The organism is Pseudoalteromonas xiamenensis, assembly GCF_017638925.1.
Taxonomy (GTDB): Bacteria; Pseudomonadota; Gammaproteobacteria; order Enterobacterales; family Alteromonadaceae; genus Pseudoalteromonas; species Pseudoalteromonas xiamenensis.
Genome location: NZ_CP072133.1, coordinates 2,197,501 through 2,285,000, shown reverse-complemented (window position 1 = coordinate 2,285,000; position 87,500 = coordinate 2,197,501). Strand labels below are relative to the sequence as shown.

Sequence of the window (87,500 nt, the reverse complement as noted above, 5' to 3'; positions counted from 1 at the left end):
TAAAGCTGAAAATACGAGCAATTAGACTAAAATTTGTTACTTTAGGATGACGATCTATGCTTTTTATTATTGCGAAGATTATATAAGTCGCTAAGATAGCAATTTCGTTTGTTAAATTAATGTTTATCCATTGTTTACTCGGTACAACAATATGAAATTCCCAGATCAAAGATCATTTATTATTAGTGCGTTACTTGGATTAATTGCATTTTTCATCGCACACACCATGTCAGCAGCGCTGCAAACTCAATTTGCACTTGTTGTCGCTATAAGTACTTTATTAGGAGGTATCATTACATCCTACTTCTCTGCGACCTCATTTGAGAGCGCCACGGACGAAACCATCAAAACGAAAACTATTTACGTTGGCAATCTTCCGTATCGTGCAAATGAGTCAGTAGTTCGTTCTTTATTTGAAGAACAAGGTACGGTTGTGAACGTTCGTTTGCTTAAAGATAAAAATACAGGCAAACGTCGTGGCTTTGGATTTGTTGAAATGGCAGAAGCTGATGCTGAAAAAGCAATAGCGGCTCTTAATGACAAAGAGTTTCAACAGCGCACATTGAAAGTTCGTGAAGCAAAGCAAAAGCCGGAGGACTCAGAAGACGAATAGTCTCAACTCAGAGTCTCGAATTCACCTAACTTTACAAGTAAATCAAAAAGGCTTCGTTGCTGACGCAACGAAGCCTTTTATTTTTCTTCATGGCTATGTCTACTAATGAGAAAATCTAAACACGCCCACTGATTCAACATTACGAATTTGACTGCTTTTGACTATCCAACGTTTGGAAGTAAGCTTGCGCGTAATCGAGGAATTCTTTCAATCGCGCTTGGCCGTGGTTCATCCATTCCATAATATCTGGCAATTGCTTTTCCACACCCAACGCTTTGCCTTGACCATGTACTTCGCGCAGCCCCTCGTTTAGAGGTTGAAAAGCTTTTGCAGCTTGAGCTGTCGGGTTGGATTGCTGGTACTGGCTAATAGCAGCCGTTTGCTTCGTTTGTTTCATGTCTAAAGAAAACTGTGCAATTTGTTCATTGTCCAAACTCAGTTTCTTCGCTTGCTCAAACGCCTTATCAAAATCACCTCGGAAAAACGCGTTACTAATATCGCGAATATCCTTCATCATGCCATTTATCGCTTCTTTCTCCGCGTCATTCACTTCACCATTGACACTGATAGAAAACTCCACTTCATGCTGTTGCTCTGACGCAAACGCAAATGCTTTGCCTTTTTCACCTTCACTTGCAGCAAAACCTTGCTTAGACGAATAGGCATCATTGAACGAAATAACGATTTCGTCACCTTCAGCAGTCGTGAATGAGAATTCAGCCTGATTTTGTAAACTCGCGTATTGTGCCCCTGCAACCAATACACCTTGTGATTGAGGTTCAAAGAGTGATTTTTCAAAATCATCTAACCCTTTGTGAATACCCTCTTGAGATTTTGAGATCCCCGTTTTGATGTCGTCGTCAAGCAGGCCTGAATCGTCAAGTATCTTACTCGCGTCATCAACCCCCAGATTGACGCCTTCTCGTGCTTTGCCCAGCATCTCTCGCAATTCGTCGTCCGATTTGCCGTTTGCTTTGGCCATGTTTACAGCACCTTTCACAAATTCGAGCACGTTTTTCACGACGCTTTCAAAGTCAAACAGCGGTTTTTTCTCTGCTTTATCTTTCTTCGGCGCAATTCCCAACGCTTCGTTCAGCTTATCTTCTAACACTTTCGCCGAGGTTTTAAATTTATCCCCTTGATAGCTGTCCGAATTGAGAAGCCCTAGTTTCTGTCCAGGCCGATGCGTGAGCGGAAATTTATCCAACCCAGGTGGCATCACCCCATGTTGTTGACCAATTTTCATCATTCTACTCCGTTAAATACCCTGATCAGTTATCGACCTTTTAACTCAAAGCTTGATACATTTGTGCAAAAAAAACACAATTATTTTTCTTATCCCCTCGTTCTATGCTAGACAAATGTCGAATGCTCCCTAAAATAGCGCGACTCAAAAAGGTAAAAGACAAGAGGAATGCAGCATCATGGCGGCTATACATATTGATACTTCAGTTTACGAAACACAACTAGCAGAAAAAGCTGAACGAATCTCGAACCAATTCGCGCGCTTTGGAGCACCTCAACTTGAAGTGTACGATTCTCCTGTCAGCCATTATCGTCAACGAGCTGAGTTTCGAGTTTGGCACGATGGCGAAGACCTGTTCCACATCATGTTTGACCAACAAACAAAAGAAAAAATTCGAGTTGATCAATTTGATGCTGCTGCCCCGCTCATTAACGAAATGATGCAAGTCATGGTTGAGAAGTTAAAAACACAAGATATTTTGCGCCGTAAACTTTTCCAAATCGACTACCTATCCACACTTAGCGGCGAAATTCTGGTGAGTTTGCTCTATCACAAGCCTCTTGATGACGCTTGGCTTAGTGCAATGCAGCAGTTACGCGAAGAGCTTCAACAAAAATACAAGATCGATTTTATCGGTCGCGCTCGTAAGCAAAAAGTCGTTTTTGGTAACGATTACGTCACTGAGCAACTCAACGTAAACGGCAAATCATATCTCTATCAGCAAGTCGAAAATAGCTTCACGCAACCCAATGCCAAAGTGAATGAAAAGATGTTGGCTTGGGCACAGTCAATCAGTGAAACGCTCAGCAATGACCTGCTTGAGCTATACTGTGGCAATGGTAACTTCTCAATTGCTTTGGCTGGTCACTACAACAAAGTACTAGCAACTGAAATTTCAAAATCATCGGTGCATTCAGCGCAAGTGAACATTGCGGCAAATCAGTTGACGAATCTTGATATCATTCGCATGTCGAGCGAAGAATTTACACAAGCAATGAAAGGTGAAAAACAGTTCTCTCGCTTAAATGGCATTGATCTGCAATCGTATAATTGTCAAACCATCCTCGTTGACCCACCACGTGCAGGAATGGATGAGTTGACCTGCCGCTTGGTGAGCGAGTATGACAACATCATTTATATTTCTTGTAATCCTGACACGCTTGAACGAGATTTGGAACTTCTCTCACAAACGCATACTCTTTCAAGAATCGCGATTTTCGATCAATTCCCTTATACCCATCACGTCGAATCTGGTGTGTTCTTACAACGAAAATAGACAATAAAAAAAGCCCCGTTTTTCGGGGCTTTTTTATTTATTTCATTTTCGCTAGGTAATTTATCAACGCAGCAATTTGTTCTGGTTCTGTCGTTTTAGACTCACGCAAACGCAATTTGTACTTTCCATTGACGATGAACGTTGGTACACCCGTTAACGCTTTCTTCTCAGAATAGTAGTTCTGGTCGCTTTCCATTTTTTTCGCTTTTGTACGCACCGTGAAGCTATTAAACACTTTGTCGAATGTGTCGCCATCAACGCCTTGCGCAACAAATATGTCTTTCACATCCGCCAACTCATTTACTTTCGCGTGTTTGCCATGAAAATGATTGAAAATGGCAGCGATAATTTTATCTTTTTCTGGCAATGCATCCGCCGCTGCCAATGCTTGAGCGAGCATAACTTGGATTTTAGGATCACGCACGCCCACAAAGTTTACGTGGCTCTTCTTAAACTCAACGTCTTTGTCTAAGTGTGGTTTGATATCGGCAATGAGTTTTTCGAAGGTATTACAGTGAGGACAGTAGAACGAGAAAAACTCAACGACTTCTGGCTTTCTTGAAGCACGGTCACTGACCACCTCATAGTGGTCCCCTTCAACAAAAGGTGCAGCTTGCGCAAACAGTGGTAGCATGAGTTCCTAATAGAGCGACTTTAACTAACTTAAGCATCGATCATTCCTTATTTTTTTAATAAATAGGCGACAAGTTCGTGAAGTTCTTCTTGGCTTTTAAGCGCTGAAGTATTGAGTTTGTATTTGTCGTTCACGATAAACGTCGGCACGCCAGTCAGCGCGTTAATTTTTGAATATTTCTCTTGTGCTTCAACCATCGCTTTTTCCGCCGCCAAAACAGGCATACTCACAAGTGCTGCATCGTATTCTGGTTCGGAAATACCATTCGCCACCATCAGTGCCTTTAAGTCTTTCATGTCGGTAAAACGGATATGTTGGGTGTGAATGGCATTAAACAATTGCTGAGCCACTTCGTGTTCTTTTCCATGTTGCTTTGCAATAATGTACGCATAGCTCAAATTCGATTGAACATCACTTGGCAACCCACCTAAGAAATTGACGTGACTCTTTTCAAAAACAGCTCCTTCAGGAAGCGACTTTTCAAGAGCTATCGCGACAGGTTCAAATCGGAAACAATGCGGACAATAGAATGAGAAGAATTCCGTCACTTTTGCGGTCTCACTTTTTTCAACCGACAACGTGTTGTAATGCTTACCATCTTCAAAATCGGTTGCAAAGGCCATCATCGGCAAACACAGCGCGAATAACGCCACTTTTAATTTTTTTATCATGTCTTTCTCTCAATATTTTTTAAGGCCACAAAGTCAACGTAGGTGACTCCATCGCAAGGATTTGTTCTTCTAATGCTTTGAGTTGTTGTTCCCAATACTGCGGCGTTGCAAACCATGAAAATGCCGACTTAAATGCAGGGTCATCAAATCGTTTTGACAACCATGCCATGTAGTTCACCATACGCATTGTCCGAAGTGATTCAATCATCTCTAATTCTGACCGTGGAAAATCACGAAACATTTCATAACCACACAGTAGCGTATCAAGCTGAACCATCTGTGACTGACGATCACCACTTAGCATCATCCAGAGGTCTTGAACCGCTGGCCCCATGCATGCGTCATCGAGATCCACTAAACACAGTCCCTCTGTCATGGACAGAATATTGCCAGTATGGCAGTCTCCATGCAATCGGATCTGGTTATTTGGTCTATATAGAGCGACCACTTTCGCTTTTAGTTCCTCAACTAACTCAATTAATCGCAATTTGTATGTACTAGGAATAAGCGGACTTTGCTCTAATTCACGCGACGCTTCAACCAAATGCGTTTGCGGCCCTAAAGTGGTACGTGACGCAAACTGCTGTTTTTCGCCTACTTGATGTACCCGCCCAAGTAGCTGACCTAAATATTCAAGGTTATCTAAATTATCGGCTTCAAACGACCGACCGCCGACACTTGGGTAAACCGTAAACCAATAACCATCGTGCTCAAACAAACTATTGCCATCTCGCGTTATGGGGGCAACTACGGGAATTTCCGCATCTTGAAGTTCAAACGCAAAGGCATGTTCCTCCAAAATTTGCGCTTGAGTCCAACGATGAGGACGATAAAACTTGGTTACATAACGCAACCCGTCATCGGCTTTGAACTGATAAACCCGGTTCTCATAGCTGTTCAACGCCAATAACCCCGTTTCAGGATAAATCCCGAGTGACTCGACCGCGTCGAGAATATGTTCAGGTGTGAGGTTTGAAAAGCTAAATTGGCTCATGGTTTCCTTCAACTTAATTTGTTCTAGTAAAAGAAAAGCGGGTTATCCCCGCTTTTCGTTTTGTTTTCCAAGCGACTTATTTTGCTCGGAAGAAATTTGTCTTTTGCGACAAGGATTGTTCTGGATTGTCTTTCAACCTAACGACAAATTCAAATTCTGTCACTGGCTTTTTCAACAAATATGGATCTATGACGATAGAAATAGGCAAATCATGTGAAGCCCCAGCTTCAACCGAGACTTCCGTTTTACCCAATAATTGAAACTCTGGTAATCCTTGGACTTCAACTGTAAATTCCTGCTCAACTTGCGCTTTGTTGATCACTTTTAAGGTGTAGGTATTTTCAATCAAGCCCTCAAAGTTTTCGCGATACAATTGGTTTCTATCTCGAATGATATCAAGTTCCATCGGCTTACGTGTTGCAATGTTTACAACCAAAGCTGATGAAAGTACAACAAGCAGAATGACATAGCCGATGAGCTTTGGTCGCACCGCTTTGGTCTTCTCAGAATGAGACTCTAAGTTACGCTCAGTCGTGTAAGAGATGAGTCCACGCGGGTAATTCATTTTGTCCATTACCCCATCACACGCATCAATACACGCACCACAGTTGATACATTCGTATTGCAGACCATTACGAATGTCGATGCCAGTAGGACAAACCTGAACACACAAATTACAATCGATACAATCCCCTAATCCCAATTCCTTCGGGTTTTGTTTACGGCCACGAGGTCCACGATTTTCACCGCGAGAGGCATCGTAGCTCACCGTGAAGGTATCTTTATCGAACATCGCGGATTGGAAGCGTGAATACGGACACATGTGTAAACACATGATTTCTCTCATCCAACCTGCATTTCCATAAGTACAGAAAGTAAACACTAAGGTACTTATCGCCGCTGACGCTGATGCCGAAAAAGTAAAAAAGTCAGGCACAAACTCGCGAATTGGTGTGAAGTAACCAACAAACGTAATTGAAGTATACAAAGAAAAAGCTATCCAACTTGCGTGCTTAGCTGATTTACGTAAAAACTTGTCCATGTCAATTGGTCGCTCATCAAGCTTTTTACGTTGATTTGCAGAACCTTCGAGTTTTTCTTCAAACCAAATAAAAATAAACGTCCAAACGGTTTGAGGGCAGGTGTAGCCACACCAGACACGACCATAGAATGCCGTCACCACGAACAATGCAAACGCCGCAATCATGAAAATAAAAGCAAGGATGGTAAGATCTTGTGGCAATAAAGTCAGGCCAAAAATATTAAATTTTTGCGCCATAATATCGAATAAAACGGCTTGTTTTCCTTGATAGTTAATCCAAGGCAGCAACATAAATGCGAGCATCCCGACAAATCCGATACGACGACGAAGCAGTTGATGAAGACCCGATACGGCTCTGACGTATATCCGATTGCGAGGATTAAATCGATCTGGCTGCAGATCGGCCGGTTTTTGGATTTTCACCTCAGTAGAGATGTTTTTCACTTTGATTTGATTATCCATCGAAGCTCCTTAACGCATCGCTCGGATCAAAAAAGGTGACTTGCTACAGTGACCACTCATTTACTACGGGTATTATAAGCAAGGCATTCAGGTATTTAACAGCGACAACGCTAAATTTGCATAAAAACCTCTGCCTTTCATCACCCCATACATCCTGATTGCCGTTTTACTCAGACACCTGATTAAAAGGTAGTCGCGTAATTGACTTAAGCACAACACTGGCAACGGCTTCTTGTACTTATTACTCGTTCCCAAAAACCTGATTGAACACTTGCTTTTAAAAACACCATTTTATTACACTGTGCTTCAAGACATGTCGTCTAGATCAAAGATTAGGAAATTATGAAAAAGTTTTTGTTCTTCGTGGTTGTGGTATTAATCTTTTTCACCGTAGACCATCCGTTAATTAAAGAACAACGCGACAAATTATTGGGCGAAGGAATGACTGCGCTTGGTGAAACGAGTCAGCTACAACATAGTTTAGCCGCAAAAGTAGCTCGCTCTGAAATCGAACGCCAACTTAGTTTGACGGAAACCGAACGCGATTATCTTAATGAAGCGTTATTAACTGACAAGAAATTGGAAGAGTTTCACATTCGTTATTGTGTACGCAACGAACTGAACTTGTACTTTTACGAATCACGTTTAGCGGTTATCTGTGACATCGTACTTTCATCGATTCCTGCGGATAAAAAATAACGTGGATTTTTCATCGATTAATAAAGCGCACAGCGCTTCATTTCACGATCAGAAAGCGCTGATAAAACGATTGCTTGCTGGGAAGCCATGCCAATGCAAAGTATGCAAGAAACCGCTACTAGTGCATCTTGATGATAAAACTCAAGTTGGGAAAGTGCATTGCCCTGACGGGTGTACCGAAATAGAATTGGAATTAGGAAGCCGCTAGTGCTTCCTAATGCCCGTTAATCATCAAAAAGAATCTGCGCTGCTGCCTCAATCAAATTGGCGAATTCACGAGAAAACTCCTGCAGAAGAGCAAATTGTTCTATCACGAAACTATTAAACTCTAAGTCATGTGCAAGGCAAAATTGCTCGATTTGTGATTGTGGTAGTGCAAAAAAACCGAGTTGTTCGATACTCACTTGTAGCGCCTCTAGCATCTCCTGAGCTTGACCTGTCGCGTTGGATAACACATCAGCATAAACACCCACGCCATCCAAAAATCCTAGGCTCCATTGATGGATCTTCTTTAAATCAAACGCACTCAATGTGAAAGGCGCATAACCTTGTTCAGAGTAAACCGTTTCAGAAACGTGATGATGTAGTGCCATAAATGCAAAAACACTTTGCTCATCTAATTGACCTGCAGAAAACCCAAATCGAGCTAACCATTGCTCGGGTTCTTGTCCCTCAGGTCCACACACATCTGCAAATAAGTAGCCTTCCACGAAATCGATGGTGTAAGGACTGTGTATTGCGTCGAGGGCCTGAACGATTAATTGCTGTTCCACATCGCTATAAGTAAATGTATACATGATCAGAGCTTGATTGGGTAATAGCCATCACTGTCTGCTCTGCCTAAAAACTTCACAGCATCGTGAACTTCTTTTGGCAACGAAGCATCTGGCTTAATTTTTCCGTTTACGTTGAACTGCAAATTCTGACTGAGTAACGCGTCAGCTTGCAAGCCCAGTTTATTGTCAGGAGACACAGTGATTGCAATGTTACCAGACTTACAGTCCAATCCACCTTCAAGTTCACCGATACTGAACCAATTATTCAACCCTTTTACATCAATGTTTGGTGTGCGAATATCACCAACGAGCGACTCGCAATAGGGCGTGCCCATAGAGAAATGCGAAACATTCAACAGCACTCGACCTTTTGCTTCAACAGGCAGCGGTAAAGTTACATGACCCATCGCTTGCTCCACGCTAAAACGCAGCACGGTATCGTCAAGCGTCACATGTTGATTGAATAAATTTAGGGCAATATCTCCGTGACCAGAAATTTCGTCTTTGTCGCGCGCATTGCCAACTTTGACATTCAGTTGCAGTCGTCCAGTTAATAGTGCCGCAGGCGTGATGTCCCAGTGCACATTTTTTAATGCCATTTGTTGAACACGGATTTCCGTGACATGCCCTTCCCATACGCTACCTGATAACTGCCCAAACTGAATCGTTGGTGGTAACAACGGTGCGCTCAACTGGATAGCGATTGTTGCGGGTAGTTGCCAAAACACAAATAGAACAAAACTCACTAAAAAAACCAGAGTTAGAGTCAACGTATTCTTCAAAGTGACTTCTCCAAAACCAAACGACTGACGCGGACGAAGCCAGGTTGTGTATCTTGACCTAATTCTACGTTTTCAATGAGTACACCATGGCGATTAACCATTTCGTCCAACCAACTGATCAGCGCATTAAATTCAACTGAATCAATCGTCAAACGCGACGAATTATCACTTGGCTGCATCTTCGAAATATTGATGTTAAAACGGCTACGCGTACTGTTTACGATTTGGCTCAATGAACCACCGCTTTGTGCTTGCTTTGGCTGTGCGGCTTTTAACTTCACCACACTTTCTTTCACCCAAGCCACTAATTCAGTTTGTTGTTGGCGGTCTTTCAATGCTTTTTCAATTCCTTGATTTAACGGTTTGAAAATGCCCATGAATAAAACAAAAATGACAAAAACACTACCCGCCACTAAGAGTAGTCGTTGTTCTTGTTCCTTTAAACCGTGCCAGTATTTGAGTGCTTTCTCTTTCATTATGCCCCCTTCACTCGCAACTCACCGACGACAAAGTCGCCATCGTTATTCAACGACCCTTGATCGACACTCAAACCTTGCTGCTCGAATAATGCTTTCACTTGGCCAAAAGATTGGAAATCTTTGCCTCGAGCTCGAATACGCAATTCATTTCGACGCTGATCAAAGCGAATGGTTTCCACGGAAAACTGTTTCACTTCACTAAGGACAGTTACCATTTGCTCCGTCAATTTGAGGAAACTTGTCTCTGGTCCGCCGTCTAATTGCGCCAGCGCACTTCTCAGCTGTGTTCTGAGCAATTGTGGACGCACAACTTTGCCTGGAAACGCCTCTTGATAGGCTGCAACGGCTTCAGCTTTCAAATTAGCCACTTCATTATTTAAGTGGATCAACTGAACCGTTTTCACACCAATAAACGCAACCAGCGCAACACTTGCCGCAATCAATCCACTGCGCCAGTCAGCCCACCACTGTGGTTGTTTTTTCTTTTGCGCAAAAGCCCCTTGGTTGAAGGTCAGTTTGTGTAACGTTAAATGTTTTGCACAAACCGCTAAGGGCAAATCATATTCGGCTTCTTGCGCATTCCATTGTATGCCTGCAAATGCGTGCTCAATTGGACTGAAATGATTCACAATACTGACTTTAGCGGCATGGAGATAGGTTTCGAGCCAACTACTTTCCACCGCAGCAACTTGCCAATCACCTTGTTTTACCAACCATTGTTCCCCAAGACGGATCATCGAAGCTTCCCCATCTTGTGCATTCGGTAACAACAGCGCATCCGGCACCATACGATGGATTTCAATGCCCGCTTCATGAAAACGTGAATACCAATTTGAAAGCCACGTTTTATCGCAACAGGCGATACGGATCGCATGTTTCTCATCCACCATCGTTGGCTGTTCAATTGCGATGAACATGCTGTCGACGTCTTGAGCGAGCTGCTCTTCAATTAGATAAGGTAAAGCTTGCTCGAGTTTTCGCCCCCACTTGGTTGGCAACATCACTGTTTTAAGCGAGACTTGATCACTGGGTAACAAGACGATGACTTCTCTATCCGCCGCTTTTTCTTCTAATACGGATAGCTTCCCTTGCGCGAGTCTCACCACTGGCAATAATTTGCGAATCGTGGTTCGACCAAATCATCCAGTGAACCACATCTTGCAGATTATGTCCGATTCGGACCACTAACATCTCTTTCACTGCACGCCTCCAAATTTCCGTGCAAGGACGGTCACATGACTATCTTTCACTTCCAGTGTACTGGTCATGCTAAAGCGTCTTTCATTGAAAAATGCTTGAGCGACCAATTGAAAATGTTCACTATTCACTGTTAATAGTTCATCAACCTTGCCAAAATCTTTGACACCTTGTTGTTTTAATTCTTCGATAAAGTCTGTGACTTTTGCAAAACCTTGTTCCGGTCTTGCTCCAATAATGGCCTCGGCGCCAGACTGACTCAAATTAGGGATCACCGCACTTAACAATAGTGCGTTTTCTGATGTGATCGTATTCACATTGAGCTTTAACTCTTTATTACCAGGGATCACACACACATAAGGTAATAGTTTTTCCATCACCAATGGATTAAATCCCTTAATGACACGCAGTTCAGACACGGAAGCCAGCAAATTATTTGCGGTCATGTACGGGTTGCGATTAGACATATATTCATCTTCTTCCGCACCAGAGCGGTTCGTAATACTGTCTTCATCAATCCAATCATAAACACTGTCCGCGAGCGTTTCTTCAGACTCTTCATTGCCTAACTCTTCGATGTTTTGAAGCAAAAACAACAGCGCGCGATGAGCCGGATTAATACCTTGTGTTTGATTTTGTCCATCGTCAGGTTGTGCTAATGCATTCAAATTCAAACAAGCGTGTAAATCCGTTAAACCAACTTTTAAATAACCATTATCAACGGGATAGGGTTCTGGTTCTTGTGCCCAAATTTGCCCAAGATTAACCACATCCGCTTTATCTTTTTTAACTTCAATAAGCACTTTCCGCGCAAGTTCTTCCGCAGCGTACGCGTACCACTTTGATTGTTGGTGCTGCTGGATATTCGTTGTTTTTTGCACTTGCACCATTAAACTCACGGCCATGTCTGCTGCAATTGTGGCGGCTAACGCAACGATGAACAACACGATAACTAAAGCGGCACCACGTTCTTTACCCATTGGATGCCCCTCTATTTTCGCCATTGTCTTCTTTACGTTCTTCGCCTGTACCCGGCACTGCAAAAATTCGACGTATTTCGGGTTTATCTTTTTGTTTCAGGGTAACGGCCACCGCCAATGGCAATGCCCGCATTTTCCATTCGTCTTGCCACTTTTGCGCCTTATCTAAAAACTCGAATTTGAGGCTCTTCTACATCATTAAGTAACACTTGAACTTTTGGTTCAGTGCCATCCAGTTGGTCAACATAGATGCGATACAGGCGTTCTAGTTTGTCATCCATTACCCGATACCCGACCGCTTGTAATTCTGAGCGAGGCAACAAATTAATAGGGTTAATCCAACCGTCTCGAATAAACCCGATGCCATCATACTGACTTTCAAATTGATAACGGCCGTGGATAATATAACTCGTTGCCTTATCACCCGACTCATTGCGTACAATGCGAGTACTGAGTTGGCTGAAATCTTGGTCCATGAAGCGAAACACGGTTTGTAGCTTCTCGAGTTCGGTCAACGTGTCTTCTGAGGCCTCTTTCGCGTTCATCGTCGATTCGAGAATTTGATGGGTCGCCATAACCACAACCGCGAGAATTGCTAACGCCATCATGACTTCGATGAGCGTAAATCCCTTGGCCTTCATCGCGTTGTCTCTTTATAAATGTAGGTCGTTAAATCGTATTCCATTTGCGTCATGGCTTCATCGGAATATACATTTATCGTCACTTTAACAAAATCAGGCGCTTCCGTCGGTGCAACCACTTGCTGCCAATACCATTTGAGTCTCAGCAAGTTCCTCATCGCCTTTTTCACCATTTTTCGGTGCTTTACTTTCTGTGCCCGCTTTTAGTAACGCTAATTGATTCTCAGCAACCCAAGAAGCATACGTTTGTGATTCAATACTAGACACATGCACAATATGCTGACCCGTTGCTTGCATTGCCGCAATTCCAGCCAAAGCACAAATGCTCAGCGCGACCATGACTTCCAAGAGGGTAAACCCGCGAACCTTATTCATCGTCTTCTGGTTCCTTTCGCATTTTGGCAGGCGCTACATACTCACCTTCAATAAAATACACGGGCTTCTGCATAACCATCTGCTGACAACTGGAACTGGAACGCGCTCATCTCACCAGATGAAAGTAATAACACTTGTGGGATCTTGCGCTTCTTCAATTCGAGCAAGTCATCATCGCTGCCACTCAATAATTCTCGCCACTTAGCCTGTTCCAACAGGTTGCCTTCTGACCAGCCAAGTCCTTCAAGGTTGAGAGTCAGTCTATATGCTTCACCCAGCTCAATTGGTTGGAACAACTCTTCTTCTTCAAAGCTAATCCAGTTCTCACCATCAAAAACCAAAAATTCGAGTTTTTGGTTTTCCATCATCATCCCCAATTCGACTTGGTTTAAGACAGCATACTCGGACGCCATATTGATAGTGGTGTGAAGGCGAAGCGCTTGCTTCTCCAGCGCTTCTTCATGGTTGTCGTCCAAACCATAGACGACAAGCTGCGTACCAAAAGCAATAATGACCAGCACCACGAGGATTTCGATTAAACTAAATCCTCGTTGGTGTTTACTTGCTTTGCTAGAAGACATGGAGTTGAAGTACGACAAGTTAGTTAAGCTCGATTACTTGTTTTCTTGATCCCAGTTTCCGATATCGTCATCCGTACCCACTTCACCGTCTGGACCCATAGAGAAAATATCGACTTTTTTACCCATTTCACCTGGACTAACTAACTGATATGGATTACCCCATGGATCTTCAGGAAGTTTTGAAATAAAACCACCTTCAGGGAAACGAGATGGAATTGGCTCGATAGACGTTTTCGTCACTAACGCTTCTAAACCTTGCTCTGTCGACGGATAAGCTTTGTTCTTTAGCTTATACATGTTCATCGCGTCTTCAAGTTGCTGAATATCCAGTCTTGCTTTGTCTTTTGCCGCTTCTTCTTGTTGACCCATGATGTTAGGCGCAACAATTGACATGATCATCCCGATGATAACCAGTACCACCATAATTTCTAATAATGAAAAACCAGATTGCTTGTTCACGTGACTTACCTCTATTACTGGTGCTTTATCCATACGGCATTAAAACTTAATACCTGTTCCTTCGACCTATAGGCCAATTGCTTTGTTCATTGCCATAATTGGCTGCAAAATTGCCATCACGATAAACAATACGATAACCGCCATACCTGCAATCATGGCAGGCTCAAGCAATTTCAACGTAACATTTACCATGCTTTCAAATTCTCTGTCTTGGTTGTTCGCTGCTCGCTCTAACATTTGTTCAAGCTCACCTGATTTTTCCCCGCTGGCAATCATGTGGATCATCATGGGTGGAAACAACTTTGTTTGTTGTAATGCAGCTCTTAAACTTGCCCCTTCGCTGACGCGGGTCGCCGCCTCAGAAACGGCTTGTTTAATACGTTGATTTTCGAGTACTTGCCCAGAGATTTTCATCCCCTCTAGCAGCGGTACAGAACTTGAAGACAAAATACTGAGGGTACGAGCGAAACGCGCTGTGTTTATTCCACGACTGATTTTCCCAAGTCCTGGCATTTGCAAAATTTTGCCGTCAAACCAATAACGCACTTTAGGACGTTTTAATGCTTGCTTGATACCAAAAACCGTACCCACAATCACCACTAGGCTCGGCAGCCAATAGTGCTGAACAAAGTTACTTGCTGCCATAACCCATTCCGTTGTCCACGGCAAAGCTTGCTTTGACTTTTCAAACGTTTTCAGAATCTTTGGCACAACGGTACCAAGTAGTACAGACACGATAGCAATCGCAAAGATAACTAGAATGATTGGGTAAACCATAGCCTGTGTAATCTGGCTGCGCATATGTTGGCGCTGTTCTGTGTAGTCCGCTAAACGATTCAGTACCGCATCCAAATGACCCGACTTTTCCCCCGCCGCGACCATCGCGCGGTATAAATTGTCAAAGACATGCGGAAATTCGGACATACCATCGGCGAGCGTATAACCCTCAACCACTTTCGAGCGAACCGACATCAGCATTCGCTTTAAGCGTGGCTTTTCACATTGTTCAGCAACCGCTTTTACCGCGGCTTCAACGGGCAACGCGGATTGAATCAAGGTTGCTAATTGACGTGTGATTAGCGCTAAATCCGCTGTCGACGGTTTATACCCTCGATTGAAAAGCCCCATTCCAGAGCCTGAGCTTGCTGCCTTTTCTTTTTGAGCGGCTGGAGAAACTTCAAGCGCAACTAACCCCATTTCTCGCAATTGTGTGCGGATCTGTTTAGCGGTGTCTGCTTCTAGTATGCCTTTTTTCTCTTTTCCTTTGGCATCCAGTGCTCGATATTCAAATGCCGCCATTAGCCTTCCTCACGCGTTACGCGCAATACTTCTTCTAATGTCGTTTTGCCATCAAGTACTCGTGAAATACCATCTTGGCGAATGCTCGGGTAATGTTTGCGAACGTATTTCTCAACCGCTTGTTCACCTTTACCATTGTGGATCAATTCGCGGATATGCTCATCAACCACCAATAACTCGTGAATACCTGTTCGACCTTTATAGCCGTTGTAATTACATTCATCACACCCGACTGCGCGGTAAATCGTCGGTGGATTTGCAGGTGACACACCCAACAATTCACATTCACGTTCATCGGCATGATGAGCCGCTTTACATTTAGGGCACAATGTACGCACTAGACGTTGTGACAAGACACCAAGTAATGACGAAGACAATAAAAACGGCTCGACGCCCATGTCTTCCATACGTGTAATCGCGCCAGAGGCCGTGTTGGTATGAAGTGTTGACATAACAAGGTGACCGGTTAATGATGCTTGCACACCAATTTGAGCTGTCTCCAAGTCTCGTATCTCACCAACCATTACCACATCCGGATCTTGACGTAGAATTGCACGTAAGCCGCGCGCAAACGTCATTTCAACCTTTGCATTAACTTGCGTTTGACCAATACCAGGAATTTCATACTCAATTGGATCTTCTACGGTCAAGATATTACGGTCTTTACTGTTAATTTGCGTAAGGCCTGCATACAACGTGGTACTCTTACCTGAGCCTGTTGGACCTGTCACCAAAATAATACCATGTGGTTTTGCTATCATATCGGCAAATCGATTGCGGATACTTTCAGTCATACCAAGGTCTTCTAAGTTCAAACGAGCATTATTCTTGTCAAGAAGACGAAGTACAACACGTTCACCAAAACTTGACGGCATGGTTGATACCCGCACGTCGACCGCTCGACCGGCAATTCGCAGACTAATACGACCATCTTGTGGTACACGTTTTTCCGCAATGTCCAACTTCGCCATAACTTTGATACGCGAAACCAACAGTGAAGATAACTTACGGTTGGGCTTCAATACTTCTTTCAGCACACCATCAACACGGAAACGGATCACCAAATCCTGCTCGAATGTTTCGATATGGATATCCGATGCACCTTCTTTAATAGCCTCACTCAACATAGCGTTGATTAACTTAATGATTGGCGCATCATCATCCGCCGCCAACAAGTCTTCGGTTTGCGGTAATTCTTCAGCCAAAGAAAAAGATCCACTTCGTTACCAATGTCTTCCATCATTTGCTGAGTTTCAGAACTGTCGCGTTGGTAACTGGCTTCGAGCATCAACTCAAAACGATCTTTTTCTAACGCTTCAACTCGGAATGCTTTTCCCGCAAAACGGCGCACTTCCAGCAACGCTTCCGCCGATATGTCTCCGGTGGTGTAAACGATGTATTCGTCATGTTCGACACTTAGCAAGATGTCTCAAAACGCTTTGCGAAGGCAAACGGCAAACGTTTGCGGCTTATTACTTCCGTTGCTTGCTCTTCATCCAATGGCATGATGTCAGCGCGAACTTCAGCTACCGTATCAGTCATTGTTTTGCTCATCATTTTGCTGTTTCAAATATTCTTCGTATGTCGGTGGTAACGTAAGTTTATCGTTCCATTCAGGTAGCATTGGCGAATCAGTCAATGGCATCAAATCAATACCATCTTCACGTTGTTTCACCTGCTCACCACGGATAAAGTTGTACTTACCATGGCTCAATTCATTCATGCGTGTCGAGTCACGTACAATTGTTGGGCGAATGAAAACTAATAGGTTACGCTTACGTTTACTCGTGCTTGTAGACTTAAACAAATGTCCTAAAACAGGAATATCACCTAAAATTGGTACTTTAGACACACTTTCTTGAACATCTTCGTCAATCAAACCACCTAACACCACCATTCCACCATCGTCTGCAATAACCGTCGTGCTGATTGCACGTTTGTTAATTGAGATATCAACAGCTGTGGCGCCACTTACGCTCGACACTTCTTGTTCAATCGTCAGTTGTACAGCATCGCCGTCATTAATTTGAGGTGTTACTTTAAGTTTGATACCCACTTCTTGACGTTCAACAGTCTGGAACGGATTTGAATTCGTGGTACTGGCCGTTGAACCTGTAATGATTGGCACTTCCTGACCTACGATCATCGACGCTTCTTCGTTGTCCATCGTCGTTACAGACGGTGTTGCAAGAATATTTGAATTTGTGTCTGTGGAAACCGCTTGAACAATCGCACCCCAGTCGTTGCGTATAATTCCTGCCGCCAAACCATTGATGCCACCGACTAGCTGACCCAGCGCGGTGAGGTCACCTACCTGAGTCTCTTTGTAAGGTTCTCTGTTGTCGGTTAAGTTTCCGGTATAAACCTTCTCAACCGTTTTATCACGTGCTTTTTCTGCTGCAACAGCCAAACCACCAATTGGAACTGATGTGCCGTTATTAAATTGCAACATACCGCCTTCTTTGCTGATCCACTGTAAGCCAAAGTTGATGCCATCACCTTCAAAGACTTCCACAACAATCGCTTCCACAAGGACTTGCGCACGACGTACATCTAGTTTTTCGATCACCGACGCGAGAGAACGCATCGTATCTGGCTGTGCCGTAATCACCAATGCATTAGAATCTTGGTGAGCTTCAATACTGGTATCACCTTTTTGCGAGCTTGAACGGCGAGCGCCATTGGCGTTTGCACCACCTTGAGTTTCTTCCTGCAATGACTTACTTACACCCTGCAGCACTTTGACAAGCTCTTCTGCTTTCGCGTAATTCAAATAGAAAACTTGCGTGTTACCTGTACTTTCGAGTCTCACCATCCAAACGTTTGATAAGTTCGATTGCGCGGCCACGTGCTTGAGACTCACCGCTGACAATAATGCTATTTGTTCGCTCGTCAGCAACCACTTTCGGAATTAGGAATTCAGGAATCGTACCCTTGCCAGAATCTTTAAAGATGTTATCTACAACAGAAACCACGTCCTGTGCTGTCGCATGTTTCAACTTAACGATGTCAACATGGCGGTCGCCGGCCTGATCGACAGAGCGGATGATATCAACTAAACGATTGACCGACGAAGCATGCCCCGTCAACATCATAACGTTTGCTGAGTTTAAATTTGTAACATGGCCACCATCTTTTTGATCGCTAAACTGACGAATGAGCGGGCCTAATTCTTGAACGCTTACGTTCTTTACTCGAACTACACGTGTGACGAGCACGTCACCATTACCTTTTTCTTCGTCTTTCACTAACGGTACGTTAGCCTTTTTGCCATCCGAACTACGCACTACTTTTAGGACGCCGCTGTCCATCTCTATGACGGCGTATCCGTAGACTTCTAATACGTTTAAAAAGAATTGATAGTAAATTTTTTCATCCATCAATTCGTAACTACGCACGTTAATGTTACCACGCACGTTTGGGTCAATAATGATGGTTTTATTCAAGTTTTTACCAACAATATTGATAAATTCGTTGATGTCTGTGCCTTTAAAATTAGCTGCATATTCAACAGCCGGAACAGTAAAAGATAATCCAGCCGCCAAGAAGAGCGCAGCATATTTAGCTAACCCAGCTTTTGTTGTTCGATGGTTTCGCTTAGTTGTCATTGCTGTGTGTACTCCAATTATTACAGGCTGAATTGCACGTCCATTAAGCTGCCATCGCGCTCAATGGTGATAGTGGCGTTGCTACTTGTGCGCAGTTCATTGACCGCTTGCATGGCCTGTTTCATGTCCGTGAGTTGATAGCCATTGATAGCAACAGCCAAATCATTATTCTTTAGTCCCATGCGGGAAAACAGTGCTGGATCTTTTCCAGCACTCAAGCGATAACCGATTAATTTTCCATCTTGTGTCGCTTGAGAAATACGAATGTAATCAAATAATTTACCGGGATCTTGCTTAACTTCTTCGCGCGTTGCCGAAATTTGTTCTTTCAACGCCCCTTTCGATTGAACCGGACCGGATGAGCTTACTAGAGGATTATTGCGTTTTGTTGAAGATGGCAATGTCACCGTTTTGCTGAAATCAAGACCATCTAGCATGAGCGTTTCAAAACGACCACTCACATCCAGAATAACGCGATCCGGTAAAACTTGAGCCAGTTTCGCCCGCGTACCTGCAATCGAATCTTTTACCACGTAGGTTTCTTGACGACCTTGGGATTCAATAATTGCAAGACCTGCTTCATCGTCTTGGCTGACCGCTACGATGCCGGTAAGGCGAAGACTTAATCGCGTTTCTGGCGCGTCGGAGATAACGGTTTTCTGAACAGGCTCTGCGACGGCATTCGCTTGACCAAATAAATTTTGAGCAAGAATTTTGCGAACGTTAACAGGAGAATGAGAACTGGATGAAGCGGCTTGAATAGAAGGGAGAGATTCCGCCTTGGGTGTAGGCCAGAGGATCCAAAACAGTTGCGCGGTCAAATAGGCAACGTAAACCACCGCAGCGATAGTAACGATTTTGCTCAGTCTTTTATGTGGCAAGGATTGTGCAACTTTTTGCAACTGTAATATTTGCTGTTCCATCATTCTTATATTCTTCTTCGTTTGAGCGACCCAGTGTACCTTCTCGTAACCCTTTCAACAAGCGCACAAATATGAAACTTTACATTCACACACAAAACAAGATGGCTATGTAAATGAATGTCAAAAAGAGCATGTTTCCTTAGTCGCCGCGCCTAGCCTGAAAGTTCCCTTAACGAATGTGGATGCGCTTTTTTTAGGCGTTCAAGTGTGGTAAATTTGACGACAGTAACAAACCGTTTTTAGAGTTTCTCTCAGTGGCAAAAACATCCCCTGAACAATCTGAAAAAGCCGCAGTTAGGCTAGATAAATGGCTGTGGGCTGCCCGCTTTTACAAAACTCGAGCCTTGGCCCAAGAAATGATACAAGGCGGTAAAGTACACTATAACGGACAACGCTGTAAACCCAGCAAAACCGTCGACGTTGGTGCCGTGGTCCGTTTAGCGCAAGGCTTTGACGAAAAGGAAGTCACAATCCAAGTGGTAACCGAGAAACGCCAAAGCGCGCCGTTGGCTCAAATGCTCTATGTCGAATCGGAAAAAAGCCTTGAACGCCGCGAACAAAACGCGATCGCGCGAAAGAACAACACGTTTTTTGCTCCTCATCCTGTTAACAAACCGGACAAAAAACAACGTCGAGAATTGCTAAAACTGAAGTTAAGTTAGGATTTTGTTAATGCAAAAAGATTTATTACACCGCTATATTTTTGACAACCTAGATGTCCGTGGTGAATTAGTTCAATTGGAAAAAACCTACCAAGAAATACTTGGTGATCACGAATACCCAGAAGCGGTTCAATCACTGTTGGGCGAGTTGTTGGTTGCAACGTGTTTATTAACCGCAACCTTAAAGTTTGAAGGCGAAATCGCGGTGCAATTGCAAGGCGATGGTCCAGTCAAATATGCAGTGATTAATGGCGACCACCAACAGAATATGCGTGGCATTGCTCGCTTACAAAGTGAAGTTTCTGGCCACACAATTCGTGAACTCATTGGCGAAGGTTACATGGTCATCACTATCACGCCAACAAAAGGTGAGCGTTACCAAGGCATCGTGCCACTTACAGAACCTACATTGGCAGGTTGCTTAGAAATGTACTTTGCCCAATCGGAACAATTACAAACGCGTTTATGGCTCGCAACGTCAACCGCCAAAGGCCAAGCACGCGCAAGCGGTATGTTGCTGCAAGTCTTACCGGTAGATCAAGCTAAATCGAAAGAAGACTTCAAACATTTAGAAGCACTCACAGACACGATTAAAAACGAAGAAATGCTTGAGTTGGACGCCCATACCGTGCTGACACGTCTTTACCATGAAGACAATCCACAATTATTTGAACCGCAAACCGTTCAATATCGTTGTGGATGCAGTCGTGAAAAAACCATCGATGCCCTTGCAAACGTTGGACTGGAAGCACTTCTTGAAGATATTCAAAAGCATGGCGAAATCAAAATCAGCTGCCACTATTGCTTGAAAGACTATCAGTTTAACGAGCAGGAAATTCGCTCTATTTTTAACTAATTTGGATTTCCGTATTCAAATGAAGACTAAGCCGCCATTTTGGCGGCTTTTTTGTCTGAAAAAGATGATACCGGTGTCATAAAAAGATGACTTTTCATGACACCGGTATCATTGAAAATATTCAAGTTTTTTCTTAAAAAATGCGGATTTTAGACCTTGCAAAGGCTCGTATAACGCTATTTCATCTGATAATATAATTTCAGCTTTGATGAGTTATTGACCTCTTGGATTTAGGATTAAATTTTTGAGGTCAATATTTCACTCACTAAGAACCCAGAGCTATCCCGTTCAATCTCACATTTTTTAGGTAAAAACATGACTTCAAGCGCAACTCGTTATGTCGATTTAACCGCAGCTGAACTGGTCGAACACGCTATTCGTCGTGGCGAAGGTACTTTAGCCGCAAATGGTGCGTTCGTAGCACAAACTGGTCGCCGTACAGGCCGTTCTCCAAGTGACCGTTTTATCGTGCAAGAACCAACCACAGCAAATGACATTCAATGGGGCAACGTGAATCGCCCGTTCGATGCAGACAAATTTGATGCATTATGGGCACGTGTTGAAGCGTACGTTTCGGACCAAGACCACTTCGTCTCTCACCTCGAAGTTGGCGCGGATCCAGAGCATTACCTGCCAGTTGTTGTAACAACAGAAACAGCTTGGCACCATATTTTTGCTCAAAACATGTTTATCATCCCTGAAAAATACAATGCAGCTGATTTACCTGAATGGCGAGTATTAAACGTTCCATCTTTTGTGTGTGAGCCAGAGCGCGACGGCACAAACAGTGATGGTACGGTTATCATTAACTTTGCACAGCGCAAAGTGCTACTTGCTGGTATGCGTTATGCCGGTGAAATGAAAAAATCAATGTTCTCTGTACAGAACTTCCTACTTCCTGCGAAAGGTGTGTTACCAATGCACTGTAGCGCAAACGTAGGCGAAGCCGGCGACACAGCGCTATTCTTCGGTCTATCGGGTACAGGTAAAACAACACTATCAGCAGATCCAACTCGCTTCCTAATTGGTGATGACGAGCACGGCTGAGGCTCCTGGCAGCGTGTTTAACATTGAAGGCGGTTGCTACGCAAAATGTATCGACCTATCACAAAAGAACGAACCTGTGATTTGGGATGCGATCCGTTTCGGTACAATCCTAGAAAACGTGGTACTTGATGAGAATCGTGTACCGGATTACACAGACTCTAGCTTAACTCAAAACTCACGCGCGTCTTACCCACTTACACACGTTGAGAAACGTAAAGTGGAAAACCGTGCTGGCGAACCAAAAGCGGTGGTATTCCTTACATGTGACGTAAGCGGTGTATTACCTCCTGTGTCAATTCTTTCTGAAGAAGCAGCAGCTTACCATTTCCTAAGTGGTTACACGGCGAAAGTAGGCTCTACAGAAATCGGATCAACATCAGACATCGAATCAACCTTCTCAACGTGTTTTGGTGCTCCGTTCTTCCCACGTCCAGCAGGCGTATACGCTGAGCTTCTAATGAAACGCGTACGTGAATTTGGTGCGAAAGTATACCTAGTTAACACGGGTTGGACTGGTGGTCCTTACGGTATCGGTAAGCGTTTTGACATTCCAACAACACGTGCTGTTGTTGATGCTATCGTATCTGGCACGCTCGCAGGTGTTGAAACTCAGCACATCGAAGCGCTAAACCTAGACGTTCCAGTATCTGTACCTGGCGTAGATAGCAAACTGCTTAACCCAATCAACACGTGGGAAGACAAAGCGAAGTACCAAGAGTACGCGCAGAAGCTAGCGACTGAATTCAAAGCTAACTTTGAGAAGTACGACGTTTCAGAAGCTATTGTAAATGCTGGCCCTCGCGGTTAATAAGCGTTACAGCTAAAGACAAAATTCCTTTATCAATGATGATACAAAACGCCCTTTCGAGGGCGTTTTTTTATGTTTAACCGTGTTGTTAGGCTGTGTTAAAGAGGTTACAACCAGAATAAAACCGTCAAGGTATTAGGAAATAAAACAGAGAAGGAAAGCCTTGGTAGAGCGGACAATACGCCGTTCAGAACAAGATAAAAAACATAAATAGCAAGCGGTCACGTCATCTGCTTTCTTGATTGCGGCAACTACTAAATGTGTACAACACATCCAGCACACTGCCAACCAACCATTCTTCTCGAAATGTGAAGTACTCAAAGAATAAGCGTTATTAACCTGTTCTCATCTTTTTACTGCGGGTAAATACACCTCAGCACTTAATCCACCTGATTGTCGATTCCGTAGTTTAACAGTCCCTCGATGGGTTGAGACAATCCGTTTGATAATTGCAAGGCCCAGTCCACTGCCTTCACTTCCACGCGCCAAATCGCCGCGGGTAAAGGGTTCAAAGACTTTTTCTAGTTCTGACTCAGGGATACCAGGTCCCCGGTCTTTCACTGTAACAAGTACTTGCTTCTTATCCGCTAAATATTGCGTTTCAACATCAATCACATCATCAGAATAACGGATCGCGTTTTCAATCATGTTGGTGACCACTCGCTTCAACGCCACACAATTCATCAGCACGTCTGGCAAATTTTCTTGGACTGTTAGACGTATCTCGCGTTGATGTTGCTGCTCTGCATGCACAACTTCTTGTACAACGTGATTGATGTCATCCAGCTCTAACTCCGCGGTGTTGTGGTGTCGCAGATATTCAATAAACTGATCGATGATGGCGTTCATGTCCTCGATGTCATCAATAATGCCTTGACGTAAATAATCGTCTTCGTCATTCATCATTTCCGTAGCGAGGCGTATCCGAGTGAGTGGAGTGCGCAAATCATGCGACACCCCCGCCATCATGAGGCGACGGTCATTTTCAAGATCAGCTATCCCCTTCGACATTTGATTGAACGCTTTCGTCACTTCAATCACTTCGGTCGAGCCTTCTTCTTTCAGTCGTGTACTGAAATCCCCAACACCAACACGACCTGCTGCGATTTGGAGTGACTTTAACGGCTTATTCAAATGTCTTGCGAATAACCAGCCACCTAACACACTCAAAAAGCCAATCGTGGACAAGTAAAATACCAAAAACTGAATATTGGTTTCTGTAAATCCAGATAATGGTACACGCACCCAATATCCAGGGGCTTGCGGTGCTTCCACCCAATACACCAATGGATTACCTTGGCTAATCATTACGCGCGCAGAGCCATTGAGCTGTTCAGACATGCTGCGCGATAACATTGTGTATTCTTTGGCTTGCCCAAGTCCATTCGCATACGCTTCTCGTTGCGTCATGACTTCGATACCCGTGATCTCAAAGAACTTTTTCGACATTGCACTGGTCATTTCAACTCCTTCTTCTTGATCGATGAAGACGGTTTTGACCTGCTTGGCAAGCATCAGGTTGACTTGTTCAAACGTGGGCTTTACCACGTACAACGTAACGGTGATGTAGGAAACGATCTGATTGATTAGCAGCAGTGCGCCCACAAAAAAAACCGTTTGTCCGAACGCACTTCTTGGCAAAATACTCATGTGTTATTTATTTACCACCGTCTGGTACAAATACATAACCTAATCCCCACACGGTTTGAATATAGCGAGGGTTTGCAGGGTCTTCTTCAATCATGCGACGTAAACGCGATACTTGCACATCGATGCTTCGCTCAAGCGCACTGTAATCCCGACCACGTGCTAAATTCATCAGTTTGTCACGACTTAGAGGTTCTCTCGGATGGGACACTAAAGCTTTAAGCACGGCAAATTCACCACTGGTCAGTGATAGGCTTTCATCTCCGCGCTGCATTTCACGCGTCGCTAGGTTTAGTGCAAATTGTCCGAACGCAACAATGTTCTCTTCCGCTGATGGTGCACCAGGCACTTCCTTCGTACGTCGACGTAACACGGCTTTAATACGCGCAAGTAATTCTCTTGGGTTAAAAGGTTTTGGCAGATAGTCGTCCGCACCCAGTTCTAGACCAATAATACGGTCAACTTCGTCACCTTTTGCAGTTAACATCACGATAGGAATTTCATTTTCCTTTTGACGTAAACGACGACAAATAGACAAACCATCTTCTCCTGGTAGCATCAAATCCAGCACCATCATGTGAAAGTTTTCACGCTCCAATAATCGGTCCATTTGTTCTGAATTGGCTGCCGTCCTTACGATAAAACCTTGTTCTACCAAGTAACGCTCAAGCAAACTACGAAGGCGCATATCATCGTCGACGACGAGAATTTTTGTTGTTTCCATTCCCATAATTTCATTCTTCTTATTGGCAAGCCTAGAACCTTAAATATAATGGAAATAGACGGACTTAGACATGGGAATTTGATACTACTTTGTTACATAAGTTTACAGCACACCAAACTCGACAAAACAGTGTGCTTTGATTAAGGTTGCGGTGAAAATTAGATAGAGAGTCCAGCGTGAAAACCAATTTGATAACCCCTGAAGGCTATCGCCAATTACAGCAAGAACATGATCAGTTGTGGTTTGAAAAACGCCCTGAAGTCACCAAAATTGTTACTTGGGCGGCAAGCCTTGGCGACCGCTCCGAAAATGCTGATTACACCTTCAATAAACGCCTTTTACGACAAATTGACCGTCGTGTCCGCTATTTAAGAAAACGCCTACCTGAGTTGAAAATTGTTTATCCGCACCCAGATCAGGAAGGCAAAGTATTTTTCGGCGCATTGGTCGAAATTGAAAATGACGATGGTGACATACTGACTTTTCAGATAGTCGGTCCAGATGAGATTTATGACCAAAAAGAGGTGGTTTCTATCGATGCGCCTATGGCTCGAGCGTTACTTGGTAAAGCAGTCGATGATGACGTCATAGTACGCACACCAGAAGGCAAAAAGACGTGGTACATCAACTCAATCTCATACAGAACCTAGTCTCCGCCCAGCATGGGTGATAAAATCGACGACATGCGCACAGTCCAGACTGTGCTACTGAATTTTTATAAGGATTTTGCATGAGCAACATCTCACTTCGTTTGGCACAAGAACTCAATGCCAAAGAACAACAAGTTATCGCGGCTGTTGGACTTCTTGATGAAGGCGCAACGGTACCTTTTATCGCTCGTTACCGTAAAGAAGTCACTGGGGGTTTAGACGACACCCAATTACGTCTCTTAGAACAACGCCTATCTTACTTGCGAGAGCTTGAAGAACGCCGTACTTTCATCCTTGCTACTATCAAAGAGCAAGGTAAATTATCAGATGCGCTCGAACGTGATATCCACGGTGCTCAAAGCAAAACGGAGCTTGAAGATCTTTATCTTCCATACAAGCCTAAGCGCCGTACCAAAGGCCAAATCGCGATTGAAGCGGGTCTTGAGCCACTTGCCGATTTGCTGTTCAACGACGCAGATAAAGATCCTGAAGCTGAAGCCAATGCCTTTGTCGATGCATCTAAAGGGATCGAAGACATCAAAGCGGCATTAGAAGGCGCGAAATTTATCCTAATGGAACGTTTCGCGGAAGACGCTAAGCTTTTAGCTACGTTTAGACATTACATTCAAAAAAATGGCCAAATCGAGAGCAATGTTATCGCGGGCCAAGAAAAGAATGGAGTGAAGTTTCAAGACTATTTCGAACACCGTGAGCCTCTCGCGAAAGTCCCTTCCCATCGTGCTCTGGCGATGCTTCGCGGTCGTAATGAAGGGGTCTTGCAACTGAACATTAACCCTGAACCATCTTCAGAAGATGCTGCTGCTTATTGTGCTCAAATGATTGCTGACCACTACCGTTTGGCTATTTCAGGCAAAGTGGCAAGTGCATGGTTGTTGACGGTTGTGCAATGGGCATGGAAAGTAAAATTGGCTTTGCACTTAGAAAATGAATTTCTTGGTAACATGCGCGAGCGTGCTGAAACAGATGCGATTGATGTATTTGCCAAAAATTTAAAAGACCTTTTAATGGCTGCGCCCGCGGGAGCTAAGGTGACGATGGGGATCGATCCTGGTTTGCGTACCGGATGTAAAATCGCCGTGGTTGACGCGACAGGTAAACTTCTAACAACAAACACCATTTTCCCGCATGCTCCACAAAACTTGTGGGATAAATCGCTGCGCACACTTGAGCAGCTATGCCGTCAATATAAAGTTGAACTCATTGCAATCGGCAATGGAACAGCGTCTAGAGAAACCGATAAGCTTGCCGCAGAACTCGTCAAAGCCGTTACGGACCTGAAAATGAACAAGATCATGGTCAGTGAAGCGGGTGCATCGGTTTACTCTGCATCCGAATTCGCAGCAAACGAATTCCCCGACCTAGATGTGTCGCTTCGAGGAGCGGTTTCTATTGCTCGCCGTCTCCAAGATCCGCTTGCAGAACTGGTAAAAATTGAGCCTAAATCCATCGGGGTTGGCCAATATCAACATGACGTATCACAAAGTCAGCTAGGCCAAACATTGACGACGGTTGTTGAGGATTGTGTAAACTCTGTGGGCGTTGACGTCAATACGGCATCTGTGCCTCTACTCACACGTGTTTCGGGCTTAAACAAAACACTCGCAACCAACATAGTTCGCTATCGTGATGAAAATGGCCGCTTTGCAAGCCGCACCGAATTGAAAAAAGTAGAGCGTTTAGGACCAAAAGCTTTCGAACAAGCCGCTGGCTTCCTACGCATTATTGACGGTAAAGATCCTCTCGATGCATCCGCGGTTCACCCAGAAGCCTACCCAGTTGTGAAGCGTATTTGCGAGACAAAGCAACTGCAAGTAACCGCATTGATAGGCAATAAAGACATTTTAAACAAGTTGGTTGCGAATGACTTCACTGATGAAAAGTTCGGTTTACCAACGGTAACCGACATCATCAGTGAGACTCGACAAGCCAGGCCGCGACCCACGCCCTGAGTTCAAAACGGCTGAGTTCAAAGCTGGCGTTGAAACTATCTCTGATTTAAAAGTGGGAATGGTACTTGAAGGTGTCGTGTCTAACGTTGCGAACTTTGGTGCCTTTGTTGACGTCGGCGTTCATCAAGATGGCCTCGTCCACATTTCAGCATTAACCAACAAGTTTATCAGCGACCCTCGTGAAGTGGTCAAAGCGGGTGATATTGTCAAAGTAAAAGTACTCGAAGTCGACGTTGCTCGTAAACGCATCAGCTTTACTATGCGCTTAGAAGATGAAGTACAAAACGTACCAGCAAGCAAACCTACGGTTGAAAAGAAAGCAGCTCCTCGTGCGGCAAACAAGCCAAAACCTGTATCGGCAAATGCCGCAATGGGTAACGCGTTTGCAGAAGCCTTCGCAAAATTAAAAAAGTGATTTAATCGTTGATGAGAAGGCCGCGCTTGCGGCCTTTTTTATTGCTGTTTGCAGCCGGATAAAGTCACTTTGCTCTGAGTGCATTAGATGAGCAATTCAATTGATGGGAAAGAGTTAAGTCAAACGATGGACCGGTAAGTTAACCAGTGCAAAAAGCTAAATGTAGGCGTTGAATCCAGATGCACTTTTTGGCTCATGCACATGTTGATAGAAGTCAGCAATTCGCATTGCTCTTGACTCTACATCCGGATTTCTATCTTTTTTCAGACTGCGATTTTCATACGATGGAACAGGGTTCTCTTTCGCTTCAAGCACATCGCTTTGTGCTGTGTTCAAGGAGGCATCTTCGTCTTCTCCAGCAAGACGTCGGCGCTCAAAACTGTTTACACGTGTTTTATCGTCCTCTTCATCACCATTCAAAGCTTGTTTAGAGAGCTCGGCTTGCGCAGCGGCGATTTTTCTCGATGCATCAGCCGCGATTGCGCGATCAGCCCCAGACGGCTCTGCAGGTGCCAATGCAGCCGCGCGAACGGTTTGCATTTTATCGATGGTGCCTTGCGGATCGCCGGGGACTTCCGCCACGTCAATCATGACTTCACCACCTACCGCATAATTAGTACCATCAGGCCCTTTTTGAAACTCGTAGCTCGGGCTGCCTGCGTGTTGACCGCCGACTCGAGCATGCGCCTCTTCGTGCAATCGCACTTCCGTGTCACGATCTTTTAGCTCTTCTATTTGCTTGAGTTCTGCTTCCGCTTTTTGCTCTTCACGACTATTGGAATGTTCCCCTTCCTCATGACCATGCTCATCTTTCGCATCACGGCCCTGAACAGCTTGTTTATCCTCAAGCTGTCCTTTTTTGTCGTAGAGTCCTTTCTCGTCTGAAGGTGCCTGTTTCGCTTTGTCAGTATCTTGGTAAGCTTTGTTTTCGGTGAAAGAGGCAGCCGCTTGAGCGGGTTGTGGAATCACTTCCCGCAATTGATTGTCACGCCTAGCTGTTTCAGTGTAGACGTTACCTGTATGGAAATTTAGCGCCGGCTGCGGCGTAACGATGTTCATTTTACACTTTAATGTCGACCAACGTTCCTAACACCTCATCGGCTGTACGTATGGATTGCGTGTTCGCTTTGGCGTTAAATTCTTCCACTTTCAGCTGCACCAACGACTCGTCGAGACGAGGTGGTTGCGATACAGGTGGCGTTACCGCTTCCTCTGGACGAGCGGCTTGAAGTTGACGCTGCTGCGCGATTTGGTCATCGTCCTGTTGTTGTAACGTGGCACGATTAATATCTGCGCTCGCGCGCTCAATCTGCTGCGAAGCTCGATTGAAGCCTTCAACCCCATTACTAAAAGCATCACCAATTGGCATAGCTCACCTCCTCACACTCTTATACTGTCTAATTATTGCGCAAAACAAGCTCAAATGAAAGGATGAGTTTCATTTTTTATTCCCATCCTCTTTCCTTAATTTTAAAGCATTGATTTCAATATGCTTACAAAGTCTTCGCGATGAGAAATAAAGGGGGCATGAGACGCTTTTGGCAATATTTCTGCACGAAAAGCCGGATTGAGCTTGTACAACTCGTCCACGACTTTTACGGGCACAAGCGCATCTAATCGACCAAAAATCCCTAAGATAGGCATCTGTAATGCCGCAAATTGCTGACGTAAGTCACATTCTTTAAGGAGGTTTAAGCCACCCGCTAACGCGATAGGTGACGCAGATGCTTCTTGTGCCAGCCATGTGCGTAAACATTTGATGTCGTCTTTTGCGTGCTCACTGCCCATAGCCTGAATCGCTAGAAATCGCTCCACCGTCTTTGCAGGATTTGTCGTCAATGCTTCCATAAACTGTTGGAGCACGTCAGGTTTAATTCCATTCCATTGAGCAGAACCGAGGAAGAACGGTGACGATCCCACTAAAATAATTTTCGCTACTTTTTGCGGATAACGAGTTGCGATGTCAATCGCGAAAAGACCGGCCATGGACCACGCCACCAAAATTGAATCGTCTTCAAGTTGTTGTGCCAATTCGTCCGCAGCCGCCGTTAACGTATAACTATCGCGTTCCCAATTCGCACCACCAAAGCCAGGTAAATTGAGCGCTCTGACGTGTAAATCCGGATTAGATTGCAACGCATCGTTCACTAGCTGCCAAACAGCTTTATTCATACCCCAACCATGGAGCAAGACGATATTTTTTTGCATTTAGTCCATCCTCTGTAAAACTTGCCACATGATAACGGCTCTATAACTGGATTCAAGGAATGTATCCACAATGAATTGGATTTCAACTCTCATACCAAACCGCTGTGTGTTGTGCCAAGACACGCTGCCTGACAGCTCCGGTATCTGTGCTTACTGTTTACCTACGGTAAAGTTATTTGACGTAGCACAATGGCCAAACTTACTCCTTCGGCCAGATATACAGCATCAGACACAGCTTAGCGACTGCGATGGCTTATTCAGTTGTGCTTGGTATGAAGGAAGTATTGCAACGTGGCTCAGTGCATTTAAATTTCAAAATCAAACCCACTATTTAGCAGCGTTACATACGGTACTATCCCAACAATTTAATCGTTGGCAGCTGCTCGATTCTGGAAGCGGGATTGATTCGATGCACACTATCCCACTGCATCCCATTCGTTACTTTTTCCGCGGTTACAATCAAACTGCGCAGCTTTGGCAACCCATCATCCCAAAAGCAAATATAAGCACGACGTTACATCGCGCGCATTACACAAAACCTCAGACTTCGCTTGGCAAACAGGCTCGTGCGCTGAACACTAACGCAGCATTTACCGTCAAAGGGGATTTAAGAGGAAAGACCATCGCGATTCTTGATGATGTGATCACCACAGGCGCAACGATGAATGCTGCTGCTCGAGCTTGTAAAGCAGCAGGCGCTAAAACGGTATGGGCGATGAGCGTTGCGCTCACCCCCATTTCACCATGATGTGTTTTTTACACTATTTGGATTGCGCACTTAATGTATGCCCAAAGAACAAGGCGTTTGCAAGTAACCGACTTGTCCCATACCAATAACCACGAAACACAGGGTTGTCGGTCATACCTATCACGGTTCCTCGACCTTTTCGGTGCGCAAGCAACGCGGCACTCTGACTAATCGTGTCAATGTTAATAGGATCAGCATAACCCGCCAAAAGTGGTGAAGCCGTATAGTTAGCTACCGTGACAAATGGGCTAGTAGAGGGTTGCAATAACCAAGTCGCGTCTTTGAACATCGGAAGCGTGTCATCCTTCATTCCAAATGTTAAAGGGTGAGTTATATCAAGATGAGTGTTAAAAATGGCCCCCGCAATACGTTGTTTAGAAGCCAGCGCTTCTTGATCCGCGTAGCGGAGATTTTGCGTGTCGAATTGAGCCTGCAGCTCTGCTTCACTAATAGCCGTTGCATTCAGCCATTTATTTGCTATCAGAGATTTTGCACCTCGCTTATGCCCCCAAAGCACCCCGCCTTTGCTCATCCATTCCCCTATGTTTTGTTTAGCTTGCTTATCAAACTGGTACTGACCATCTACCAGAATAACATGGGTGTAATCGCTTAAGGTCAATCTAGCCAATTGATCTTGAGTGACAATCGTCGGTGCAATTCGAAGACGCGTATCTAAAAAGTGCCAAACTTCACCCAGTTCGTATTGGCTGATCCCCTGTCCACCGACTAGCAATACTTTCGGGAGTTTTGCCACCGCAAACTGCCGTGAACCTAAATCAATACCTGATTGAGTTAAACCGCTGTCAATAGCACTAATCTGGATAGCAAAGGTCTTTGCAACCGCATTCAACTCACTAAACCAATTTGCACGCGTTTGCAGACCTGCAGGGATCACAACCGCCCCAGCTAAAAACGACTTTTCGCTGCCACTCGATAGAGCTGAAAAACCATCAAGTGCTAACCGCGCCTTTATCCCGTGGGAAAGCAAAGCGTTGAGTAACGCGGGCGCTTGGCTATCTTGCCAAGAAAATGCGTAAGCATACGAGCCTGATTTTAAATCGAATGACGGAACTGAAGACGCCTGCCATTCCGTCGTCGCAACCTGTGTATCTCGCACCCGCTTAAGCTTTTTAAAAGGTAAATCAAATGCATGGGCAATAGTCCAGCCGGACACATCATAAAATGTATTATTTTCAAACTGTGTTTGTTCTGAAAATAACGCTTTGATTACTCTGTACTGCGGCTGTCCAAGTGGAACATAAACGCTGCTCGAGGCAGCAAATTCATGCCCATCAACAGTCGTCGTTTGTGCTAAACGATAGGCATGGACTTGGTGTTGTTTTAAAATCGCCATAAAAGCATCACCACGTGATTTGTCATTTTCTAAATCAATGACATAACCTACAAATTCTTCTTTTTTCGATTCATCAATCGCGCTGTTGTAAAAGGTCTGCTGATAAGCTTTTAAACTTTGTTGATTCGCCAACAAGGCGTCGAAAGAGGACAACGTCGTCGTCAGCTGATTTTTAATCGTTGCAGCGAATGATAGAGGACCATTAATCGTCTGTTGCAAATGGCCTCGACTACTGGCTTGCTCAAACAAGATGCCCACAGCACCATTGATGTCGGGGTACGTTGATCCTTTGCCATAATAGAAATCATCAAAACTTTCTTTGGTAAAATACAACTGTTGTCGTTTATCCAGCGCCGCGGCATGAAAAGTCGCGATTTCCTCGGTTAGTTTCACGTTTTGTTTTGGCGTAATGGGATTCGTGCGAGAAGGTACGCCAGGCTGAAAGAAGTACGTACTATTCGGACCCATTTCATGAAAATCCGTCAGCAAATTGGGTTTCCAAGCGTGGAAAGCATTCATTCTTGCTCTCGACTCCGGATGCTGAAGCGGTAGCCAATCACGATTTAAATCGAAAAGGTAATGATTCGTTCGGCTTGAAGGCCAAGGTTCGTCGTGTTCTCGGTGTTTAGGATCTAGTGATGGCGTTAAACTGCGCGTACTGTTTACCCAACTTGCAAACCGATTTAGACCATCTGGATTCAATGACGGATCGAGCAAAATGATGGTGTCGGACAACAATTGTTCAATTCGAGCATCCTCCGCGGCGGCAAGGTAATACGCCACCAATAATGCTGCGTTGCTACCGGATGACTCATTACCATGAACACTGTACCCCATCCATGCAACCGCTGGTAACTCACTTAACCCTTTGCCCTTAGCAATCGCGGTCAAGCGTTGTTGACGAATGTTATCCAGCGTTTGGCTTCGAGAAGGGGCACTAAACGAAAGCAACAGCAAAGGTCGTTGTTCATACGTACGTCCAATTTCGGTAATGGAAAGCCTATCACTTTTTTCCGCAAGAAGTTTTAAATAGTCCACCAGCTGGTCGTGTCGTACATGCCAATCACCGACCTCATAACCAAGTACTGAACTTGGGGTTGGAATTGTTGGGTCAAACTTTACCGCACTATCAAAATAATAACTCAACGGTGCCGCCATGCTCGCACTGCTCAGCGTCATTGCCGCCAAACTCAACCATTTTCTCATTTCTTCGCCTTGATGCTTTTTTCGTTTTTTCTACGCTATCAACCTTACTCTGAGGATTCCAAAAAATTTCGTTCAACACTAGCGACAATAAGATGAGCGGAGTATGATAGCGATTAACCGAGTAATTTAGTCAAGTATAGTCGTCAATATGATCAAGATCTCTGAAACAGCGCAAATCCATTTTGGTAAATTGCTTTCAAATCAAGCTGAAGGCACGAATATCCGCGTATTCGTGGTAAACCCTGGAACATCAAAAGCAGAGTGTGGTGTATCTTACTGCCCAGCTGACGCAGTGGAGCCAACTGACATCCGTTTACCGTTTAATGGCTTTGATGCCGTTGTTGATGAAGAAAGCGCACCGTTTTTAGAAGAAGCAGAAATCGATTTCGTCACTGATAAAATGGGCACGCAACTTACCCTGAAAGCACCGAATGCTAAAGCGAAAAAGTTGGGTGACGATGCGTCTCTTCATGACCGAGTCCAACACATGCTTACGACTGAAGTAAACCCACAACTGGCTAACCACGGTGGCCAAGTGAGTTTAGTCGAGATCACAAAAGACGGCATCGCCGTGCTTCAGTTTGGCGGCGGTTGCAATGGCTGTTCGATGATAGACGTTACGCTCAAAGAAGGGATTGAGAAAGAAATGATCGCTAAGTTCCCTGAAATAAGCGGCGTTCGCGATATCACAGAACACGCTCACGGCGAGCATTCTTACTATTAATCGCGAGTCGATTGATGTTTAAAGAATGGATATTTCGCTTGGGGAGGCTCCCCCAAGCGAAGCATGAAGCGATTTTTTATTGGTCTTGCGTTGTTTGCCTTTGGTGCAAGCCTAATTGCTCTGGGGTATCTGTATTGGCCGTGGTTGCAATTACCGGGAGTTATCATACTCCTGCCGGGTGGCTATTTTGCCGCATGGGGTTACGCAGGTATCTTTGCTAATCGTTTTGCACAAGTGCTCGATCGAAAAGCCCTCGACCCATCACTGTTCGATAACGAAGACCCAAAGTAATGCCTCTTAGGGCCATAAAACAACTCATCGCAAACCAAAGTGCATGATTTCCAAATGAAGACGTCAGTATAAACGGCACTGCAAACCCCACCACTCCAGAAATAATCATACTGTTACGCATGTCTTTTGCGCGCATGAGTTCCAACAAAAATCCCATCGAATAAAAAGCAACTAGTTGCAATCAATGGCATCACGACAATCCACGGTAAATATTCAGCGGCATTAGCTTGTACTGTATCCAGTGAAGTTAAGCTGGCGACAAACAGCGGCCCAAACACTGCAAACGTAAACGTATAGCCAAATGCAAACACTGCTCCCCAAAAAAATCCCACTTTCACCCAGCGATGAACGGCTGCTTGAGACTTTTGACCGACCGCTTCTCCAACCTTTGCCTCTAGCGCATAAGCAATACCATCCATCGCAAAACTAATGAGTAATAGGAAGTTTAATAACACGGCATTCGTTGCCAAAGTGATATCGCCTAAGCGGGCGCCGTAGAACGTCATAAAACTAAAACACGCTTGCAGTACCAACGATCGGAAAAAGATATCTCGATTTAGATGCAGTAAATGTGTAATTTGGCTCAGATTGATGGGCAACCATTTCATGGTGATATTGGCCCTGCCCAATGATTTTACGACTAATCCGATAGCTAAAGCACAGGACAAATAATCCGAAATGCACGTGGCCCAAGCAGCACCAACCACATTGAGATCAAGGCCAACGACAAACCACACATCGAGAATAATGTTCAATCCGTTACTAAACAGCACCACATAAAATGGCCCTTTGCCATTTTGTAATCCAAGTAACGCGCCCAACAACACCAAATTCATCATTGCGGCGGGCGCACTCAGCAACCGTATCTCAATGTAACGCCCTGCACTTGCCATCAAGTCAGGAGATGCATTGGACAGGTTAGCGACGAGTGCGATGATTGAACTCTGTAACAACAGCAACAACACAGACAAACCGATAGCTATCGTTGCGCTTGCATAAAGTTGGCTAAGTAACGCCACTTCATTGCGTTCGCCAAATCGCTGAGCAACGAGTCCTGTTGTACTCATACGTAAAAAGCCCAACAACCAAAAAATCAAGCTGACGCTACTTGAACCAAGCGCAATGGCCGCGAGAAAATAGGCATTGGAAAGGTGACCTATCACCGCGGTATCAACAAGTCCTAGTAGTGGTACGGAGATGTTTGCTAACATCATAGGTCCACTTAGACGCAGTAACTCAAGGTGTTGTAACTTATGGTTGGTAAAAAACGCGCGCATCTCAGTCTTAGCTTTCTTTTCGGTTTGGCAATGCCTGCTCACAGTGCCGTTATCTTACAGTATCACCATGTAAGTGAAACCCTTCCTCCTGTGACAAGCATTTCAAAAGAGACGTTTAAACAACATTTAGCTTTTTTAAAAAATAATGGGTTTAACGTCATCGGTTTGGATAAGCTATTCACGTCATTGCGACAGGGCTATTCATTACCGGACAAAACGGTTGCAATTACCTTTGACGATGGCTACGACAACAATTTCGAAGCAGCTGCGCCTATCCTCAAAGAATATGGTTTTCCCTACACGATTTTCGTAAACCCGCAACTCATTGACGAGCACAAAAGTTACGTGATGACATGGGCGCAATTACGTAAATTGAGCAAAGAAGGCGCGATCATTGCCAGTCACTCTTCACAACACGATTATCTCCACGAAAAGCGACCTGGTGAAAACGATGAACAGTGGCGAGTTCGCATCCGCGCGGACCTAACAAATGCACAAAAACGAATCGCAGAAGAAATAGGTCACAATTACCCTTGGGTTGCATTTCCTTATGGCGAATACAACAAAGCGTTACAACGCCTATTAAATGAAATGGCGGTAATTGGAATTGGCCAACAATCCGGAGCGGTAGATACAACAACCGATTGGACTGCGGTTCCTCGTTATCCCGCTTCGGGCATTTATGCCAATATCGACACGTTAAAGTACAAACTAACCTCCGCGGCTTTTCCGTTAAAATCGGTCGAATACGAGGATACGGTCACTGATAACAAGGAACCGATTCTTACTTTAAATTTTAAAGATAAGCCGTTTCATCAAAGTCAATTTGCTTGTTATGTCTCAGGTCAAGGCCAAGCGAAAACCGAATGGCTTTCCGAAACCGAGGTAAAGGTGTACACCACCACGCCATTGCCTAAAGGCCGAAGCCGCTACAACTGCACGTCGCCAATGAAAGACAGCCCAGCTCGCTACTTCTGGTATTCCCAGCAATGGTTAGTACAATAGAAAAACGTATCTAAGGCTTGGCAGCACTCGCCAGCAGTGTTTCGGCGACATGATGTAAAGGCACTAAACTCGACGCGGCGCCAAGTTCATGCGCCGCTCTTGGCATTCCCCACACAACACTCGTTTTTTCATCTTGAGCGTAGGTAATCGCTCCGGCGTTTTTTAGTGCAAGTAATCCCCTAGCCCCATCACTGCCCATCCCTGTAAGCAAGACCGCACTGACGTTTTTTGGATTGCAATCGATTAGTGACGCAAATAACACATCAACGGCAGGCTTGTGCCGATTAACGGGCTTCACCATTATCGAGTACGCACACAAACTGGCTTCCTTTTCGCATCACTTTAAGATGTTTATCACCCGGTGCTATGTACGCCGTGCCTGGTTTTAATACGTCGCCATCTGCCGCTTCTTTGACAGAGATAGTACAACTTCTGTCCATTCGTAGTGCAAATGACGTACTAAACACAGGAGGAATATGTTGCGTGACGACAATAGGAGGACAATTCGCTGGCATGCGGATCAACACTTCTTTAATTGCTTCTGTACCACCGGTACTTGCTCCTACCGCTAATATCCGACCGGGCAAGAAATGCTCATATTTGGAAACGACCCCAGAAGCGCCTCCTTGATCAGCGGCTTTGAAAGGCCGTAAACGCGCTCGATATGCCGCTCGTACTTTCTGGTGTACCACTTCCATGTAATCGTTTAATTCTTTCGCGACATTCACAGAGGGTTTAGCAATAAAATCAACCGCTCCTAGCTCCAATGCTTCAAGCGTTACAGGCGACCCTTGCTGTGTGAGTGTTGATATCATAATCACAGGCATGGGTCGTAAACGCATCAGGTTTTTCAAAAAACTGATCCCATTCATCTTCGGCATTTCAATGTCGAGTGTTAAGACATCCGGGTTGAGCTGCTTTATTTTATCACGTGCTTCATAGGGGTCTTCCGCTACGCCAACAACAGTAATGTCATCAGCCTGCGTAAGGATCTCTGTCAGCAATTTACGAATCAACGGTGAATCATCCACCACCAGCACTTTAATCATGGCATTCTCTTAAAACAGCTCAATATCCGTTTTCTTATCTTGCGCCTCAATTTCGTGCAAGTACCGAACTTCGCGTTTTTCAATCGTGTCATTATGCATTTCACGAAGCTTCTTTACTTGCACTTTCCCAGATTGTGGGTTGAATACGATTTTTCGAGGCCACGGCCCACCTACGTCGTGTGAAATAAGCTCCAGCTTTTCTTCTTGAACGTAGTCATAGGCAAATCGGATATTCCCTAAACCAATGTCTGTCATGGAACGTATTATTTTCCCGCCACCAAACAGCTTCACTTTCAAATTTTTGCGAGCTGCGCCATTTTTCAACAGCTCGTTAATCAGAAACTCCATCGCCCAGTTGCCATACCGACAACTAAGATCATTCGCATGCAAATTGTTCGCATCCTTAACCCCAGGCAACATGAAATGATTCATTCCACCGATGCCCATAACTTCATCATACACACACGCAGAAATACACGAACCAAGTACCGTAGAAATCAGCTCGTCATTTTTTGAAATATAAAATTCACCAGGCAACACTTTAGCCACCACTTTATGACGAGTCGAATCCCAAAAACGTTTTACATGCTCAAAGCCATGAATAACTGGTTTAAAATGCTTCATAATTCGCCTTGCGGTACATCGTTTTGCCTAAACTTTTGTATTCAACATGCTCTTTGCCCATCGACTCCGAATGCCCAATAAACAGGTGACCGTGACGTGCCAAAATATTGTAGTAGCCTTGAAAAAGCCGATCTTTCGTATCTTTATCAAAATAGATCAAAACATTACGACAAAAAACCACATCAAACGGGCCTTTCATGGGCCAAGGTTCAAGCAGGTTTAGGCGTTTAAAATGCACCATTTGTTGCAATTCCGGTTTGACCTTAAACAAAGTTCCATCATTACTTTTTAGAAAAAACTGCTTCAAATGACTATCGGACAACCCCGTCACGTTGCTTGCTGTATATTCGCCTCGCCGAGCTCTATCTAACACATTGGAGTCCAAGTCGGTCGCTAAAATTTTAACGTCCCAACTCTTTGGAAATTGCCCTGCAATCGTCATTGCTATCGTGTAGGACTTCTTCTCCCGTTGAACAGCCTGCTGACCAAATTCGGACGCGCTTAGATTGCTGGTTGTGTTTCAGTAATAAGGGAATCACCTCGTTTTGAAGGTAGTCAAAGTGATGTGACTCCCTAAAAAACGACGTGAGATTTGTGGTAATTGCATTGATAAAAGAACTGAACTCCGCTTCTGGGTTGTCTTCAAGATAAGACAAATATTCCTCAAAGGAACTCAGTCCGGTAGCACGAATCCGCCGCGCTAACCGGGAATAAACCATTTCACGTTTGTGGGGGCCTAAAACGATACCGCAAGCCTTGTACACTTTTTCTGATATCGCCTTAAAATCCGTGTCAGATAATGCAAATTCCTTCATTTAGGCCCCTACTTATTTGTCTAGGTTAGAACTCTTCCCATTCGTCCGCTTCATCCGAAAATTTATTTCCTCCTGCGACAGGAGCAGGTTGTTTAACTCTCGGTTGATGTTCTATTGCCGCCGCTTTTGGTGCATGCCCATTTAACTTCGGCATAGCTAATGGCTCAGCATCCGAACTGACATTAAAGAAATTCAACAAACGTCGCATGTCTCTCGCTTGCTCCGCCATCGATTCACCCGTCGCGGATGCTTCTTCCACTAACGCCGCGTTTTGCTGTGTCATTTCATCCATTTGTGACACGGCTTTGTTTACTTGCTCGATGCCTGAACTTTGTTCCTGAGACGCTGACGCGATATCAGAAATCATTTCCGTTACACGGCGTACTGAAGCCACAATGTCTTTCAAAGTCATACCCGATTCGTTAACCAACACAGTGCCATCTTCTACTTTGCTCACACTGTCTCGGATCAAATCTTTAATTTCTTTCGCAGCAGCAGCCGAACGCTGTGCGAGGTTACGCACCTCACCCGCGACAACGGCAAATCCGCGGCCTTGCTCACCAGCTCTCGCTGCTTCTACCGCCGCGTTTAACGCAAGGAGATTGGTTTGGAAGGCGATTTCATCAATAACACCGATGATATCCGCAATTTTCTTACTCGATTCATTGATAGCAGACATACTATCAACCGCACGACTAACGACAGCGCCACCCAATTCTGCTTTATCACAGGTTTCTGCTGCTAATTGGTTTGCGACACGCGCATTATCGGCATTCTGACGAACCGTACTGGTCATTTCTTCCATACTGGAAGCCGTTTCTTCCAAAGACGACGCCTGCTCTTCAGTACGTTGACTTAAATCAGCGTTACCTTGTGAAATTTCTTCTGCCCCACTTGCAACCAAAGCGGCTGACGTACTAATGCGATTGATCACTTCCGTCAATTTATCCGCGGTGGCATTAGCATCGCGTTTGAGTTGGTCAAACGCCCCTTCATAATCCTTATTCATCCGGCGAGATAAGTCTCCGCCAGCAAGTGCTCCTAGCATTTCGCCCGTATCTTCAATTGCTTCCGCAATATTACTGAGTAAATCGTTGAGGCCATTTGTTAAGTTCAAGAAGAACCCTTCTTTTCCTTTTTCACTTACACGAACACTGAGTTCACCGCTACTTGCAGAACTGACCAAATGGGCAATTTCTTCTTCCATTTTGACTTCTGCAGTGCGGTCATTCCACTCAACAACGGTACCCACGTATTCTTTGCTTTCTGTGAAAATGGGATTCGCGATGAGTGAGAAAGTTCGACCACCCACTTTAATCTGGGTTTTATAGGTGTCTTTTAATGTGGCGAGTAAGCTACGTTGGTGCGCTGGATTTTTGTGAAATTCATCGATGTTCTTACCAACAAGATTCTTTGCATCAAAGTTAGGTAAGTCTTTTCTCAGGTCAGATTCTGCAATACGCATCATTTCTCTAACCGAATTATTCATATACACAATTACGTTGTTGTTGTCCGCAATCATGGCATTGGCCGCCACGTTATCGAGTGCACGACGAACACGTAAGTTTTCTTCCGCTTGAGTCCGCATCTTTTCTTCTTCAGCAAGCTTCTCGGTCAGATCGTACCATTCCACAACCGTACCCAATCGCTCACCGTCTTTCCCAAGCCAAGGTGTTGCAATTAAATCGAACGTCAATCCCGCCAATTTAATACGCGTTTTGTAGGCTTGAGTTAACTTATCCAGTAAGCCTCTTTGATGAGCTGGGTTTTTATGGAAAAAATCGACGTTTGTGCCAATGAGTCCATCTACATTGAAATTCGGCAACACCGTTTGAAGTGTTTTTTCATGCGTTTTCAGCATTTTTTCTACTTCACGATTCATAAAGACAATTTCTAAATTGGCATTTGCTATCATCACGTTCGCTTGGCAGATACGCAACGCACTGGCCAAATTCGCGTCTTGTTTTGCTGTTTCTTCCAACTTTTTACGTGCTGTAATGTCATTTGCGTATTTTACAACTTTTACTACTCGACCGGTGTCATCCAAAATGGGGGTGTACGTCGCTTGGATCCAAACAACTTTTCCACCTTTTCCGATTCGCTTAAACTCACCAGAATGGAATTCCCCACGACCCAACTTATCCCAAAAGTCCCGGTACACATCACTTTTGGCAAACTCTTCTTCAATGAACATTCGATGATGTTTTCCCACCACTTCAGATTGTTCATACCCCATGACATTCAAGAAGTTATTGTTTGTTCTAAGAATTTTACCTGAAATATCGAACTCAATGGTCGCTTGCGTCCGATTGATGGCTGTCACCTGCCCTTTAAACTCGGTAATTTCTTGCTTCATCTTTGCGTGGTCAGAACACAGTGCGATGATTTTTGTGTTTTGTCCCGTTTCATTGAGTGCCGGCAAAAATTGCATGCTAACCCAAGTATCAAGACCACTAGCACTGACTAATAAGAAATCCGCTTGCGTCGCGTTGCCACCCGCTATTTTTGGCCACGCTGTTTGGAATTCTCCTGATTCTCTTGCCGAAGGCGCAAGCAATGAAGAAAAAGGCTGGCCCTTGATGGCATCAGGCATATACCCTAATAAGTTAGAAAAGTTGTGATTTGCAGCAATGATTTGACCTTGCGGTGAAAGTTCCAGTACGGCTTGCGCTCGTTTTAACGCATCCAATACATAATCACCTTCTGTCTTCACTGGTTTCGAACTAGAGAACCACCCCATATTATTCACCTTATCTTCTTGCTATATCTGTAACGTCTTTTGCAAATTCAAAAGCACGACCATTTTTTCACCGACATTAACCAATCCATCGACATACTGAGAACTGGAGGATTCTTGGAAATCAGGCACATCTTTCGCTGTATCTTCACTAATGCTGTAGACATCCGACACACCGTCAACAACGATCCCCATGGTTTTCGACTGCTCTTTAAAATCCACCTTAACGACTATCACCACAGTTAAAGGCCCATAAGCGATTGGTTCAATACCAAAACGCAGCCGTAAATCGATGATAGGGACAATGGTACCTCGCAGATTGATGGCACCTTTTACAAAACTGGGAGAGTTAGGAATTGCGGTGGCGCTGCTCCAGCCTCGGATCTCTTGAACGGATAAAATATCCACCCCGTATTCCTCACCCGCCATTAAAAACGTTAGGTACTGCTTCTCATCATGCGCTTCACCATGGCCCAAGCGTTGATTTAGCGCAGTTTGTAATGCTGTTTCATTCAACATTAGGATATCGCCTCCGCTAAATTAGGATCTAAGACCAATTCCTGCGAGCCGGGTTTACGCAACCCGCTTAGTTTCACTAAACCGCTGATGTCGATAATCAACGAAACTCGTCCATCGCCGAGTATCGTTGCACCTGAAATACCATCTACTCGTTTGTAATTGGCTTCTAAACTCTTAATTACGACTTGTTGCTGAGCCAGTAAATCATCAACCAACAAACCGACTTTTTGATTGTCAGATTCAACGACCACGAGAAGAGACTTGTCTAACTCTTCAATCGCCCCGTCGTGATTGAAAATATCGAATAGTCTTAAGATTGGAATGTATTCATCACGCAGCCGCAAGACGTCTAAGTTTTTGCCGACCCGACTCACTTTTTTTACATCAATTTGCAAAGACTCCACGATAGAAATGAGCGGAATGATGTAGGTATGCTCAGCCACTTGGACAAGCTGCCCATCGAGGATTGCAAGTGTCAATGGTAGTCGTATCGTGAACGTGCTGCCAACACCTCGAGCTGAGGAGACCTCAACCGAACCATTGAGTGCTTGGATGTTTCGCCTTACCACATCCATGCCAACGCCTCGACCAGAAATATCACTTACGGTGTCTGCAGTAGAAAATCCAGGTCTAAATATTAATTCGTTTACTTCTTCACTTGAGAGTTCATCGTCTTCATTAATTAGCCCATTCGCGATGGCTTTTTGTTTAATTTTATCGGTGTTTAAACCTTGCCCATCGTCCATGATTTCAATCACGATGTTGCCGCCTTGATGAAACGCGTTGAGTGTGAGAGTACCCACGGGGTCTTTACCCGCCGCAATACGCTGTTCCGGCGTTTCGATACCATGGTCTAACGAATTTCGCACCAAATGCACCATAGGATCAGAAATTTTCTCCATAACAGTTTTGTCGAGTTCGGTTTGCTCACCTAAGAGTTTCAACTCGACTTGTTTATTGAGTTTCTGAGAAATATCTCGAACTAAACGGGGAAAGCGACTAAATACGAAACTAATGGGCAACATGCGAATACGCATCACACTCTCTTGTAGATCCCGCGTATTGTGCGCCAGTTGAGCGAGTCCCTCTTGCAAAGCCGAAATTGTCGAGTCGGTCATATCCTGCTCGCCAAGTTGACTTAGCATAGCTTGCGTGATCACTAACTCGCCGACCATATTAATGAGGGAATCCACTTTATCGATACCCACACGAATAGACGTAGAGGTATTATCCTGTGCTTTTGGTGCGCTGGTGCTGGGTTTAGCGCTAAGCGCAGGTTGAGCTGAAGCGGTTACACTTGGTGCCTTTTGTTCTTTTACTTGCGAAGTGTCTTTTTCCGTTGGCTCATTTTCAGTCGTTTCGATGCTTTTTGGGGTGTCTTTCGCAGAAATTGTTGCTGCAATTTCTTTATCGAGATCATCGTCGAATTCTTCAAACAGACCACCACATAATTGCACACTGATGTCGGCATCGTCTTCAACCCACTCAAACACTTCGTGAATAGCCGTTTCAGGCGCGGTTGTTGTTAAAAAGAATCGCCATGCCAGATAGCAATCTTCTGCATTAAACTCATCAAATGGAGGTATGCCATCATGAAACGCCTGCGTTTCTAAATCGCCGAGTTCAGCCAACTCGCCAATCATATAAAGCGGCTCGTTTCCTGTTTTAAACAAATGGGCATGAGGTTTGAAATCGATTTGAAACGTGAGTTTATCCGGCTCGGCTTCGCTATGTATTTCCTCACCACCAGCCTCAGATTCAATACCCAGTATCACTTCAAATTGTGCTTTTAGCTTTTGACTTTCAGTTGGGTCGGGCTTCTGACTGATTTTGCAACGCAGAAAGCATGGCACGCAAACAGTCCACCGATTGCAATAACAGATTGATGTGCTCTGACGTTAGCTTTCTGCGACCATCACGTATCTGATCCAAGAGGGTTTCAAGTACGTGTGTAAAATCAGATACCGATGTAAAACCAAATGTTCCACTGCCTCCTTTAATGGAATGAGCAGCTCGGAAAATGGTGTTAATCGTCTCCGAGTCTTCTTCACCAGGGCGGAGGTTGAGTAACTCCGCTTCCATCGCATCAAGTCCTTCGAAGCTTTCCTCAAAGAAAACTTCAAAGAATTGGCTCAGATCGATACTCATGGTCGCTCCTTAAATTTAGCGAATCACTTTCTTCAATACAGCCAACAGTTGTTCTGGGTTGAATGGTTTCACAATCCACCCCGTTGCACCCGCAGCTTTGCCCTCAGACTTTTTATCTAATCCAGATTCAGTCGTCAGCATTAACAACGGCGTAAATTTGTAGCTAGGAAGCGCACGGAGGCTCTCTGATGAGGGTAATGCCATCCATCACCGGCATGTTTACGTCAGAGATAACCGCGTCATAGCCTTGTTGCTTGGCTAGACTCAATGCTTCACTGCCATCTTTTGCTTCAGTGACATCGAAGCCCGCCTTCTTTAGGGTGAAACTTACCATTTGACGCATAGATGCCGAATCATCCACCGCTAAAATTTTCTTCATACCAACCTCTTAGAGTTCTATTTGCAGGTTTAAGAATTCGCTAAGCCCTAAATCTTTTACTGATTCACTAAGTGCTTCACTTTTCCCATGCCAAACCACTTTATGTCCGACAGAAAGTAACTGTTTTTGTAACGCACAAAGCAATTGAACCGTCGCCGTATCGACTCGAATAACGTCAGAAACATCAACGGTTATATCCCGCACATCGTGAATTTCATGCAAGAGCTGCTGATGTAATTCTTCCACGTGCGAAACTGCTAATTCTGAAGGAAGTTTTAACATGAGTGCTGCACTTTCCTTGTAAAAGTTTTATATAAAATTAGCTTAGACTGAGATCGTAAAATTGCCACAAAAGATCATTGAAAAGCTAAAAACAATTAACGTGTTAGCACAATAATACGCAGTAAATCAGTTAATTTGAGTGAGGAAGATCAATATTGCGAAGAAATGCTGTCAAAATCTTTGACTAATTTAGATTTATCGACCAATGGGACTTGGCCAACGGAGAATTCTGGCTTAAAAATAGCCGTAAGCTCGCCTTTTGGATTGATCAAGGCGATAGATGCACTGTGATCAACAGCGTACTGTTCTTGAGTCGTGTCGCCTATAGCGTAAATTAACCCCAAACTACGCACAAATGGGAATAATACCTCATGCGCCGCCGTAGCAGCGACAATACCTTCACCAAAGTATCCCGCATAGTCAGCACGCTTTTGTTGCGTGTCTCGATTTGGATCAACCGACACAAACCAAACTTGTACATTTTTTTCTTTTACTTGTTTTTTAGCTGCCGCTAATTTCGCCAACGTCATTGGGCAGATGTCTGGGCAACTTGTATACCCTAAAAATAACCACGTCCAGTGCCCTTCTAGCTGGGCATTCCCAATCACATTTCCTTGTTGATCGGTTAAAGAAAACTTAGGGACAACTTTAGGTTGCGAATAAAATAAGGTCGTTTCAGCCAGTTCAGGTTGTACTTTTGTACAAGATGCCAAAACTAATAATAATAACGCCCATATTCCTTTGCCCACGGTCAAACCCATTTATCAATAAATAGAGCGACAAAGAGTACCAGCAAATGAACAATCGAAAAACGGAAAAGTGACATTGCCATCAAATCAGTGCCATTACGGTACAATTCAAATGCTTTAAGTAAAAACATGCCATTTAGAATGCATGCAACACCCAAATAAACCCCTCCAGACATACCGATTAGATAAGGCAAAACACAGACGAGAGTGAGCAATACGGTGTACACGAGAATACACAGTTTGGTGAATTCGACACCGTGAGTCACAGGCAACATAGGAATATTGGCTCGTGCATAGTCGTTTCGTCTTGCTATCGCTAACGCCCAAAAATGAGGCGGTGTCCAAGTGAAAATAATCATTACGAGTAGCCAAGGTTCGGCCATCAGTGCTCCTGTTTCGCTGAGCCACCCAAGCAGTGGAGGCATTGCTCCCGCAAGACCACCAATAACAATGTTTTGAGGCGTTGCGCGCTTAAGGTAATAGGTATAAATGACGGCATAACCCACTAATGAAGCAAGCGTAAACCATGCACACAACCAATTACTAAAGACCACTATCGTAAACGTGCCGAGCAACGCTAATATTAATGCGAAAGCGACAGCGTGTGACGCGCTTAATCGCTCCGTAGCGACAGGTCGATGTCGAGTGCGCGCCATTTGCTTATCAATGTTGCGATCAACAACATGATTTATGGCCGCGGCGGACGCTGATAACGCGCCAATGCCAACCAAACTCATAACTTGTTGTAACCAAGTGCGGCTCATATCTGGCGCAAGTGCAATCCCAACCCACGCGGTGATAACTAACATCAATACCACTTTTATTTTGCAGATAGCTAAATAGTCTCGACTACGGTTTATCGCTGGCAGCAGGTAATGATTTAATGTATTAACATACGCCATAAGAACTCCTCACGCTTTACAGCGAGCTAAGTAGCACAACCGCACGGTTGCGATAAGCAGCATGGCTGCCATAAAGTTGTGAAATAAGGTCAAATGCAACGGAAATTGCCAATGTACTATTGCTGCGCCGACCGATACTTGAGTAATCAACAGAAAGAGTACGATCCGACCAGCATTTTTAAATAAGTCCGATTGCGCGGCTACAACGACTCGACATGCTGCAAAACCTAAAAAAACCAGCGTGACCATTGCCCACACTCGATGAATAAAATGAATTGATAATCGCGTTTCGAAAGGCAGCACACCGTACTCGTAGTTTGCAGCCCCGACAGGCAAATGAAATAAACTCTCCAGAGAAAATAACTCGATGTTTTGGCACAGCGGTAATCCAACACAATGAGGCGCCGCGTAGTTTGCCGCAAGCCATCCGCCAAGCGCAATTTGAACAATGAGCGCGCCAAGCGCTATAAATAATATGCGGGATTGACGTCGGATTTTAGGTTCTTCTGTGAACACGAACTGATTGTTCAGTCTCAAATACAACAGGGTCAACAAGGTTAATATCGAGAATCCTCCTAACAAATGACCCATCACGATGAAAGGTTGTAGATTCATCGTAACGGTCCACATTCCAAGCAGTGCTTGAAATACGACTAGGACTAAAATCGACAGCGCTAACTTAAGCGGAAGGGGCTTTTCGGTTTGCCGACGCAGTGCAAGAAGCGCAATCGAGAGAATAACTAAGCCTAACGTTCCAGCAAAGTAACGGTGTATCATCTCCAACCAAGCTTTACCATGCTCTATCTCACTGTCTGGAAAAGCCTGCAAAGCAGCCGAAATTTCATGATGTTCATCTGGCACCGTCAAAAAACCATAACAGCCAGGCCAATCAGGGCAACCAAGCCCGGCGTTATTAAGGCGCGTGTACGCTCCTAATGTTACAACCACCGCAGCCAGCAAACACGCAAATAAGGTGACATATTTATACTTTCTTTCCATAGTGACTCCTTAGCTAGAACGCGCGTAGTTCAACAGTTTTTTTAAATCGCTCAGTAGTCCTTTTTGAACGAGCCGATTTGTTTCAGGATCTTCGTCAAACGGATACTGGAGTACAACTAGCCCTTTGTTATCAACTAAATAGAGATTTGCGGGTGATAGTTGAAGTGAGTTGTCAATATTTGCAAACGGCAAGGTTTTGTCTTCCTTACCCAAAATCGCGATGTCGACGTCCTTTTGCAGCTTCCCAAGTGCCACGAACAGCGCTTCCAATGAGGCCTTTTGCGTAGCACACGCCTGTTGACATGTTTCCGGACTGTTTAAAAGAATGGTCCAGAGTTTGCCATCTCGATGCTTAAGTTCATCTATGTGAAGTTCGCCTTCAACAAATCGACCATAGTTTGTCGTTCCAGAAGGAAACCAACCCGAATGCAACGCGATATAGGCCGCAAACAGCGGCAATCCGCAGCAACCAACAAAAAGCCAAAGCGCTTTATTCTTCATGTATTAAGCTCCTTTGTTGAGATTTCAACGCAACGAATGCGACGATAAACGCGGCAAAACCAAGCAGTAACCATTGCAAGGCATAGGCAAAATGTTTCTGTGCTGGCATCGTCGAAATTTGGAAATGAGGGGTAAGATTCGAATTTAATTGATCCGAGGCATAGGCGATCATCGGCAATATGGGACGCTTTAACTGTCGCTCAAAAAAAGAAAGATCAATAAACTGAACTAGTTGTGGAAATGTGGGATTCTGATCAGGTTCATCCGCTAACGTAAACCCCTTGAGATCTTTTGTTTTAAGTATCGAGGTAAAGGTTGTCGTAAAACTTGCTACGCTCGGGAGATCTGATGGTGCTTCACGAAGCCCCTGCGCGGGAACAAAACCCACATTCACTATAATCAACGCGTGATTTGACAACTCAAATGGCAAGAGCAAATCGAATCCTGATTTACTCTGCACGACTTGATTGTCCAATAGCCACCAATGCCCTTCTACCCACCGCCCTTCTAGCATGGCCGCTTTACCATGTAGCGATTCGTTATTCACCATAGGTAATGCATTTATATCGAGAACAGCGGTATCAGAGGTCGCCAGCAAAGCTTCCTTTTCAACGCCACGCCGATATTGCCATATTGCAAGACACAGGCAGGTAATGACAACGCATATAGCTGCCAAAACCATCCAACTTGCACTACGCTTAGAAGAATCAATGTTACTCATGTAGGCACTCTATGATTATTAAAATTATTATCGTGCTCTTGCTCGGCTTCGTATTGTTCAATCTGTTTCGCGCGCTTTTTCTTATGGTCAGTGGAAAAGCGGGCGATAAGCCGATGTCCTATTTTTTGGGAAGACGCGTCCTATTTTCTGCCATTGTGCTTGCTTTCATTTTAGTTGCGGCAAAATTGGGGTTGATCCACTTCAACCCCAATCCACACCACGTCAAAGAACGTACACAAACACAAACAAACATAGCCACACCACATCAACAAAATGCCAGTACCAAGCTGCTGCTTGGAACGCGAAATGTTGTTTGCTGTTGAGGTGACCATTGAAAATGCGCAACCACACGACCGTAAGGAGAATTGTCCCGAGCGTCACGTGCATGCCGTGAAATCCCGTTAGCATAAAGAACGTGTTGCCATAGATACCTGATTGCAGCGTCAAACCAAGCTCGTGATAAGCATGCATGTATTCTTCAACTTGAAGTGCAAGGAAGCTAATTCCAAGCGCAATAGTTAAGCCCATGAATAACTTAACCTGACCGCGCTTATCTTGCTCAAGCGCCTGATGGGCAAAATGGATAGTGACGGACGAGATCAATAACACTAGGGTATTCACCAGTGGTAACCCTTTCCACTCCATCGCTTGTGTCACTTCACCGCCTGGTGTCGTCAGCAATGGCCAAATGGCCTCGAAGGTCGGCCACAATACTTCGTTTGTCATCGCATTGTTACTGCCACCGCCAAGCCATGGCACTGAAAACACGCGAGCGTAGAAAAGTGCTCCAAAAAACGCTAAGAAAAACATCACCTCAGAAAAGATAAACCAGCTCATTCCTTGTCGAAACGACTGATCCATTTGTTTAGAGTAAAGGCCGCTTTGCGATTCTGAAATCACATTTCTGAACCAACCGACCAACATAAAGAGCAAAATGGCTATCCCTGTAAACAGTAAATAGTGCCCATTCCCGCCCTCGCTGTTGTGTTGCATCACCGTCAGACCGGCACCAGAGGCAATAAAGAACAACGCGACAGCGCCAACAATAGGCCACTGACTTTGTGCGGGTACGTAATAGTGTTGATAATCTGAATTACTCATCACTGTTCTCCATAGAAAACACCTGTTCTATCGGTGTTTCTAATACTAGTTGCTGACTTTGCTCAGTTATATCAAACAAGGTGTAAGACAAAGTCAGCTCTTCGATTTCATAAGGCAACGCGGTGTCTAGATAAAACATCAGTTCAAACGTTTGATGTTGGCCTGCTTCCATAGGTTGTTGGTTAAAACAAAAACAGGCCATTTTATGAAGATACTTAGAGGCAATTCCCGGTGATACCGAGGGGATCGCCTGCATTACACGTGCTTCTTGGCTTAGATTGGTCGCCGAAAAGGCCACTTTGGTAATTTCACCTGGTTGAATGGTGACCTTAAAGTGCTCGGCTTGAACGGAGAAAGGCGCGCCTTGTTGAGCATGCGTAGTAAAACTGACATCAACAAACCTATCGATGTCAATTTGTTGACTTGCTTGCGCCACTGCCAGACTCGGTTTTCCATTGAGTCCTGTCACTTGGCAAAACACGTCATAAAGCGGTACTAACGCAAAAGCAAATGCAAACATACCAAGGCTGGTAAGCACTAACTTTTTCAACAACGCGCCATGCATTACTTGATCTCCGGTGGCGTACTAAAGGTGTGGTACGGTGCTGGAGAAGGGATTTCCCACTCTAACCCTTCAGCCCCATCCCACACTTTTGCTGGCGCAGGCTCGCCGCCTCTGGCGCATTTAAAGACGACATAGACAAACAACAATTGCGATAAACCAAAGGCGAACCCACCAAGGCTGATAATGGCATTGAAGTCGGCAAATTGCAGTGCGTAATCCGGAATACGTCTAGGCATCCCCGCAAGTCCTACGAAATGCATAGGGAAAAACAGCACATTGACACTAATTAACGATAACCAAAAGTGCCACTTGGCTAAGGTTTCGTTGTACATGTGCCCCGTCCATTTCGGAAGCCAATAGTACGCCGCTGCCATTATCGAGAAGATGGCTCCGGTCACTAAGACATAATGAAAATGCGCAACCACAAAGTAAGTATCATGGTATTGGAAATCAGCCGGTGTTATCGCGAGCATAAGCCCAGAAAAACCACCTAAGGTGAACAACACAATAAAGGCTATGGAAAACAACATCGGCACTTCGAAACTAATCGCACCTCGCCACATTGTCGCAACCCAATTGAATACTTTCACGCCAGTCGGTACAGAAATCAGCATCGTCGCATACATAAAGAAGAGCTCACCTGTCAGCGGCATACCGGTTGTAAACATATGATGAAATTCAGACAATGAACGACAACAGCGCAATTGATGCCGTCGCATACACCATAGAGGCATAACCAAAGAGTTTCTTACGTGAGAAAGTCGGCACTATCGTTGAGATCACACCAAAGGCAGGTAAAATCATGATGTACACTTCTGGATGACCAAAGAACCAGAAGATGTGCTGAAACATCACCGGATCACCACCACCTGCAGCATTGAAAAAGCTTGTGCCAAAGTATTTATCGGTTAACACCATCGTTACTGCACCTGCCAACACGGGCATTACGGCTATCAACAAAAATGCAGTAATCAACCAAGTCCAAACAAATAAAGGCAGCTTCATCCACGTCATGCCAGGAGCACGAAGATTAACAATCGTCACGATTACGTTGATAGCACCCATAATGGAACTCATGCCCATGATGTGAACTGCAAACACAAACAATGCCGTGTTGTCATTACTGTACGTTGTAGAAAGCGGCGCATAGAACGTCCAACCAAATGCCGGACCACCGCCTTCCATAAACAAACTGGCGAGTAGCATGATGAACGCAAAGGGTAAAATCCAAAAACTCCAGTTGTTCATGCGAGGCAGCGCCATATCTGGTGCGCCAATCATCATTGGCACCATCCAGTTTGCAAGACCGGTAAAGGCTGGCATTACGGCACCAAACACCATTATGGATCTCATGTACTGTCGTCATTTGATTGAAGAAATGAGGTTCAACCAACTGCAATCCGGGTTGAAATAACTCAGCTCGGATCACCATGGCCATGGCACCACCAATGAGAAACATGGTCAACGCAAAAATAAGATAGAGTGTACCGATGTCTTTGTGGTTGGTGGTAAAAATCCAACGTTTAAACCCCGATGGCGCGTGGTGATGGTCATCATGCCCATGGTCGTGCGGATTAACGATGCTACTCATTGTCCTGCCTCCTTATCGGCATCCAGTCTCGCTTGTACTTGGCTTGGCTGTACTACATCGCCAGTGTCATTGCCCCAGCTATTTCGCTTGAATGTAACTACCCCTGCAATTTGTTTGATAGAGAGTTGTTTTGCAAAAGATTGCATTGCGGTGCCCGGACGACCATGAAGAATAACGTCGATGTGATCATTAATAGGACCAAGTACTACTTTACTGCCTTTTAAGGCAGGGAAAACGCCAGGTAATCCCATACCGGTAGGCTGATGACACGCAGCACAGTAAGCCATGTAGACTTTCTCGCCCTCTGTCATTAGCTCCTCTTTAGATAAGGTTTGATCAAGCAATGCCGCACTAGCCGCCGCTGCCTGTTGTTTTTCAGCCTTTTTGTCTGAGAGCCACGTATCGAAAGATTCTGGTGACACCGCTTCGACAACAACGGGCATAAAGCCATGGTCTTTACCGCACAATTCAGCACATTGGCCACGGTAAGTACCTTCTTCATTTACGCGTGTCCACGCCTCATTGATGAAACCAGGATTGGCATCTTTCTTCACTGCGAAATCAGGTACCCACCAAGAATGGATAACGTCATCAGAGGTCATTAAGAATCGAACTTTTTTTCCAGTTGGGATAACCAGCGGTTTATCTACTTCTAATAGATAATGTTCACCTTTTTCGGCTTTATCCGCGATTTGGTCCTGAGGTGTAGCGATAACGGAATAATAATCTACCCCTTCGCCCATGTATTCGTAGTGCCATTTCCACTGCGATCCGGTTATTTTGATGGTGATGTCTGCTTTAGAGGCATCTTCCATCGCAATTAAAGTTTTTGTTGCGGGCACAGCCATGGCAATTAAGATCACGAATGGAATCGCGGTCCAAAGAATTTCGACTTTGGTACTTTCATGGAACTGTGCGGGGGTTACCCCTTTTGATTTTCGATGATGGATAATTGCCCAGAACATAGCAGCAAACACCACCACACCTATGACACAACAAATCAAGAAGATGGTCATGTGTAAGTCATAGACTTGCTGACTTATATCCGTAACCCCTTCTCTCATGTTGTAGGCGCTATTCGCGAGCGCCATTGTTGGTGCAATCCCTGCAAGCCAACCTACTGCAAACCGATACGCTTTCATATGACGTCTCCTTCAATTGCCTTACTAAGCGCGTTCAGGCAATCGTTATTATTATTGGATGACTGTCATAGTATGAGACCTAGGTCTTATACCAACTGCACGACTATTAACCAATTAGTCAATTTTTGAACAATTAGCAAGTAATGAAGGTTAATATGTTATGAATGGGTGATTTTTTGCGATGACTTGGAAATCTATCAAGTAATGAACAAGTTATAAGACGTTATTTGGAAAAACAAAATAAAAAGCCCTTCAAATTTGCGTTGAAGGGCTTTAGAAAACTCACACTTTTAGCTGATTTAGCGGAATTACATCCATTGATTATTTCTAATCACGCCAACCGCCAGACCTTCCACTGAAAAACTTTCGTGTTCAAGGTCGACTTCTATCGGAGAAAAATCTTCATTTTCAGCATGTAAGTACACTTTCTTACCAATTTTCTCAAAACGTTTAACCGTAACATCTTCTTCTACGCGCGCAACGACAACCTGTCCATTTTGTGCAACTTGCGTGCGGTGTACTGCGAGCAAATCGCCATCTAAAATGCCGATATTCTTCATACTCATACCGTGTACGCGGAGCAAGTAATCAGCCATCGGTTTAAACATTTGTGCGTCAACTTTACAGTGGCTTTCGATGTGTTGCTCGGCCAAGATAGGTTCCCCTGCAGCGACACGACCTACAAGTGGTAGACCTAATTGTTCTGGTTCGTCTTCTTCAACTAAACGAATACCACGGCTGGCACCCGGAACCATTTCAATCACACCTTTTTTAGCAAGTGCTTTTAAATGTTCTTCAGCTGCGTTGGCGCTTTTAAAACCTAATGAATCTGCAATTTCTGCTCGCGTTGGCGGCATACCCGTATCGCGGATAAAAACCTTAATCAGTTCGAAAATTTGTTCTTGGCGTTTAGTTAACGGTCGCATATCACTGGTTTTCCATACAGTACAATTACCTGTGAGTATATACAGTTATTTGAAAATCGCAAATTTAATACCAAAGAACGTCCAGCCCACAATTAAAAATGAAAAAGCAGGTTTCATCCTGCTTTTCCGTCGTATTTGGCTGATTAAAAGGTCATTTCGGGAATGCCTCCATCGACAACGAGTGCGCCGGCTGTTTTACGTACAATTTCCTCGACACTGACTCCCGGTGCTCGTTCGAGTAAATAAAATGCGCCATTCTTTATTTCAAGCAACGCCAAATCAGTCAGCACTTTGTTTATACACCCAGCGCCCGTTAAGGGAAGTGAACACCGCTCAAGTACTTTCGATTCGCCTGCTTTATTGGCATGCGTCATCGTACAGATGATGTTTTTTGCGCCGGCGACCAAATCCATGGCGCCGCCCATGCCTTTCACTAACTTATTGGGGATCATCCAACTAGCGATATTACCGTACTGATCAACTTCAAATGCACCAAGTACGGTTAAGTCAACATGCCCGCCACGGATCATCGCAAAGCTTTCTGCTGAGCTAAAAATGGCAGCACCAGGCACCGTCGTCACGGTTTCTTTGCCTGCATTAATGAGATCCGCGTCTAGTTCCGCATCCAATGGGTATGGCCCCATGCCAAGCAGTCCATTTTCAGATTGCAACATCACAGCCATGTCAGGTGGGACGTAATTCGCCACTAGCGTTGGGATCCCGATACCTAAATTGACGTAATAACCATCCTGCAATTCTTTCGCTAAACGCATGGCCATTTGTTCTCTTGTTAATCCCATATCATCCTCTCACCATGCGCTTTTCAATGCGTTTTTCGAATTGTCCGAGGATCACGCGGTCAACGTAAATACCTGGCGTGTGAATTTCGCTTGGCGCAATGTCCCCTGGTTCAACTATCTCTTCTACCTCCACCACCGTTATTTTCCCAGCCGTTGCTGCCATTGGATTGAAATTCATCGCCGTGTGACGGTAAATACAATTGCCAAAGCGGTCGGCTTTCCACGCTTTAACAATTGCAAAATCACCCGTGATGCTCTCTTCCATCACGTATTCACGACCTTGAAACACTTTATGCGGTTTGCCTTCTGCGACCATTGTGCCAACGCCTGTCGCCGTGAAAAATGCCGGGATCCCAGCGCCGCCAGCGCGCATTTTTTCAGCGAGAGTGCCTTGTGGTGTCAACTCAACATCTAAATCGCCATTCAACAACTGCTGTTCAAACAACGCATTTTCCCCCACATACGAAGCAATCATCTTTTTGATTTGCTTGTCTTCCAATAACACACCCAAACCAAATCCATCGACTCCACAGTTATTGGAAACAACCGTCAGTGCTTTTGTACCTTGTCGCTTTATTTCGGCAATGAGTACCTTCCGGAATTCCACATAGTCCAAATCCACCAGCAATCACCGTCATGCCATCTTCGAGTCCGGCTAATGCCGCTTCGTAGGAATTAACCACTTTATCAAAACCTGCCATACGTACTCCTATTGCACTGTCCAGCCGCCATCAATAACAATGGTTTGCCCTGTGATGTTTTTCGCCAGAGGGGCAACCAAAAATTGCACGCTATGGAAAATCTCGTCCACATCGATAAACGCTTTTTTGGGCATTGGGGCCAGCATAATACGGTCAACCACCTCTTGTTCACTCATACCATGTTCTTTGGCTTGTGCTGCAATTTGTTTTTCCACCAACGGCGTTTTTACATAAGCGGGGCAAATGGTATTTATTGTTATGTCGAACTCAGCAGTCTCAAGTGCCATCACTTTCGATAACCCAAGCAAACCATGTTTTGCCGCAACATAAGCCGATTTATATTTTGACGCCACCAGTGCGTGAATGGAGCCGATGTTAATGATGCGGCCGAAGTTCTGTTTGCGCATTTGTGGCAATAACGCTTTGCTTAACATTGCGAGTACCGTCAGCATAACGGCCTGCAACATTTCCCATTTATCGAGTGGATAATGTTCAAGGGCTTCAACATGCTGGATACCCGCATTATTAATCAGAATATCAATGGAACCGAGCGCGTGGGTCAGAGGCTCGAAACTTGCGCTGTCCAACATGTTTAAGCCAATGCCTTGTGCCTTAAACCCTTTAGCAACAATCTCTTGAGCCGTCTGTATTGCTTGTGCTTCATTAACATCACTCACTACAACGTCAAAGTCTAACGCCGCGAGTCGATGTGCAAGGTGCTGGCCGATGCCACTGGCTCCACCTGTAATCAAGACCTTCTTCATCTCATCACTCCGCTAGAAATGCCGCAAGTTCAGCTTGCTTACTGCCGATGGAGAACAACCCATCTAAGTGGCCCCATCCCCCATTTATTTCGCTTATAGACACCGATTTGTTCATCCGTTTAAGTGTGTCGTATAGCGACCTCACGCCTTCAGGACGAAGCAATAAGTCACCTGAGGATGGCATGAGCAGCACCTTCGCTTGAATACGAGCAAGCGCGCCTTCTAGGTCTTGGTTCATTCCGGCGGTAAAAAGCTGTGAAGCACGGATGAGATACAACACATGATTTGCATCTTGTAACCTTGCTCGAGCAGCCGCTCGCTGTGCTAACACCTGATTTATTTTTGGTAAAACACGAATATCCTTCATGGCTGGCTCATCTAACACCTCGAAATCTTTAAAACTCGCGTTATAGATAGTGGGGTGCATCGCGTCTTGCGTAATATTGAGCATCGTTGCTGTCAGACCCGCAATGGGTTTTTCTCCTTCATAGTAGTTACCTTGATTCCAGTTAGGATCCAAGCGAATGGGTAAAGCCCATTTTTCCAACGCTGCCACAGTCCACGCATCCATCGTTGCCGCGCCAATGACATGGACCAATCTTTCTACTTTATCAGGGTAACGGACAGCCCACTCTAACGCTTGAAAAGAACCCATAGAGGCACCTGCAACGGCATACAGCTTGTCAATGCCTAGGCTATCCAAAAGGCGTTTTTGAACTTCCACAAAATCACCAATTGTCACCACTGGAAAGTCTAATCCATACGCTTTTCCTGTTTTCGGATTAAGCGAAGCTGGGCCGGTGGTGATGACATGGGGGTCGTACACATTGGCGTTCACCAACGTATCACTACTAATGACAAAAAACTTATTGGTATCAATCGCTTTACCTGGGCCAATGATCGTATCCCAATAACCTGGCAAGGGGTCACTTTCCGAATATTTACCTGCTGCATGCGACGTTCCTGAGAAAAAGTGAGTGATGAGGATGGCGTTATCCTTTTTCTCATTAAGCGTGCCGTAGCTTTCATACCCGACCACCACCGCTGGTAAAGTGACGCCTGATTCGGTGGTAAAGGCCTTCGTTTCAAATCGTTGTTTTTCAACCAGCAAAGTTTGGGCTTGTGCTGTGAAGCTCAGAATAACAAGCCAAAATACACGGAATAATTGCCTTTTCATCGTTCTTCCTCTTTAAAACCAAATAAACAAGCCTAGTGCCAATGCAACCCCAATTAACGGGATAAGCGCGGTAAGTGCCGCCATTGACCAATAGGCGCGTTGATGCGTTTCTTTGCAAATAGCACGAATCGTCGTGACCACATAACCATTGTGAGGCAACGTATCGAGCGCCCCTGAACTAATGGCCACAATACGATGTAATTGTTCGGGATTAACGCCTGCATCAAGGTAATGTGGTGCAACAAGCGGTAACGCTATCGCTTGCCCGCCTGACGCCGAACCGGTTAAACCCGCAATAACACTCACCGCAATGGCCGCTCCGAGTAATTCATTGCCCGGCATTGCTGTCATTACCTCAACGGCGGCATTAAATGCGTCTGTATTCTTAGCAACCGCGCCAAACCCCACCACGGCTGCCGTATTGCCAATCGCGACAAGCGCGCCTGTCGTCCCTAAATTGACCGCATTGGTTATCGAGCGAAAACGCTTAAAGTTGATAATCACAATACTCAGCACACCACCGAGTAGCGCGACAATAAGCGCACTTTGTTGCAAAGCTTCATGCAGCGTAAAGGACAGCAGTAACACAACGATAAGCGGGATGACTCCCGTGATGGGATGGGGATAGTCGCGTATCGCAATAGCAGGGTCATCTGCACGAGCGTCGAAACGCTCCCCATTTGCTTTTGCTTTGTTAATCATACGCATGAGCCACCAATAACCGCTGAGCGCCATAAAAATCGCGACAACAAGACTCACTTCCCATGCGGCGTACGGGGACGTACCTAAGTACTTAATTGGGATCCAATTTTGAATTTCTGGGCTGCCTGCAGACGTCATCGTAAACGTCACAGAACCAAAGGCTAACGTTGCTGGGATAAAGCGACGCGGTAAGTCGGCATCTTTAAATAAGCTGAGGGCCATGGGATAGACGGAAAACGCCACAATAAAAACACTTACGCCACCATAGGTAAGCACAGCGCAGGCGATCACCACCGCGAGAACGGCATGTTTCATTCCTAATTTAGCAACAATGAATCGTGCCACACTGTCGGCAGCTCCACTGTCCTCCATAAATTTACCAAACAGTGAACCGAGTAAAAACATGAAAAACCAAGCACTAATGAAACCGGCAAAACCAGACATATATGTGCTTAAGAAATTCACCTGCTCACTAAGCGGAAACACCGCCATATTACTAAAAAGTGCCACGATAAGTGCGCACAAAGGCGCTGCCAAGAAAAGATTCACACCTCGTAATGTCATGATTATCAGGAGGATAAGACCACCTAAAAGACCTATCATACTGAGCATATCCAATTCCTTTATTGTTATAGTCATGCACTAAGAGCAACCTCAACGTGCATTGGAATATAATCAGTCTGAGACGAGTTACACAGAAAATACATAGTACTAAGGTTATAGCCAAGCTCGACACCCCGTAATGACAGGGCTGCAGCGCCGATAGTACTAAGGTACTAATTCACTTTTGCACACATTCTCCTAGAGTCGGATTAGTTAAAAAACTCGAACAACCCAAAATGACAATAACAGGGGCAACAGGATGAACAGAAAGCCAACTCGTGTTTCGTATCTCGCTCTCGCCATCAGCACCGCACTTTCAAGTATGGCGGTCTATGCTGAAGACGGAGCAAAAAAGGCAGAGCTTGAACGCATTGAAGTCACAGCTCGTAAAACCGTGGAAAACCTACAAGAAGTACCCGTCGCAGTAACCAGCATTGGCGAATCTGCGCTGATGGAAAACGGTATCTCAGTCATGACTGAAGTACAGCAGTTTTCACCCAATACGACGTTACAGGCAAGCCGGGGAACCAATTCCACGATCACGGCTTTTATTCGAGGTGTTGGTCAACAAGACCCGCTTTGGGGATATGAACCGGGTGTTGGTATCTACGTTGATGATGTGTACATCGCCAGACCACAAGGTGCGGTACTCGATTTATTAGATGTGCAACAAATCGAAGTGCTGCGTGGTCCACAAGGTACTCTATACGGTAAAAACACCATCGGCGGCGCCATAAAATACGTCACAAAAGAAATGAGTGGTGACGCAACCTTCAACATTGATGGCACGGTGGGGAGTTACAATCAGCGAGACCTGAAAATAACCGGGCAGCTTCCCATTTCCGATAAAGTTTACCTCGGCTACGGTTACGCAAACCTGACGCGCGATGGCTTCGGTGAATTTCTACAAATGTCACAGGCAGGCCAAGACAAAGAAAACTACAACAAAGATGTCAGCGCCATGCGTTTAACGCTTGAATTGCATCCGACCGATCAACTTTTCTTCCGTTTAGCTTGGGATAAAACAGACGACAAATCGAACGCAAAAGGTGGTTATCGATTATTGCCAAGTTTACTAACAAACGCCCCTATTCCTGACAGTGTTTTTGATAGTTACACCAGTATGCCCACTTGGAACAAAGTGGAATTGGAAGGCTACAGCTTAACCAGCCGATGGGACATGGATGATCAAACATCTTTCAAATATACCGTCGCAAAACGCGATAGCTACTCGCCCACCAACATTGACTTTGATAACACCCCTCTCAAAATCTTCGATGTGCCTGCCATTTATGACGACAACCAATTGACCCATGAACTGCAAGTGACTCATCGTGGTGAGAACTATAAAGTCGTTTCTGGCTTGTACTACTACGACGCCGAATCCTGCGGGCAATTCCAAGCTATTCTTGAAGTTTTAGGTCAAAGCTTAGGTGCACCAGGCCTGACCCGTGAAGTCAGTGGATGCAGCAATTCCACCAGCAAAGCTTTTTATGCACAAGGTAATGTGGATTTGAACGAACAGTGGTCACTCACCCTTGGCGCTCGATACACCCGAGATAGTAAAGAAGCGACGGTTAATAATGGCTTAGTGTTTGCGACGGTTTACCCTGAATCCAATTGGATACCGGGTTATGTTCGCCCTGAAGGTGAACTGGTGCCCAACGTGCTTGATGACAACCAAGACTGGTCACGCTTTACGCCTCGAGTGGGTGTTGAATATCAGTATTCTGATGACATTATGTTCTTTGCAAGCTACTCACAAGGGTTTAAATCCGGTACATACAATCCTCGAGCCAGCACGGCGGAACCCGCAGCAAATCCTGAAATTGTTGATTCCTTCGAGTTAGGTATGAAAAGTGAGTGGAACAAGACGCTACGGGCAAACTTGACGCTTTTTGCGCTTGACCACAAAGACCGCCAATACATCTCTGTATTGCCGGGTGCGACGTCTGCCGATCTGAACCAACGACTTGGCAATATTGGTAAATCATCGGGTAAGGGCGCAGAGTTAGAACTCACTTACATCGCCAATGAGTCACTCTCCTTTGATGCCGCCATTGGCTACATTGATAGCTCGTTCGACGAAGTATTGGATACCGACCAAACAACCGGTTTAACCTTTGATAAATCGGAGCATTTTAGTATTTCGAATACCCCTGACGTTACATTTAATATCGGGGCAAACTACAAAATCTACTCCGAGTTTGGGGATTTTGTTCTGAACGCCAATTATTATTATCGCGGTGATTACGTGCTATTTGAAGAAGACAGCTTGCTTACTCAAGATGGGTATGGACTCTTAAACTTCAACGTGAATTGGTATAGCCAAGACGGTAACTGGCGTGTCGGTCTGCATGCGAAAAACCTGACTGACGAAGAATATATGATTGGAGGCTACCAATTTGTAACGCCAGACCCAACGGCTCCAAACGATACGAGCAAATACACCCCAGGCCTTGGTGGGGACAATACGCTCATTGGTTATTACGGTGACCCTCGCACCATCTCCTTGACGGTTGGTTATCGTTTCTAACACCATTTGACGAGGCAACAAGCGGATCCCCAGCCACCTTGTTGCCTTGTCTATTTTCTCAAAATACCATATAACTGAGCTAGTTGGAGAGATTGAGGATGACACACGTGCAAGCCATAATTGCCGATGATCACCCGCTTTTTCGCAGTGCATTGCAACAAGCGGCTGCACAAGTGATGAGCAATGAACAAATAAAAGAAGCCAGTACGGTTGATGAACTCATGACGTTATTGGTCTCACATCCCGAAACGGAACTCGTCTTTTTGGATTTAACCATACCGGGAGCAAAAGGACTGCAGGGCCTTGCCAACCTTCGCAATCAATACCCTGATATTTTAGTCGTCATGGTTTCCGCGAATGAAAGTCCGCAAATCATAGAACAAGCCATGGCACTGGGTGCGAGTGCGTATATTCCTAAATCCGCCTCTTTAGAACTGATTGCCGAAGCGATTACCAAGGTCATTGAAGGGGAAAATTGGCTACCAGACCAAACTGAACTTACAGATCAGACGGATTCTGAACAAGCGCAATTTGCGCGCAATTTGGAAAAGCTCACGCCACAACAATATCGCGTGCTCGCCATGATAGCGGATGGCAAACTCAACAAACAAATTGCCTATGCGATGAACATTCAAGAAACCACCATCAAGCAACATGTATCTGCTATCTTGAAAAAGTTAAACGTTTACAACCGCACGCAAGCGGGGATTTTGTTCAACCAATTATCGACAATTGGCGAGCTGAACAGTTAATAACCGAGCAGCTCCTATTTTACTCGCTCCCCCTACCTAACGTGAGCTACAACGTAGTCGCAATGCGCTTTAAAAGTCGCTTAAGGGCGGGTGCTTTCAGCGGCTTATACAAGAGCGGGTAACCACTGTCGGTAATTCTCTCTCGAATTAACTCATCGTGATTCGCTGTATTCAGTATGATAGGCATCGCTTGCAGCGATAACTCCGCTATTACGTCCAACCCTGTGATACCGCTATCGAGTTGATAATCCGCGATGAGTAAATCAGCCTTGCTCGTCGCTGCTAGTGTTGCCAACTCCTGTTGGTTTCTCGCACACTGGATCTCACAACCCCAGTTCGTTAGTAATTGTTTTAATGCCTCTAGAGCATGTTCGTCATTATCCAGTAGCCACACCGAAAGACCTTGTAGTTGGCTGTCTCCCGTTGCCTCAATGAGCTCTTGTCCATGTGTTGTGCTTAAGGCATCATCACATGGGAGGGTCAAGGTAAACTGAGTTCCTTTTCCCACTTCAGAACCCATGGAAATGTGAATGCCCAGCAAATCACAGATCCGCTTGCTGATTGCTAAGCCTAACCCTAACCCTTGCCCGTGAGAACGATCGCCAAGTTGCTTGAACTCTTGAAAGATGAGTGTTTGGTCTTGCTGTGCAATACCAATACCGGTGTCTTCAACCATGATGGACAATCGTTGCCCATCTCGCTCTAAACGCAAGCGGACTTCACCTTGTTTGGTGTAGCGTATGGCGTTACTGAGTAAGTTACTTAACACGCGTTTCAAAAGTGCTTTATCTGTAGTAAGCGATACCGGACACGGGCCGACAACAAACGCCAACCCTTTTGCCTTTGCAAGGACTCGATATTCATTACACAACGGCGTTAATAAAGACGCCAAGTTAAAAGGGGCTATCGAGGTTTTGAACGCGCCAGCTTCCAATTTCGTCAATTCTAAAATGCTCGACAGTAAATCCTCTGCACTGGCCAACGCATCTTTGATGTTCTCTGACAAACCTTGAAGCTCGGAGCCTTGCGATCGCTCACTCATTAGGGCACAAAACAAACTTGCAGCATTGAAAGGCTGCAGTAAGTCATGGCTGGCCGCAGCAAAAAAGCGAGTTTTACTCTCTGTGGCAAGTTCAGCCTGCCGTTTTGCGGTTTCGAGTTGTTGATTCGCATTCGTGAGTTCAACGGTACGGGCCTGCACCTTTTCCTCAAGATCCGTATTCACTTGCTCCAACGCTCGTTGTTGGCGTACAAAATCAGAAATGTCCGTATAGGTCGTCACAAAGCCACCGCCGGGTAACGGATTACCCTGCATTTCAAACACGCGACCATCATTGTGCTGACGACGATACTTGTAGGCACTCCCTTGTTTCAAATAGGCGAGTCGTTTTTCAACCTCTTGATATAGATTATTGAATTCAAACAACTGCCGCTGTGCATTGAGTCGGATCAGTTCTTCAACAGGACGACCAATGTACAAGCTCCCCTCGGGATAAGAAAACATTTCACTGTAGCGTTGGTTCCACGCGACAAGCTTCAACTCACTGTCGACTACGCTAATTCCCTGCTCAACGTTCTCTATGGTGGCTTGCAGCAAGTCTCGATTAAAGCGTAATACTTGGCTGGCTTCATCCACAAACTCAGCAACGTGTTCAATGGATTGCGCTTTTTCATCTTTACTGGCTTGCAAGATAAGCCGAGCAGAAGGCCCTCCGATGAGCGCTGACATTTCGCGCTCAACCAAATCTTCGATGTGACGAGGTGCTGTTTCTTTCCATTTCCCGCGCTCTTTCGGAAACTCTTCGTCAATCAGTTGCGCAGTCGAGTCAGGCTCACCAAATCGCTGTAGCAAGTCTGCACAGTCTTGATATGTAAGGGGTGTCAATAATGCTTTTGGCTCTGGTTCACTCAAAATAAATTTATTGCTTTGCAGCCGCTCCGCCAATCGCGCCTGACTAAACCAAGGCACAACGAGATACACCAGTGTATTGACGAATAACGAAAGCAGCACAGCCTGACTAATGGCATCAAGACCAAGACCAAACAAATCTTTTGGAGCAAGCCAAGCAATCCCCCAAGGACCTGCATGCAACCAAAGTTCTGGACCAGACAAACCGGTGATAAGATTGGGTAATAAGAGCGTGTAAAACCAAATTACAGAACCACTGACGATACCCAGTTGTGCGCCAAGGCAAGATGCCTTGCGCCACCACAAACCAATGATCATGGCTGGTGCAAACTGTGCTACTAATGCAAACGACATCAAGCCCATATTCGCCAGCGTATTACCATCAGCAAAGATACGATGACTCAAATAGCTTAAGAGTAAAATGGCGACAATCACGCCGCGCCGAGCGTAAATAAGCCACTGCTTAGTGAGTCCGCGAGTCTTTGCGCCTATCTGGGCACGGCGAAGTAAATATTGATTGATAAAATCATTGGTGATCATGATGGCTAATACGATGGTAGACACTATCACCATACTCGTGGCCGCTGAAAAACCACCAAGAAACGCCAACATCGTCATCACGGGCGCATTTGCAGCGATGGGTAGCGCAAGCACAAAGGTGTCGTAGCCAACATTACCTGATTTGAAAAGTAACAGCCCTGCATACGCAATAGGTAAGGTAAATAGTGTAATGAGCACAAGATACGCTGGAAATAACCACCGCGCCGCGACGAGTTGCTTCTCGGAACTTGGCTCAATAAACGCGGTGTGGAATTGCCGAGGTAAACACAGTGTGGCAAGTAACCCCAATAACACATGCACCCAATATACGTAGTTGGGGCTTCTCGTTGTTTCGATTTGCGCCGTGACACCGTCTCGTTGAGCCTGCTCAAGCAATTGCCAAGGAGTCTCAAAAAGACCAAAACAAACAAAGACACCAACCGCGAGAAAGGCAAACAGCTTCACTAAAGATTCAAACGCAATTGCGGTCATCAACCCAGGATTATGCTCACTGGGACGCAGACGCCGAGTACCAAACAACACAGCAAAAAGCGCCAACAGCAACGTAATATAAAAGGTACCGTCTTGCCAAAATGCCATGGCAGCCGTCGATGGTTTGCCCGTGAGTAAGGAAATACTGGTGTTTGTCGCGTTGAGCTGTAGCGCAATGTAAGGCACTACCGCAATCACGGAGATAAATGAAATAAGGCCAGAAAGACTCGACGATTGTCCGTAACGTGTCGCGATAAAATCAGCCATGGAAGTCAGTTTTTGTTGGCGACAAACGGTTGCGATCCGTAAATATATTTGCCACCCGAAGATGAACAGCAGAATTGTGCCTAAATAGGTTGGTGCCAACCACCAGCCGTTATTGGCTGCTTGTGCTGTCGTACCAAAAAACGCCCATGAAGTACAATATACCCCCAATGACAACGCATAGACACTGGCACGCGCACGAGGTTTCGGACTTTTATCAGCCACCCACGCAACCGCGAACAGTACGCCAAGGTAAGCTATGGCAACAAGACTTATTACTCCAATCGAGAACATAAACGGACTTTATTATTTTTTATTCAGCATAACGCGTCTAATGCAAAATAACAGCCGCACTTTAGTACAGGGTAAGAAAGGAAAAAATGGAAATAAGACGCCGCTTTCTTTTCAACGCAAAAAAAAGCCCCGACCAAGGCCGAGGCTTCTTCTAAACAGACTTAATTAAAAATTAAGCTTGTTTTGGACGCTCAATTACGTCTACCAAAGTCCAAGACTTAGTCTTAGAAATTGGAGCACACTCACGAATTGAAACTAGGTCACCAGCTAGAGCTGAGTTGTTTTCATCATGTACGTGCAACTTAGTTGTACGCTTGATGAATTTACCGTAGATCGGGTGTTTAACCTGACGCTCGATAGCAACAACGATTGACTTGTCCATTTTGTCGCTAATAACACGACCTTGAAGAGTACGGATTTTATCGCTCATTATGCACCTGCCTTCTGGTTGATAACCGTTTTAACACGCGCGATGTCGCGACGTACTTTTCTCAACTGGTGAGTCTGAGCTAGCTGACCCGTGCTCGCTTGCATGCGCAGGTTAAACTGCTCACGTAGAAGCTCTAAAAGTTCAGCTTGTAGCTCTGCTACACTTTTGTCTTTAAGTTCGCTAGCTTTCATTACATTACCGTCCGAGTTACAAATGTTGTTTTGAAAGGTAATTTACGAGAAGCTAGGTCGAATGCTTCACGAGCAAGCTCTTCAGAAACACCTTCCATCTCGTAAAGTACTTTACCAGGTTGAATTTCTGCAACCCAGTATTCTACTGAACCTTTACCTTTACCCATACGAACTTCTAACGGCTTTTCTGTAATTGGCTTGTCTGGGAACACACGGATCCAGATTTTACCTTGACGCTTGATGTGACGAGTCATAGCACGACGAGCTGCTTCGATTTGACGAGCAGTCATACGGCCACGGGCTGTCGCTTTCAAGCCGAAAGAACCGAAGCTAACTTTGTTACCGCTTGTCGCAACACCGCGGTTACGACCTTTTTGTACTTTGCGGAATTTGGTACGTTTTGGCTGTAACATTTATCGCTACCTCTTACTTAGCACTTTTTTTGGCTTTCTTCGGTGCACGCTTATTCGCAGCTGGTTTTTCTTGCTCTTGAACTAGTGGAAGACCACCAATTACTTCGCCTTTGAAAATCCAAACTTTAACACCGATGATACCGTAAGTGGTTAACGCTTCAGAAGTTGCGTAGTCAATGTCCGCACGTAGTGTATGTAGAGGTACACGACCTTCACGATACCACTCAGAACGAGCAATTTCAGCACCGCCAAGACGGCCGCTAACTTCAACTTTGATACCCTTCGCACCTAGTTTCATTGCGTTTTGTACAGCGCGCTTCATAGCACGACGGAACATAACACGACGCTCTAGTTGTGAAGAGATGCTGTCTGCTACAAGCTTAGCATCAAGCTCTGGCTTACGAACTTCTGCAATGTTGATTTGCGCTGGTACGCCAGTAAGCTTCGTTACAGCTTGACGTAGCTTCTCTACGTCTTCACCTTTTTTACCGATAACAATACCAGGACGAGCCGTGTGAATTGTTACGCGGATTGATTTAGCTGGACGCTCGATAACGATTTTAGACACAGAAGCTGCTTTCAATTCCTTAGTAAGGTATTGACGCACTTTGTGATCGCCAAAAAGCTGTTCAGAGAAATCTTTTGTATTCGCATACCAAGTAGATACCCAAGGTTTAGAGATACCTAGGCGAATACCAGTAGGATGAACTTTTTGTCCCATTACTTATATCTCCTAGCGATCCGAAACCACAACAGTGATGTGGCTTGTACGCTTAAGGATGCGGTCAGCGCGTCCTTTAGCACGTGGCATGATGCGTTTCATTGTTGGACCTTCGTCAACAAACACTTTAGCCACTTTAAGCTCATCAATGTCGGCACCTTCGTTGTGCTCCGCGTTAGCGATAGCAGACTCAAGTACTTTCTTAACCAATGCAGCCGCTTTTTTCGGGCTGTAAGCTAGAATATCTAGAGCGCGAGCTACTGGTAGACCGCGAATTTGATCAGCCACTAGACGTGCTTTCTGCGCCGAACCAGAGGCGTATTTATGTTTAGCTAATGCTTCCATCATATTCCCCTATTAACGCTTCTTAGCTTTCTTATCCGCATGACGTGACCGCGGTAAGTACGTGTAGGTGCAAATTCACCCAATTTGTGACCGATCATTTCGTCTGTAACGAATACAGGTACGTGCTGACGACCATTATGGACAGCGATGGTCAATCCGATCATATTTGGAATGATCATTGAACGACGGCTCCAAGTTTTGATTGGCTTCTTGTCACCGCTTTCCAACGCTTTCTCTACCTTCTTCAGCAAGTGTAGGTCAATAAATGGACCCTTCTTGAGAGAACGTGGCATGGCAATTCCTCAACTATTATTTAGAACGACGACGTACGATAAACTTATCAGTACGCTTGTTGCTACGTGTCTTCTTACCTTTAGTCGGTACACCCCATGGAGTTACAGGATGACGACCACCTGAAGTACGACCTTCACCACCACCGTGTGGGTGGTCTACTGGGTTCATGGCAACACCACGAACTGTAGGACGTACACCGCGCCAACGCATCGCACCAGCTTTACCTAGTGAACGAAGCATGTGCTCAGAGTTACCTACTTCACCAAGTGTAGCGCGACAGTCAGCTAGAACTTTACGAACTTCGCCTGAACGAAGACGTAGAGTTACGTATTGACCTTCACGAGCTAGGATCTGTACGTATGCACCCGCTGAACGAGCGATTTGTGCACCTTTACCAGGCTTAAGTTCAACGTTGTGAACTGTAGAACCTACAGGCATGTTACGCATTGGCAACGCGTTACCAGCTTTGATTGGTGCATCAACACCAGACTGGATTTGATCGCCAGCTTTCAAGCCTTTAGGAGCGATAATGTAACGACGCTCACCGTCTTTGTATAATACAAGAGCGATGTTTGCGCTACGGTTTGGATCGTACTCTAGACGCTCAACGATAGCTGGAATACCATCTTTGTTACGTTTAAAGTCTACTACACGATAGTGATGCTTGTGACCACCACCGATGTGACGAACCGTGATACGACCGTTGTTGTTACGACCACCTGACTTAGAGTTTTTCTCTAAAAGTGGTGCGTATGGCTTACCCTTGTGTAGATCAGAGTTAACCACTTTAACTACGTGACGACGACCCGCAGAAGTTGGTTTACACTTTTGAAGTGCCATAATTCTAACTCCCCTTATTACTCAGCGCCGCCGACGAAGTCTAGCTCACTGCCTTCTTTAAGAGTAACGTAAGCTTTTTTCCAATCGCTACGACGACCGAAACGCATACCTGTACGCTTTGTCTTACCCTTAACAACTAGAGTGCGAACACCAGTTACCTCAACTTCGAAAAGCTTCTCTACAGCTGCTTTAACTTCAGCTTTAGTAGCGTCTTTAGCTACTTTGAAAACGATCGTGTTGTTCGTTTCAGCAGAGATTGTGCTCTTCTCAGAGATATGAGGAGCAAGGATTACTTTTAAAAGACGTTCTTCACGGATCATGCTAGCGCCTCCTCAAGTTGCTTAACAGCACCTGCAGTAATAAGTACCTTATCGAAAGCGATTAGGCTTACTGGGTCGATACCAGCAACGTCACGTGTGTCAACTTTGTACAAGTTGCGCGCAGAAAGGAATAGATTCTCATCTACTTCTTCAGTCACGATTAACACGTCTTTAAGCTCAAGTTCTTTCAACTTAGCTACAAGCGACTTAGTCTTTGGAGCTTCAAGTGTGAAGTTCTCAACTACTACTAGACGCTCTTGACGAACTAGTTCAGAAAGAATGCTCTTAATCGCACCGCGATACATCTTACGGTTAACTTTTTGGCTGTGATCTTGCGGCTTAGCTGCAAATGTCACACCACCCGAGCGCCAGATTGGGCTGCGGAATGAACCAGCACGAGCACGGCCAGTACCTTTTTGGCGGAACGGCTTCATACCAGTACCGCTTACTTCAGAACGTGTCTTCTGAGCACGAGTACCCTGACGAGCACCTGCTGCGTAAGCAACAACTACTTGGTGTACTAATGCTTCGTTAAACTCACGTCCAAAAGTAGCTTCGGAAACTTCAAGCGCACCAGCGCCTTTAATTGCTAATTCCATCACTAAATCTCCAGGACTTATGCTTTAACAGCAGGTTTAACGATTACGTCGCCGCCGATAGCGCCAGGTACTGCACCTTTAACTAAAAGCAGGTTACGCTCAGCGTCAACACGCACTAGCTCAAGATTCTGAGTAGTCACACGCTCTGCACCCATGTGGCCAGCCATTTTCTTACCTTTGAAAACGCGACCAGGTGTTTGGTTTTGACCGATTGAACCAGGAGCACGGTGAGATAGAGAGTTACCGTGTGTAGCGTCTTGCGTACGGAAATTCCAGCGCTTAACACCACCTTGGAAACCTTTACCTTTTGAAGTGCCAGTTACGTCTACTAGAGAAACTTCAGAGAAGATTTCAACAGTAAGAGCTGAACCAACTTCAAACTCACCTTCACCGCCATTAAGACGGAATTCCCACAGGCCACGACCCGCTTCAACACCAGCTTTAGCGAAGTGACCCGCTTCTGGTTTGTTGACACGGCTTGCTTTTTTCTCGCCTGCAGTAACTTGAAGCGCGTTATAACCGTCTGTTGCTTCAGATTTGATCTGAGTAACACGGTTAGGCGTCGCTTCGATAACTGTCACAGGGATAGATACACCATCTTCAGTGAAGATACGTGTCATACCCACTTTACGACCGACTAGACCTAATGCCATTTTCCTAAAACCTCTCTAATCTTCCGATTAACCCAGGCTGATTTGAACATCAACGCCAGCTGCAAGGTCAAGACGCATAAGCGCATCAACAGTCTTGTCAGTTGGTTCTACGATGTCGATCAGACGTTTGTGGGTGCGGATTTCGTATTGATCACGCGCGTCTTTGTTAACGTGAGGAGAGATCAATACAGTGAAACGTTCAAAGCGCGTTGGTAGTGGGATTGGACCACGTACTTGAGCACCAGTGCGTTTCGCAGTTTCCACGATTTCCGCCGTTGATTGGTCAATCAAACGGTGGTCAAAAGCTTTTAGGCGAATACGAATGCGTTGATTTGACATTCTTAAACCTCAATTAAAAGAGCATTTAAAAAGAGCATAAAAAAACCGCTGAACCAATCTTATTTACTAAGAGGTCAGTGTCCTTTTATTTCTGCGTTGAACTCCAAATCGGAATTCCTGTTTGTAGGTCTGAAATCCAGACTCTATGTAATCTTTCTGTTTCGGGAGACCCTACTTTAGAAAGTCCGCACATTATAATGATGTTGGTGATAAATGCAACAACTAATGCTAAGTTATTTTTAAAATGGACTTGGTTATTCGCAACAAACTCTTTGCTGAGTTACAATGGTCCGTCCAGTTGCAATTTCAGTTACGCAGTAAGGTAGGTACATGCGCATATTTTCTGGTGTTATGTTGGCGTTCGCCAAGTTCGGCAACGCGTTATTCGTAAAAACGAAACTATTGCCCGAGAACCCTCTCGAACAATTTGGGAACTGATCCAAATTTGCCTACCTTTTATGTCGCAAGATTGAATGCGCACTCAGACATTGCTGCATTAGACTCCGTGTGTAAGAAACTCGGTCTACCAAAAGCAAGCGGTTCAGAAAAGGTTGGCAGTGCGGTATTACCAAGATTTGTTGGTATCCAAAACCCGACTCCACTGTTTTCAAATACCCCCAAAGAAAGTGTGGCACTCAAACAAGGCCAAGCTATCTTTCAAGCACTCAGAGCAAACCCTGGGACGAAAATCCAGATAATTCCTGCAACAATTTTGTGGGGACGCGATCCTGGTAAAGAAAAGCCTGGTCTAGGCACACTTCTCAGCAGCTCACTGACACCAAGTTGGTTTAGAAAATGTTTTGTGGTGCTCTTTTCTGGGCGAAATAACTTCGTGCGTCTGAGTAAACCCATCGATTTGTCCCAACTTATCACCGACAAAGCGGACGTCGATGAGCTACCGCACAAATTACTACGTGTTGCACGCGTACATTTTCGTCGTCAAAAATTGGCCGCAACTGGGCCTAAATTGCCTTCACGCGAGCAACTGTTCAGCAGTCTTTTAGCTTCCCCTAGTATCAAACATGCGATTGCTCAAGAAGCTAAAAGTAAAGGCTTAAGCCAAGAAGAAGCCCGTCGTGAAGCATTAAAAATGCTTGAAGAGATCGCGGCAAATTATTCTGACGCAATGGTTCGCGTCGCAGAACGCATCCTGACCTGGCTTTGGACAAAATTGTACAATGGTATCGATGTGAAAAACGTTGACCGAGTCCACGCACTTGCAGACAAAGGTCATGAGATTCTTTTCGTTCCTTGTCATCGCAGCCACATGGATTATTTATTACTGACCTACGTGATTTATCACCAAGGGCTAGTGCCTCCGCATATCGCGGCAGGGGTAAACCTTAATTTCTTTCCTGCCGGTGGGATCTTCCGTCGTTCTGGCGCTTTCTTTATTCGCCGTTCATTTGCCGGCAATAAGCTGTACGCCGCAGTCTTCAATGAATATCTGAGCCAACTCTTTATAAAAGGGTATTCCGTCAAGTTTTATACTGAAGGCGGTCGGAGCCGAACTGGTCGCTTATTGCCGCCTAAAACCGGTATGCTAGCCATGTCGTTGCAAGCCATGTTGCGTGGTATTGATCGCCCTATTTCTATCGTGCCCGTGTACATTGGCTATGAGCATGTAATGGAAATTAATACCTATTTGAAAGAACTCGCAGGCGATCATAAGAAAAACGAGTCCATCCTTGGCGTATTTAAAGCCATTAAAAACCTAAAGAATTATGGCCGTGGCTATTTGAATTTTGGTGAGCCAATTAACATCAATCAGTTTTTAACTGAGCAACAACCCAACTGGCGTGAAGCTATCCATCCAACCGAGGCTCAGAAGCCGAGCTGGTTAGCCCCCAAGTGGCCGAGCTTGCAGACAAGATCATGACAAACATCAATAACACAGCTGCACTTAATGCGGTGAATTTGATTTCACTTATCTTGTTGAGTGCTGAGCAATTTGCTCTTAGCAAAAGTAAACTGCTCTCCCAGTTAGAGTTCTATTTGTCTTTGCAACGCGACGCGCCATATCACATAGATGTGACCATGCCAGATGAAAACGCGGAAAGTCTGCTCGCTCACGCGCTCACTTTAAACAAGTTCGAGGTGCATCAAGACAGCTTTGGTGACATCATTAGTATCAGCGAACGTGAGCAAACGCTCGTTAACTATTACAAAAACAATATTCTGCATCTGTTCGCCGTACCAGCGGTGATTGCACAATTCCTGCTGTATAAAGATGCGGTGACCATCGAAGCCTGCAAAACACACTTGCACAAACTGTATCCACTGTTCGCTAAAGAATGGTTCTTGACGCCACTTCGTGAAGACTACATTCAAGACGTATTAACAAGTTTCGAAACACAAGGTCTTGTGACGCGACATGACGAGATTTGGACGATGAACACGGACAGTCAAACGCGCAGCCAATTGGAAATACTTGGTAAGTCAATCCAACTCACCCTTGAGCGCTATGCAATTCTATCCGCGCTAGTCCTTGGAACACCAGATTATGACAAAGCACAGCTGGAGCAAGATTACCAAACGCTAGCGGGAAGACTGGGCCGCTTACATGGTATTAAGATCCTGAATTTTTCGATGCAAAAGTGTTGGCTTCGCTTCTGAACTCAATGAAAGAGCAAGGCTATGTAGAAGAAGGCGCTCAGAATCGCTTGTGCGGTAATCAACAACTGGATGCACTACAACAAACGCTCGTGACTTTGCTTCCAGCTAGGGTCTGGCAATCCATCGCGGATACCGTCACCAGTCACTCAGAATAAAAGAAGCGAGGCTCAGCCTCGCTTCTTAAATCTATGTTGGCAACTTAATGGCATGCTCAATGACAGGGTCTATCTGCCCACCAGCAGCCACTAGCGCTGGCGCATAACACCTTCTTGAATGGTGGAGGCCACCAGCTCACCACTGCGGTTAAAGAATTGTCCACGCACTAAGCCCCGTCCGTTACTTGCACTTGGGCTGTCAACGCTGTAAAGCATCCATTCATCCATTCTAAATGGACGATGAAACCACATCGCGTGGTCAATGGTCGCAACTTGCATCGTTGGATGCATAAACGACAAACCATGCGGTTGCAGTGCCGTCGGTAAAAATTCAAAGTCCGACGCGTACGCCAATAAATAGTTGTGAATGCGACGATCGTCCGGCATCGAGCCGTTTGCCTTAAACCAAACATGCCGAACGGGACTCCGTCACCTGTGGTAAAAACGGATTTTGGAAATTGACCGGACGCATTTCAATCGGCATTTCACGGGTAAACTTACTGCGAATACTTTCAGGGATCTGCGCGGCGTGTTCTTGATAGAACTCAAGCGACGATTTTAGTTCTTCCGGTGCAGGCACATCAGGCATTGCCGACTGATGCGACACCCCTTCCTCATCGCCTTGAAACGATGCGGTCATATAAAAAATTGGCTTACCATACTGAATGGCACTGATACGACGCGTTGAAAAGCTTTTACCATCGCGGATCGTTTCAACATCATAAACGATTGGTTTTGACGCATCACCGGGTCGGAGAAAGTATGAATGCAATGAGTTTACAAAGCGCCCTTCTGGCAACGTTTGCTTCGCGGCCGATAGGGCTTGCCCCATCACTTGACCACCAAACACTTGGCGAAATCCCAAGTCTTGGCTTTGACCACGGTAGATCCCTTGTTCGATTTCTTCTAACGTCAGTAGGTTTAGCAGTTCTTGTAATACTTGGCTCATGCCTTACTCCCTAGAGATGTTTGGATTTTTGCCTTATAAACAATAATAATACACGAAAACTCAATCCTGTAATTGAGTAAACACTCTTATTATTAAGGAATTATCATGGCCTATTGGTTGTTTAAAACCGAACCAGATACCTTTTCGATTGATACACTTGCTAAAGCACCGCAGCAAAGCACGTTCTGGGAAGGGATCCGCAATTATCAAGCGCGAAACTTTCTGCGAGACCAAGCACAGGTTGGAGACTTGGTCTTCATCTATCATTCTAGCTGCAAAGTCCCCGCGATTGTTGGCATTGCACAAATAACCGAAGGTGCAAAGACGGATCCGCACCAATTTAACCCAGAAAGCCCGTATTTTGATCCCAAGTCAGACCCAGAAAAGCCGCGCTGGATTGGCCTGACCATACAATATCGCCAACATTTACCGAAGCCCGTAACTCTTCAAGCAATTAAGGCAGACGATGCAATACAAGAGTTAGCATTAAAAAAAGCGGGACGTTTATCGGTCATGCCAGTCAGTGAACAAGAATGGCACTACTTGCTGGCAAAGTCAGGCGTTACGCGCTAGCCCGCCTGCGCAGACGTTTTGGCGTTTGTTTGTGATAAGGTGGTACAACGGTGACGTAAAGCAGTAAGGCAACCCATGAAAAAATAAGGGTTGCCATAAGCCAAAAGTTTTTTTTCGTGGCCGCGGGTGCGTTTGCTGTTGGCAATCACACCTAATGGGATCAAGTAAGCACAGATTGTTGTTACAAGTAACAGTACGACCAACATGCTCTTCCCCTTTTGATACTCGCTGATTAATTAGACGCTAATTTCGTCCAATCGACTTCGGTCACTAAGATCCGCTCTGGCGCGATGTAGTGCAATATATCGCCACTTTGAATGCGATAATCCAATGGCGGGTTTAAATCCATGTCGCTCGCGCTTAAGTCATGTGCGACCCCAAGCACAATCGCATTGTATTGCGCTTTAAACTTTTGAAATACGTCACCAAAACTGAACGTCGCAACACCTTCTGGTACCTCCAAGCAAAACTGCGTATCGCCATGTAACGTTGACAATAATTCCTCTTGGACGCGACTTGAACCTGGATCTTGCATTGACCGCACCAAAATCTCAGCCGATTTGCTGCTAGAACATTCCACGTTACGACAATGCATCAGCAATAACGAGACTTTGCTCTCGTCTTCAAAATGCGCGCTGATGTGGCAAGTCGGTTTAACGATCGGGCTAATTTTTAATGCGGTTGTGAACGTTTGATCATCGTCTTTTCCGTCTATGATCACCTTATCGGCCGACATCAACGCAACTCGAGTTAATTCTGAATCATCCGTAAAGGTCATCAACTTGGCGAAATCAACCTCAGGATAGTGGAGAAAGGGATGTTCCATTTCATCGGTCACAACGAGCAAAATTCGACGCGCCTTTCGCTTCGTGTCTGCGAGAATGTAATCAATCATTTTTTTTGTGCGCACCGAATGCCATCCAAAAATAATGATGTGATCGGTCATATGTGAAAAGTCTTTATTTCCTGTCATCGCTCGTCTTATCCAAAATGTCGCTAATTGACCCACTTTACCTAAAATAATCCCAAACAGCGCCAATCCAAAGGGTATTTGCCATAACGCCACAACCCAGCGACCCAATTCACTGCTTGCGCTAAAATCGCCGTAGCCGACCGTTGATGTCGTCACGATGTAGTAATACACAAACGTGTTGAGTCCCAATAAGGCCGTTTCATTCGCAGCATAAAGGGCTATCCATGTCAGCCCCATATGAGCAAATGTAACCAAGCTCAGCATTTGCCAACTCGCTTTGTCGACATGCTGCACTATCATCGCGATGAATCGCTTAAAAATCACAGGCATATTTAATGTTATTGAGAGTCCTTAAAGCAGCACCTTACTTGATGACAAGTCGATTGAAAAGAGGGCTTGGGCAAAGACTCGCATTCTTGTTAATTTTGGGTATATACTGGTTACAATTAACAAGATAGGCACAAGAAGTTTATGGCTGGCGTACTCGCATCGGTAGATCAACGAACCCAACTCGTCGGTGAAAACCGTTTGGAATTGTTGCTGTTTCATTTACACAGCCGCCAGCTGTTTGCACTCAACGTATTTAAAGTTAAAGAAGTCGTCAAACTTCCTCACTTGAATAAAATGCCAAATGCCCATCCAAAAGTCGTGGGCGTCACAAATATTCGTGGCGAATCCATTCCGGTCATCGATTTACGTCAGGCGATTGCTATGCCGCCATGCGCGCGTGACGACAAAGAGTGTAACTTGGTAATTACGGAATACAACCGCACCGTCCAAGCCTTCTTGGTCGGTAAGGTAGACCAAATCGTCAACACCACATGGAGTGATATTATGCCTCCCCCACGTTCTGTTGGCCGAAATCACTACCTCACGGCGTTAACCAAAATTCGCCGTGGTGATGTGGAGCATTTGGTCGAAATTATCGACGTGGAAAAAGTGTTAGCGGAAATTGTTGAATACGACGTGGAAATCCCTGAAGGCATTCTCGACAAAGCCATCATTGATGAGTTTCATGGCCGAAAAATACTGCACGCCGACGATTCCGCGACGGCAAGACGCCAAGTCTCTGATACGCTTGCACAACTAGGAATCGAGATTATTCCAACCACCGATGGGCATGAAGCGCTGAATCTCCTCAAAGGGTGGGCCGATGAAGGGATAGATGTCACCAAAGAATTTTTAGCGGTGATCACCGACGCCGAAATGCCTGTTATGGACGGTTATCGCCTAACCTATGAAATTCGCAACGACCCTCGATTGCGTGATTTGTACGTGATCCTGAATACATCGCTCAGTGGCAGCTTCAATAATGCGATGGTTGAAAAAGTGGGTTGTAATGTATTCCTCTCAAAATTCCAACCAGACTTATTGGTCTCTGAAGTACAAAAACGCTTGAAAGAAGTTTTAAATCAAGACTAATACTGGTTTAATATACAGTATTAAATTTCAACAGCGTGTTTTGATGACCGAACGATCGCGAAAGCGTTAATGCCACATCGCTTTCGTGAAATTGTGATGTTTGCTGTTTGTGCATAACAAGAACACTTGTGTTATACGCAGACTTAAACTGAAGCAAACCCTTATCAACAATAAGTCATGTTAACCTTAAGCGTTCAACACGCTATACTGCGCGCTTGCTAGTTAAACAGGTAAAAAGATGGACGTATCAGAACTTCTCGATGGGTTAAATGACAAACAACGTGAAGCCGTTGCTGCACCGCTGCAAAACATGTTGGTGCTTGCTGGCGCAGGTTCAGGTAAAACACGTGTGCTTGTACACCGAATTGCATGGTTAATGCAGGTTGAGCAAAGTTCTCCCTACAGCATCTTGGCCGTAACGTTCACCAACAAAGCCGCCAAAGAAATGCGCAGTCGCGTTGAGGCGACCTTACAAGGCCCAGTGTCAGGTATGTGGATTGGTACGTTTCACGGCTTATCACATCGAATTTTACGTCAACATCATAAAGAAGCGAACTTACCCGAATCTTTCCAAGTATTAGACAGCGACGACCAAGTCCGCATGATCCGTCGTTTGCTCAAAGCCATGAACATCGACGAGAAAAAGTGGCCAGCCAAACAATTTGCATGGTACATCGGCGCTCAGAAAGACGAAGGTCGTCGACCTAAAGACATTCAAGCGTTTGACCTCAACGAGCAACTGATGCTCAAAGTCTATGCCGCATACCAAGATGCATGTGATAGAGCTGGCTTAGTTGATTTTGCCGAGATTTTGCTACGCAGCTACGAGTTACTTGCAACACAACCAACGTTATTACGCCATTACCAAAATCGATTCGCACATATGTTGGTGGATGAATTCCAAGACACCAACCGCATCCAATACCTATGGCTCCGTTTGCTCGCCGGTGGCAGCAGGTCCATCATGATTGTTGGTGATGACGACCAGAGCATTTACGGTTGGCGGGGCGCGCGCGTCGAAAATATTCGTCAATTCTTAGAGGATTTTGACGCACACACCATTCGTCTCGAACAAAATTACCGTTCCACCGCAACCATTTTGAAAGCGTCTAACGCGCTGATTTCTAATAATGCCGAGCGAATGGGCAAAAGCCTTTGGACAGATGGTGTTGATGGCGAACCGATTTCTATTTATGCCGCATTCAACGAGTTAGATGAAGCGCGCTTTGTTGTTGGAAAAATCAAAACGTGGTTGCAAGGTGGCAATGCGTTGCAAGAATGTGCGGTGCTTTATCGCAACAATGCGCAATCACGTATTTTAGAAGAAGCCTTTCTACAAGAAGGACTAAAATATCGCATCTACGGTGGAATGCGTTTCTTCGAACGCCAAGAGATCAAAGATGCTTTATGTTACCTTCGACTTATCACAAATCGCAATGACGATGCCGCCTTTGAACGCATTATCAATACGCCCGTACGTGGCATTGGTGACAAAACCTTAAGCCATATTCGAGATTGCGCACGAAACACGTCTCAACCGCTATGGTATGCAGCCAAATCGGTTATCGCGGAAAAACATTTATCCGGTCGCGCGGTCAACGCGGTAAACCAGTTCCTTGAGCTTGTTGAATCCTTGGAACAAACCATTGATGAATTAAATTTAGAACAACAAGCCAAACTGACCATTGAGCGCTCAGGCTTGATGGCCATGTACCAGGCAGAAAAAGGTGAAAAAGGCCGTGCACGTGTAGAAAACTTAGAAGAATTAATAAACGCATGTGGTCAATATGAACCGCCTGTGGAAGAAGAATTCTCGACGCCGTTACAGGGCTTCTTAGCTTACACTTCACTGGAGGCGGGCGAAGGTCAAGCTGAAGAACACGAAGACGCGGTACAAATGATGACGCTGCATTCAGCCAAAGGTCTTGAGTTTCCATTGGTCTTTATGGTCGGCGTTGAAGAAGGCATGTTCCCGTCACAGCAAAGCCATGAAGAATCTGGTCGACTTGAAGAAGAGCGACGCCTTTGCTACGTGGGCATGACGCGTGCGATGACAAAGCTTTATATTTGTCATGCAGAAAGCCGTCGTTTGTACGGACAAGAGAAATACCATAGCCCTTCTCGCTTTATTCGTGAGTTACCAACAGATTGTGTGGAAGAAATCCGCATCAAAACTCAAGTGACTCGCCCAACATCGGCTGGGCGCTTCAGTGCTACCGTTACGCATGCGGTATTCGAGGATAGTGGCTTTACGTTGGGTCAACGTGTTTTACATGCCAAGTTTGGTGCTGGCACGGTATTAAATTACGAAGGCAGCGGCGCACAATCACGTATCCAAGTGAATTTTGATGATGTCGGTTCTAAATGGTTAGTCACCGCTTATGCGCGACTTCAACCACTTTAAATCGTTAATCGATGAGGCACGAGCTACGCTGTCGACGGCTCACCATCGACAGCTCTTGGTCATATCTGGCTCGGCTGATTTTTGCTATGCGGCAACTCACTTTCTGTTTGAACGTGAAGGATGTTGCATCCTCAGCCAGTCTGACGAGATCTCACTGATGCAACATGGCCTGAGCACTTACACCAAATTTTAGGGCAGGAATGGCCGATAGCCATTTACGATGGTTATTCAGGGGTGATCCCAAACAAACTGTCCGCCCTCAGCGGAACGGTAAAAGCAGGGGGATTACTGGTTTTATTATTACCTGAGTTAGAGCACCTTGGGAATTTCCGCGATCCCGCGCTTGAAAAATGGTGCTCTGCAGAATGTGACATCGCTCAAAGTCATTTTCTCCTTCGATTAGCCGCTAAACTTACAGACACGAATCAGTGGCGCCTCTCTGAACAATATGGTTTACATTTGCCTCAATGCGCAAAGGCTCAAACGCCTGTATTTCCAGATTTTTCACAGCAAAACTCGGCGATAGAGCAAATCGTACATGCGCTCAAAACCAAACGGACATTACCGGTCGTCTTAAGTGCAGACAGAGGTCGCGGGAAGTCGAGCAGTTTGGGGCTTATCGCCAGAGCGATGCCAAATAAAACTTTTATTTTATGTGCTCCACATCGGCACGCAATCGCACCAACGTTCCGCCATTTAGGGGCGAGTGAGGATACGCTAAACGACTTAGCTCAGTATAAAAACCTGCAGTTTTTGCCACCGGACCAAATACTGCGCGAACGGCCCAAATGTGATGTGCTATTCGTCGATGAAGCAGCGGCCATTCCAGTGCCTATGCTGCTCGATTTGATAAAACAGTACCCTTGCAGCGTGTTTTCCAGCACACTAATTGGCTATGAAGGTAATGGCCGAGGTTATACATTAAAGTTCTTGAAAAAACTGCGTAAATTTGCGCCTCAGTGTTTATCCATTCACCTTGATAATCCGCTTCGATTTGCTGCAGCGGATCCGCTGGAACAGCGAATTAATCAGCTATTTGCCCTAGATTGCCGCTATGAGGATGTGGTCGATGTTGATCACGTCGAGTTTGCTACTATCGAATCGACGTTGTTGATAAACGACGACCACTTATTGCAAGAAATCTTTAGTTTATTCGTGCTTTCTCACTATCAAACGTCGGTCAATGATCTTCGGCAATTGCTCGATACGCCAAATCAATCCGTTTATGTCTTGCGCGCCAAGGGTAAAATCATCGCCGCATGCCTTGTTGCTATTGAAGGTGGACTCTCGAGCGAGTTAAGTAGTGCCATTGTCGAGGGGTCACGTCGTCCTAGAGGTCATTTGCTGGCTCAGCAACTTGCTCAACTAAGCCAAAACCCGGATTGGTGTACGCAACGCTTGGCGCGCATCGTAAGAATTGCGGTTGCACCTGGAATTCAATACACTGGTTTAGGTTCACAACTTTTGCATGAAATTGAACAATGCCTCGCTTCTGATGTTGCTTTCATCGGCAGTAGTTTTGGCGCAAACCATGAGCTGCTGTCTTTTTGGTTTAAGAATCAATTCCGTATTGTGAAATTGGGATACAAACTCGATAAGGTCAGCGGTGAACATGCTGCGCTGGTCTTAAAAGCGAGACAGCTCGCGCTCGACAGCCACGTCATTACATTGAGTCAGGCATTCTATCGTCAATTACCTTACCAATTATTGACGTACTTCAAACTACTCGATGCCCAATTGGTGCTAAGCTTATGGGCAGAGAGCGACAATATTTTGCCGAAAAAGTTGGAGAAAACAGTATTTTTGCCGATAACGCGTCGAAGTATGGCAGAACTACAACCTGTGATATGGCAATGGCTTATTGACCATCCAACGTCACTTGCACTCCTTTGCGCATCACAGCAAGTCAGAATCATTCGCTATGTGTTGCAAGGCTGGTTACTCTCTGAGTCGCTTAATGATCTGCCCAAATTGAGTAAGAAGCAAATAGAGCAAGAGCTGAATGACGTCGTGCAAATTTTTATTTCAAACACAGAGTAACCTCTCATCTGCAGCCTTAATAGGGCTGTCCTCTTTATTATTTTCTTCTGAGGCCATATCAGACTCTACAGAATATAAGCTTGGAATGTCTGCTGCATTTGAAGGACCTGCACGGCAAATCGGTATCCAACTAAGCGAAGGTGCGTCACTGCATTTTGACGACATAAACACACGAGGTGGAGTTCATCAGCACAAACTGAAATTGATAAAGCTTGATGATGGTTATGAGCCACCAAAAACAGTAGAAAACACCAAGCGACTCATCGAAGAATACAAAGTGGATGCGTTATTTACCTACATGGGAACTCCTACCTCGTGGGCAATCAAACCACTTCTCGAGCGTAGTCAGCTGCCCTTTATAACGCCATTTACTGGTGCCGACTTTTTACGTTCAGCAACGACATTTCACGTATTTAACTTGCGTGCGAGCTATCAGCAAGAAGCGTATGAGCAAATCCAATTTCTGACCCAAGAGAAGCGGCTCAAAAAAATTGCGTTGCTCATCCAAGCGGATGAATTTGGTTTAACACTGGAAAAAAGCTTAGTAAAAGCTTTAAAAGACATGAACCTCACCGCCATCACCATCGCACGCTTTCGCCGCAATACTCAAGACATAGACAAAGCGTTGACACGCATCGCGACGAGCGGCGCAGAGGCCGTAGCAATGGTTGGTACATACGACCCACTCGCCGAGTTTATTAAAAAAGCAGAAGCGTCAAAAAGCACTTTTATCTATTCAACCGTTTCATTCGCCTTTAGCAATGCACTTTATGCTCGGTTGACTAAACCCGAAACCATCATGACAACAGAAGTTGTGCCCGATCCTTTAGATTGTGATGTTGAGCTTTGTGAAGAGTTCAAGCAACTCGCGAAACACAACAACATAACGGTAAGTCGCTTAGCATTTGAAGGCTATTTAAACGCCTATGTGACGACTCAGGCGCTAAACCGTTGCAAACCACCATTTGATAAGACATGCCTTATGACGCAACTGGAAGACGTTCGTATTGAAGACCACAAGCTTCAAGCACTATTTAATCATCCACAGCGAAATAAGTACGTTGTTTTTCGCTCATATTATCAATAATGTACTATTCTTAGAGCATTCAGCTAGCAGGGGACGATATGGACTTAATCAACTTTAAAGTCGGGCATAAAACAATCTCTTTAAAAATCTTGGATATCCTACTAACCGAACGCTATGACGGTAATCTCACTTCATTACCGAATAAAAACCCCAGCTTCCTCGGTATTAAAGACTATATGGGTACACCAACGCCTATCTTTGATATGGGTATTATTTTGAATGACCAATCCTCATTTGAAATCATAAAGAATCTGACTCATCTCCTTAAAGAGCGCGAACAAGACCATATTGCGTGGCTTTCAGCATTGGAACAAAGCATTCTATCAGGAGCAGCCTTTACTAAAGCCAAAGATCCACATCAATGTGAATTTGGTCGTTGGTACTATAGCTTCAAAACGGATAATGAAGATTTGAAGGCGCTATTAAGTCGGTTTGAAGAGCCACATACGCGTTTACATGCCCTTGCCGATACTTTGCTCAACATGTGTGACAAAGGGGACAAAGAAGGCGCAATGAAATTGTTGGAAAAAGAGCGTGTTACAACCTACGTAAAACTCATTCGTTTATTTGAATCTGCCAGGGAACAAATCGATCTAGACCACAAACCGATTATCGTGTTCACCACGTTAGATGGTCGTACCCCACATGTAGGCTTATTAGTTGATCAAGTAGAAGACAATGTCCGCTGTGATGAAAGCGAAGTGAAGTCGTTACATGAATTAACCAACGTTGGATTTGATATCGACCCTCAAACCAAGCGCATGATGAAAGGATTAATCAAACGCGGCGAGAAACACTCCGTAATTATCGACCCATCCGCCATCTTCCGCCCTGAGCACCTGTCAGAATATGAACCGGAAGAAACGGAAAGCTATGGTTTGTTCTAGCCCTTTTACATCCAGCAACATTGCAAAGTGAAAGGCCTATATGAGGGCCTTTCTTTATTGTGATTCGCTCTCAGTCTATAATTTCGCAGCAGTATCAAATAAGCAGGCAACACAATGGAAACAAAAACAGCTCGATTTACCGTATTGCTCGATCCGCGCAAGAAAAAGGCCTTTGAGCAACTGTGTGCTGAACAAGACAGAACCCCCTCTCAAGTCGTGCGTCAGCTTATTCGGACTTACCTTGAGCAACACGATGTTGACTTCACCAAGCTAGAATTGGAAAACGAAGAAAAGAATTAAGACGCATAATTGCACACAAAACCTGACTGATGATTATAATTTTATTATAATGTGATTATCATAAATTAATGCTTCGGCATTCAAAGATCCATAACAGAGGTTCACATGAGACTCAGCTTTACCACCATGCCCTAAATGCAGTTCAGAATACGTTTACGAAGACCAAGCTAATTTAGTTTGTCCTGAATGTGCGCATGAATGGAATCCAAACGAAGTGACCGTTGATGAAGATGCACTCATCATTAAAGATTCAAATGGTACTCAGCTTGCCGATGGCGACAAAGTAACCTTGATTAAAGACCTAAAGGTAAAAGGTTCATCTTTAGTATTAAAGATTGGCACTAAGGCTACCATCAAACGCCTTGTCGATGGCGACCACGATCTCGATTGTAAAGTGGATGGTAACGGCGACATGATGTTGAAATCAGAGTTCGTTAAAAAAGCCTAAATATGTCGCGCTACCGCGGCCCTTTTGACGTGGTAGCGCACTTTCAGATCAATAATCACGATAATTGATTCAACGCGACCTTTAATTCAGCTACAGCATCCTCTGACATTTGGAAATCAAAGCTTCCCACTACAGCCAATACCGTATCGGCTACCCCTCACCTACAACGCTCTCTCGCGATTTTGCAACTGCTCTGTAAGTCCAACCAGCATCGATCCGTATCGCATTCACCCAAAATGGCAATCAGCGTATCCAACAGCATGACTAGGGTAAGTCTTTCGAATAAAGCAACCAAGATGCATAGTTAAAGAAACAGCGTGAGCATTGTGTGCTGCTTTATAGGAAATGTGGTCAGGGTGTCCGAGGTATGATGCTACAGGGAGGTATTCCAACACCGAACTTGGTTTGTTGGGCGTTGTTTGTTGAGTTGGTTTGAGTTTTTTAAAACACATAAAGCAAAAAAGCCCGACTCTTTCGGATCGGGCTTTCTTTAATTAAGAGTCGGGGGCGCCTAGTCGGGGGCGCCCAGCCTGGCGATGGTCGGGGACGCCTAGTCCGGCTGCGCTTCGCTTGCGTTCCTCGGACTGCGAAGATGATCAATCTTCGCTTCCTCGTCACCCTACTTTCACATGGCAGCTGCCACACTATCATCGGCCGGGGCTGGCCTTCCAGCTGTTGCGTTTCACTTCTGAGTTCGGCATTGGGATAGAGCTGACTACCCAGTCTGGTATAACAGTAGTGCAATTTAACGTTAAAATGCAAAAAAGCCCGACTCTTTCGGATCGGGCTTTCTTTAATTAAGAGTCGGGGGCGCCTAGCCTGGCGATGGTCGGGGACGCCTGGTCCGGCTGCGCTTCGCTTGCGTTCCTCGGACTGCGGAGATTATCAATCTTCGCTTCCTCGTCACCCTACTTTCACATGGCAGCTGCCACACTATCATCGGCCGGGGCTGGCCTTCCAGCTGTTGCGTTTCACTTCTGAGTTCGGCATTGGGATAGAGCTGACTACCCAGTCTGGTATAACAGTAATGCAATTTAACGTTAAAATGCAAAAAAGCCCGACTCTTTCGAATCGGGCTTTCTTTTAATTAGAGCCTGGCGATGTCCTACTTTCACATGGCAGCTGCCACACTATCATCGGCGCTGTTGCGTTTCACTTCTGAGTTCGGCATGGGGTCAGGTGGGTCCACAACGCTATTGTCACCAAGCATAAGCTGGTCGTCTACTCGCTACCGCAAGTAAACTAAATCTGGAATTCTGATATTAATGTCTTTTACTTTGTCGTTGTCTACTTTAGTCAATACTCAACTTCTAACAACTTAAACCACTTTGGCGTTGTATGGTTAAGCCTCACGGGTAATTAGTACAGGTTAGCTTCACGCCTCACAGCGCTTCCACACCCTGCCTATCAACGTTGTAGTCTCCAACGGCCCTTTAGTGGAGTTAAACTCCAAGTGAGAACTCATCTCGAGGCTCGCTTCCCGCTTAGATGCTTTCAGCGGTTATCGATTCCGAACGTAGCTACCGGGCAATGCCATTGGCATGACAACCCGAACACCAGCGGTTCGTCCACTCCGGTCCTCTCGTACTAGGAGCAGCCCCTCTCAATTCTCAAACGCCCACGGCAGATAGGGACCGAACTGTCTCACGACGTTCTAAACCCAGCTCGCGTACCACTTTAAATGGCGAACAGCCATACCCTTGGGACCGACTTCAGCCCCAGGATGTGATGAGCCGACATCGAGGTGCCAAACACCGCCGTCGATATGAACTCTTGGGCGGTATCAGCCTGTTATCCCCGGAGTACCTTTTATCCGTTGAGCGATGGCCCTTCCATTCAGAACCACCGGATCACTATGACCTACTTTCGTACCTGCTCGACGTGTCTG

General features: G+C 45.1%; 69 protein-coding genes, 2 rRNA genes and 20 pseudogenes (1 of these 91 running past the window's edge). 25 read left to right on the top strand and 66 right to left on the bottom strand.

The genetic code is table 11. The features are described from left to right. Positions 1 to 151: 151 nt before the first annotated feature. Complete coding sequence (locus J5O05_RS11050) at positions 152 to 613, top strand: RNA recognition motif domain-containing protein (RefSeq protein WP_208842100.1); 462 nt, start codon at positions 152 to 154, stop codon at positions 611 to 613. Between the two features lie 139 nt (positions 614 to 752). On the opposite strand, the gene J5O05_RS11045 is transcribed toward J5O05_RS11050, so the two are convergent. After that, positions 753 to 1,862 carry a DUF5610 domain-containing protein gene (locus tag J5O05_RS11045; RefSeq protein WP_244369574.1) on the bottom strand — a complete coding sequence of 370 codons (1,110 nt, stop codon included), beginning with the start codon at positions 1,860 to 1,862 and terminating at the stop codon, positions 753 to 755. A gap of 175 nt (positions 1,863 to 2,037) precedes the next feature. On the opposite strand from J5O05_RS11045, the gene trmA reads away from it, so the two are divergent. After that, a complete protein-coding gene (gene trmA, locus J5O05_RS11040) occupies positions 2,038 to 3,135 on the top strand; it encodes a tRNA (uridine(54)-C5)-methyltransferase TrmA (protein WP_208842099.1) in 1,098 nt (365 codons plus the stop codon). 37 nt (positions 3,136 to 3,172) lie between these two features. Here trmA and J5O05_RS11035 read toward each other — a convergent pair. From J5O05_RS11035 to ccoG, 4 genes and pseudogenes are all read right to left on the bottom strand, one after another. Next, positions 3,173 to 3,806: pseudogene (locus J5O05_RS11035) on the bottom strand (thiol:disulfide interchange protein DsbA/DsbL). A 10-nt stretch (positions 3,807 to 3,816) separates the two neighbouring features. Then, entirely contained in the window at positions 3,817 to 4,440 is a 624-nt protein-coding gene (locus tag J5O05_RS11030) for a thiol:disulfide interchange protein DsbA/DsbL (RefSeq protein WP_208842097.1), read from the bottom strand. A 19-nt stretch (positions 4,441 to 4,459) separates the two neighbouring features. After that, entirely contained in the window at positions 4,460 to 5,434 is a 975-nt protein-coding gene (locus J5O05_RS11025; protein WP_208842096.1) for a serine/threonine protein kinase, read from the bottom strand. Between the two features lie 76 nt (positions 5,435 to 5,510). Continuing rightward, positions 5,511 to 6,938 carry a cytochrome c oxidase accessory protein CcoG gene (gene ccoG / locus J5O05_RS11020; RefSeq protein WP_208842095.1) on the bottom strand — a complete coding sequence of 476 codons (1,428 nt, stop codon included), beginning with the start codon at positions 6,936 to 6,938 and terminating at the stop codon, positions 5,511 to 5,513. 342 nt (positions 6,939 to 7,280) lie between these two features. On the opposite strand from ccoG, the gene J5O05_RS11015 reads away from it, so the two are divergent. Further along, complete coding sequence (locus J5O05_RS11015; RefSeq protein WP_208842094.1) at positions 7,281 to 7,637, top strand: hypothetical protein; 357 nt, start codon at positions 7,281 to 7,283, stop codon at positions 7,635 to 7,637. A 224-nt stretch (positions 7,638 to 7,861) separates the two neighbouring features. On the opposite strand, the gene J5O05_RS11010 is transcribed toward J5O05_RS11015, so the two are convergent. The 13 genes and pseudogenes from J5O05_RS11010 to gspC form a co-directional block, all read right to left on the bottom strand. Beyond that, positions 7,862 to 8,434: a UPF0149 family protein gene (locus J5O05_RS11010; protein WP_208842093.1), complete on the bottom strand. Its 573-nt coding sequence runs from the start codon at positions 8,432 to 8,434 to the stop codon at positions 7,862 to 7,864. A 2-nt stretch (positions 8,435 to 8,436) separates the two neighbouring features. Further along, entirely contained in the window at positions 8,437 to 9,195 is a 759-nt protein-coding gene (locus J5O05_RS11005; RefSeq protein WP_208842092.1) for a type II secretion system protein N, read from the bottom strand. After that, a complete protein-coding gene (gene gspM / locus J5O05_RS11000; protein WP_208842091.1) occupies positions 9,192 to 9,671 on the bottom strand; it encodes a type II secretion system protein GspM in 480 nt (159 codons plus the stop codon). The genes J5O05_RS11005 and gspM overlap by 4 nt, the downstream gene beginning before the upstream one ends. Then, positions 9,671 to 10,874: pseudogene (gene gspL, locus J5O05_RS10995) on the bottom strand (type II secretion system protein GspL). Before gspL ends, gspM begins: the two are co-directional and overlap by 1 nt. After that, on the bottom strand, positions 10,871 to 11,851 hold the full coding sequence (gene gspK, locus J5O05_RS10990; RefSeq protein WP_208842090.1) for a type II secretion system minor pseudopilin GspK: 981 nt from the start codon (positions 11,849 to 11,851) through the stop codon (positions 10,871 to 10,873). Before gspK ends, gspL begins: the two are co-directional and overlap by 4 nt. After that, a pseudogene (gspJ, locus tag J5O05_RS10985) lies at positions 11,844 to 12,492 on the bottom strand (type II secretion system minor pseudopilin GspJ). The gene gspK and the pseudogene gspJ overlap by 8 nt, the downstream one beginning before the upstream one ends. Next, positions 12,489 to 12,867, bottom strand: a pseudogene (gene gspI / locus J5O05_RS10980) (type II secretion system minor pseudopilin GspI). The pseudogenes gspJ and gspI overlap by 4 nt, the downstream one beginning before the upstream one ends. After that, positions 12,860 to 13,448, bottom strand: a pseudogene (locus tag J5O05_RS10975) (prepilin-type N-terminal cleavage/methylation domain-containing protein). Before J5O05_RS10975 ends, gspI begins: the two co-directional pseudogenes overlap by 8 nt. A gap of 33 nt (positions 13,449 to 13,481) precedes the next feature. Then, entirely contained in the window at positions 13,482 to 13,907 is a 426-nt protein-coding gene (gspG, locus tag J5O05_RS10970; RefSeq protein ID WP_280117641.1) for a type II secretion system major pseudopilin GspG, read from the bottom strand. A 66-nt stretch (positions 13,908 to 13,973) separates the two neighbouring features. After that, entirely contained in the window at positions 13,974 to 15,206 is a 1,233-nt protein-coding gene (gene gspF / locus J5O05_RS10965) for a type II secretion system inner membrane protein GspF (RefSeq protein ID WP_208842088.1), read from the bottom strand. Then, positions 15,206 to 16,712 (bottom strand): annotated as a pseudogene (gene gspE, locus J5O05_RS10960) (type II secretion system ATPase GspE). The gene gspF and the pseudogene gspE overlap by 1 nt, the downstream one beginning before the upstream one ends. A gap of 28 nt (positions 16,713 to 16,740) precedes the next feature. Further along, positions 16,741 to 18,814 (bottom strand): annotated as a pseudogene (gspD, locus tag J5O05_RS10955) (type II secretion system secretin GspD). Positions 18,815 to 18,834: 20 nt separating this feature from the next. Next, entirely contained in the window at positions 18,835 to 19,737 is a 903-nt protein-coding gene (gspC, locus tag J5O05_RS10950) for a type II secretion system protein GspC (RefSeq protein ID WP_208844515.1), read from the bottom strand. 254 nt (positions 19,738 to 19,991) lie between these two features. Between gspC and hslR the strand changes: the two genes are divergently transcribed. From hslR to J5O05_RS10935, 3 genes and pseudogenes are all read left to right on the top strand, one after another. Continuing rightward, entirely contained in the window at positions 19,992 to 20,399 is a 408-nt protein-coding gene (gene hslR, locus J5O05_RS10945; RefSeq protein WP_208842087.1) for a ribosome-associated heat shock protein Hsp15, read from the top strand. Positions 20,400 to 20,409: 10 nt separating this feature from the next. Next, positions 20,410 to 21,255 carry an Hsp33 family molecular chaperone HslO gene (hslO, locus tag J5O05_RS10940; RefSeq protein WP_208842086.1) on the top strand — a complete coding sequence of 282 codons (846 nt, stop codon included), beginning with the start codon at positions 20,410 to 20,412 and terminating at the stop codon, positions 21,253 to 21,255. A gap of 315 nt (positions 21,256 to 21,570) precedes the next feature. Continuing rightward, positions 21,571 to 23,110 (top strand): annotated as a pseudogene (locus J5O05_RS10935) (phosphoenolpyruvate carboxykinase). 345 nt (positions 23,111 to 23,455) lie between these two features. Here the strand turns inward: J5O05_RS10935 and envZ are convergent. Both envZ and ompR read right to left on the bottom strand, forming a co-directional pair. Further along, positions 23,456 to 24,760 carry a two-component system sensor histidine kinase EnvZ gene (gene envZ / locus J5O05_RS10930; RefSeq protein WP_208842085.1) on the bottom strand — a complete coding sequence of 435 codons (1,305 nt, stop codon included), beginning with the start codon at positions 24,758 to 24,760 and terminating at the stop codon, positions 23,456 to 23,458. A 7-nt stretch (positions 24,761 to 24,767) separates the two neighbouring features. After that, positions 24,768 to 25,481: an osmolarity response regulator transcription factor OmpR gene (ompR, locus tag J5O05_RS10925; protein ID WP_208842084.1), complete on the bottom strand. Its 714-nt coding sequence runs from the start codon at positions 25,479 to 25,481 to the stop codon at positions 24,768 to 24,770. A gap of 176 nt (positions 25,482 to 25,657) precedes the next feature. Here ompR and greB point away from each other — a divergent pair, with 176 nt between their 5' ends. Beyond that, positions 25,658 to 26,131: a transcription elongation factor GreB gene (gene greB, locus J5O05_RS10920; RefSeq protein WP_208842083.1), complete on the top strand. Its 474-nt coding sequence runs from the start codon at positions 25,658 to 25,660 to the stop codon at positions 26,129 to 26,131. An 80-nt stretch (positions 26,132 to 26,211) separates the two neighbouring features. Then, a pseudogene (locus J5O05_RS10915) lies at positions 26,212 to 28,516 on the top strand (Tex family protein). A gap of 156 nt (positions 28,517 to 28,672) precedes the next feature. Here the strand turns inward: J5O05_RS10915 and J5O05_RS10910 are convergent. The 3 genes from J5O05_RS10910 to bioH all read right to left on the bottom strand — a co-directional run bounded on the left by J5O05_RS10910 (position 28,673) and on the right by bioH (position 30,724). Then, positions 28,673 to 29,575 carry a putative metalloprotease CJM1_0395 family protein gene (locus tag J5O05_RS10910; protein ID WP_208842082.1) on the bottom strand — a complete coding sequence of 301 codons (903 nt, stop codon included), beginning with the start codon at positions 29,573 to 29,575 and terminating at the stop codon, positions 28,673 to 28,675. Position 29,576: 1 nt separating this feature from the next. Beyond that, positions 29,577 to 29,885, bottom strand: a complete 309-nt coding sequence (locus J5O05_RS10905) for a hypothetical protein (protein ID WP_208842081.1) — start codon at positions 29,883 to 29,885, stop codon at positions 29,577 to 29,579. A 101-nt stretch (positions 29,886 to 29,986) separates the two neighbouring features. Beyond that, positions 29,987 to 30,724, bottom strand: coding sequence for a pimeloyl-ACP methyl ester esterase BioH (gene bioH / locus J5O05_RS10900; RefSeq protein ID WP_208842080.1), 738 nt, complete (start codon positions 30,722 to 30,724; stop codon positions 29,987 to 29,989). Between the two features lie 70 nt (positions 30,725 to 30,794). On the opposite strand from bioH, the gene J5O05_RS10895 reads away from it, so the two are divergent. Continuing rightward, a complete protein-coding gene (locus J5O05_RS10895; RefSeq protein ID WP_208842079.1) occupies positions 30,795 to 31,472 on the top strand; it encodes a ComF family protein in 678 nt (225 codons plus the stop codon). Between the two features lie 13 nt (positions 31,473 to 31,485). On the opposite strand, the gene J5O05_RS10890 is transcribed toward J5O05_RS10895, so the two are convergent. Beyond that, positions 31,486 to 34,032 (bottom strand): M14 metallopeptidase family protein, encoded by a 2,547-nt coding sequence (locus J5O05_RS10890; RefSeq protein ID WP_208842078.1) that lies wholly within the window; start codon positions 34,030 to 34,032, stop codon positions 31,486 to 31,488. Positions 34,033 to 34,180: 148 nt separating this feature from the next. On the opposite strand from J5O05_RS10890, the gene nfuA reads away from it, so the two are divergent. Then, entirely contained in the window at positions 34,181 to 34,756 is a 576-nt protein-coding gene (gene nfuA, locus J5O05_RS10885; RefSeq protein ID WP_208842077.1) for a Fe-S biogenesis protein NfuA, read from the top strand. Between the two features lie 63 nt (positions 34,757 to 34,819). Continuing rightward, positions 34,820 to 35,047 (top strand): hypothetical protein, encoded by a 228-nt coding sequence (locus J5O05_RS10880; RefSeq protein WP_208842076.1) that lies wholly within the window; start codon positions 34,820 to 34,822, stop codon positions 35,045 to 35,047. Here J5O05_RS10880 and J5O05_RS10875 read toward each other — a convergent pair. Next, positions 34,974 to 36,261, bottom strand: a pseudogene (locus tag J5O05_RS10875) (MATE family efflux transporter). The gene J5O05_RS10880 and the pseudogene J5O05_RS10875 sit on opposite strands and share 74 nt — an antisense overlap. Positions 36,262 to 36,300: 39 nt before the next feature. Here J5O05_RS10875 and J5O05_RS10870 point away from each other — a divergent pair. Continuing rightward, the gene (locus tag J5O05_RS10870; protein WP_208842075.1) at positions 36,301 to 37,329 is read left to right on the top strand and encodes a polysaccharide deacetylase family protein; all 1,029 of its coding nucleotides are present in this window, start codon (positions 36,301 to 36,303) and stop codon (positions 37,327 to 37,329) included. Positions 37,330 to 37,339: 10 nt separating this feature from the next. Here J5O05_RS10870 and J5O05_RS10865 read toward each other — a convergent pair. From J5O05_RS10865 to J5O05_RS10805, 14 genes and pseudogenes are all read right to left on the bottom strand, one after another. Next, positions 37,340 to 38,378 (bottom strand): annotated as a pseudogene (locus J5O05_RS10865) (protein-glutamate methylesterase/protein-glutamine glutaminase). Between the two features lie 9 nt (positions 38,379 to 38,387). Then, on the bottom strand, positions 38,388 to 39,002 hold the full coding sequence (cheD, locus tag J5O05_RS10860; protein WP_208842074.1) for a chemoreceptor glutamine deamidase CheD: 615 nt from the start codon (positions 39,000 to 39,002) through the stop codon (positions 38,388 to 38,390). Continuing rightward, positions 38,989 to 39,817, bottom strand: a pseudogene (locus J5O05_RS10855) (CheR family methyltransferase). The gene cheD and the pseudogene J5O05_RS10855 overlap by 14 nt, the downstream one beginning before the upstream one ends. A gap of 25 nt (positions 39,818 to 39,842) precedes the next feature. Further along, positions 39,843 to 42,557 carry a methyl-accepting chemotaxis protein gene (locus J5O05_RS10850; protein WP_208842073.1) on the bottom strand — a complete coding sequence of 905 codons (2,715 nt, stop codon included), beginning with the start codon at positions 42,555 to 42,557 and terminating at the stop codon, positions 39,843 to 39,845. A 21-nt stretch (positions 42,558 to 42,578) separates the two neighbouring features. Beyond that, the gene (locus J5O05_RS10845) at positions 42,579 to 43,073 is read right to left on the bottom strand and encodes a chemotaxis protein CheW (RefSeq protein WP_208842072.1); all 495 of its coding nucleotides are present in this window, start codon (positions 43,071 to 43,073) and stop codon (positions 42,579 to 42,581) included. Then, the gene (locus J5O05_RS10840) at positions 43,073 to 44,926 is read right to left on the bottom strand and encodes a chemotaxis protein CheA (protein ID WP_425281497.1); all 1,854 of its coding nucleotides are present in this window, start codon (positions 44,924 to 44,926) and stop codon (positions 43,073 to 43,075) included. The genes J5O05_RS10845 and J5O05_RS10840 overlap by 1 nt, the downstream gene beginning before the upstream one ends. After that, positions 44,877 to 45,221, bottom strand: coding sequence for an Hpt domain-containing protein (locus tag J5O05_RS22860; RefSeq protein ID WP_425281496.1), 345 nt, complete (start codon positions 45,219 to 45,221; stop codon positions 44,877 to 44,879). Before J5O05_RS22860 ends, J5O05_RS10840 begins: the two co-directional genes overlap by 50 nt. A gap of 15 nt (positions 45,222 to 45,236) precedes the next feature. After that, positions 45,237 to 45,600: pseudogene (locus J5O05_RS10835) on the bottom strand (response regulator). Positions 45,601 to 45,609: 9 nt separating this feature from the next. Continuing rightward, complete coding sequence (locus J5O05_RS10830) at positions 45,610 to 45,882, bottom strand: STAS domain-containing protein (RefSeq protein WP_208842071.1); 273 nt, start codon at positions 45,880 to 45,882, stop codon at positions 45,610 to 45,612. 149 nt (positions 45,883 to 46,031) lie between these two features. Next, positions 46,032 to 46,631: an SCO family protein gene (locus J5O05_RS10825; RefSeq protein ID WP_244369572.1), complete on the bottom strand. Its 600-nt coding sequence runs from the start codon at positions 46,629 to 46,631 to the stop codon at positions 46,032 to 46,034. Positions 46,632 to 46,633: 2 nt separating this feature from the next. After that, complete coding sequence (gene cyoE, locus J5O05_RS10820) at positions 46,634 to 47,533, bottom strand: heme o synthase (protein ID WP_208842069.1); 900 nt, start codon at positions 47,531 to 47,533, stop codon at positions 46,634 to 46,636. 9 nt (positions 47,534 to 47,542) lie between these two features. Beyond that, a complete protein-coding gene (locus tag J5O05_RS10815) occupies positions 47,543 to 48,532 on the bottom strand; it encodes a COX15/CtaA family protein (RefSeq protein WP_208842068.1) in 990 nt (329 codons plus the stop codon). 9 nt (positions 48,533 to 48,541) lie between these two features. After that, positions 48,542 to 49,033 carry a transmembrane cytochrome oxidase associated protein gene (locus tag J5O05_RS10810; RefSeq protein ID WP_208842067.1) on the bottom strand — a complete coding sequence of 164 codons (492 nt, stop codon included), beginning with the start codon at positions 49,031 to 49,033 and terminating at the stop codon, positions 48,542 to 48,544. Beyond that, the gene (locus tag J5O05_RS10805) at positions 49,023 to 49,754 is read right to left on the bottom strand and encodes an SURF1 family protein (protein WP_208842066.1); all 732 of its coding nucleotides are present in this window, start codon (positions 49,752 to 49,754) and stop codon (positions 49,023 to 49,025) included. Before J5O05_RS10805 ends, J5O05_RS10810 begins: the two co-directional genes overlap by 11 nt. Positions 49,755 to 49,765: 11 nt before the next feature. Here J5O05_RS10805 and J5O05_RS10800 point away from each other — a divergent pair, with 11 nt between their 5' ends. Next, entirely contained in the window at positions 49,766 to 50,077 is a 312-nt protein-coding gene (locus J5O05_RS10800; RefSeq protein WP_208842065.1) for a DUF2909 domain-containing protein, read from the top strand. Here the strand turns inward: J5O05_RS10800 and J5O05_RS10795 are convergent. From J5O05_RS10795 to J5O05_RS10750, 10 genes and pseudogenes are all read right to left on the bottom strand, one after another. Continuing rightward, positions 49,977 to 50,855, bottom strand: a complete 879-nt coding sequence (locus J5O05_RS10795) for a cytochrome c oxidase subunit 3 (RefSeq protein WP_208842064.1) — start codon at positions 50,853 to 50,855, stop codon at positions 49,977 to 49,979. The two genes, J5O05_RS10800 and J5O05_RS10795, sit on opposite strands and share 101 nt — an antisense overlap. Next, complete coding sequence (locus J5O05_RS10790) at positions 50,848 to 51,420, bottom strand: cytochrome c oxidase assembly protein (protein WP_208842063.1); 573 nt, start codon at positions 51,418 to 51,420, stop codon at positions 50,848 to 50,850. The genes J5O05_RS10795 and J5O05_RS10790 overlap by 8 nt, the downstream gene beginning before the upstream one ends. Then, positions 51,420 to 53,011 (bottom strand): annotated as a pseudogene (gene ctaD / locus J5O05_RS10785) (cytochrome c oxidase subunit I). The gene J5O05_RS10790 and the pseudogene ctaD overlap by 1 nt, the downstream one beginning before the upstream one ends. Next, positions 53,008 to 54,153 (bottom strand): cytochrome c oxidase subunit II, encoded by a 1,146-nt coding sequence (coxB, locus tag J5O05_RS10780; protein ID WP_208842062.1) that lies wholly within the window; start codon positions 54,151 to 54,153, stop codon positions 53,008 to 53,010. The pseudogene ctaD and the gene coxB overlap by 4 nt, the downstream one beginning before the upstream one ends. 308 nt (positions 54,154 to 54,461) lie before the next feature. After that, positions 54,462 to 55,079: a transcriptional repressor LexA gene (gene lexA, locus J5O05_RS10775; protein ID WP_208842061.1), complete on the bottom strand. Its 618-nt coding sequence runs from the start codon at positions 55,077 to 55,079 to the stop codon at positions 54,462 to 54,464. 143 nt (positions 55,080 to 55,222) lie between these two features. After that, positions 55,223 to 55,879 carry a 3-oxoacid CoA-transferase subunit B gene (locus J5O05_RS10770; RefSeq protein ID WP_208842060.1) on the bottom strand — a complete coding sequence of 219 codons (657 nt, stop codon included), beginning with the start codon at positions 55,877 to 55,879 and terminating at the stop codon, positions 55,223 to 55,225. A gap of 1 nt (position 55,880) precedes the next feature. Further along, positions 55,881 to 56,580: pseudogene (locus tag J5O05_RS10765) on the bottom strand (CoA transferase subunit A). An 8-nt stretch (positions 56,581 to 56,588) separates the two neighbouring features. Further along, positions 56,589 to 57,344, bottom strand: a complete 756-nt coding sequence (locus J5O05_RS10760) for a 3-hydroxybutyrate dehydrogenase (protein ID WP_208842059.1) — start codon at positions 57,342 to 57,344, stop codon at positions 56,589 to 56,591. 4 nt (positions 57,345 to 57,348) lie between these two features. Further along, a complete protein-coding gene (locus J5O05_RS10755; protein WP_208842058.1) occupies positions 57,349 to 58,521 on the bottom strand; it encodes an E22 family MetX-like putative esterase in 1,173 nt (390 codons plus the stop codon). A gap of 12 nt (positions 58,522 to 58,533) precedes the next feature. After that, entirely contained in the window at positions 58,534 to 59,835 is a 1,302-nt protein-coding gene (locus J5O05_RS10750) for a GntP family permease (RefSeq protein WP_208842057.1), read from the bottom strand. Between the two features lie 250 nt (positions 59,836 to 60,085). Here J5O05_RS10750 and J5O05_RS10745 point away from each other — a divergent pair, with 250 nt between their 5' ends. After that, complete coding sequence (locus J5O05_RS10745; RefSeq protein ID WP_208842056.1) at positions 60,086 to 62,362, top strand: TonB-dependent receptor; 2,277 nt, start codon at positions 60,086 to 60,088, stop codon at positions 62,360 to 62,362. Between the two features lie 98 nt (positions 62,363 to 62,460). Continuing rightward, positions 62,461 to 63,114, top strand: coding sequence for a response regulator (locus tag J5O05_RS10740; RefSeq protein ID WP_208842055.1), 654 nt, complete (start codon positions 62,461 to 62,463; stop codon positions 63,112 to 63,114). Positions 63,115 to 63,160: 46 nt separating this feature from the next. On the opposite strand, the gene J5O05_RS10735 is transcribed toward J5O05_RS10740, so the two are convergent. The 12 genes and pseudogenes from J5O05_RS10735 to rpsJ form a co-directional block, all read right to left on the bottom strand. After that, positions 63,161 to 66,613, bottom strand: coding sequence for a PAS domain-containing hybrid sensor histidine kinase/response regulator (locus J5O05_RS10735; protein WP_208842054.1), 3,453 nt, complete (start codon positions 66,611 to 66,613; stop codon positions 63,161 to 63,163). Positions 66,614 to 66,785: 172 nt separating this feature from the next. Further along, positions 66,786 to 67,043 (bottom strand): 30S ribosomal protein S17, encoded by a 258-nt coding sequence (gene rpsQ / locus J5O05_RS10730; protein ID WP_208842053.1) that lies wholly within the window; start codon positions 67,041 to 67,043, stop codon positions 66,786 to 66,788. Next, positions 67,043 to 67,234: a 50S ribosomal protein L29 gene (gene rpmC / locus J5O05_RS10725; RefSeq protein WP_005495359.1), complete on the bottom strand. Its 192-nt coding sequence runs from the start codon at positions 67,232 to 67,234 to the stop codon at positions 67,043 to 67,045. The genes rpsQ and rpmC overlap by 1 nt, the downstream gene beginning before the upstream one ends. Next, entirely contained in the window at positions 67,234 to 67,647 is a 414-nt protein-coding gene (rplP, locus tag J5O05_RS10720) for a 50S ribosomal protein L16 (protein WP_208842052.1), read from the bottom strand. The genes rpmC and rplP overlap by 1 nt, the downstream gene beginning before the upstream one ends. Before the next feature lie 13 nt (positions 67,648 to 67,660). Further along, positions 67,661 to 68,368 (bottom strand): 30S ribosomal protein S3, encoded by a 708-nt coding sequence (rpsC, locus tag J5O05_RS10715; protein ID WP_005495357.1) that lies wholly within the window; start codon positions 68,366 to 68,368, stop codon positions 67,661 to 67,663. A 12-nt stretch (positions 68,369 to 68,380) separates the two neighbouring features. Further along, positions 68,381 to 68,713 (bottom strand): 50S ribosomal protein L22, encoded by a 333-nt coding sequence (gene rplV / locus J5O05_RS10710; protein WP_208844514.1) that lies wholly within the window; start codon positions 68,711 to 68,713, stop codon positions 68,381 to 68,383. 12 nt (positions 68,714 to 68,725) lie between these two features. Further along, positions 68,726 to 69,006, bottom strand: a pseudogene (gene rpsS / locus J5O05_RS10705) (30S ribosomal protein S19). A 16-nt stretch (positions 69,007 to 69,022) separates the two neighbouring features. After that, positions 69,023 to 69,847, bottom strand: coding sequence for a 50S ribosomal protein L2 (gene rplB, locus J5O05_RS10700; RefSeq protein WP_208842050.1), 825 nt, complete (start codon positions 69,845 to 69,847; stop codon positions 69,023 to 69,025). Positions 69,848 to 69,864: 17 nt separating this feature from the next. Beyond that, on the bottom strand, positions 69,865 to 70,167 hold the full coding sequence (rplW, locus tag J5O05_RS10695; RefSeq protein WP_005495352.1) for a 50S ribosomal protein L23: 303 nt from the start codon (positions 70,165 to 70,167) through the stop codon (positions 69,865 to 69,867). Beyond that, the gene (rplD, locus tag J5O05_RS10690) at positions 70,164 to 70,766 is read right to left on the bottom strand and encodes a 50S ribosomal protein L4 (protein WP_005495351.1); all 603 of its coding nucleotides are present in this window, start codon (positions 70,764 to 70,766) and stop codon (positions 70,164 to 70,166) included. The genes rplW and rplD overlap by 4 nt, the downstream gene beginning before the upstream one ends. Positions 70,767 to 70,783: 17 nt before the next feature. Next, the gene (rplC, locus tag J5O05_RS10685; protein ID WP_208842049.1) at positions 70,784 to 71,419 is read right to left on the bottom strand and encodes a 50S ribosomal protein L3; all 636 of its coding nucleotides are present in this window, start codon (positions 71,417 to 71,419) and stop codon (positions 70,784 to 70,786) included. A gap of 27 nt (positions 71,420 to 71,446) precedes the next feature. After that, entirely contained in the window at positions 71,447 to 71,758 is a 312-nt protein-coding gene (rpsJ, locus tag J5O05_RS10680) for a 30S ribosomal protein S10 (protein ID WP_005495349.1), read from the bottom strand. 330 nt (positions 71,759 to 72,088) lie between these two features. Here rpsJ and plsB point away from each other — a divergent pair. Next, positions 72,089 to 74,529 (top strand): annotated as a pseudogene (plsB, locus tag J5O05_RS10675) (glycerol-3-phosphate 1-O-acyltransferase PlsB). 90 nt (positions 74,530 to 74,619) lie between these two features. On the opposite strand, the pseudogene tesB reads toward plsB, so the two are convergent. Further along, positions 74,620 to 75,478, bottom strand: a pseudogene (tesB, locus tag J5O05_RS10670) (acyl-CoA thioesterase II). 105 nt (positions 75,479 to 75,583) lie between these two features. Here tesB and J5O05_RS10665 point away from each other — a divergent pair. After that, a complete protein-coding gene (locus J5O05_RS10665) occupies positions 75,584 to 76,051 on the top strand; it encodes an EVE domain-containing protein (protein ID WP_208842048.1) in 468 nt (155 codons plus the stop codon). Here the strand turns inward: J5O05_RS10665 and J5O05_RS10660 are convergent. Further along, complete coding sequence (locus J5O05_RS10660; RefSeq protein WP_244369570.1) at positions 76,048 to 76,257, bottom strand: hypothetical protein; 210 nt, start codon at positions 76,255 to 76,257, stop codon at positions 76,048 to 76,050. The two genes, J5O05_RS10665 and J5O05_RS10660, sit on opposite strands and share 4 nt — an antisense overlap. 26 nt (positions 76,258 to 76,283) lie before the next feature. After that, positions 76,284 to 77,354: a potassium channel family protein gene (locus J5O05_RS10655; RefSeq protein ID WP_208842047.1), complete on the bottom strand. Its 1,071-nt coding sequence runs from the start codon at positions 77,352 to 77,354 to the stop codon at positions 76,284 to 76,286. 141 nt (positions 77,355 to 77,495) lie between these two features. Here J5O05_RS10655 and J5O05_RS10650 point away from each other — a divergent pair, with 141 nt between their 5' ends. The 8 genes and pseudogenes from J5O05_RS10650 to J5O05_RS10620 form a co-directional block, all read left to right on the top strand. Beyond that, the gene (locus J5O05_RS10650; RefSeq protein ID WP_208842046.1) at positions 77,496 to 78,446 is read left to right on the top strand and encodes a chemotaxis protein CheV; all 951 of its coding nucleotides are present in this window, start codon (positions 77,496 to 77,498) and stop codon (positions 78,444 to 78,446) included. Between the two features lie 238 nt (positions 78,447 to 78,684). Next, positions 78,685 to 80,850: a DNA helicase II gene (uvrD, locus tag J5O05_RS10645; protein ID WP_208842045.1), complete on the top strand. Its 2,166-nt coding sequence runs from the start codon at positions 78,685 to 78,687 to the stop codon at positions 80,848 to 80,850. 180 nt (positions 80,851 to 81,030) lie between these two features. Continuing rightward, positions 81,031 to 81,885 (top strand): annotated as a pseudogene (locus tag J5O05_RS22995) (tRNA(Met) cytidine acetyltransferase TmcA domain-containing protein); the annotation flags it as partial. A 27-nt stretch (positions 81,886 to 81,912) separates the two neighbouring features. Continuing rightward, positions 81,913 to 82,890, top strand: coding sequence for a GNAT family N-acetyltransferase (locus tag J5O05_RS22990; RefSeq protein WP_482817161.1), 978 nt, complete (start codon positions 81,913 to 81,915; stop codon positions 82,888 to 82,890). An 85-nt stretch (positions 82,891 to 82,975) separates the two neighbouring features. Continuing rightward, positions 82,976 to 83,977 (top strand): ABC transporter substrate-binding protein, encoded by a 1,002-nt coding sequence (locus J5O05_RS10635; RefSeq protein WP_208842043.1) that lies wholly within the window; start codon positions 82,976 to 82,978, stop codon positions 83,975 to 83,977. 38 nt (positions 83,978 to 84,015) lie between these two features. Continuing rightward, on the top strand, positions 84,016 to 84,864 hold the full coding sequence (locus J5O05_RS10630; protein WP_208842042.1) for a CZB domain-containing protein: 849 nt from the start codon (positions 84,016 to 84,018) through the stop codon (positions 84,862 to 84,864). A gap of 114 nt (positions 84,865 to 84,978) precedes the next feature. Then, positions 84,979 to 85,164 carry a ribbon-helix-helix protein, CopG family gene (locus J5O05_RS10625; RefSeq protein ID WP_208842041.1) on the top strand — a complete coding sequence of 62 codons (186 nt, stop codon included), beginning with the start codon at positions 84,979 to 84,981 and terminating at the stop codon, positions 85,162 to 85,164. 115 nt (positions 85,165 to 85,279) lie between these two features. Then, positions 85,280 to 85,612: pseudogene (locus tag J5O05_RS10620) on the top strand (zinc ribbon domain-containing protein YjdM); the annotation flags it as partial. A 1,092-nt stretch (positions 85,613 to 86,704) separates the two neighbouring features. Here J5O05_RS10620 and rrf read toward each other — a convergent pair. After that, positions 86,705 to 86,819, bottom strand: a 5S ribosomal RNA gene (gene rrf, locus J5O05_RS10615). A gap of 131 nt (positions 86,820 to 86,950) precedes the next feature. After that, positions 86,951 to 87,500: ribosomal RNA gene (locus J5O05_RS10610) — 23S ribosomal RNA — on the bottom strand; it runs 2,336 nt beyond the window's last position.

Excerpts from the sequence above, each read along its gene's own strand:
- rplP (WP_208842052.1), bottom strand. The coding sequence starts at position 67,647 with ATGTTACAGCCAAAACGTACCAAATTCCGCAAAGTACAAAAAGGTCGT.
- envZ (WP_208842085.1), bottom strand. The coding sequence starts at position 24,760 with ATGAGTATTTTGCCAAGAAGTGCGTTCGGACAAACGGTTTTTTTTGTG.
- ccoG (WP_208842095.1), bottom strand. The coding sequence starts at position 6,938 with ATGGATAATCAAATCAAAGTGAAAAACATCTCTACTGAGGTGAAAATC.
- J5O05_RS10750 (WP_208842057.1), bottom strand. The coding sequence starts at position 59,835 with ATGCTCAGTATGATAGGTCTTTTAGGTGGTCTTATCCTCCTGATAATC.
- coxB (WP_208842062.1), bottom strand. The coding sequence starts at position 54,153 with ATGAAAGCGTATCGGTTTGCAGTAGGTTGGCTTGCAGGGATTGCACCA.
- J5O05_RS10760 (WP_208842059.1), bottom strand. The coding sequence starts at position 57,344 with ATGAAGAAGGTCTTGATTACAGGTGGAGCCAGTGGCATCGGCCAGCAC.
- gspF (WP_208842088.1), bottom strand. The coding sequence starts at position 15,206 with ATGGCGGCATTTGAATATCGAGCACTGGATGCCAAAGGAAAAGAGAAA.
- J5O05_RS10805 (WP_208842066.1), bottom strand. The coding sequence starts at position 49,754 with ATGAGTAACATTGATTCTTCTAAGCGTAGTGCAAGTTGGATGGTTTTG.
- J5O05_RS11010 (WP_208842093.1), bottom strand. The coding sequence starts at position 8,434 with ATGTATACATTTACTTATAGCGATGTGGAACAGCAATTAATCGTTCAG.
- J5O05_RS11050 (WP_208842100.1), top strand. The coding sequence starts at position 152 with ATGAAATTCCCAGATCAAAGATCATTTATTATTAGTGCGTTACTTGGA.
- J5O05_RS10630 (WP_208842042.1), top strand. The coding sequence starts at position 84,016 with ATGGACTTAATCAACTTTAAAGTCGGGCATAAAACAATCTCTTTAAAA.
- ompR (WP_208842084.1), bottom strand. The coding sequence starts at position 25,481 with ATGGAAACAACAAAAATTCTCGTCGTCGACGATGATATGCGCCTTCGT.
- rplC (WP_208842049.1), bottom strand. The coding sequence starts at position 71,419 with ATGGCATTAGGTCTAGTCGGTCGTAAAGTGGGTATGACACGTATCTTC.
- bioH (WP_208842080.1), bottom strand. The coding sequence starts at position 30,724 with ATGCAAAAAAATATCGTCTTGCTCCATGGTTGGGGTATGAATAAAGCT.
- rpsQ (WP_208842053.1), bottom strand. The coding sequence starts at position 67,043 with ATGAGCGATAAAATCCGTACTCTTCAAGGTCGTGTTATTAGCGACAAA.
- J5O05_RS10880 (WP_208842076.1), top strand. The coding sequence starts at position 34,820 with ATGAAGCGATTTTTTATTGGTCTTGCGTTGTTTGCCTTTGGTGCAAGC.
- J5O05_RS11015 (WP_208842094.1), top strand. The coding sequence starts at position 7,281 with ATGAAAAAGTTTTTGTTCTTCGTGGTTGTGGTATTAATCTTTTTCACC.
- J5O05_RS11030 (WP_208842097.1), bottom strand. The coding sequence starts at position 4,440 with ATGATAAAAAAATTAAAAGTGGCGTTATTCGCGCTGTGTTTGCCGATG.
- cheD (WP_208842074.1), bottom strand. The coding sequence starts at position 39,002 with ATGAAGCATTTTAAACCAGTTATTCATGGCTTTGAGCATGTAAAACGT.
- rpsC (WP_005495357.1), bottom strand. The coding sequence starts at position 68,368 with ATGGGACAAAAAGTTCATCCTACTGGTATTCGCCTAGGTATCTCTAAA.
- J5O05_RS10635 (WP_208842043.1), top strand. The coding sequence starts at position 82,976 with ATGTCTGCTGCATTTGAAGGACCTGCACGGCAAATCGGTATCCAACTA.
- rplW (WP_005495352.1), bottom strand. The coding sequence starts at position 70,167 with ATGATCCGTGAAGAACGTCTTTTAAAAGTAATCCTTGCTCCTCATATC.
- rpsJ (WP_005495349.1), bottom strand. The coding sequence starts at position 71,758 with ATGTCAAATCAACGCATTCGTATTCGCCTAAAAGCTTTTGACCACCGT.
- hslO (WP_208842086.1), top strand. The coding sequence starts at position 20,410 with ATGCAAAAAGATTTATTACACCGCTATATTTTTGACAACCTAGATGTC.
- J5O05_RS10650 (WP_208842046.1), top strand. The coding sequence starts at position 77,496 with ATGGCTGGCGTACTCGCATCGGTAGATCAACGAACCCAACTCGTCGGT.
- trmA (WP_208842099.1), top strand. The coding sequence starts at position 2,038 with ATGGCGGCTATACATATTGATACTTCAGTTTACGAAACACAACTAGCA.
- J5O05_RS10660 (WP_244369570.1), bottom strand. The coding sequence starts at position 76,257 with ATGTTGGTCGTACTGTTACTTGTAACAACAATCTGTGCTTACTTGATC.
- gspK (WP_208842090.1), bottom strand. The coding sequence starts at position 11,851 with ATGGGTAAAGAACGTGGTGCCGCTTTAGTTATCGTGTTGTTCATCGTT.
- cyoE (WP_208842069.1), bottom strand. The coding sequence starts at position 47,533 with ATGGCGTATGTTAATACATTAAATCATTACCTGCTGCCAGCGATAAAC.
- J5O05_RS10890 (WP_208842078.1), bottom strand. The coding sequence starts at position 34,032 with ATGAGAAAATGGTTGAGTTTGGCGGCAATGACGCTGAGCAGTGCGAGC.
- J5O05_RS10665 (WP_208842048.1), top strand. The coding sequence starts at position 75,584 with ATGGCCTATTGGTTGTTTAAAACCGAACCAGATACCTTTTCGATTGAT.
- J5O05_RS10790 (WP_208842063.1), bottom strand. The coding sequence starts at position 51,420 with ATGCATGGCGCGTTGTTGAAAAAGTTAGTGCTTACCAGCCTTGGTATG.
- J5O05_RS10910 (WP_208842082.1), bottom strand. The coding sequence starts at position 29,575 with ATGAACATCGTTACGCCGCAGCCGGCGCTAAATTTCCATACAGGTAAC.
- J5O05_RS10745 (WP_208842056.1), top strand. The coding sequence starts at position 60,086 with ATGAACAGAAAGCCAACTCGTGTTTCGTATCTCGCTCTCGCCATCAGC.
- J5O05_RS10740 (WP_208842055.1), top strand. The coding sequence starts at position 62,461 with ATGACACACGTGCAAGCCATAATTGCCGATGATCACCCGCTTTTTCGC.
- lexA (WP_208842061.1), bottom strand. The coding sequence starts at position 55,079 with ATGCGACCGTTAACTAAACGCCAAGAACAAATTTTCGAACTGATTAAG.
- J5O05_RS10850 (WP_208842073.1), bottom strand. The coding sequence starts at position 42,557 with ATGGGGTGGTTCTCTAGTTCGAAACCAGTGAAGACAGAAGGTGATTAT.
- J5O05_RS10815 (WP_208842068.1), bottom strand. The coding sequence starts at position 48,532 with ATGGAAAGAAAGTATAAATATGTCACCTTATTTGCGTGTTTGCTGGCT.
- J5O05_RS10735 (WP_208842054.1), bottom strand. The coding sequence starts at position 66,613 with ATGTTCTCGATTGGAGTAATAAGTCTTGTTGCCATAGCTTACCTTGGC.
- J5O05_RS10810 (WP_208842067.1), bottom strand. The coding sequence starts at position 49,033 with ATGAAGAATAAAGCGCTTTGGCTTTTTGTTGGTTGCTGCGGATTGCCG.
- J5O05_RS11025 (WP_208842096.1), bottom strand. The coding sequence starts at position 5,434 with ATGAGCCAATTTAGCTTTTCAAACCTCACACCTGAACATATTCTCGAC.
- uvrD (WP_208842045.1), top strand. The coding sequence starts at position 78,685 with ATGGACGTATCAGAACTTCTCGATGGGTTAAATGACAAACAACGTGAA.
- J5O05_RS10895 (WP_208842079.1), top strand. The coding sequence starts at position 30,795 with ATGAATTGGATTTCAACTCTCATACCAAACCGCTGTGTGTTGTGCCAA.
- gspM (WP_208842091.1), bottom strand. The coding sequence starts at position 9,671 with ATGAAAGAGAAAGCACTCAAATACTGGCACGGTTTAAAGGAACAAGAA.
- J5O05_RS10800 (WP_208842065.1), top strand. The coding sequence starts at position 49,766 with ATGATTATTAAAATTATTATCGTGCTCTTGCTCGGCTTCGTATTGTTC.
- nfuA (WP_208842077.1), top strand. The coding sequence starts at position 34,181 with ATGATCAAGATCTCTGAAACAGCGCAAATCCATTTTGGTAAATTGCTT.
- rplD (WP_005495351.1), bottom strand. The coding sequence starts at position 70,766 with ATGGAATTAGCAATTAAAGGCGCTGGTGCGCTTGAAGTTTCCGAAGCT.
- J5O05_RS10655 (WP_208842047.1), bottom strand. The coding sequence starts at position 77,354 with ATGCCTGTGATTTTTAAGCGATTCATCGCGATGATAGTGCAGCATGTC.
- rplB (WP_208842050.1), bottom strand. The coding sequence starts at position 69,847 with ATGGCACTTCAAAAGTGTAAACCAACTTCTGCGGGTCGTCGTCACGTA.
- J5O05_RS10795 (WP_208842064.1), bottom strand. The coding sequence starts at position 50,855 with ATGAGTAATTCAGATTATCAACACTATTACGTACCCGCACAAAGTCAG.
- J5O05_RS10845 (WP_208842072.1), bottom strand. The coding sequence starts at position 43,073 with ATGTTGAATGAAACAGCATTACAAACTGCGCTAAATCAACGCTTGGGC.
- rplV (WP_208844514.1), bottom strand. The coding sequence starts at position 68,713 with ATGGAAGCATTAGCTAAACATAAATACGCCTCTGGTTCGGCGCAGAAA.
- J5O05_RS22860 (WP_425281496.1), bottom strand. The coding sequence starts at position 45,221 with ATGAGTATCGATCTGAGCCAATTCTTTGAAGTTTTCTTTGAGGAAAGC.
- J5O05_RS11045 (WP_244369574.1), bottom strand. The coding sequence starts at position 1,862 with ATGATGAAAATTGGTCAACAACATGGGGTGATGCCACCTGGGTTGGAT.
- J5O05_RS10770 (WP_208842060.1), bottom strand. The coding sequence starts at position 55,879 with ATGGGATTAACAAGAGAACAAATGGCCATGCGTTTAGCGAAAGAATTG.
- rpmC (WP_005495359.1), bottom strand. The coding sequence starts at position 67,234 with ATGAAAGCTAGCGAACTTAAAGACAAAAGTGTAGCAGAGCTACAAGCT.
- J5O05_RS10905 (WP_208842081.1), bottom strand. The coding sequence starts at position 29,885 with ATGCCAATTGGTGATGCTTTTAGTAATGGGGTTGAAGGCTTCAATCGA.
- gspC (WP_208844515.1), bottom strand. The coding sequence starts at position 19,737 with ATGGAACAGCAAATATTACAGTTGCAAAAAGTTGCACAATCCTTGCCA.
- J5O05_RS10755 (WP_208842058.1), bottom strand. The coding sequence starts at position 58,521 with ATGAAAAGGCAATTATTCCGTGTATTTTGGCTTGTTATTCTGAGCTTC.
- J5O05_RS10625 (WP_208842041.1), top strand. The coding sequence starts at position 84,979 with ATGGAAACAAAAACAGCTCGATTTACCGTATTGCTCGATCCGCGCAAG.
- J5O05_RS10830 (WP_208842071.1), bottom strand. The coding sequence starts at position 45,882 with ATGTTAAAACTTCCTTCAGAATTAGCAGTTTCGCACGTGGAAGAATTA.
- J5O05_RS10870 (WP_208842075.1), top strand. The coding sequence starts at position 36,301 with ATGGTTGGTAAAAAACGCGCGCATCTCAGTCTTAGCTTTCTTTTCGGT.